Raw genomic sequence first — 112,774 nt, 5'->3', positions numbered from 1 at the left:
GGCCCAGCGCCGGCGCGGAGACCACCCCGACCACCGGTTGGTAGCCGCCCTCGGCCGCTTCCATCAGGGAGATCAGCGTGGCCCAGACGGGCACCCCGCGGACGTAGTTCTTGGTGCCGTCGATCGGGTCGATCACCCAGCGGCGCGGGCCGGTGCCCTCGATGCCGTACTCCTCGCCGAGGATCGCGTCGCGCGGCCGTGCCCGCTGGAGGTGGCCGCGGATCAGCTCCTCGGCGGCCTTGTCCGCCTCGCTCACCGGCGTCATGTCCGGCTTGGTCTCGACCTTGAGGTCGAGCGCCTTGAACCGGTCCATCGTCGCCGCGTCGGCGGCGTCCGCCAGGACATGGGCCAGGCGCAGGTCATCGCGATAGTCGGGCATGACTGCACCGTATATGGCCCACTCGGGCCACAGCCATACGGCCCGGGGGATCTTCGGGCACGGTCACGGGGCTCGGGGCGCCTCGGGGCGCGGGCCGCACGGCCTGGTTGATCATCGCGGCGTGCGGGGGTCGGCGTACGCCCCTCGACGCCGCCGCGAACCCTTGACAGTGCCCCTGTGCGCGTCAAATCTGAGCTGCAGTGCCGCCCGCTCGCCCCCAGGGAGGCGAAAGATGCCTGCAGCGCGGGAATCCCTTCTGGATGCCGCCTATACGGCGCTCGCACACCGCCCGTGGTCCACGGTGCGGATGGTCGACGTCGCCGCCGTGGCCGGTGTGTCCCGCCAGACGCTGTACAACGAGTTCGGAAGCAAGGAGGGGCTCGCACGCGCCCTCGTACGGCGGGAGGCCGACGGCTATCTCGCCGGGGTCGAGCGTGCGCTGGCCGCCCACGCGGACGCGCGCGAGCGGCTGGTCGCGACCGCCGAGTGGACCACGTCGGCGGCCCGGGCCAACGCGCTCGTACGGGCCATGCTGACCGGGTGCTGGAGTGAGCGGCTGCCGTCGCCGACGCTCTCGGCGGTGCCGTCGTCGTCCGCGGTGCCCGCGCAGCGGAGGGCGGACGGGCCGTTGCCCTCGCCGGCGGACTTCGTGGCGCTCGTACGGGACCGAGCCGTCGCGGCGTTGTCCGGGCCCGGGGCGATGAGGGGGGACGTGGGGGAGTTGACCGGGGCGTGTGAGTTGGTGGTGCGGTTGTCGTTGTCGTGTGTGGCGGCTCCGCCGGGGGAGGGTGGGGTGACGGAGCTGGTACGCGGTGCGTTGCCACGGCAGTTGAGGTGACGCCTTCCGGGGTGCCTCGGCAGCTGGGCGGGCGGGTGCGAGTCGTTGTGGCTGGTCGCGCGGTTCCCCGCACCCTCCCAGAAGACTTCGCCGCGCCCCCGAGAAGACATGCCGCGCCCCCGAGAAGACTTCCCCGCACCCCTGACGGGGCGCCTCAGTGAGCGGAGCCCGAGAGCTGTAGGCCGATGACGCCGATGATGACGAAGCTGATGGAGACGATCTTGAGCGTCGACACCAGGTCGCCGAGGAAGATCATGCCGTAGATGGCGGTGCCCGCCGCGCCGATGCCGGTCCATACCGCGTACGCCGGGCCGACGTCGAGCTTGCGCAGGGCGAGGGTCAGCAGACCGAAGCTGCCGAGCGCGAAGACGCAGAAGGCGACCGTCGGCCAGAGTCTCGTGAAGCCGTGCGAGAGTTTCAGACAGACGGCGAAGCCGGTTTCGAGCAGTCCCGCCACAACGACCAGCAGCCACGCCATGTTTCGTCCTCCCGTGTCCGCACGTCGACTGCTTGGTCCGGCCTGGGTCCGGCTTGGTGCGATTATGCATTTGCCGACCGGCTAAGCACTTACCGACGGGCCGCCCACGCAAACAACGCGGAGGTCACAAGGGGGCTCAGGGGACTCAGTCACCCTCCGTGCGCTCGCGCGTCGCCAGCAGCCGGCGCAGGGAGTAGAGCCGCTGCGGGTCCGCGTGGCCGTCCGCCACCCACTGGTCCAGCGCGCAGTCCGGTTCGTCGTGGCTGCACGCGCGCGGACAGCCTTCGGTACCGGGTTCGAGGTCGGGGAAGGCGTGGATGACCCGGGACGGGTCGACGTGGTGCAGGCCGAAGGAGCGGACGCCCGGAGTGTCGATGACCCAGCCCTCACTGCCCGGGAGCGGGATCGCGCGCGCCGAGGTCGTGGTGTGCCGGCCGCGGCCCGTGACGGCGTTCACGTGGCCGGTGCTGCGCCGCCGCTCCTGCGAGACCAGCGCGTTCACCAGGGTCGTCTTGCCGACGCCGGAATGCCCGACGAACGCCGTGATCTTGCCGTCCAGCTGCTTGCGCACCCGGTCCACCGCCGCGCCGCTCTCCAGCTCCTCACGGCTCGTCACGACGTAGGGGACGCCCAACGCCCCGTACAGCGCGAGGAGTTCGTCGGGCGGGGCAAGGTCCGACTTGGTCAGCACCAGCAGGGGTTCCAGGCCGGCGTCGTACGCCGCGACCAGGCAGCGGTCGATCAGGCGCGGGCGCGGCTCGGGGTCGGCGAGGGCGGTGACGATGGCGAGCTGGTCGGCGTTGGCGACGACCACGCGCTCGTAGGGGTCGTCGTCGTCGGCCGTGCGGCGCAGTACCGAGCTGCGCGGCTCGATGCGGACGATGCGGGCGAGGGTGTCCTTCTCGCCGGACAGATCGCCGACGATCGCGACCCGGTCACCGACGACGGCGGCCTTGCGGCCCAGCTCGCGGGCCTTCATCGCCGTCACGAGGCGGTCCTCGACGAGGCAGGTCAGGCGGCCCCGGTCGACGGTGACGACCATGCCCTCGACCGCCTCCTCGTGCTTGGGGCGGATGTTCGTACGCGGACGGTTGCCCTTGCGGTTGGGGCGCTGGCGGATGTCGTCCTCGTCGGTGTGCTTGCCGTAGCGGCGCATGATCCCGGTCCGCCCGTCAGTTCCCGAGCATTCCGGTCCACAGATCGGGGAAGTCCGGCAGGGTCTTCGCCGTCGTCGCCACGTTCTCGATCTGCACCCCCTCCACCACCAGCCCGATGATCGCGCCGGCGGTCGCCATGCGGTGGTCGTCGTAGGTGTGGAAGATGCCGCCGTGCAGTCGGCGCGGGCGGATGTGCAGGCCGTCGGCGGTCTCGGTGACGTCACCGCCGAGTTCGTTGATCTCCTTGGTGAGCGCGGCCAGCCGGTCCGTCTCGTGCAGGCGCAGATGGGCCACGCCCCGCAGGGTGGACGGGGAGTCGGCGAGGGCCGCGACCGCCGCGATGCCCGGGGTCAGCTCGCCGACCTCGCTCAGGTCCACGTCGATGCCGTGGATCGCACCCGAACCGGTGAACTCCAGACCGCTGTCGGTCAGTTCGCAGGAACCGCCCATCTCGGTGAAGATCTCCCGCAGCCGGTCACCGGGCTGGGTGGTGTGCGCGGGCCAGTCGGGGACGACGACCGTGCCGCCGGTCACCAGGGCCGCCGCCAGGAACGGCTGGGCGTTCGACAGGTCCGGCTCGATGATCAGGTCGCGGCCGAGCAGCGCGCCGGGCGTGACCCGCCAGACGTTGGGCTCGCCGCCCGACTCCGGGGTGTCCACCTGCGCGCCGACCGCGCGCAGCATGTCGACCGTCATCCGGATGTGCGGCATCGAGGGCAGCGTCGAGCCGGTGTGCCGGACCTCGACGCCCTGGTTGAAGCGATGGCCGGACAGGAGGAGGGCGCTCACGAACTGGGACGACGAGGACGCGTCGATCTCCACCGGGCCGCCGTCCAGGGCGCCGCCGCCGTGCACGGTCAGCGGCAGCGCGCCGCGGCCGTCGTCGTCGATGCGGGCGCCGAGCAGGCGCAGCGCGTCGATCACCCCGTTCAGCGGGCGCTCGTACGACCGGGGGTCGCCGTCGAAGCGGATGGGGCCGTCCGCGAGGGCGGCGACCGGGGGCAGGAAGCGCATCACGGTGCCGGCGTTGCCGACGTCGACCGTGGCCGGGCCCTGAAGACCCGAGGGGATGACCCGCCAGGCCTCGCCGGAGGCGTCCGGGCCCGCGGCGACCGTGGAGCTGGACGCCACCGTCTCCTCGATGCCGACGCCCATCGCGCGCAGCGCGCCCGCCATCAGCAGCGTGTCGCGGGAGCGCAGCGGGCGGCGCAGCCAGCCCGGCTCCGAGGCGAGCGCGGCGAGGACGAGGGCGCGGTTGGTGACCGACTTGGACCCCGGCACGTGGACCGTCGCGTCGACGGCTCCGCTCGCGTGCGGGGCGGGCCAGAGGGCGGTGTGGGCGGGGTTCGCGGTCATGCGCCCACTTTAGTGGGTGGGGGTGGGGGTAGATCTTGATCAAAAGTGACGGAATGTGAGCGAAAGATTCAGGGGTGCCTCAACGTCCCGGCAGCCGGCACTCAACGCCCCAGCAGCCAGCGGCCGCCGCCCAGCAGGGAGCACAGGGACACCGCGTGGAACAGGAACAGCCACAGCCCCGCCGGGACGTGGGTGAGGCGGGAGAGCTGGTCGGCGTCGGAGTCGCCGGCGCCGCCCCGGCTGCGCTTGGCCTGGAGCTCGAAGGCCGGACGGACGCCGCCGAGCAGCAGGAACCACACCACGGCGTACGCGAACGCCGCCTGCACCTGGGGTCCGGCGAGCCAGGACACCACCAGGAACGTGCCGCCGGTGAGGACCACCGTGAGTGCCCCGTAGGCGTTGCGGATCATCACCAGCATCGCGACGAGCAGGGCCGTGGCCAGCCACAGGAGCAGAGTGATGCGGCCCACGCCCAGCAGCGCGGCGCCGCCGAGGCCGAGCAGCGGGGGAGCGGTGTAGCCGGCCGCCGCTGTGAGGATCATGCCGAGGCCGGTGGGCTTGCCGCGGCTGACGGTGAGGCCACTGGTGTCGGAGTGCAGCCGGATACCACTGAGGCTCCGCCCGGTCAGCAGCGCCACCAGCCCGTGGCCGCCCTCGTGCGCGATGGTGATGGCGTTGCGGGAGACACGCCAGACGCCGTGCGGGACGATCACCGCGAGAGAGGCGACCATGGTGGCTATCACCACCCACAGATCGGGGTCCGGCTGGGTGCCGGAGACCTGGTCCCAGAGCGAGGCCAGCGAGGTGGATGCGGTGCTGTCCATTGTCTGTGGTGGCTCCCTCTGGTGTCGCGGAATCTGGCAGTGTGGCACGTATGTGCGGACGGTATGCAGCGAGTCGTAGGCCCGAGGATCTCGCAGGAATCTTTGAGGTCGAGAAGTGGGATCCCGAGGAGGCCTTGGACCCCGACTACAACGTGGCTCCGACCAAGGAGGTCTATGCCGTCCTCGACCGCCCACTTAAGGACGCGCAGAGCCCGAAGCCGGTTCGCCAGCTGCGCAGACTCAAGTGGGGGCTCGTCCCGTCCTGGGCCAAGACGCCCGAGGGCGGCGCCCGGATGATCAACGCCCGCGCGGAGACCGTGCACGAGAAGCCCTCGTACCGCCGTGCCTTCGCCGCCCGGCGCTGCGTCATCCCCGCCGACGGCTACTACGAGTGGGTCACCGGGTCCACCGAGCGCGATCTCGAGGTCGAGGGCAAGAAGAAGCGGCCGCGCAAGCAGCCGTACTTCGTGCTCCCCGCGGACGGCTCGGTCTTCGCGATGGCCGGGCTGTACGAGTTCTGGCGCGACAGGACGCTCCCCGACGACCACCCCCGGGCCTGGTGGGCGACCTGCTCGGTGATCACGACCGAGGCGGAGACCTCGCCGCTCGCGGTGGCGCCCGCCGAGGGGCCGTACACCCTCGCCGACATTCACCCGCGGATGCCCCTGATGCTCACCCCGGACCGCTGGGACGCCTGGCTCGACCCGGCCCGTACGGATGTCGACGGCCTGCGCGAGCTGCTCGCGCCGCCGCCCGCCGGGCTGATGCGCGCCTATCCCGTCTCCACGGCCGTCAGCAACGTCCGCAACAACGGGCCGGAGCTGCTGAAGGAGCTGGAGGGCCCCGAAGAGGGCACACTTTTCTGACGTGACGGAGCTCATGGGAGCCCGACGTGACGGAGCTCCTGCAAGCCTGACGTGACGGAGATCATGGACGCGATCGAGACGATCGACACGGACGCCGGTACCGCCCGCGTCACCTGGCACCGGGCCGGGAAGCCACGCCTCGTGCTTGCCGTGAGTCACGGCGCGGGCGGTGGTATCGAGGCGCGCGATCTCCAGGCGCTGGCCGCGGTACTGCCCGGGCACGGCGTGAGCGTCGCGCTCGTCGAGCAGCCCTGGCGGGTGGCCGGGAAGAAGCTGGCGCCCGCGCCGAGGACCCTGGACGGGGGATGGCGGGGCCTGTGGCCCACGGTCGCGAAGCCCGGGCTGCCGGTGGTCGCGGGCGGTCGCAGCGCCGGAGCCCGCGTCGCCTGCCGTACGGCGACGGAACTCGGCGCCACCGCCGTCCTCGCCCTCAGTTTCCCGCTGCACCCACCCGGCAAGCCCGAGAAGTCCCGCGCCGACGAACTCCTCGGCGCCGGGGTGCCCACCCTCGTGGTCCAGGGCGGCAACGATCCGTTCGGCAAGCCGGCGGAGTTCCCGAAGGGCTCGCACGATCTGATCGAGGTGCCGTACGGCGATCATGGCTTCGCCGTCCCGAAACGGGCACCGATCGACCAGGATGCGGCCCTGGAGATCATCACCGACGGCGTCGTGAGGTGGATCGCGTCACTCGGGTGACGCACGGGAATGTCGGGCGGCGGACCACTGTTGTGCCGAGCAGACAGCACGGAGCGTGCTGAACCGTTCGAACGAGAGGAAGTCCGCCGCATGGGTTCGACCATCTGCCCGAACCGCAGCAGTAGCCCTGAGCTGGACTGGACGGTGCTGCACGCGGCGAAGACCGCCCCCGTTCGAGCGGCGGCGGGTGTGGATGTTCGTCTATCCTCCGATTCGAGTGGGACCGGTTTCGGTCCTGCCACGTCGCTGGAGGAGGTGGGTCCGGTCACTGGGACCGACGCAGGGACCGATCACGGCCAGGCGGAGCAGCCCGAGGGCCAGGGCACGAGCACGGAGTCGTCCGCCGAGCGCACCGCGCGCTTCGAGCGGGACGCGCTCGAATTCCTCGACCAGATGTACTCGGCCGCCCTGCGCATGACGCGCAACCCGGCCGACGCCGAGGACCTGGTGCAGGAGACGTACGCGAAGGCGTACGCGTCCTTCCACCAGTTCCGCGAGGGCACCAACCTCAAGGCTTGGCTGTATCGCATTCTCACCAACACCTTCATCAACTCGTACCGCAAGAAGCAGCGCGAACCCCAGCGCAGTGCGGCCGAGGAGATCGAGGACTGGCAGCTCGCGCGTGCCGAGTCGCACATGTCGACCGGTCTGCGCTCCGCGGAGTCGCAGGCGCTCGACCACCTGCCCGATTCGGACGTCAAGGCTGCGCTGCAGGCGATCCCCGAGGAATTCCGCATCGCGGTCTATCTCGCTGATGTAGAAGGCTTTGCGTACAAGGAGATCGCGGACATCATGGGGACACCCATCGGTACGGTGATGTCCCGGCTGCACCGGGGCCGTCGCCAACTGCGCGGCATGCTCGAGGACTACGCCCGTGACCGCGGGCTGGTCCCGGCCGGCGCCGGAGAGTCGAACGAAGCGAAAGGCTCGGGCTCATGAGCTGCGGAGAGCCGCACGAGACGGATTGCAGTGAGGTACTCGATCACCTGTACGAGTTCCTCGATCATGAGATGCCGGACTCGGACTGCACCAAGTTCGAGGTGCACTTCGAGGAGTGCTCCCCGTGTCTCGAGAAGTACGGACTCGAGCAGGCCGTGAAGAAGCTGGTCAAGCGGTGCTGCGGCCAGGACGACGTGCCGACCGATCTGCGCGCCAAGGTCATGGGCCGTATCGACCTGATCCGGTCCGGTCAGACCGTGCCCGAGCACGACGTCACCGCGACACCCCAGGAGTCCTGAACTCCCCGGGGAGATCGTCCGGTTATCACCCGAACGTGCTAATCCGCGGGCTCCGAGCCCGCGGATTCGGCCATTGCCGCCCCCGTACCGTTCCCCTCGTCCTAGGCTCCGGAGCCTGACCGGGGCAGGGGACGTCCGGGGGAGGGAACGAGGCGATGGGGTCGATTCCGGCGTGGGCGCGTTTCTACGTCGTCTGTGTCGTCGCCGCCGCCCTGGCCTGCCTGGCTCCGCTGCCCGCCGTTCACGCACCCTGGTGGATCGTCGCCCTGCTGGCAGCGCTGTATGCCGGCTGCGAGCGCATCCCCTTCCCGCAGGGCCCCAAGGGTGCCGCCGCCCGCGTCGCCGAGCGGGGCGCGCCCAGAGGGCTGGGCACCTTCCTGCCCGTGCTGCTCGCCGGGGCCTTTCTGCTGCCGCCGTCGGCCGCCGCGCTCGTGGCGCTGCCGGGCGCGCTGCTCGCCCGTGTCGAACAGCGGCCGCGGTGGCTGCGCCGGGTCTGGCGCGCGGCCCAGCTCGCCGTCGCGGTCTGGGCGGCGTCCCGGGTGCACTGGGCGCTGGGCGGCCGGGACGCGGTCGCCCTGCCCCACTTCCCGTACGCGCTCGTACCCGCCGGGGCCGCGGTGCTCACCTTCTGCGTGGTGCTGACCGCCCTCGACGGCGGGATCCTGGCGCTCGCGGAGCGGGTGCCGGTGCGGGGCGCCTGGCGCGGGCTCTTCTCGCGCTCCCTCGCCTCCGTCGCCGTGCACGGGCTCGCCGGGCTGATGATGGCGGTGCTGTGGCGCAGTCCGTACGGTCCTGTCGCCGCGCTGCTCGTCCTGCTGCCGATGTACGTGTCCTGCTGGGCGTTCGCCCAGTACCACCGGGAGCGGGCCGCCCACCAGGCCACCATCCGGGCCCTCGTGCAGGCCGTCGACATCAAGGACGGGTACACGCGCGGGCACAGCGAGCGGGTCGGGCAGGCGTCCATGATGATCGCCCGTGAGCTGGGCATGGACGACGAGCGCGTCGAAGTGCTGCGGTTCGCCGGGATCCTGCACGACGTGGGGAAACTGGGCGTGCCCACCCGGCTCCTGCGCAAGGACGGGCCGCTGACGCCGGAGGAACGGCGGATCATCGAGCTGCATCCCGAGTACGGGCACGAGATGGTGCGCGGCATCGGCTTCCTCGGAGAGGCGCGGTCGGCGATCCTGCACCACCATGAGCGGATCGACGGGAGCGGGTACCCGTACGGGCTGGTGGGGCGCCAGATCCCGGAGTTCGCACGCGTGGTGGCCGTCGCCGACGCGTTCGACGCGATGACGTCGACCCGGTCCTACCGGCGGGCCCGGCCGGTGCCGGTGGCGCTGGAGGAACTGGAACGGTGTGCGGGGGCGCAGTTCGACCCCGGGATGGTACGGGCCCTGGTACGAGCGCTGGACCGCCACGGGTGGCATCCTGCGGTGACCGCGGGGGTCTACCCGCCCGCTCCGACCGTTTCCAGTCGGACAGAGAGGAACCCGACACGCAAAGACCCGTCCCCGACGAGGACGGGCGCGCGTCCGTCGGGCGCCGACGAGTGCGGCACGGACCGGGAGCCGACGGGTGGCGACCCGCCGTCGAGCGGCGTCGTCGGGCGGAGGCGTCCATGAGTGTCGTCGGGGTGGAGATTCCCGCGTACGGGATCGTCGGGCGAGCCCCCCTCACCCTCACCCTCGTTCACGCGGTCGCCCTGCTCCTCGCGGTCGTCTCGCTGGCCGTCGTCTTCTGGCACGGTCTCGAGGAACGAGGAGTCGCGCTCGCCTTCGGGATCCTCATCGCCGTGGGGGAGCTCACCCGCTGGAGCGGGGCCGAGGAGCGGGAGTCGGCGCCGCTCGCCGCCGCCGGAGCCCTCGCGTACGCGCTGCTCGGCGAGAACGCCGGACACCGCACCGACCACGGCGTCCTCGAGATCGTCGCGGTCGTCGTGGCCGCGGCCCTCATCGGCTGCGTACCGCACGTCGCCCGCGGTCGCGGGCCCACCGCCGACCACCTCACCCGGCGCGTCCTCACCGTCGCCTTCGCCGCCGTCTGCTTCCAACCCCTCTACATCCAGGGAAGGTTGACGGGCTGGAGCGGTCCCTCCTACGCCCTGCTGCTGGTCTCCCTGCTGGTGCTCACCGCGCTGTGCGACGCCGTGCTCGCGGCGGCGATGGCGCACGCCCGGACCCGCTGGCCCTTCGGACCGCTGCTGCGGGACGAGCTGCGGGCCACGCTCGGCATCGGGTCGGCGGTCTGCGCGACCGGGGCCGTGATGTCGCTCGCGGTGGCGGTCGTCGGGCTGTGGGCGCTGCCCGTGTTCTCGCTGCCCCTGCTGCTCACCCAGCTCTCCGTCCGGCGGTTCGCCGCCGTGCGCGTCACCTATCGGCAGACGATCGCCTCACTCGCGCGGGCGACCGAGATCGCCGGGTACACCCCCGCCGGGCACGCCCGGCGGGTCGCCGCGCTCAGCCGGGCCGTCGGCCGTGAGCTGGGGCTGTCCGAGCCCGATCTGACCATCCTGGAGTACGCGGCCCTCATGCACGACATCGGACAGCTCAGCCTCGTCGACCCGGTGCCCGCCGGAGCCACCTCCGCGCTCTCCGCCGACGAGCAGCGGCGCATCGCCCTCCTCGGCGGCGCCGTCGTACGCCAGACCGGCGTGGACGCCGAGGTCGCCGTGGTCGTGGAGCGGCAGGCCGATCCCTACCGGGAGCAGCCGGTCACGGCACGGATCGTGCGGGCCGTCAACGCGTACGAGGAGATGGCCAGGGAAGCAGGCCCGGGCGGGCCCCTCACCGCTTTGGAGAAGCTGCGCCTGGCCACCGCCCGCGACTATCAGCCCGAGGTCGTGGAGTCGCTGGCCAGGGTCCTGTTGCGGGGCAGCCTTACCCTGCCTCAGGCTGGGTAACCCATGGGTAATGAGCGCCCGTCCAACGGTCCGTGGTTGGATGCGAGGAAGAGGGTGTTCGGGGGCACGGGCCAGCCCGGGGCTGCGCTGTCTTCAAGAAACTCTTCAAGGGACCGGCAGGCGGGAAACGCAAGGAACTGGCAGGCGGGAATCGTGAGGATCTTCGGCAAGGGACGGCACCGGCCCTCCGCCTCATGGCGGCAGGCCACCGATCGCGCGTTCACGCTGATCGGCGACGGCCGGTACGAGGACGCGGGAGCGCTGCTGACGCGCGCCGCGGACCTGGAGCCCTGGCTGTCGGAGTCCTGGTTCAACCTGGCACTGCTGCACAAGTTCCGGCACGACTGGGAGCAGGCACGGGCCGCGGGCCTCAGGGCCGTCGCACTCCTCGACCAGGAGGCGGGCGCCCCCGACTGGTGGAACGTCGGGATCGCCGCCACCGCCCTGCAGGACTGGCCGCTGGCCCGCCGCGCCTGGCAGGCGTACGGGCTGCGGGTGCCCGGCGGGGCCGCCGTCTCCGGAGAACCGGTGGGCATGGACCTCGGCAGTGCGGCCGTACGGCTGTCGCCGGAGGGCGAGGCCGAGGTCGTGTGGGGACGCAGGCTCGATCCGGCCCGGGTGGAGGTCCTGTCCATTCCGCTGCCGTCCTCGGGGCGGCGCTGGGGCGAGGTCGTCCTGCACGACGGTGTCCCGCACGGGGAGCGGACGACCGCCGCCGGGCACGCCTATCCCGTCTTCGACGAGATCGAGCTGTGGGCGCCCTCCCCGGTACCCACCTGGGTGGTTCTCCTGGAGGCCGCCACCGAGGAGGACCGGGACGCCCTGGAGCAGCTCGCGGCGGACGCCGGCTTCGCCGCGGAGGACTGGTCCTCGTCCGTACGGCTGCTGTGCCGGATGTGTTCCGAGTCGCGGATGCCGTCCGACGAGGGCGACGGTGAGCACCTCGACCCGCACGACCACAGCGAGCCCGGGCATCCCGGACCGCTCGGTCACCGCACCGACGGGCAGCTGTGGGTGCCGGAGCGGGAGTGCGGTCTCGCTGCGCCGGCTTCGCTGGTCAGGGGGTTGCTGGACGGGTGGGTCGCGGACAGCCCCGACTCCCGGGACTGGCGGGATCTCGAAGAGGTGTGCTGAGCGCTCCGGGTTCGCCACGGGCCGGTGGGGGCTTGTCGCGCCCACGCGGCGGAGCCGCAGATCAACACGGTCCCGCGCCCTCGCGGGGTGCCACCCCCGTACCCTGTATGAGCACCACACCCCTGGTTTCGAGGAAGGCGTACGTCGGTCATGGCGCAGCAGGACACCGAGCAGCAGCACTCTGGAGTGCTCCCCGTGGACGACGAGGGCTTCGTCAACGACACCGAGGACGGTGAGGAGCGCGAGGCGGCCTACCGTGAGCGCGGTACCTCGCGGCCGATCACGGTCGTCGGCAACCCGGTGCTGCACAAGGAGTGCAAGGACGTCACCGAGTTCGGGCCCGAGCTCGACGAGCTGATCGCCGACATGTTCGCCAGCCAGCGCACCGCCGAGGGCGTGGGCCTGGCGGCCAACCAGATCGGCGTCGATCTCAAGGTCTTCGTCTACGACTGCCAGGACGACGAGGGCAAGCGGCACGTCGGTGTCGTCTGCAACCCCGTCCTCGTCGAGCTGCCCGCCGAGCAGCGCCGCCTCGACGACAGCAACGAGGGCTGCCTCTCCGTGCCGACCGCGTACGCGCCGCTGGCCCGCCCCGACTACGCGGAGGTCACCGGGCAGGACGAGAAGGGCAACCCGATCAAGGTGCGCGGCACCGGCTACTTCGCGCGCTGCCTCCAGCACGAGACCGACCACCTGTACGGCTACCTCTACATCGACCGGCTCTCCAAGCGCGAGCGCAAGGAGGCCCTGCGGCAGATGGCCGAGAACGAGCCCCGCTACCCGATCGTCGCGAACGACTAGGACACCGGGACAGGATCTGGTGGGCGACTTGAACGGCTGAGTCGCGGCGGGACAGTTGGGGCTCGCGCGCACTCGCGGACCTGCCCGAGCGGCGTCTGGTCAAGGGGAATCCCCTGACCAGGCGCCGTTCGCATGTGCGTCGCACGTTCGATCCCTTGCGCTCCTCTAGTGATCCATATTCAGTCACGCAAGGGGACATTCTCAGCACTGTGGGGTAGTGAGTGAAGCAAATCCGTTCCCAGAACGGTCAGTTGTGGTGCTGAATGGGAAGTGCGGGGATATGCAACGGCGCACGCCCGGCACAGCGGGAGGGGCGCAGCGCCAACTGGCGGCTGAGAGGGGTTTGTTCGTGCATGCATTCTCACACGGCACTTCATCGACACCGACTGTGGTCGCGGTTCCACCGGCGCTCTCTATCCCGGTGATCGAGTCCGCGTTTCCCCGTCAACTGCACCCGTATTGGCCGAGGCTCCAGGAGAACACACGTTCGTGGCTGAGGGAAAAACGCCTCATGCCGGCGGACAAGGTCGACGAATATGCCGACGGCCTTTGCTATACGGACCTGATGGCGGGCTACTACATTGGCGCCCCCGACGAGGTCATGCAGGCGATAGCCGACTACAGCGCGTGGTTCTTCGTCTGGGACGACCGCCACGACCGCGATGTCGTCCACGGCAGGCCCGGCGCCTGGCGGAGGCTCAGGTTCCAGCTGCACGCGGCTCTCGACTCCCCGAGGGAGTATCTGCACCACCAGGATCCCCTGGTCGCGGGGTTCGCGGACAGCATGGTGCGCCTGTACTCGTTCCTGACCAAGAAGTGGAACGCACGCTTCGCCCGGCATTTCCACGCGGTGATCGAGGCGTACGACCGGGAATTCCGCAACCGTGTCAACGTCACCGTGCCCACGGTCGAGGAATATCTGGAACTGAGGCGGCTCACCTTCGCGCACTGGATCTGGACCGACCTTCTGGAGCCGAGCGCGGGCAGTGAAATTCCCACCGCCGTGCGGAACCATTTCTCATATCGCCGGGCGGCCCTGCTGAGCCAGGAATTCGCCGCTTGGTACAACGACCTCTGTTCGCTCCCGAAAGAAATCGCGGGCGACGAGGTCCACAATCTCGGAATCAGCCTCATCCGCCACGAGGGGCTGACACTCGAAGAAGCGGTCCAGAACATCCGGCGGCGGATCGAGGAATGCATCGCCGAATTCCTCGACGCGGAAAAGGACCTCAACCGGTTCGCCGACACCCTCGCGGACGGCACCGTGCACGGCAAGGAATTGAGCCTCGCCGTGAAAGCGTGCCTCGGCAATATGCGGAACTGGTTCAGCTCCGTGTACTGGTTCCACCACGAGTCCGGCCGGTACACCGTCGACAGCTGGGACGACCGCTCCACACCCCCGTACGTCAACAACGAAGCGGCAGGTGAGTCATGACCGTCGAGTCAGTGAAGCCCGCGCAACCCGCGGCACCGCAGCTGCCCGTTCCACCCCTCGCCGGAGGCGGCCTGCCGGTCCTGGGTCACGGCTGGAAACTGGTCCGCGACCCGCTGGGCTTCCTCGCCCGGCTCCGCGACCACGGCGACGTCGTACGGCTCAAGCTGGGCCCCAAGACGGTGTACGCGCTCACCTCGCCGGCCCTCACCGGAGCGATGGCGCTCAGCACCGACTTCAAGATCGACGGACCCCTCTGGGAGTCCCTGGAAGGCCTGCTCGGCAAGGAGGGCGTCGCCACCGCGAACGGGCCCAGGCACCGTCGCCAGCGCCGCACCATCCAGCCGGCGTTCCGGCTCGACATCATCCCCGAGTACGGACCGATCATGGAGGAGGAGGCGCGGGCGCTCGCCGAGCGCATGGGGTCGGGCGAGCCCGTCGACTGCACCTCCGAGTCGTTCCGCGTCGCCGTGCGCATCGCGGCCCGCTGTCTGCTGCGCGGCGAGTTCATGGACGAGCGCGCCGAGCGCCTGAGCATCGCGCTCGCCACCGTGTTCCGCGGCATGTACCGGCGCATGGTCATCCCGGCGGGCCCGCTCTATCGGCTGCCGTTTCCGGCCAACCGCAAATTCGACCGCGCATTGGCCGATTTGCATCTCCTCGTCGACGAGATCGTCGCCGAGCGCCGCGCATCCGGTCAAAAGCCGGACGATTTGCTGACGGCATTGCTGGAAGCGAAGGACGAGAACGGCGAGCCGATCGGCGAACAGGAGATCCACGACCAAGTCGTAGCGATACTCACGCCCGGCAGCGAAACCGTGGCGTCCACGATCATGTGGCTGCTGCAAGTCCTCACCGAACACCCGGAACACGCCGCACGGGTGGCCGAGGAGGTCAAATCCGTCGTAGGGGACCGCCCCGTCGCATTCGACGACGTCCGGAAGCTGTCGTACACCAACAATGTCGTCGTCGAGTCGATGCGGCTGCGCCCCGCCGTATGGATTTTGACCCGGCGGGCGGTGACCGAAACCGAACTCGGCGGCTATCGGATTCCGGCCGGTGCCGACATCGTCTACAGTCCGTTCGCCATCCAGCGCGATCCGCGCTCGTACGACGGGCATCTGGATTTCGACCCCGACCGCTGGCTTCCGGAACGCGCCAAGGACGTCCCGAAGTACGCCATGAGCCCCTTCAGTGTGGGCAACCGGAAGTGCCCGAGCGACCACTTCTCGATGGCGCAGCTCAGCCTGATCACGGCGACGGTGGCGTCCCGGTGGCGGTTCGAGCAGGTCTCCGAGTCCAATGACGCGACCCGCGTCGGCATCACCCTGCGTCCGTACCGGCTGCTGCTGAGGGCCCTGCCGCGGTGACCGCGCGGTGTCGTCCGCGGTGACCCGGTGTCCGTACCGGTGCGCGTTCAGGCAGCCCGCGGGCCCCTGAACGTGCGCCGGTAGGCCTGCGGGGTCGTCCCCAGGCTCCGGACGAACTGGTGGCGCAGCGCGGCCGCGGTGCCGAACCCGGTGCGGCCCGCGATCGCGTCCATCGTCTCGTCCGACGCCTCCAGCAACTCCTGTGCCAGCAGCACCCTTTGGCGCAGGATCCAGCGGTAGGGGGTGGTGCCGGTCTCCTGCTGGAAGCGGCGTGCGAAGGTGCGCGGGGACATGTGGGCGCGGGCCGCGAGCTGCTCGACGGTCACCTCCCGGTCGAGGTGGCGCTCCATCCACACCAGTACCTCGCCGACCGTGTCGCAGGTGGAGCGGGGCAGCGGGCGCTCGATGTACTGGGCCTGCCCGCCGTCCCGGTGCGGGGGCACCACCATGCGGCGGGCGATGGCGTTGGCGACCTCGGGGCCCTGTTCCTTGCGGACGATGTGCAGACAGGCGTCGATTCCGGCGGCGGTGCCGGCCGAGGTGATCACCGGGTCCTCGTCCACGTACAGCACGTCCGGTTCGACGATCGCCTTCGGGTACTGCCGGGTGAGCTCCTCGGCGTGGTGCCAGTGCACGGCGCAGCGCCGCCCGTCGAGGAGCCCGGCCGCGCCGAGCACGAAGACGCCGGAGCAGACGCTGAGCACCCGGGCGCCGCGGTCCGTGGCGCGGTGCAGGGCGTCGAGCAGTTCGGGCGGATAGGACCGGGACACATAGGAGTTCCCGGCGGGGAGAGCGATGAGGTCGGCGCTCTCCAGGCGCTCCAGGCCGTGCTCGGTGGTCAGCGAGAACCCCGCGTGGGTGGTCAGGGTCGGGCCCTCCGCGGAGGCGACCGCGAAGTCGTAGACGGGCAGGCCGTCGTCGCTGCGGTCGATGCCGAACACCTCGCAGACGACCCCGAGTTCGAAGGGGTGCACACCGTCGAGCAGGACCGCGGCCACGTTTTTCAGCATGCCCGCCAGTGTGCCTCGTCAGTGGCAGGAAATCGAGGGTCTACGGCAGTCCTGCCACTGACGCCGAGGGGCGAGCGGTACGACAGTGGTGTTCATGAAGACACTCATGGACACCACCGCCGGAATCCTGACCGTCCTCGCGATCTTCGTGGTCCTGGCCCTGCCCGCGCTGATCGGCGCGGCCCACGAGCGGCGCATCGACCGTCAGCTAGGACTTCGTGACCAGCACCGTGACCGTCCACTCCTGAATGCCCTTGCACGACACCTTGCCCGGGGCGGTCGCGCAGAGCGGCCGGGACGAGGTGAGGTGGGCGGTTCCCGCCGAGACCGCCTTGAAGGCGGAGCTCGCGTCGCCCGCCTGGAGGACGACGCCGCTGTTGGTGGCCTCTAGCCCGGCGCCGCTGACCTTGACAGGGGTCCACGGCCGACTGGTGGTGCCGTCCAGGGTGAGGCGGAGTACGCCGCCGGCCGTGAGGCAGTACGTGTGGCCGGTGTCGGCGGCGCCGAGCTCCGCGGGAGCCGTGTCGCAGCTCTGGTGGCTCGTCGTGGGGGACGGCGACACGGTGCGGCTGCCGCCCGCGTCACCGCCGCCCTGTGTGCCGCAGCCCGCGAGGAGCAGCGTCAGGGCCGTGAGGGCGAGGATCCGATGGTGGGTCGTACGGCGCATGGGGTGGCACCTCCTTGTCGCTTGGACGTGCCACCCCCGCATCAGGATCCACACAGGGACACAGGGCCCTGGCCGCGACGCCGGCCAGGGCCCCACTGGTCAGCTGGTCGTGACGGCGGTGTCGTCCACGACGAAGCTGGTCTGGAGCGAGGAGTCCTCGACACCGCTGAACTTCAGGGTGACGGTGGACCCGGCGAACGAGGACAGGTCGAAGGTCTTCTGGCTGTAGCCGGAGGCGGCGTTGAGGTTCGAGTACGTCGCCAGGGTGGTCGACCCGGCGGTGACCGTCAGCTTGTCGTACTGGCTGCTGGTGGTGGTCTCCGCGGTGTCGATGTGCAGGTAGAAGGTGAAGCTGGCCTTGCAGCCGGACGGGATCGTCACCGACTGGGAGAGCGTGTCGGTGTGCGTCGAGCCGTAGCCGTCCAGCCAGGCCTTGTACGAACCGGCGTGTGCGGCCTCACTGCTGGAGTTGGTGATGACGCCACTGCTGGCGCTCCAGGTGGTGTTGCCCGACTCGAAGCCCGGGTTGCCGAGCAGCTGCGCCGAGGTGCAGGTGCCGCCGCCGGAGGAGCTGACGGTCCAGGTGAAGGAGGCGGAGCCGGAGGCGCCCGTGCTGTCGGAGGCGGAGACGGTGACGCTGTAGGTACCCGCCGTGCTCGCGGTGCCGGAGATCAGACCGGTGGAGCTGCTGATCGACAGGCCGGTCGGCAGACCGCTCGCGCTGTAGGTGAGCGTCGCGCCCGCGCTGTCGCTGGCCGAGATCTGCAGGCTGACCGAACCGCCGGTGGTGGTGGACTGGCTGCCCGGGTTGGTGACGGTCACCGTGTTGCCGGTGCTGGTGCCCGAGGCGAAGGCGGTGGTGCCGTTCGGGGTGCCCCAGCCGGTCGGGCCGTCGTAGCCGGTGGCCGCGGTGCAGAAGTACGAAGGCGAGCAGGAGCCGTTGTTGCCGCTGGTCACGTCGTACAGGTTGGAGGTGTGGGAGTACGGGTACTTCGCCGGGTAGTCGCTGGAACCCGGGGTGCCCGCGAGGGCGTACACACCCGCGATGATCGGCGAGGAGGCACTCGTACCGCCGTAGACCGCCCAGCCGGAGCCGCCGTAGGTGTCGTAGACGGCCACGCCGGTGGCGGGGTCGGCGACCGCGGAGACGTCGGCCTCCATGCGCTTGGAGCAGCCGGTGTCGGTCTGCCAGCTCGGCTTCGCGTCGTAGGCGGAGCAGCCGGAGCCGGTGCCCTCGGTGCTGCTGGTCTTCCACACGGACTCGGTCCAGCCGCGGCTGTTGGAGCTGGTGGACAGGGCCGTGCCGCCGACGGCGGTCACGTACTGGGACGTGGCCGGGTACTCGGCGCCGTAGGCGGAGTCACCGGAGGAGACGGTGATGGCGACGCCCGGGTGCTTGAAGTACGAGGTGTCCTCGCTGGTCTGCGAGGAGGACTCGGAGCCGCCCCAGCTGTTGGAGACGAACTTCGCGCCCAGCGCCACGGCCTCGTTCTCGGCGGTGCCGAGGTCGGAGTCGGTGGCCGAGTTGGCCTCGACGAGGACGATGTTGCAGTTCGGGCAGACCGCGCTCACCATGTCGATGTCGAGCGCTTCCTCACCCGCCCAGCCGGTGTCGTTGGTCGGCAGGGAGCTGGTCGAGCCGGTCTGGCTGACCTGCTTGAAGCAGCCGTTGGCCTTGGTGCAGGCCGACAGGCCGAACTGCGAACGGTAGGTCGCGAGGTCCGACTCCGCGTTGGGGTCGTTGTACGCGTCGACCACGGCGACGGTCAGGCCGGAGCCGCCGGTGGAGGGCAGGTTGTAGGCGCTGTGCAGGTTCGCCGGGCTCAGGCCGGACACCGCGGCGGCGGCGTTCGGTGAGATCGCGGCGGCCAGCTTCTGCTTGATGTCGGTGCGGCGCTGCGCGAAACAGGCCGCGTGACCGGCCGTCGGGGCGCCGCACAGGTGTGTGGTCGGCACCTTCTGGCCCGCCTTGCCCGTGGCGTGCACGGCCTGCGCGGCCGGGGCGGTCAGGGCCTTCGCGTTCTGGGCGGCCCGGGAGGGCTTGGCGGTGGTCGGCGCCGGCTGCGCGTTCGCGGCCGGGGCCGCCATGAGTCCGGCGACCGTGAGGGCGAGGGCGGGCGCGGCGGCGGTCAGAAGTCTTCGCAGTCGCCGGGCGGGCCTGCTGGGGGGTGTCTCACGCATGGGTGCTGCCTCCATCGGTTTGAGGCCGGTGCCGTGCGGGCCGGGGTAGGGCCGCGCACGGCTCCACAGCCGGAAGTGGGGGTTCTCGGCGTTGCGTGGCAGGCCCGTGACGCGCGTAGCGTGAGAAAGGTGCGGATGTGCCATGGGCATGCCAATCCAGCGCCCCGCCACGCCGCTGTACGTGACATGTCAGGACGGCCAGAACCTAGCCGGGGCCGATGACGCCCGGATAGCCACGCCCGAAGAACTTTGCCGCCCCATAGGGGGTCCATGGACGGTGCATGGACGGCCCATGGACGAGACGCGGTGATGCCGGGGCCGCAACGCGCGGTCCCGGCATCACCGGTGTCGTACCGTCAGAAGTCCTCGTCGAAGCCGACCGAGCCCTCGACCGCCACCTGGTACGCCGAGGGGCGGCGCTCGAAGAAGTTGGTCAGCTCCTGGACGCCCTGGAGTTCCATGAAGGAGAAGGGGTTCTCGGAGCCGTACACCGGGGCGAAGCCGAGGCGCTGGAGACGCTGGTCGGCCACGCACTCCAGGTACTGGCGCATCGAGTCGGTGTTCATGCCCGGCAGGCCCTCACCGCACAGGTCGCGCGCGAACTGCAGCTCGGCCTCGACGGCCTCCCTCAGCATGTCGGTGACCTGTTGCTGGAGCTGGTCGTCGAAGAGCTCCGGCTCCTCCTTGCGCACGGTGTCCACCACTTCGAAGGCGAAGGACATGTGCATCGTCTCGTCGCGGAACACCCAGTTGGTGCCGGTGGCGAGACCGTGCAGCAGACCCCGGCTGCGGAACCAGTAGACGTACGCGAAGGCGCCGTAGAAGAAGAGGCCCTCGATGCACGCGGCGAAGCAGATGAGGTTGAGCAGGAAGCGACGCCGGTCCGCCTTGGTCTCCAGACGGTCCAGCTTCTCCACCGAGTCCATCCACTTGAAGCAGAACTCTGCCTTCTCGCGGATCGAGGGGATGCTCTCGACGGCGTCGAAGGCGGCGGCGCGGTCCTCCGGGTCGGGGAGGTAGGTGTCCAGCAGGGTCAGATAGAACTGGACGTGGACCGCTTCCTCGAACAGCTGCCTGGAGAGATACAGGCGCGCCTCGGGGGAGTTGATGTGCTTGTAGAGGGTCAGCACGAGGTTGTTCGACACGATCGAGTCGCCCGTCGCGAAGAACGCGACCAGCCGGCCGATCATGTGCTGCTCGCCCTGCGAGAGCTTCGCGAGGTCGGCCACGTCCGAGTGGAGGTCGACCTCCTCCACGGTCCAGGTGTTCTTGATGGCGTCCCGGTAGCGCTCGTAGAAGTCCGGGTAACGCATGGGGCGGAGCGTGAGTTCGAAGCCCGGGTCGAGCAGGTTCTTTTCGGTGGAGCTCATTACTGGCAGGCCTCGCAGGACTCGGGGTTCTCAAGGGAGCAGGCGACGGCGTCCTCGTCGGGGATCGCCTGCACGGGGATGGTCTTCTCGGGCTGGGCCTGTGCCTGGGCGGCGCGGGCGATACGGGTCGCCGGGCGGGAGCGCAGGTAGTACGTCGTCTTCAGGCCGGACTTCCAGGCGTACGCGTACATCGAGGAGAGCTTGCCGATGGTCGGCGTCTCCAGGAAGAGGTTCAGGGACTGGGCCTGGTCCAGGAACGGGGTGCGGGCGGCGGCCATGTCGATCAGGCCGCGCTGCGGGATCTCCCAGGCCGTGCGGTACAGGTCGCGGACGTCCTGCGGGACCCAGGTGAAGCCCTGCACCGAACCGTTGGACTCGCGCAGCGCCTCCCGGGTCTGCGCGTCCCACACGCCGAGGTTCTTCAGCTCGTTCACCAGGTAGGAGTTGACCTGGAGGAACTCACCGGAGAGCGTCTCGCGCTTGAACAGGTTGGACACCTGCGGCTCGATGCACTCGTACACGCCCGCGATGGACGCGATGGTGGCGGTGGGCGCGATGGCGAGGAGGAGGGAGTTGCGCATGCCCACGGCGGCGATACGTTCCCGCAGCGCCGCCCAGCGCTCCGGCCAGGTCAGCTCCACGCCGTAGTGGTCGGGGTGCAGGACGCCACGGGCCGTACGGGTCTTCTCCCAGGCCGGGAGCGGGCCGCTGCGCTCCGCGAGGTCGGCCGAAGCCTCGTACGCGGCGAGCATGATCCGCTCGGCGATCCGGGTGGAGAGCGCGCGGGCCCGGGGCGAGTCGAAGGGCACGCGCAGCTTGAAGAAGACGTCCTGGAGCCCCATCGCGCCGAGGCCCACGGGCCGCCACTTCGCGTTCGACCGGCCGGCCTGCTCGGTCGGGTAGAAGTTGATGTCGACGACACGGTCGAGGAAGGTGACGGCGGTGCGGACCGTCTCGTCCAGCCGCTCCCAGTCGATGTCCCCGTCGACGACGAAGGCGCCGAGGTTGACCGAGCCGAGGTTGCAGACCGCCGTCTCCCCGTCGTCCGTGACCTCCAGGATCTCGGTGCACAGATTCGAGGAGTGGACGGTGTGGCCCGGCTCCGCCGTCTGGTTGGCGGTGCGGTTGGCGGCGTCCTTGAAGGTCATCCAGCCGTTGCCGGTCTGCGCGAGGGTACGCATCATGCGGCCGTAGAGGTCACGGGCCGGGATGGTCTTCTTGGCGAGACCGGCCGCCTCCGCCCTGCGGTACGCGGCGTCGAACTCGTCGCCCCACAGGTCGACCAGCTCGGGCACGTCGGAGGGCGAGAAGAGGGACCACTGCCCGTCGGCGTCGACCCGGCGCATGAACTCGTCCGGGATCCAGTGCGCGAGGTTCAGGTTGTGCGTACGGCGGGCGTCCTCACCGGTGTTGTCGCGCAGCTCCAGGAACTCCTCGATGTCGGAGTGCCAGGTCTCCAGGTAGACCGCGGCCGCGCCCTTGCGCCGGCCGCCCTGGTTCACGGCGGCGACCGAGGCGTCGAGGGTCTTCAGGAACGGGACGATCCCGTTGGAGTGCCCGTTCGTACCGCGGATCAGCGAACCGCGCGAACGGATCCGGGAGTACGAAAGACCGATGCCACCCGCGTGCTTCGAGAGGCGGGCCACCTGGTGGTAGCGGTCGTAGATGGAGTCCAGCTCGTCCAGTGGGGAGTCGAGGAGGTAGCAGGACGACATCTGCGGGTGCCGTGTACCGGAGTTGAACAGCGTGGGGGACGAGGGGAGGTAGTCGAGGCGGCTCATGAGCCCGTAGAGCGCCGCGACCTCGTCCAGGGCCCGGTTCGTGTCGTCCTCGGCCAGGCCCGACGCCACGCGCAGCATGAAGTGCTGGGGCGTCTCGATGACCTTGCGGGTGATCGGGTGCCGGAGCAGATAGCGGCTGTGCAGGGTGCGCAGGCCGAAGTAGCCGAAGCGGTCGTCGCCGTCGGTGTCGATCAGCGCGTCCAGCCGGGCCGTGTGCAGCTGGACGAACTCCGCCGTGCGGTCGGCGATCAGGCCTTCGCGGTGACCCGTGGCGATCGACTCGGAGAAGGACGTGACGCCCTGCGAGGCGGCCTCCGCCGCGATGCTGATCGTCAGCAGCCTGGCCGCCAGCCGGGAGTAGGCGGGGTCCTCGGAGATGAGGCCCGCGGCCGCCTCGGTGGCCAGCTCGCGCAGTTCCGTGTCGTCCGCGCGCGCGGACCGGCCGCGCAGCGTGGCGGCGGCGACCCGGCCGGGGTCGGCGTCGGGGAGGTCGGCGGTGAGGTCGGTCAGGGTACGCAGCAGCGTGGTACCGGGACCGTCCGTCTCCACCGGGGCCTGCTTCCGCTGCTGCTCCTGCTTCTGCTGTGCGAAAGCGGTAGCTGAAGCCGGGTCGGCTGGCGCGATGGTCACTTGGGGCTCTCCCTCGCTAGGCACGGGGCCTGGCGGAGGGCAGGGCAGCTCACGAGCGCACACGGCGTCGCGTCCACCGGCCCATTCCGCGAGGCCCGGACGTCATGCACCCGGGCCGGATGGCCGGGCGCGCTGTCGGCAGGTCCTCGGACTGACGCGAGTACATGGGCGCGGGCGTGCGAACACGTACAAGTACACCGTTGCGGGACAGTTCCGGATTTGCACCGGATTCCCCTGCGGCGACAGCGAGCATGAGCATACATCTTGTGCCGGGCTGCGGTGACACCACCAGATGTTGTGTCGTGCCGGTGTCAGAGTGTCAACTCGTAGGTGAGGAGAGTGATGTCGTCGAGGTCCGGGAGCGGGTTCCAGTCGCGGTCGGGGGTGCGGGTGAAGCCGAGGCGTTCGTAGATGCGGTGGGCGGCGTGCATGGTGCGCTGGGTGGAGAGCACGACGCGTACGCAGCCGGTGGTGGCGCGTGCGTGGTCGACGCAGGCGCGGACGAGGGTCTCGCCGGCACCTCGGCCGCGGGACTCGCGTGCGACGGCGAGCATACGGATCTCGGCTTCGCCGGGGCGGGCTATGTCGGCCATGGGGCCGCCGCGCGGTACGAAGGTCACGACGCCGAGGATGTGGTCGTGGTCGACGGCGACGAGGACGTCCGCGGCGGCGGCCCGTTTGGCCACGTCCCGCAGTTCGCCGAGGTACTCGTCACTCTCCCCGAAGTCGAGCAGGCCGTCGCCGAGGTAGGCCTGTGCGGTGATCTCGCCGATGCGGTCGTATTCGTGGGGGTGGGCGTGTCTGATGCTGAGGTCCATGCCGGTGAGTGTGCAACAGGGTGTGGGAACGGGCCGCCGGATTTTCGTCCGACGGCCCGTGGGGGTTGTTCGCGCGGTTCTTCGGCTGCGGGTGGGTGGAGGCTTGGCGCGCAGTTTCCCGCGCCCCAGGCTTTTAGGGGCGCGGGAAACTGCGCGACCAGCCTCCACCCACCCGCAGTCAACGCACGAACCCGGGGCCTGGGGGCGAGGCCCCCGGGCTCAGTGGGTGGAACCGGCCGTGGCCGGGGGAAGTTCCGCCTCGACGCCCGGGTCGCCCGCGTCCGCCGTGTAGTCCTCCGGAGACGTCTCGTCGACGCCGTCGGGCGCGTTGAAGGCGCGGAGGGCGAAGGTGAGGACGACGCTGACCACGGCGTTCAGGACGAAGGCCGTCAGACCGATGTAGCCGATCTCCCCGATGCCCGGGATCTCCTTGGAACTGCCGCCGAAGTGCTTCTGGGTGGGAGAGGCGACCCCGTACGCGGCGAGCGTGCCGTACAGCATGCCCACTGCCCAGCCCCCGAGCAGCGCCCAGCGGTGGAACCAGCGGGTGAACAGGCCACCGACCAGCGCCGGGAAGGTCTGGAGGATCCAGATGCCGCCCAGGAGCTGGAAGTTGATCGCGACGGTCTTGTCCATCGTCAGGACGAAGACCAGCGCGCCCACCTTCACCAGCAGTGACACCAGCTTGGAGACCCTGGTCTCCTGCTGCGGGGTCGCGTCCGGCTTGATGAAGTCCTTGTATATGTTGCGGGTGAAGAGGTTCGCGGCCGCGATGGACATGATGGCCGCCGGCACGAGCGCTCCGATGCCGATCGCCGCGAAGGCCACCCCCGCGAACCAGTCCGGGAACATGTTCTCGAAGAGCTGGGGGATGGCGAGCTGACCGTTGGTGACCTTGACCCCGGCCGCGATCGCCATGAACCCGAGCAGGGCGAGCAGCCCCAGCATCAGGGAGTAGAGAGGAAGGATCGTGGTGTTGCGGCGGATCACCTCACGGCTGCGGCTGGAGAGCGTCGCCGTGATCGAGTGCGGGTACATGAACAGCGCGAGCGCCGACCCGAGCGCGAGCGTGGCGTACGTCCACTGGCCCGCTTCGGCGGGCACGAGCCCGCCCGCCCCCGCCGCCGTGTACTTGTCGCTCGCCGCCTTGAAGATCTCGTCGAACCCGCCCAGCTTGATCGGGATGTAGATGATGGCCACCGCGATCACGATGTAGATCAAGGTGTCCTTCACGAACGCGATCAGGGCGGGCGCCCGCAGCCCCGAGGAGTAGGTGTACGCGGCCAGCACGCCGAACGCGATGAGGAGCGGAAGGTCCTTCACGAACCAGTTCGTGTTCTCGCCGCCGCCCACGCCCATCACGTCCAGGACGGCCTGGATGCCGACCAGCTGGAGCGCGATGTACGGCATGGTGGCGAGGATGCCGGTCACGGCCACGGCGAGGGACAGGCCCTTCGAACCGAAGCGCCCGCGCACGAAGTCGGAGGTCGTCACGTACCCGTGCTTGTGGGAGACCGACCACAGGCGGGGGAGGAACGTGAAGATCAGTGGGTAGACGAGGATCGTGTACGGAACGGCGAAGAAGCCGGCCGCGCCCGCCGCGTAGATCGCCGCCGGTACGGCGACGAAGGTGTACGCCGTGTAGAGGTCGCCGCCGAGCAGGAACCAGGTGACCCAGGTACCGAACGACCGTCCGCCCAGGCCCCATTCGTCGAGGCTGTGCTCGTCGTCCGCCCTGCGCCAGCGCGCGGCCAGGAAGCCCATGACCGTGACGGCCAGGAAGAAGAAGATGAAGACGCCGAGCGCGACGCCGTTCACACCGTCCTTCACTTCGCCGCACCCCCGCCCTGGGAGGCGCGGGCGCGCTGGTCACGCTGCCACAGCTGGTACGCGGTCACGGTGAGCGCCGTGGAGACGAGCACCCACAGCATCTGGTACCAGTAGAAGAACGGGATGCCGATGAACGCCGGGTCGGTCTTGGCGTAGGAGCCGACCCACAGCATCGCCACGAACGGGGCGATCAGGCACAGGGCGATGACCACCCGGATCGGTGTCACCACCGGCGGTTCGACCTTCGGCGCGTCTGAAACGTCTGACACGTCTGACATACGGCGGCTCCGTCCCCTCGCTGTTCACCTGTGCAATGCGCAGGCAATCTAGGCGACGGTGTCAGCCCAGCGGAACCCCTCGCCCGCATATCGGTCCGCACAGGGCTGATCGGCGCGACGAGGATCCGGATGACGGTGGTTCGAACCACCATGTGCGGGGGCGGGCCCATGTTCCCGACAGAGCCGGGCAATCGGTCCGTGGTCGCGCAAATCATTCATGATCACCGCATTCCGAATCCGGTGGCGCCGACGGAATTCCCGAATTGCGCACGCTATTTACGGAAGCCTGGATTCCTGATTTCTCTTGCCCCGCTGTGGTCCGATTTGTGTTGGCTCGAGTTGTACTCTGTGTCACCGTTTCGTCCGCCTCACCCGCCTGGGCGTCGACGGCTCGTGAGTACGCATGCACGAAGGCGGCCTCTTGGGGTCCCGAGCGGGGCGACGGCGAAGCCTACGTCGAGCCGGACGGCGGGATATTCGGCCTGAGGGGCAACCGCAAGGACGGCAGGGGCGTGGTGGCGGAGTGGTCCGTCAGCAGCGGGGACTCCAGCGGGGGTCAGGCGCTCTGGTCAATTTCCACGTCTGTCTCGAAGACGGTGGCACCCTCTACGTGGACACCTGCGGCGCCTACGCGTACGTCACCGCCCAGTCAGATCGCGAGAGGGCGGCTCGGCGGGTTGGTGAGCTGTCGATTCGCGCACGTGACAGATGCGCCAGTAAAGCCGGCTCCGGCTACTGGCGCATCTGCCTTGCTTTATGCCGACGAATCTCGCGGCGAATTTCCCGAGTCGGCCGGACGTCATGCGCGAGAAAAACGCGAACTAGCCTTGACCTCAGGGATTCGGGCGGCTCAGCCTCGCCACGAACTTGTAGCGGTCTCCGCGGTAGACGGACCGTACCCATTCCACCGGCTTCCCCTCCCGGTCCAGTGAATGCCGGGAAAGCATCAGCATCGGTAGGCCCACGTCCGTGCCGAGCAGACCCGCCTCGCGCGGTGTGGCCAGCGACGTCTCGATGGTCTCCTCGGCCTCCGCCAGGTGGACGTCGTACACCTCCGCGAGCGCCGTGTACAGCGAGGTGTACTTGACCAGCGACCGGCGCAGTGCGGGGAAGCGCTTTGCGGACAGGTGCGTCGTCTCGATCGCCATCGGCTCGCCGCTCGCCAGCCGCAGTCGCTCGATGCGCAGCACCCGGCCGCCGGCCGTGATCTCGAGCAGCCCGGCGAGGGTGTCGTCGGCGGTGATGTAGCCGATGTCCAGCAGCTGCGAGGTCGGTTCGAGGCCCTGGGCGCGCATGTCCTCGGTGTACGAGGTGAGTTGGAGTGCCTGGGAGACCTTGGGCTTGGCGACGAAGGTGCCCTTGCCCTGGATGCGTTCGAGGCGGCCCTCGACGACCAGTTCCTGGAGGGCCTGGCGCACGGTGGTGCGCGAGGTGTCGAACTCGGCGGCGAGGGTGCGCTCGGGCGGTACCGGCGTGCCGGGCGGCAGTGTCTCCGTCATGTCGAGCAGGTGCTTCTTGAGGCGGTAGTACTTGGGCACGCGCGCGGTACGGATGGGGGCCCCACCCTCGTTCTCCGCACTGCTGACGTCGGTGCTCATGCTCTGCCTTCCCGGCTCCGGGTGCCGAAGCGACCGACATCCCGCCGGTCACGGCTCACATCGTGGCACGGCTTCGTGTGTGAGTGTCCCTCCGCACGCTCCGTGATCCCCTCTATATACCGTCGGCGTACTCGTTGGTCTAGTCCATAGCGTCGACTCGGGGTGGCCGGGAGGCGCGCGAGGCCGGTGAACGGCCTCGCCGTTTATGCCACTTACCTACTTAAAGGTCCTTGCATATGTAGGTCCCATAACGGACGACCAGTCGGGCTTACACACCCTTGACACCCCTCTAGGTCTAGGCCAAGCTCCCCGTACTGGTCTACACCATTGGTCCAGTCCCAGTCCCACGGGCAGTACTCGGCAGCGCTTCGGCATGTGTCACCGCGGTGGGCAGGGGGGTTTATGGCATCCCTGAGGAGGGTGGCGTGAAGCGGAAGCTGGCAGCCGCGATCGGTATCGCGGGCATGATGGTCTCCATCGCGGCGTGCGGGAGCAGCGACAACAAGTCCGGGGGGTCGGACAAGGGCGCGGACGCGAAGGCACTGACCGTCTGGCTCACGGTGGACGCGCAGAACAACTGGCCCGAGCTGGTGAAGGCCGCCGACGCGGCGGTGCAGAAGGCGCACCCGGGCGTCAAGATCAACCACGAGTACTACGGCTGGCCGGACAAGAACACCAAGCTCGACGCGGTCCTCGCCACGGACAAGGCCCCCGACGTGGTCGAGATGGGCAACACCGAGATGCTCGGCTACATGGTCAAGGGCGCCTTCGCTCCCATCGACGCGTCGAAGCTCGACAACTCGGCCGCGTGGCTGGACGGCCTGAAGGCCTCCGTCACCTACGACGGCAAGACCTACGGCGTGCCGTACTACGCCGGTGGCCGCGTCGGCAACTGGCGCAAGGACGTGGCGGCTTCGGTCGGTGTCAAGTCGCCCCCGAAGACGTACACGGAGCTCATCTCCGACCTGGACAAGATCCAGAAGAAGGAGGGGAGCAAGTTCAGCGCCTGGTACCAGCCGACGCGTGACTGGTACGCCGCGATGTCCTTCGTCTACGACGCCGGCGGCTCCATCGCCAAGGAGGACGGCGGCCAGTGGAAGGCCAACCTGTCGTCCCCGGAGTCCATCAAGGGACTCAACGACTGGAAGACCATCGTCGACAAGTACATGCACGGCGACAAGACCAAGGACGAGTCCGACCGTTACATCGTCTACGGCCAGGGCAAGTCCGCCATGATCTTCGGCGCCGCGTGGGAGGGTGCGACCTCCGAGGACCCGAAGAACGACAAGACCGGCAAGCTCAAGGGCAACCTCGAGAACTTCGTGATGCCCGGCCCGTCCGGCAAGAACCTCCCCGTCTTCCTCGGCGGTTCCGACCTCGCCGTCCCGGTGAAGTCCAAGGCGCAGGCGCTCGCCGCCGAGTGGATCAACGCCTTCACGGGTTCCGCCGGTCAGAAGGGTCTGATGGCCAAGGGCAACCTGCCCAACAACAAGACCGACCTCGCCACCCTCAAGAACGACCCGGCGACCGTGGTTCCGGCCACCGCGGCCGAGTCCAACTGGTTCGTGCCGATGGCTCCCGGCTGGGGCCAGGTCGAGAAGGCCCAGGTCCTGCAGACCATGCTGCAGAACATCGGCACCGGCAGGAAGTCGGTCGAGGCCGCCGCGAAGGACGCGGACGCCGCGATCGACAAGGTCATCAACACCAAGTGACGTGAGCGCGGGGCGAGGTGGGACCCCGGGGCACGTCCTGGGCTTCGCCCGGGGTGTGCCTCCGGGGGCACGTCCGAGTACGTCCGGGGCGATCCCGGGATGTTCTCGGGCGTGCCTGCCGAGGCCCTTTGGGCCAGGTTCCTACCGCTTCCCGCACGACCACGCGGGCCCCGGCGACGTACGACTGCGCGGGGCCCCGGCCACGTACGACCGTGCGAGGCCGGGCCGCCGCGTACGAGCCGGGCGGCCCCGGTCGGAACCGACCGCACGGGTTCGGACCGTGCACGACCCGCGCCGGACTCCAGCCGAGCAGAACCGGGCGGTGCCGCTCGCGCAGGACCGACAGGGCCCGCCCCGGCGAGCGACCCGTGTACGACGCCGGGGCCCGCCACCGCGCATGACCTGCGTGGGGCCGGCCCGTGCGCGACCTTGCGCGAGGCTCGGACTGTGTACGACCGCGAGGGTCCGCCCTCGCGCAGACCGTGCGGAGGCGGGCCGCGTACGACCGTGCGAGGCGCCGGCCGCGTACGGCCCGGGCGTGTTGCGCCTGTGTTCGACCGTGTGGGGCCTGCCCCGCGTACGACCCCGTGCGGGGCTTCGACCACGTACGACCTGAGGGACCGCTGAGGAGCGCGCGATGAGTGCCGCAGACACGACCACCCCCGCCAAGGTGCCGCCGCCGCGGCAGGCACCGCCACCGGCTGTTCCCAAGGCGCCACGCAGAAGGCGGACCTCGGGCGGGGCGGCGGTCCCCTGGGCCCTGCTCGCACCCTGTCTGCTGATTCTCGCGCTGGTCATGGGCTATCCCCTGGTCCGCCTGGTCACCCTCTCCTTCCAGAAGTTCGGGCAGTCCCAGCTCTGGGGCTTCCAGCCGGCCGAGTCGGTCGGCTTCGACAACTTCAGCAAGGTGCTGGGCGACAGCGAGTTCTGGACGGTCGTCGTCCGCACGATCGTCTTCGCCGGCGGGTCCGTCGTCTTCACCATGGTCCTCGGCATGCTGATCGCGCTGCTCCTCCAGCGCGTCTCGGGCTGGGTGAAGACGCTGATCAACATCGCGCTCGTGGCCAGCTGGGGTATGCCCATCATCGTGGCCACCACCGTCTTCAAGTGGCTCTTCGACTCCGACTACGGCGTCTTCAACGCGCTGCTGAGCAAGCTGCCGGGCGTCGACATGATCGGCCACAACTGGTTCGCCAGCGGCCCCCAGGGACTGGCCGTGATCATGCTCCTGGTGGTGTGGGGCGCGGTGCCGTTCGTCGTCATCACGCTCAGCGCGGGGCTGACCCAGGTGCCGAGCGAACTGGAGGAGGCGGCCCGGCTGGACGGCGCCGGCGCGTGGGGCGTCTTCCGTTACGTCACGCTCCCGATCCTCAAGCCCATCATCGTGATGCTCACGACGCTCTCCGTCATCTGGGACATGGGCGTCTTCCCGCAGGTCTTCGTGATGCGGGGCGGCCACCCGGAGGCGGAGTTCCAACTCCTCACCACCTACTCGTACGACCGCGCCTTCGTCGTCAACGACTACGGGCAGGGGTCGGCGATCGCCCTGCTGACCGTGCTGTTGCTGCTGGGCGTGGTCGCCGTGTACATGCGTCAGATGCTGAAGATCGGAGAGGTCGAATGAGTACCCTCGCCACGACGGGCCGGCGCCGGGGGAAGTCCAAGCTCGGCTGGAACCTCCTCGGCCTCCTCGTCTTCGTCACCGCGGGCTTCCCCGTCTACTGGATGCTGAACACGGCGTTCAAGCCGGCGAAGGACGCCATCGACCCGGACCCGAGCCTGTTCCCCACGGCGCTCACGCTCGACAACTTCCGTCGCGCCCTCGACATCGCGGACTTCTGGGGTCCCGTCGGCCGCAGCCTGATCGTCTCCCTGTCGGTCGTCGTGATCGCCGTCGTGGTGGGGATGCTGGCCGCGCTCGCCATCTCGCGCTTCGCCTTCCGCGGCCGCAAGATCGTGATCGTCGGCATCCTCGCGGTCCAGATGGTCCCGCTGGTCTCCATGATCATCCCGGTCTTCCTGCTGCTCAACGACCTGGACCAGTACGACAAGCTCTCCGGCCTGGTCATCACGTACCTGACCTTCGTCCTCCCCTTCACGATGTGGACGCTGCGCGGCTTCATCGTCAACATCCCGAAGGAGCTGGAGGAGGCGGCCATGGTCGACGGCTGCTCGCGCACCGGAGCCTTCATACGGGTGGTCTTCCCGCTGCTCGCGCCCGGCATGGTCGCCACGTCCGTGTACGCGTTCATCCAGGCCTGGAACGAGTACATCTACGCCCTGATGCTCATGAGCCAGGAGCACCAGACCGCCACCGTCTGGCTCGGCAACTTCACCACCAAGCACGGCACCGAGTACGCCCCGATGATGGCCGGCGCCACGATGATGGCCGTGCCGATCGTCGTGCTCTTCCTCATCGTCCAGCGCAAGATGGCCGCGGGGCTGACCGCGGGCGCCGTGAAGGGATAACGCCACCCGATGACGACACTCGCCAGTGGTACGACCGCGTCCTCTTCCGACAAGAACGGCTTGGCACGCGACGCGCTCGCCGTCCTCCAGCCCGGCTTCACCGGAACCACCGCCCCCGACTGGCTGCTGCGCCGCCTCGGCGAAGGGCTCGCCGCCGTCGGCCTGTTCGGCCGGAACATCGTCTCGCCCGAACAACTCGCGGCCCTGACCGCCCAGTTGCGCGCGGAGCGCGACGACGTCCTGGTCGCCATCGACGAGGAGGGCGGCGACGTCACCCGGCTCGAGGTCCGCGCCGGCTCCTCCTACCCCGGCAACCACGCGCTGGGCGCGGTCGACGACGTGGAGCTGACCCGGGAGGTGGCCTCGGCACTCGGCCACCGCCTCGCGGCCTGCGGGGTGAACCTGAACTGGGCCCCCTCCGCGGACGTGAACTCCAACCCCGACAACCCGGTCATCGGCGTACGGTCCTTCGGCGCCGACACCGACCTGGTGGCCCGACACACCGCCGCCTACGTCACCGGCCTCCAGTCCGCGGGCGTCGCGGCCTGCACCAAGCACTTCCCCGGCCACGGCGACACGGCGGTCGACTCGCACCACGCGCTGCCGCGCATCGACGCCGACCTGTCGGTCATCGAGGCCCGCGAACTCGCCCCGTTCCGTGCCGCGATCGCCGCGGGCACGCGCGCCGTGATGAGCGCGCACATCCTGGTCCCGGCGCTGGACCCGGACCGCCCGGCCACCCTCTCCCGCCGCATCCTCACCGGCCTGCTCCGCGAGGAACTCGGCTACGACGGCCTCATCGTCACCGACGGCATGGAGATGCAGGCCATCGCCGGGACGTACGGCATCGAGCGGGGCAGCGTCCTCGCCATCGCGGCCGGCGCGGACGCGATCTGTGTGGGCGGCGGGCTCGCGGACGACGAGACGGTACGGCGTCTGCGCGACGCCCTCGTCACGGCGGTGCGCACCGGTGAACTCTCCGAGGAGCGCCTCGTGGACGCGGCGGAGCGGGTACGGGCGCTGGCCCGTTGGACGGCGGCGGCATCCGCGGCTCCGCAGGCCGCCGAGCGGGAGACGGCCGACGTGGGGCTCGTCGCCGCCCGACGCGCGCTGACGGTGACACGCGCGCCGTCGTACGAGCCGGTGGGCGCAGCGCCGTTCGTCGCGGCCTTCACCCCGGTGGCGAACATCGCCGTCGGTGACGAGACCCCCTGGGGCGTGGCCGCGGAACTGGCCCGGCTGCTGCCCGGCACGGAGACGGGCAGCTTCGCGGGGGAGGGGGCGGCAACGGCGGCCCTGGCCGCCGCGGGCAGCCGCCGCGTGGTCGCCGTCGTCCGCGACGAACACCGGCACCCCTGGATGGCGACCGCCCTGGACACACTGTTGCGGGAACGCCCCGACACGATCGTGGTCGAGATGGGCATCCCCCAGGCCCCGCCCCGGGGCGCCCTCCACATCGCCACGCACGGCGCGGCGAGGGTGTGCGGCCGGGCGGCGGCGGAGGTCATCGCGGGCGAGTGACGGCCTGCGAGACGGAAGACAAGGAAGGTGCCGGACCTCAGGGGCCCGGCACCTTCCTTGTTTCCTTCTTCCCCTTCGCGCTTCTCTTCGCGCCCTCGGGGGCAGTCAGATCCCCTGCCAGTCCGGCTTGTTCGCGAACGTGTGCCGGAAGTAGTCCGCCAGCTTCAGCTTGGACGCGGCGGCCTCGTCCACGACGACCGTGGCGTGCGGGTGCAGCTGGAGAGCCGAGGCGGGGCACACCGCGGCCACCGGCCCCTCCACGGTCGCCGCGACCGCGTCCGCCTTGCCCTCACCCGTGGCCAGCAGGACGAGATGCCGCGCCTCCAGGATCGTGCCGATGCCCTGGGTGATGACGTGATGCGGCACCTGCTCGATGTCGCCCCCGAAGAACCGCGCGTTGTCGACCCGGGTCTGCTCGGTCAGCGTCTTGATCCGGGTCCGCGAGGCGAGCGAGGAGCAGGGCTCGTTGAACCCGATGTGCCCGTCGGTGCCGATCCCGAGCAGCTGGAGGTCGACGCCACCGGCCGTGGCCAGCGCCTTGTCGTACGCCTCGCACGCGGCCTGGACGTCCTCGGCGGTGCCGTCCGGGCCCATGAACGCGTCCATGCCCAACCCCAGCGGTTCGAGCACCTCGCGCCGCAGCACCGAGCGGTACGACTCGGGGTGCTCGGCCGGCAGCCCCACGTACTCGTCGAGCTGGGCGACCCGCGCCCGCGAGGCGTCCACGGCACCGGAGCCCACCTTCGCCACCAGTGCCTGGTAGATGGGCAGCGGCGTCGAGCCGGTGGCTACGCCGAGCAGAGCGTCGGGCTTGCGCCGGAGCAGCTCCGCCATGGCCTCGGCGATCAGCTCGCCGCCCGCCTTGGCATCGGGAACGATGACAACTTCCACGCTGGGCCTGCCGATCTGGAGAGGGGCTCGCCGGGAACCGTGAGGGAACACGTGTGGTGTAGACCAATCTAGCAAAGGTGTCCCACCCACGGCCCGTCGCCGGCTCCTCGACGCATCGGCGATGGCGGTGTCCGCGATTCTCCGCCGGGGTACGGCAGCCAGGCCCACGGCGACGACAGGGCACCGCCCCCGCAGACGGCGCCTTCCTCCGTCCCTGTCGTCGCCCTCGGCCCTCCCCCGAGCAGACCCAGTCAAATCGCCCGAGCCGGAACGGGCATCCGTAGATTCACGGACCCCGACTACGCAATGCGTCGCGAGCATCCCGCCGCGGCCGGTTTGTCGGTGCCGTGCGACAGGAATCTTCAAGGGGTGTCACCACGGGCGGGGGAGGGACACACGGCGGGACGGGGGGAGGGATGGATACGGGCATGGCGACGGACCGGGCGGCAGACGGGGACCGGACGCCCCTCGTCGGCAGGGCGGCGGAGCTGGAGCGACTCGAGCGATTACTCGACGGGTCGGCTCGCGCGGACCACGGACCGGCGGTGGCCGACCTCACCGGTGACGCGGGCATCGGCAAGAGCCGACTGGTCCACGAACTGTGCCTACGGGCCGAGCGGCGCGGGTCGACCGTACTGCGCGGCCGAGCCACGGAGTACGAACGCCACATCCCCTTCCAGCCGTTCACCGACGCCCTCGCCGACCTCGACCCCACCGCGCTCGCCACCTTCCCGGCCGCCGCCCAGGTCGCCCCGGTCCTGGGCGCCACCCCGCGCCTGGCCGACCGCTTCAGCCTCCACCGCGCCACCGCCGACCTGCTGGCCCACGTCGGAGCCTCGCCGACGGTGCTCGTCCTCGACGACATGCACTGGGCGGACGCCGCCTCCCTGGAACTGCTCGACCACCTCGTACGCCATCCGGTGCGCGCCCCGGTCCTCCTGGTCGTCGCACGCCGCGCCCGCCAGACCCCGGCCCCGCTCGCCGCGGCCCTCGCCAGGGGCGCGGACACCGGCGCGGTGCGGCGCATCGAGCTGGGCCCGCTCCGCGAACGCGAGTCCGTCGAAGGGCTCGCCCCCGATCTGCCGCGCACCGAGGCCGCCGAACTCTTCGCGGCCAGCGAGGGCAACCCCCTCTACCTCCTCACCCTCCTGCACGCGCACCGCGAGGGAGCCCCGCTGAGCCGCCTCTCCATGACCGGCCTGGGAGCGCTCCTCCTCGACGAACTGACCCCTCTGACGCCCTCCCAGCTGCGCGTGACCGAGGTCGTCGCGGTACTCGGCGCCCACGCCACGACCTCGATGCTCGGCCCCGTGACCGGCCGCGACGACGCCGAGCTCGCCGACGACCTGGCGGCGCTGGTCCGGCGGGATCTGCTGCGCACGGGCCCGGACGGCCGGCTGGCCCTGCGGCACCCGGTCCTGCGCAGCCTCGTCCACGAGAGCATCGCCCCCTGGCTGCGCACCCGGATCCACGGCCTGGCCGCCGCTGAACTGACCCGCTTGGGCGCCCCGGTGGCCGAGCGGGCCCACCACGCCGAGCGCTCGCTGTCCGGCTGGGACCCGTCGACCGCCGCCGTTCTGATCGAGGCCGCCGAACAGGCCGCCCACACCGCCCCCGCCAGCTGCGCACACTGGCTGGACGTGGTGCTGCGCCATCTCCCGCACACACCCGAACACGCTCCCCGGCGCCAGACCCTGACTTTGACCCGGGCCCGCGCCCTGGGCGCCTGCGGCCAACTCCGCGAGAGCCGCGACCTGCTGCACACCCTGATCGCCCTGCCCGACCGGACCGGCGCCACCCACCACGACTCCGACACGGCCGACGGCTCCGACACGGCCGACGGCTCCGACACGGCCGACGGCTCCGGCGTGCGGACGGCCGCGGTCGTGCTGTGCGCCGTCATGGAGCGCCATCTCGGCCGGTACTCGGAGGCGGTCGCGCTCCTGCGCCGCGAACTGCACCGCAGTCCGGGCCCCTCACCGGCCGACGCCGTGGCGCTGGGCCTGGAACTCGGCTCCTCCGCACCGCACGACACCTCCTACCCGACCGTACGAGCCGATGTCGCCCGGACCCTGTCCACGGCCCGTGACCTCGGGGACGAGGCCGGCGAGGCGTGCGCGCTGGCGGTCGCCGCGCTCGGCGAGGCGTACGAGGGGGACATGGCCGCGGCCGGCGGCTACGCCCACCGGGCCGGGGCTCTCGTGGACTCGCTCCCCGACGACGACCTCACCGGCCTGTGCGAGCCGCTCGCCCGGCTCGGCTGGGCCGAGGCGTTCCTCGAACGCTTCGCCGACGCCGAACGGCACGCCGACCGGGGCCTGGCGATCGCCCGGCGCAGCGGACAGCTCTACCTCCTTCCGCACCTGCTGTTGTGCAAGGCACACATCCGGATCCAGGTCTGCCGACTGCCCTCGGCCGTCGAGCTGTCGGAGGAGGCCGAGGACATCGCCCGTGGCATCGGCAGCGACGAACTGCTGGCCTTCGTCCTCGGCACCAAGGCCCACGCGCTGATCGCCGCCTGCCCACCCGGCGATCCCCGGCCGCTCGCCATGGCCGAGGCGGCGGTGGCCGCGGCCGGCCTCGGCGGCAACTGGTGGGCCTCGATCGCCTGGTGCATGCTCGGCTACGCGGCCCTGGTCGGCGGCGACCCGGACCGGGCCCGGGACGCGCTGCTCCACGCGGGCGGCCCCGGCCTGCACGGTCTTCAACCCTCCATGCGCCCTCTGTTCCTGGAGATCCTCGTGACCGCGGCCGTCGCCACGGGCGACCACGACGCGGCCGACGCCTGGGCCGAACGGGCCCGCAAGGAGGCCGAACAACTCGACCTGCCCATCCAGCGCGCCTCCGCCCTGCGCAGCGCCGCCCACATCCCGCTGGGCCAGGGCGACCCGAACGCGGCGGCCGAACTCTTCGCCGGGGCCGCCGCCGAGAGCGCCCGCAGCGGGGCCGCGTTCTGGGAGGCGTACTCCCTGCTCCTCGGCGCCCCCGTGCTGGCGACCGCCCCGACCGACCCACGCCGGGGTGTGGCGGCCTGGCGCCGGGGACAGCGACTGGCCGCCGCCGGGGGCGCCCAGATGCTGACCGGCCTGGCCGAACTGATCCAGCCCGAGGTGACCCGGGCCGCCGAAGCGCCCGGACGCGGCCTCGCAACCCTCACGACCCGTGAACGGGAGGTCGCCGAACTGGTCGCCCAGGGCCTCACCAGTCCCGCGATCGCGGAACGGCTCTCCCTGAGCCACCGCACGGTCGAGACCCACCTGTCCCGCGTCTACCGCAAAACCGGCGTCTCCTCCCGAGCGGCCCTCGCCACCCTCCTCGCCCGCCGCCCGGACGCCCGCTTCCCACCCCCGTGAGTAGCTGCACACCCGATAAAGCCCTGCCCACGGGCGATGAGATGCTGATACCGATCCCCGCGATCCGCATCGCACGCACCACCCCGTACCACCGCGCACCACCCCGCACCGGCCCACGGTCGACGCGTACGACCGGAACGTCCCCAGGAGGCCCCATGTCCGCCCCTACCCCGGACCCCCGGACCGACGACGACCGCCCGGGTCGGATCATGGCCCGGGAGATGGCCGAGCAGCCCGACGTGCTGCGCCGGATCCTGGAGGCGGGCGCGCCGCGGATCCAGGAAGTGGCCCGGCAGATCGCGGCCCGCGAACCCCGCTTCGTGCTGCTCACCGCCCGCGGCACCTCCGACAACGCCGCCCTGTACGCGAAGTACCTGCTGGAGATCCAGCTGGGCCTGCCGTGCGGGCTCACCTCGATGTCGACGACCACGGCGTACGGCGCGCGCCCCGATCTCACCGACGTCCTGGTCATCACCGTCAGCCAGTCCGGCGGCTCCCCGGACCTGGTCGCCTCGACCCGGGCCGCCCGTGAGGCCGGCGCCATCACGCTCGCGGTCACCAACAACCCGGACTCACCGCTGGCGGCCGTCTCCGAGTACCACCTCGACATCATGGCCGGACCCGAGAAAGCGCTGCCCGCCACCAAGACCTACACGGCGTCCCTGCTCACCCTCTATCTCTTCGTCGAAGGCCTGCGCGGCGGCGACGGCGCCGCGGCCAAGGTGCTGCCCGATCTCGCCGCGCACCTCCTCACCCGCCAGGACGAGATCCGCACGCTCGCCTCCCGCTACCGCTTCGCGGAGCGCATGGTGATCACCTCGCGCGGCTACGGCTACCCCACGGCCAAGGAAGCCGCCCTGAAGCTGATGGAGACCAGCTACATTCCCGCCCTCTCGTATTCCGGCGCCGATCTGCTGCACGGCCCCCTCGCCATGGTCGACAACATCTCCCCGGTCATCGCGGTCGTCACCGACGGCAAGGGCGGCGAGGCGCTCCAGCCCGTGCTCGACCAGCTGCGCGGGCGCGGCGCCGACCTGGTCGTCATCGGCCCCCGGGCCCAGGTGGAACAGGCCTCGGCCGGGTTCGTCCTGCCCACCGAGGGCGTGGCCGAGGAACTCCAGCCGATCCTTGAGATCCTTCCGCTCCAGCTCCTGGCCTACGAGGTCACCATCGCCCGCGGCCAGGACCCGGACGCGCCGCGCGCCCTGGCGAAGGTGACGGAGACCCGCTGACCGGGGCCATCCGGCCCCATTCATGAGCCGATCCGGCCCCCACCGGGGGCCGAACCGGGCTAGTCTGCGTGGTGGATGCTGTTGGAAGTTCGATAAAGAGACAACAACAAACATCCGCCGACGCATGGACGCGACACGTGGTCTAGTCCACAATGTGAAGGTAAAGCCTTCGATCGACGAGGCGTCGCTTACGGCGAGGCGTTGATCCGCACAAGCATCCGTCTTCCCCGCACAGGAAGGCGGACCGAGGAACCGGCGCTCTCTGCCCTGACTGCTCCGGGTCCTCTCCTTCGGCCGACCGGGACCGCACACCCCGCGGCCGTTGCTGCTCCGGGCTGCGGTGCCGGGAGGGTTGAGGGTCCCTCCCAGGCGCCGCGGCCCGCGGGTGTTTTCGGAGCCGGGCCAAACCCCCAGGTACGCTCGCACATGTGCCCTCCATGAACGACCTCGTCCGCCAGCACACCGCTCTCGGTGACTCCGATCTCGAGTGGTTGCATCTGCTGGTCTCGGAGTGGCAGTTGCTCTCCGACCTCTCCTTCGCCGACCTTGTGCTGTGGGTTCCCACCCGCGACGGCACCCGCTATGTCTCCGTGGCGCAGATGCGGCCCAACACCGGCCCGACCTCGTACCAGGACGACATGGTCGGCCACCTCGTCCCACGCGGCCGCCGCCCCCTGCTGGACGCCGCGCTGGACGAGGGCCGGATCGTGCGCGAGGGCGACCCCGAGTGGCGGGAGGAAGTGCCGGTACGGGTCGAGTCCATTCCGGTACGGCGGGAGGGGCGCGTCCTCGGTGTCATCGCGCGCAACACCAATCTCCTCACCGTGCGCACCCCGAGCCGGCTGGAGCTGACCTACCTCCAGAGCGCGTCCGACCTCGCCCAGATGATCGCCGCCGGCTCCTTCCCGTTCTCCGGTCAGCAGGTCGACATGGACGCCTCCCCGCGGGTCGGCGACGGACTGATCCGTCTCGATGCCGACGGCATCGTCCAGTACGCCTCCCCGAACGCGCTGTCGGCGTACCACCGCCTCGGCCTCGCATCCGACCTGGTGGGCCACCACCTCGGTGTGACCACCGCCGAACTCGCCCCGTCCCGCGGTCCGGTGGACGAGGCGCTGTCCAAGGTCGCCAGCGGCTGGGCACCCCGCGAGTTCGAGATCGAGAGCGGCGACGGGGTGATCCAGCTGCGCGCGATCCCGCTCAAGCCGAAGGGCACCCGGGTCGGTTCGCTCGTCCTGCTGCGCGACGTCACCGAACTGCGGCGCCGCGAACGCGAGTTGATCACCAAGGACGCGACCATCCGGGAGATCCACCACCGGGTCAAGAACAACCTTCAGACGGTGGCGGCGCTGCTGCGGCTGCAGGCCCGGCGTATCGAGTCGGAGCGCGGCCGTGAGGCCCTGGAGGAGGCCGTACGCCGGGTCGGCTCGATCGCCATCGTGCATGAGACGCTGTCTCAGAACCTGGACGAGCGGGTGGAGTTCGACGAGATCGCCGACCGGGTGCTCGCCATGGTCGCCGAGATCTCGCCCGGCAAGGTCACCGGCCGCCGCACGGGCCGCTTCGGAATACTCGACGCCGAGGTCGCCACCCCGCTCTCCATGGTCCTCACCGAGATCCTTCAGAACGCGCTGGAGCACGGCTTCCGCGAAGGCGACCGGGGCACGGTCGAGGTCTCGGCGGTACGCGGCGGCACCAGCAAGGAGACCCGCCTGCTGGTCACCGTCCAGGACGACGGGGTCGGCCTCCCGGAGGGCTTCGACCCGCACCGCTCGGGCAACCTCGGTCTGCAAATCGTACGGACGCTGGTGGAGGGCGAGTTGGGGGGCAGCTTCGACATGGTGGCGGCCCCGGAGCGCGGCACGCAGGTCATCCTGGACATTCCGGTGCGGGCGCACAAGTAGGAGTACACGCAGGAGTGCGAGCAGAAGTACGAGTAGAGGTACAAGCAGAAGTGTCTGACGCACCCACAGGTCGTGCATGACAGTGGCCCCGGACCAGAAGGTCCGGGGCCACTGCTTACGTTGCTATGCGCATCGGGGGTACTGCGCGCTGCGGCTCGGGGGCGGGAGATGCGTACTCGCTGTACGCGCCGCCGGGCTCAGGCTCGTTACGGGGTGGGGTGTCAGGCGGTGGCCTGACGAGCCCGGTTGCGGGCGGCGCGGCGCTTCATCGCACGACGCTCGTCCTCGCTGAGGCCACCCCAGACGCCGGAGTCCTGGCCGGACTCGAGCGCCCACTGCAGGCACTGCTCCATGACGGGGCAGCGGCGGCAGACGGCCTTGGCTTCCTCGATCTGCAGCAGCGCAGGACCGGTGTTGCCGATGGGGAAGAAGAGCTCGGGGTCTTCCTCGCGGCAAACGGCGTTGTGACGCCAGTCCATGGCTGCTACCTCTCCTTGGTATTACATGCACGTTGCTTGTGAATGTGAACGCTTTCACGAATCCCTCAACAAGTGAAGGGCCGACTGCCAGGATTGCCTGACGTGGTCCTGTGATTTGAGGAGGGGTTCTGGCTCTCTGTGGGGCCGATGTTGCGGGCCGTCCCGATCGCCACGTAGAGACTCGCAAACCTCAGCGGCGGATACAACCCCTTCTGGAAAGTTTTTTTTGATTCCTCGGTGTCGACTAGGTCACAGCCGTACTTCCATGGGGTGGACCCTGGTCTAAACGTTCGAGTGAAAGGACTTTGGGCCCTTCCGCTCACACAATCACACGCAGTGCACGGCGTACGCCTGTGAACGTCACGCTGGTCCGCAGTCCCAGGTGGTCACCGTCCATCTGGAGGGGGAGCGGCGCCTTCGAATGCAAGGTGAAGTCGGTCAGGTCGTGCAGAGACAGGGCGTGCTTGCCGTGGGGGCCGCGCTCGGGGGACGAAGTGAGCAACTGGGTGGCATACCGGGCAACCGCGCCCGTCGACATGCGGTTGAGAGCGAGTACGTCGAGCCCGGTATCGAACGAAGCCTTAGGTGACGCGTACACCGGACGATTGCCGAGAAACGTCCAGGGCGTGGTGTTGCAGATTATGGACATCACAAGATCGGTGACCGGGTCCTGGTCGGGCCGCTCCAGTGTGATCGTTCCGTGCCTGCGGTGAGGTTCGTCCAAAAACTGACGTGCCACTTGGCGCAAATAGAGGGCGTGGGTGGAACGCTTGCCGCGCTCGCGCTGCTGTTCGACCCGGCCGATCACCCCCGCGTCGAAGCCGAGCCCCGCGCAGAAGGTGAACCAGCGGGAGGGGACGGCTTCGTCCTCGGTGCCGGGGGTGCCCGCGGCGAGACCGAGGCCGATCGCGCGCTCGCGGTCCTCTCTGAGCGCGTCCAGCAGGGCGCCGGTGGCCTCCACGGCGTCGTTGGGCAGACCCAGCGCGCGGGCGAAGACATTGGTGGAACCGCCGGGGACCACCGCGAGGCGGGGCAGGCGGTCCAGGTCGGGGCCGTTGTGCAGGAGACCGTTCACGACCTCGTTGACGGTGCCGTCGCCGCCGAGCGCGACCACCAGTTCTATGTCGTCGCTTTCCCCGGCCTGCCGGCCGAGGTCCCGTGCGTGCCCGCGGTACTCGGTGGTGACCACCTCGAGCTTCATCTCGCTCGCCAGCGCGTGGATCAAGACATCGCGCGTGCGCGCACTTGTGGTGGTAGCCGCCGGATTGACCACGAGAAGTGCACGCATGCGATGCAGCGTACCTACCGAGGGGTACTGGTCCCAGACCGAGTTAGGGATCCGGTAAGAGATAGGGGCGTGAGTCTCGACACGGTGAGGTGCGGGAGACGGGTGGGGGAGCGGCCGGGGTCCGGCCGCGCGCCGGGGCCCGAGGGATACCCTTCAGGGGTGAGCGCTGAGCAGATCCCCACCCCCGACACCCCCACCGCAGAGCCCCGTCCCGGACGGCTGACCGCCGCGGCCGCGCTGGCCGCGCTGGAGGGGCTGGTCCTCGCCGTGGGGGGCGTGTGGATGCTCGTCCTGGGGGTCACGGGTGGCTCGGGAGACCGGCAGCAGGGCGTGACCCTGGGTGTGACGCTGATCGTGCTCGCGCTGCTGCCCCTGCTGGCCGCCCGCGGTCTGCTGCTGCGCCGCAGCTGGAGCCGGGGCCCCGCGGTCATCACCCAGATCATGGCGCTGCCCGTCGCCTACAGCCTGCTCCAGGCGGACAGCGTGGCGATCCCCGCCGGAATCGCCCTCGCGGCGGTCGCGATCACGGCGCTGGTCCTGCTCGTCAATTCCGAGACGACCCGGGCGCTGGGCATCCGCGGCCCCGGTGCCGCCGAGGAAACCGAATAGCTCCGGCACTCCGGCAGGGTCCACGCCGGTCGTGAGCCCCGCTCGGCGGCTGCCAGGTCACTCCTCGACCAGGAGCTTTTCGCGGAGCTGGGCGAGGGTGCGGGCCAGCAGGCGGGAGACGTGCATCTGGGAGATGCCGACCTCCTGCGCGATCTGCGACTGGGTCATGTTGCCGAAGAAGCGGAGAAGCAGGATCCGCTTCTCTCTCGGGGGGAGGTCCTCGAGCAGGGGCTTCAACGACTCCCGGTACTCGACGCCCTCCAGGGCCTCGTCCTCCGCACCCAGCGTGTCCGCGACCGCCGGAGACTCGTCGTCCGTGTCGGGGACGTCCAGCGACAGCGTGGAGTACGCGTTGGCGGACTCCAGGCCCTCCAGGACCTCCTCCTCCGAGATGGCCAGCTTCTCGGCCAGCTCGTGGACCGTGGGAGAGCGCCCGTGCTGTTGCGACAGCTCGGCCGTCGCCGTCGTCAGGGCCAGACGCAGTTCCTGCAGGCGCCTCGGCACCCGCACCGCCCAGCCCTTGTCGCGGAAGTGCCGCTTGATCTCGCCGACGACCGTCGGAGTCGCGTACGTCGAGAACTCGACGCCGCGCTCCGGGTCGAAGCGGTCGACCGACTTGATCAGGCCGATGGTCGCGACCTGGGTGAGGTCGTCCAGCGGCTCACCGCGATTGCGGAAGCGGCGCGCGAGGTGCTCGACGAGCGGGAGGTGCATGCGGACCAGCTGATTGCGCAGCTCCGCGTACTCCGCGCTGCCGTCCTGCAGCTTGCGCAGTTCGATGAACATCGCCCGCGCGCCGCTGCGGTCCTGAGGGTCGTGCTGGATGTGCTGGGCGCTCGGCCCGTGCTGCGTGCCCTGCACGCTCTGCACCTCTGGCTTGTCGTGTCGCTCGTGCTCGCTCATAGTCCCGCCCGTCACCAGCCGCCGTCCTTCCGAGGACGTGCTCGGCGCGGCACCCTCCGGATCCCGTTGCCCGTCGTCCTGGCCGGAGAGGAGGCTCTCCTGTGCGTCCTCCGGGTGCGGCCGGGCCTGTTCGGGGATGCCGTCGACGCCTTCCACCGCGCGCCGGGGCCCGTCGAGGCCGTCGACACGTCCGGCGGGAAGCTCCCGTGTGCCGCGCTCTTCGTCCCGCACCGGCCCGTCCCCGTTCCTCACGCCGGCCCGGGTCCCGCGCCGCGCTGTTTGTAGAGGCTGATCGAAACGGTTTTGTCCTCGGCGACGGTGGAGTCGACCTTGCCCGCGAGCGCCGACAGAACGGTCCACGCGAACGTGTCCCGTGACGGAGCGTGACCATCAGTGGTCGGAGCGGAGACCGTCACCTCGAGCGAGTCGTCGATGAGCCGGAAGACACAGCTGAGCACCGATCCGGGGACGGCCTGCTGCAGCAAAATCGCGCAGGCCTCGTCCACCGCGATGCGGAGGTCCTCGATCTCGTCGAGGGTGAAGTCCAAACGGGCCGCGAGACCGGCCGTAGCCGTACGCAGCACCGACAGGTAGGCACCCGCGGCCGGCAGCCGGACTTCCACGAAGTCCTTCGTCGCGGGCTCGCCTGCGATCTGGGACACCCTCACCTCCAAGGTGGTACAAGCTCTTTCGAGCTCTTTTCGGGGGCCGAGGGTCGCCCCCCGGGGTAACGCGCTAGGTGGTTCAGCGGTGACGCTACCGCGCTCCCAAGTTTCCTGTCCTGGGGACCCCGTCCCTTGCTGTCACTCATAGTAAGCCTATGAGTACGGACAGTGGCTAGGGGTCTGCGGGCCCAAATAGGAAGAGCGCGCGCCGGGTTGACGTACCCAGGCGTCAGACGGTCGAACCGTCCGAGCCGCGGGTCACACCAGTACGTGGTCGACGAAGCACCAGCGCCAGCTCTCACCGGGTTCGAAGGTACGCATCACGGGATGTCCGGTCTCCTTGAAATGCTCCGTCGCGTGCCGCAGCGGCGAGGAGTCGCAGCAGCCGAGGTGCCCGCAGCTCAGACACAGCCGCAACTGCACCGGATGTGTACCGGCGGCCTGGCATTCCAGGCAGGTCTCGCTCAGCGGCCCGGGTTCGGGGTGCTGCAGCTCGTCGGCGTGCGTGCACTGTTTCATGATTGCCAGGTTACGTCGGGCGTGCGGGATGTCGCGCGAAAACGAGGGCGGGCGGAAGACGATGCACGTATTGCCACTGCTGTTGCTGGTCGCGGGGAGCGCCGCGGTCGCCGGGCTCGCCCGTCGCACCCCGGTGCCGGCGCCGCTGTTGCTCGTCGCGGCGGGCCTGGTCGTCTCGTACGTCCCTGGAGTGCCCGGATATGAACTCGACCCGGAGATCGTGCTCCCGCTGGTGCTGCCCCCGCTGCTGTACACGGCGGCCAGCGACAGCTCGTACCTCGATCTGCGGGCGCATGTGCGGCCCATCGCGCTGCTGTCGGTGGGGTACGTGCTCTTCGCGACGCTGGCAGTCGGCTGGGCCGCCTATCTGATCGTGCCGAGCCTGCCGCTGCCCGCGGCGCTGGTCTTCGGGGCGGTGGTGGCGCCGCCGGACGCGGTGGCGGCCACGGCGGTGGCGCGCCGGGTGGGGCTGCCCTCCCGGATCACCACGATCCTTCAGGGCGAGTCCCTGGTGAACGACGCGACCGCGATCACCGCCTACAAGGTGGCCCTCGCCGCCGCGGTCGGCGCGGGCGCGACCTGGGCGGGCGGTGTCCGCGAGTTCCTGCTCGCGGCGGTCGGGGGTGTGGTCGTCGGTCTCGTCCTGATGGTGCCGATCCACTGGCTGCGCACGCACCTGAAGGAGGCGCTTCTCCAGAACACCCTTTCCTTGTTGATCCCCTTCGTCGCGTACGGGATCGCCGAGCAGGTGCACGCCTCCGGAGTGCTCGCGGTGGTCGTCGTCGCGCTCTACCTCGGCCACCGTGCCTGGGAGGTGGACTTCGCGACCCGGCTCCAGGAGGAGGCGGTGTGGAAGATGGTCGCGTTCGTCCTGGAGTCGGCGGTGTTCGCCCTGATCGGACTGCAACTGCCGGTCGTCCTCAAGGGCCTCGGCCAGTACCAGGGAGCCCAGGCCGCCTGGTACGCGGTGGCCGTCTTCCTGGTCGTGGTCGCCGCCCGGTTCGTGTGGGTCTACCCCGCCACCTTCCTGCCCCGGATCCTGTCGGCGCGCGTCCGGGAGCGCGAGGGGTCCCCCACCTGGAAGGGGCCGTTCATCATCGGCTGGGCCGGAATGCGCGGGGTGGTCTCGCTCGCCATCGCCTTCTCCATCCCGCTGACCGTGCACGGCGGTGCCTCCTTCCCCGATCGCAACCTCCTCCTCTTCCTCACCTTCACCACCGTCATCGGGACCCTGGTCGTCCAGGGGCTGACCCTGCCCCCTCTCATCCGCCTGCTGAAGCTGCCGGGGCGCGACGTCCAGGCGGAGACGCTCGCGGAGGCGAACGCCCAGGCACAGGCGTCCCGGGTCGCCGAGGAGCGCCTCGACGCACTCCTCGACGACGAGCGCAACGCCCTGCCCCCGCCGCTCGCCGACCGGCTCCGCTCGGTCCTGGAACGCCGCCGCAACGCCGTCTGGGAGCGGCTCGGCGCCGTCAACCCGGTGACCGGGGAGACCGCCGACGACACCTACCGCCGTCTGTCCCGCGAGATGATCGGCGCCGAACGCGAGGTCTTCGTGAAACTCCGCGACCACCGCTACATCGACGACGAGATGCTCCGCACCCTCCTGCGCAGACTCGACCTGGAGGAGGCGGCGGCCTATCGGGAGGCGGCGTAAGGATGCTCAGGGCCGTGCGAGGGCTCAGAACGGTGCCCCCGTGATCACCGCCGCCACCGTCGTCCCCCGTGTGAAAGCCCCCTCCTCCATCAAGGTGACAAGTCCATAGAGCATCTTGGCGACATAGAGACGTTCCACGGGCAGGCCGTGGCGTTGTTCGAAGTCCGCGGCGAAGCTGTCGAGTTCGGGTGTGGTGCGGGCGTAGCCGCCGAAGTGGAAGCGGTCGTCGAGGGACCAGGTGCCGCGGTGGCCGCCGAAAGCGGCTTCCTGGAGGGCGCTTATGTCGCCCTCCAGGAAGCCGCCCTTGAGGACGGGGACGCCCAGGGCCCGCTGGTCGGGGGCGAGACCGGCGGCCAGGCCGGCGAGGGTGCCGCCGGTGCCGCAGGCCAGGGCGGCCACGTCGACACCGCCGTGGCCCCGCAGCTCCGCGCCGAGTTCCTGGCAGCCCCGTACGGCAAGGGAGTTGCTGCCGCCCTCGGGGACGACATACGCGTCCTCGGCGTCCATCGAGCGCAGCAGGGCGGCCAGCGTCTCCGGTTCGCTCTTGCGGCGGTACGTCGACCTGTCGACGAAGTGCAGTCGCATGCCGTCGGCCGCGCAGCGGTTCAGTGAGGGGTTGAGGGGGCGGTCGGCCAGCTCCTGGCCGCGGACCACCCCCACGGTCGTCAGCCCGAGGAGGCGGCCCGCGGCGGCGGTGGCGCGCAGATGGTTGGAGTACGCGCCGCCGAAGGTGACCACCGTGCGGCCCGCCGCCGCGCGGAGGTTCGGGGCGAGCTTGCGCCACTTGTTGCCGATCAGCTCCGGGTGGATCAGATCGTCCCGCTTCAGCAGCAGCCGTACGCCATGGCGCGCGAAGCGCTCGTCCGCGACCTGGCACAGCGGCGAGGGCAGCCGCGGTCGCAGAGCGGTCGGGTCGAGCGCTTCGGGGGCGTCAGGAGTGGCCGGGGTGTTCGGGTCGTCCGGGGTTGCGGGGCTGGGCACCCCACCATTGTCGGACACCTGTGCGGTATGCGGGCAGTCGCCCCGCGCCCGTCCGTCACTTGAGGCGGTCGCGGACGCGCTCTCTCATCGAGGCCATCGTGAAGCCGCACGGGTCGACCTTGCCCGGCTGCCACTCCAGGTGGCCGATGAGTGAACGCTCCGTCCAGCCGTGGTGGCGGCAGATCGCGGCCGCGACCTTCTCGATGGCCTCCAACTGCACCTCGGGCCACGGATCCTTTCCGTCGCCGAGGTTCTCGCACTCGAAGCCGTAGAAGTGGCGGTTGCCGTCGGTGTTCGCCTCGTTGTCCGGCGGGAGTGCCTTCTCCGCGATCACGGCGCGCAGCACGTCGTCGTCACCCAGACCCGCGTGGTTGGCCCGGCCGTAGCCCACGAGGTGCAGGACACCGTCCTTGGTGATGACGCCGTGGCACAGCGGACCGGGCAGGTCCGGGCGGCCGTCACGACAGATCCCGACGGTGTGCTCGCTGCCCGAGGTCACCGTGTGGTGGATCATCACGCCGTACACCGGACCCCAGGGCCCCTTGTGATTGCGGTTGTGACGCTCCCATTCGCCGACCTCGACGACAGTGAGGCCTTCCTCCCTGAGCCGGTTCAGGAAACCGCCCGCGGACATGGGTGGGGCCATGACCGCCTCCTTCGCACTGCGCGGCGGCCACCGGTCGCGGCCGTCTCGTACCGCAGCTGTACCCGGAACCAGGGGCTCCGGCCCAGCCGTTCGTACGGTGTGCGAGTCGATCCGGTCAGGGGCGCAGGCGCGTTTGACCAGCGCGTTCACGGCGCGTCCGCGAGGTCCGTCAGGAGCGCAGGAACGCGTCCCCGTGAGTGGCGATGTGGCTCTCCAGCGCCTGCAAGGCCTGCTGGGTGGCCTCGGGGGAGCCGCTGCCGCGCCGCTCCGCGTAGTACGCCGCGCCCAGTCTCTTCAGGAGGTCGCCGCCCGCACGCTGCGCCTGCACCTCGTCGAGCTTCTGCTTGCCCTGCGTGAGCCCTCGCTGCGCCTGTTCCTTGGCGCGGTCCAGGAAGCCTGCCATTGCCGTCTCCTGTCGTCGTCCGTCACCGCGTCAAACGGTTGGCCTGATCTCGGAGTTCCCGCTCGCAACGGCTCCGCGCTGCTCGACGGCAACGGCTCCGGCCTGTTCGATCGATCGACAAAACCGGACTCTCTGCCCAATCCGCCGTGATCCATTCCCGCTCATTCGTGTAATAGCACCGGCACGCTCCGTGATGGAAGGCTGGTCGGCGCAGATCAGTGCATGACCGGGAGGGCAATTTTCATGTCGGTAGGCGAAGAGGTCCGTGCGGGTCAGGGCAAGCCGCAGCAGAGTCTCGGCACATCGGCCGCGCGGAACCTGGCCACCACCACCAAGTCCGCACCCCAGATGCAGGAGATCAGCTCACGGTGGCTGCTGCGCATGCTGCCGTGGGTGAACGTGCAGGGTGGCACGTACCGCGTGAACCGGCGGCTCAGCTACTCCGTGGGCGACGGCCGTGTGACGTTCGTGAAGACCGGTGACCGTGTGCAGGTCATCCCCGCGGAGCTCGGCGAGCTGTCCGTGCTCCGCTCGTTCGAGGATCAGGAGGTGCTCGGCGAGCTCGCCCAGCGGTGCCAGCAGCGGGAGTTCGCACTGGGCGAAGTGCTCGCCTCGTTCGGCAGTCCGTCCGACGAGGTGTTCCTGCTCGCGCACGGCAAGGTGGAGAAGATCGGCACCGGCCCGTACGGCGACGACGCGGTCCTCGGCGTCCTCGCCGACGGCGCGTACTTCGGCGAGCAGGCGCTCATCGACCCGGACGCCATCTGGGAGTACACGGCCCGCGCCGTCACCGCGGTCACCGTGCTCGCGCTGCCTCGCCGGGACCTCGAGCAGGTCGCCGAGCGCTCCGACTCCCTGCGCGGACACCTCACGGAGCTGCGCGCGATTCCGGAGCAGCGCACCAACAAGTACGGCGAGAAGGAGATCGACCTCGCGGCCGGCCACACCGGGGAGCAGGACATCCCCGGCACCTTCGTGGACTACGAGGCCGCGCCGCGCGAGTACGAACTGAGCATCGCCCAGACCGTGCTGCGCCTGCACACGCGCGTGGCCGATCTCTACAACCAGCCGATGAACCAGACGGAGCAGCAGCTCCGCCTCACCGTCGAGGCGTTGAAGGAGCGCCAGGAGCACGAGCTCATCAACAACCGGGAGTTCGGACTGCTCAACAACTGCGAGTACGACCAGCGGCTCCAGCCGCACGACGGCGTGCCCAGCCCCGACGACCTGGACGAGCTGCTCAGCCGTCGGCGTGGCACCAAACTGTTCCTCGCCCACCCGCGCGCGATCTCCGCGTTCGGCCGCGAGTGCAACAAGCGCGGACTGGTCCCCGAGAGCATCGAGATCGCGGGCAACCGCATCCCGACCTGGCGCGGCGTGCCGCTGTTCCCGTGCAACAAGATCCCCGTCAGCGACACCCGGACGACCTCGATCATCGCCATGCGTACCGGCGAGGCCGAGCAGGGTGTCATCGGCCTCCAGCAGGCGGGCATCCCGGACGAGATCGAGCCGAGCCTGTCGGTGCGCTTCATGGGCATCAACGAACAGGCGATCATCTCCTACCTGGTGACGGCGTACTACTCGGCGGCGGTTCTCGTGCCGGACGCCCTCGGCATCCTGGAGAACGTCGAGATCGGCCGCTGGCGGTGACCTTCCCGACGCCGGCCGTCGTGTTCCCGCCCGATCAGGCGGGAACACCGGGGACGAGGCGGAGTCCGGCCGAGACCTTGGACAGGCGGGGCCTCATCGGCAAGCCCATGGACGGCGGTTCCTTGGACGGCGGTCCATCGGACGGGAGGCCCATGGAACGTCAGGTCGCGCTCGGCCCGCTGGACGGACAGGAGGCGGCGGGCATCCTGGAGCACGCCAGGGCGTCCGTCGACCCCGAGCTGCGCAGGGCCATCGACTCGCTGCCGGGATCCATGCGCCGGATCGCGCTCTATCACTTCGGCTGGGAGCACGCGGACGGCACCCCGGCGGCGGGCAACGCGGGCAAGGCGATCCGTCCGGCGCTGGTGCTCACCGCCACGGGAGCGCTCGGCGGTCAGCACGCGGCCGCCGTACAGGCGGCGGCCGCCGTGGAGTTGATCCACAACTTCACGCTGTTGCACGACGACGTCATGGACCGGGACACCACCCGAAGACACCGCCCCACCGCGTGGACCGTGTTCGGCGACGCCGACGCGATCCTCACCGGGGACGCCATGCAGGCGCTCGCGCAGCGGCTGCTCGCCGAGGACTCGCACCCGGCGTCCCGGGCCGCCGCCGCCCGGCTCGCGTCCTGCGTCGTCGAGCTGTGCGAGGGACAGCACGCGGACACGGCCATGGAAAAGCGCGGCCCCGACGAGGTCACCCTCGACGAAGTGCTCGCCATGGCCGAGGCCAAGACCGGCGCGCTGCTCGGCTGCGCATGCGCGCTCGGCGGGCTGTACGCGGGGGCGGACGAGGAGGACGTCGACGCGTTGGACGCGTTCGGCCGGGAGGCCGGGCTCGCCTTCCAGCTGATCGACGACGTGATCGGGATCTGGGGGGACCCGAGCCGCACCGGCAAGCCGGCCGGGGCGGATCTCATCGCCCGCAAGAAGTCCCTGCCCGTGGTCGCCGCGCTCGCCTCCGGCACCCCGGCGGCGACGGAACTCGCCGAGCTGTACGGAGTTCCCTACCAGGAAGGGGAGCTGGAGCGCACGGTGCTGGCCGTCGAGCGGGCGGGCGGCCGTGACTGGGCGCAGCTCCAGGCGGCCGACCGGATGTCCCGGGCGATGCACGAGCTGTCCCGGGCGATCCCCGACCCGGAGGCGGCGGGTGGCCTTCTCGCGCTCGCGGAGTTCGTGACGCGGCGCAGCAACTGACCCGCTCGACCCTTCAGATGACCCGTTCGACTCTTCAGAAGGGCGGTTGAAGACCCCGGGGCCTCCGGGACCGTACGACACCTGACCTCCGTACGGCACCGGGCTCCGGCCGGAACGGGTCCCGCGCATCCCCACGGTGCGCGGGGCCCGCCCCTCTCGGGCCCGGACAGGCCCGACAGGCCCTAGGCTGCAACAGCCGTACGATCAGCGGCGGTTGAGGCGAGAGGGTGGGACATGGGCGTGGTGATCCGGACGGCGGACGAGGGTGATCGGGAGCTGGTCACCCGGCTGCTCGACGAGGCGTTCCAGGACGACCCGGTGAGTGTCTGGGTCTTTCCGGACGCGGCGCACCGCCGCGCCAAGCACCCCGGACTGATGGGGATGTTCACCGAGATCGTGCTCGCCGAGGGCCGCGTCGACGTCACGGAGGACGGTTCGGCGTGCGCGCTGTGGCTGTCCGTGCCCGCCGACGCCGGCCACGCCGACGACGAGGACGACGGTCCCGTACGGCTGCGTGAGGCCGTCGACCCGGACAACGAGCGGGTCGAGCTGATCGGCCGCCTGACGGCCGGGATCCACCCCGCGGGCCGCGCCCACGAGTACCTGTGGATGATCGGCGTGGCGCCGCAGCGCCAGGGCGAGGGACTCGGCACCGCGCTCGTCCGGTCGGTCCTCGACCGCTGCGACCGCGAAGGCCTGTCGGCCTATCTGGAGGCGAGCAACGCCGACAGCCGACGGCTCTACGAGCGTCTCGGCTTCGACGTCACCGGGCGGCCCCTCGACCTGCCGGACGGTCCGCGGATGTGGCCGATGTGGCGCGAGCCGCAGCCCGGGCGGGGAGTCTGATCGGGCAAGTCGGAGGACGGCGGGTTCGGCATCTGTCTGGCGGCGGTGCGCGGCTCGCGGGGGCGCTGCTCGACCGAGGCGCGCGCGTTACAAGAGCGGCGTCTTCGTGCGGACGTACAGCAGGAAGCGCTGAAGCGTCTCCCGCCCTACCCTGAATGCATGGGCACCGATGAGCATGTCTGCCCCGCCTGCCGGCAGCCGGTCACCACCGTCGTGCGGCGCCACAAGACGCTGGGCGCGTTCGTTCCCGTGTGGGGTCCCGGCCCCTGTCACAACCCCGAGTGCGAGGCGTACGTCGGCGAGCCCGGGGTCGGAGCCGGAGCCAGGTCCGGCGGCGGCGCCAAAGCCGGAGCCGGTGCGGGGTCCCGGTCCGTACCCGGGCTCGGAGCCGAACCCGGCAGGGACACCAGGGACACCGGGGAGCCCCCGGAGCATCCCGGGGAGTCCGTCGCGGAAAAATGAGGAAGCCGAGGGAGCCGACTCATGAAGTACCTGGTGATGGTGCAGGGCACGCAGGCGGACTACGAGGGCATGCGGGGCAAGGGCTCCGCGCACGCCCCGGCCTGGAGCGAGCAGGAGCTGCAGGCGATGTACGCGTACATGGGCGCGATCAACGACGACCTCTCGAAGTCCGGTGAGCTCGTCGACGGGCAGGGGCTGGCCGAACCGGCACAGACCCGCCTGGTCACGGCAGGACAGGACGGGAAGGCCGTCATCTCCGACGGGCCGTACGGCGAGACCAAGGAGCTGATCGCCGGCTACTGGGTCCTGGAGTGCGCGAGCCTGGAGCGGGTCACCGAGATCGCCGAGCGCGTCACCCGCTGCCCAGGACCAGAGGGCGCAACGAACTACCCGGTGGTCATCCGCCCCATTCTGGACGGCGCCGGGGACATCTGAGCGGGATGCGCCCGCGGGACTCTCGGGCTCCCCTAGCGGCGCTACTTGTCGACGCGGGCGGCCCGGCCGAGGCCGTAGCGTGTGGGCATGTCCGAACCCTTGTTGCACCTCACCGAGCGCTCCCTGTGGGACGCGGCCCGCGCGGCAGGCGCGTACGAGATGTCCACACGTGGCCGCACCCTCCAGGAGGAGGGCTTCATCCACTGCTCGCTGCGGCACCAGGTCCCCGCGGTCGCCTCCTTCCTGTACGGCGGGTACGACGGCCCCGACGAGCTGGTGCTCCTGGTCATCGATCCCGAACGGCTGGACGTGCCGTTGCGCTACGAGGCGGTCAAGCCCGGGGGCGAGGAGTTCCCGCACATCTACGGGCCGATTCCGGTGGCGGCCGTGGTGGACGTGGAGGTGTGGGAGTCCGCGTAGCGCCGTCCTTCGGATCAGGCCGGGGCCGGGAGGCTGCCCGTCGCCGGGTCCCGGCCGGTCAGGCAGTACGTGCCGCCGACCGGGTCCCGCATGACGGCCCAGCGGGCACCGTGGCCGACGAGCACGGCACCGAGCCGCTCGTGGTCGGCGCGTACCGCCTCGACGTCCGAGCAGGCGATGTCGAGGTGGGCGGAGGCGGGGCGGGCGGTGTCCAGGCGTTGCAGGAGGATGCGGAAGGGGAGCCCGGTGGGTGGCCTGAGCAGGTGGAACTCCGGGAGCGCGCCGGGGTGCGACTCCCATCCGGTCAAGGCGCTCCAGAAGGCGACTTCGACCTCGAAGCGGGTGGGCGCCACGTCGAGGCACACCTGGTCGAGGCGGCTGGTCGCGCCGGCGGGTCCGGGGACGACGGGAGGCCGCGCCGACTCGCCGTGCCAACGGACCGCGCAGAACGGCTGGCCGCCGGGGGAGCGCAGGACGACCAGGTCCTCTTCGGTGGTGACGATCTCGGCGCCGAGCCGCCGGGCCGACTCCGCCAGCGCCGGTACGTCCTCGACGGCGAGGTCGAGATGGGCGCCGCCCTCGCCCGCGTCGACGCCCTGCGCCTTGACGCAGGCGTCGGTGCCGTCGGGCAGCAGGGTCACGAACTCGCCCTGCTCACCGCGCGGTTCGGACAGCTTCGTCGCCGTGACCGCGGTCCAGAAGCCGCAGGCGCGATCGAAGTCCTTCATGGGCCGGTCGACGAAGGCATAGGTCCATCGAATGGGGTCGGCCATGGGTCGTTTCCCGCTCCCTCTCAGACGTCGTGTGCGGCTCGTACCGTCTCCTGCCCGATCAGCCCGCGCAACGATGTTTTCACCCGTGAGACGAAGGCGTCCCGTGTGTCGGGGGAGAGGACGTCCAGGGACAGATACGGGTTCAGGTCCTCCAGCTCCACGAGGAGCAGCCCGCCGTCGGGGGCCCGGCAGGCGTCGACGCGCTGGATGCCGTACGCGATGTCGTTCCAGTCGACGAACCGCTGCGCGAACTCCCGGTCCCGCTCGGTCGGCTCGTACGGTTCCAGGGCCCAGCGTTCGTCCGGGCGGGGGGCGTACAGGGCGTACTGGAAGGTGTGGTCGACGAAGTAGAAGGACACCTCGTAGCGGAAGTCGATGCGTGGCTGGACGAGGATGTTGTCGTACGACAGTTCGGGCAGCCGGTCGCGCGGTACGAACTCCAGGCCGATGGAGTCCGCGCCCGTCCTGGGCTTCACGACGTAGGTGTCGACGTCCGGAAGCCGGTCGAGGTCGTCCGCGCGATCGATGGTCGGGATGACCGGGAACCCCGCCGCGGTGAGGTCCAGCAGGTATCCCTTCCCTGCCATGTCCCCCTTGCCGGACAGCTGGTTGTACACGCGGACACCTTCCGTGACCGCCTGCTTCCGGAACGCGTCGTACTCCGCCTGGTAGTGCAGCACGGGCCCGCTGTTCCGCACGACCACGGCGTCGAAGCCGGTCATCAGCGCGGCCGCGTCCAGGGGGTGGCACACGGCGAGGTCGAACTCCTCGCGCAGCCGGGAGGTGAGGAAGATGTCCTCGTCGCAGTACCGCCGCCCCTTGGCCGGGTAGGCCAGGTCACTGACGTAGAGGACGCGGGGGCGCGCGGACGGCATCGATGACTCCTCGGACTACGGGACTTCAGACGTTCCATTCCATGGGCGACCCGCTCCCACGGAACGCACAGACGTAGTCTCCCTCCCGCCGGCCGATGCGGGGGTGGCCGGGGTCAGGCGTCGGGGCGTTCGGTGAAGCGGAGGAGGTTGCCCGCAGGGTCGCGGAAGGCGCAGTCGCGGACGCCGTACGGCTGGTCCATCGGCTCCTGGAGGACGTCGGCGCCGGAGGCGCGGACGCGTTCGTAGAGGGCGTCGCAGTCGGCGGTGGAGAAGATGACGCCGCGCAGGATGCCCTTGGCGAGGAGCTCGGCCATGGCCTGTTTGTCGGCGGGGGAGATGTCCGGGCTCGCGGCGGGGGGCTCCAGGACGATCTGGACGTCCGGCTGGAGCGGGGAGCCGACCGTCACCCAGCGCATCCCCTCGAAGGCGACGTCACCCCGGACCTCCAGGCCGAGGACGTCCCGGTAGAAGGCGAGCGCTTTGTCATGGTCGTCCACGGCTATGAAGCACTGTGAGAGTTTCAGGTCCATGGCCCCACGCTAGAGGCGTGTGCCCGGTTCCGCTTCCGGGTTGCGGTGGCGGGTCGGGCGGGTCAGGCGCTGGGCCACGCACGGCGGGATCGGGGCGCCGTGATCATGCGGCCGGGCCCGGTACGCGCTCGGGGTCTCGCCGACCAGCTCCGTGAAGCGGGAGCTGAACGAACCGAGCGACGTACAGCCCACGGCGAGGCAGACCTCCGTGACCGTCAGGTCGCCCCGCCGCAGCAGGGCCTTGGCCCGTTCTATTCGGCGGGTCATCAGATAGCTGTACGGCGTCTCCCCGTACGCCGCCCGGAAGCTCCGCTGGAAGTGCCCGGGTGACATCAGCGCGGTGCGCGCGAGCGCGGCGACGTCCAGCGGCTCCGCGTACTCGCGGTCCATCCGGTCGCGTGCCCGGCGCAGCCGGACCAGATCCTCCAGAGTCATTTCTTCAGGATGACACGGCCCACTGACAGGGGCCGGTGGGTCAAGGCCGCGGGCGGGGCGCAGCCGCCGGACCGGGGGCGACGAGCAGGCCGGCGAGCAGCTGGAGGCGCTCGGCGTCGGGCCCGCCCTCCTCGGCGGTGAAGGCGATGAGTACGGGGCCGGTGGCGCCCGGCATCGGGTACGCGTCCCAGTCCAGGTTCAGCTCCCCGACCAGCGGGTGATGGACGCGCATCCGGCCGCGGGTGGTCTCCGCCACGTCGTGACGCGCCCACAGGCCCGCGAACTCGTCGCTGCGGACGGCGAGTTCACCGACCAGCTCGACGGCGCGCGGATGCCCCGGCTCGGCCGCGACCTGCGTCCGCAGCATCGCGACCAGCTCGGCGACGGTGGCGGCCCGCTCCGGGCACGTCCGGTCGGCCTCCGGGTGCAGCAGCAGCGACAGCAGATTGCGCTCGTTCCGCGGGCGCTGGGTGAACTCGCCGAGCAGGGCACCGGCGAGCGGGTTCCACGCCAGTACGTCCAGGAAGCGGCCGACGACCACGGAGGGCGAGGTCATCGTGCGCAGCAGCCGCAGGGTGGTGGGCGGCACCTCCTCGGGCGCGTGGTCGCGCGGGCGCCTGGTGGGCGTGCGCGCGGCGGCGGCGAGGCTGTGCAGATGCCGGGTCTCCTCGGCGGAGAAGCTGAGGGCGCGTGCGAGGGCGTCGAGGACCTGCTCGGACGGGCGTACGTCGCGGCCCTGCTCCATGCGCTGGTAGTAGTCCGAGCTGACCCCGGCCAGCAGAGCCAGTTCTTCGCGCCGCAGCCCGGCGACGCGCCGCCGCGGGCCGGGTTCCAGACCGACGTCCTGCGGCCGCAGCCGGGTGCGGCGAGTCCTGAGGAACTCGCCGAGTTCGTGCCGGGGGTCGTCGCTCACCGCGACGGGCGCGTCAGTCACGGCGCCAGTATGCCCGCGGCGCGGCCCGCGAGGGTGGGTCCGCCGGACCCAGGAAAAGGCGAACGACCGTGATGCCGCGGCCCGGTACCAGGATCGGAACCGCAACAGCCGACCCTGGAAGGGAACAGCGCCATGAAGGCCGCTCAGATCATGAGTTACGGCGACGCAGCGGATGTGCTGCGGGTCAACGACGTCGACCGCCCCGCCCCGGGCGCGGGTGAAGTGCAGGTCCGCGTCGAGGCGTCCAGCGTGAACGGCCACGATGTGATGCTGCGCGCCGGGGAGTTGAAGATCGTGTCGGGCCGCAGGTTCCCGCTCGGGGTGGGCCTGGACTTCGCGGGCACCGTCGCCGCGACCGGCGCCGGCGTGGCGGTCCACCGGGTCGGGGACCGGGTGTGGGGCATGGTTCACCCCCGGCAGCGGCACACCGTCGGCGGGGCGGCCGAGTACGTCGTCGTCCCCGCGGACCGGCTCGCGCCCGCCCCGGCGACGCTCTCCGCGGCCGGCGCGGCCTCCCTGGTCGTCGCCGGTGCGACGGCGCTGATCGCGGTGCGGGACACCGTGCGCCTCGCGCCCGGAGAGAAGGTCCTGGTCCGCGGCGCGGCGGGCGGCGTCGGCACGGCCGCCGTCCAACTCGCGCACGCCCTGGGCTGCCACGTGACCGCACTGGCCCGCGCCCGTCACACCCCAGCCCTCGCCGACCTCGGCGCCGACGAGGTCCTCGACCACGGTTCCACCACCTCGGACCTGATCGGTCCCTTCGACGTCATCGTCGACACGGTCGGCACGGAACTGAACTGCTACCGGAGCCGGTTGGCCAAAGGCGGCCGGATGGTCACTGTCGGACTGTCGGCCCCCGCCCTGGCCGCGATCGCGGCATCGAGCGTGTACGGCGCCCGCCGCATCCGCACCTTCAGCGCCAACCCCGACGCCACCGTGCTGCGCGCCCTGGCCGACCACGTCACCTCGGGAGCTCTGCGCCCGGTGGTGAACAGCGTGTACCCACTCGCGGACATCACCGCGGCGCACCAGGCCTTCGAACGCGGCGGTGTCGTCGGCAAGCACGTGGTCGCCGTATCCGAATGAAGTCGGACGAACGAAGCCCTGACGAAGGGCGAACGAAGCCCCGACGAAAGAAGTCCGGCGAAAGAAGACCGCACCCGGACCGTCATGGACGCCGTGTTCGGCGCCCCGCGGGCCGGGTGCGGGCAGCGGGACCGCGTGACCGGAGAAACCGAACAGGTCGCGGGCCGAGCCGTATGACCAAAGGTCAGGCCTTCTTGGTCTCCCAGAAGATCTTGTCGATCTGGGCGATGTAGTCCAGCGCCTTCTGGCCCGTGGCCGGGTCCGTGGACGCCTTGGCGGCCGAGAGGGCCTTCAGGGTGTCGTTGACCAGCTGGTGCAGCTCCGGGTACTTCTCGAAGTGCGGGGGCTTGAAGTAGTCGCTCCAGAGCACCGACACGTGGTGCTTCGCGAGCTCGGCGCGCTGCTCCTTGATGACGGTGGCGCGAGCCTGGAAGTGCGGGTCGTCGTTGCCGGCCATCTTTTCCTGGACGGCCTTCACCGACTCCGCCTCGATGCGGGCCTGGGCCGGGTCGTACACGCCGCAGGGCAGGTCGCAGTGCGCGCTGACCTTGACCTTGGGGGCAAACAGGCGGGAGAGCATTGAGCTGTCCTTCCTCGTGATCGTCTTCTCAGGTGGGACATTACTCCGTAGGAGACGTCTTTTCTCGAGTGCCCCCATGGGCTTAGGACAAAAGTCCAGGGTGAGACTGGGACTGGTGGAGGATGGACCGGGGAGGTGCCGGTGATGCCGGAGCTGTCGCAGGAGACCGAGCGTGGGAGGGCCGTGCTGCCGTTCGGGGCGGCCGAGGTGACGGGGCCCTCCATGGTGCCCACGCTCCAGCACGGAGATCGGCTCGTCGTGCAGTACGGGGCCCGGGTCAGGGCCGGTGACGTGGTCGTTCTGCGCCATCCGTTCCAGCAGGACCTGCTGGTCGTGAAGCGGATCGCGGAGCGGCGCGAGGGGGGTTGGTGGGTGCTCGGGGACAACGCCTACGCGGGTGGGGACAGCACCGATTACGGGACCGTGCCCGAGGACCTCGTCCTGGGAAAGGTGCGTTTCCGCTACCGGCCCCACCTGCCGGGTCAGCGCTCGCCGTTCGCACTCGTCCGCTGGGCGCTCGGCGCCGCCAGGCCCGTGCTCTCCGACCGGTCGGCCTCCAGGCGTTTGCGGGCCCGGTAGGCGGCCACGTTGGCGCGGGTCGCGCAGCGGTCCGAGCAGTAGCGCCGGGAGCGGTTCGTCGACGTGTCCAGGTACGCGTTGCGGCAGGGGGCCGCCTCGCAGAGGCCGAGGCGGTCCACGCCGTACGCGGTGAGATGGAAGGCGAGTCCCATGGCGGCGATCGCCGCGTAGCCCGCGGTCGCGTTCGACGGGTGGTCCGCCAGGTGCATGTGCCACAGCGGGCGCCCGTCGTCGTCCCGGTGGTCGTGCCCGGAGATCTGCGGGCTGACGGGGAACTCCAGGAGGAGTGAGTTCAGCAGGTCCACGGACAGGGTCTCGTCGCCGCCGTCGGCCGCCTCGAAGACGGCGCGCAGCCGGGCGCGGACCGACCGGAAGCGGGTGACGTCCGCGTCCGTGGCGCGGCGGGCCGCGGAGGAGTTCCCTCCGAAGAGGCCCCGGACCGCCTCGACCGAGGTGAGCGAGTCCTTGCCCCGGGTCGGCTCCTCGGTGTTGACGAGGCGTACCGCGTAATCCGAGTAATAGGCCAGTTCCACTTGTAGTCCTTACGGAGGCGCTCTATCGTCGTGCGTGCGGTCAGGTAACGGCTGATTGCGCTTCCAGGGTATTACGCGGGCGAGTGAAGGCGAACGGAGAAGGGACTTCCATGACCGTCGGCACCGGAATCGACAGCGACGAGATCCACGGCAACGGAACCGACTGGCACGCCTGGCAGGAGAGCTGGGACCGGCAACAGGAGTGGTACATGCCGGACCGCGAGGAGCGCTTCCGGGTGATGCTCGACATGGTCGAGGCCCTGGTCGGCCCGGAGCCGCGCGTCCTCGACCTGGCCTGCGGCACCGGCACCATCACGGCCCGGCTCCTCGACCGCTTCCCGAAGGCCACCAGCACCGGGGTCGACCTCGACCCGGCGCTGCTCACCATCGCCGAGGGAACCTTCGCGGGCGACGAGAGAGTCTCCTTCGTCACGGCCGACCTCAAGGACCCGCACTGGGCGACCCGGCTGCCTTACGACTCGTACGACGCCGTCCTGACCGCCACCGCCCTCCACTGGCTGCACAGCGAACCCCTCGCGGTCCTCTACGGTCAGGTCGCGCAGCTCGTCCGCGACGGCGGAGTCTTCATGAACGCCGACCACATGATCGACGGGTCCACGCCCCGGATCAACGCGGCCGAGCGCGCCCAGCGACACGCCCGGATGGACCAGGCCAAGGCGCGCGGGGTGCTCGACTGGGCCGCCTGGTGGGAGCTGGCGGCCCAGGACCCCGCCCTCGCCGCGCCGACCGCCCGCCGCTTCGAGATCTACGGGGAGCACGCCGACGGCGACATGCCGTCCGTCGACTGGCACACGCGCGTGCTGCGCGAAAAGGGCTTCGGGGAGGCGCGGGCGGTGTGGCGGTCGCCGTCCGACGCGCTGGTGCTGGCGGTGAAATAGGCAGGCCGCGGGGGTCCGGAAGAAGAGTCCGGGCGCGAACCGCACGAAGAAGGGGCGGTACGGGATTCCCGTACCGCCCCTTTCCTCTTGTCCGTGGCTCAGAGCACCTTGGACAGGAACGACTGCGTCCGCTCGTGCTGCGGGTTCGTCAGTACGTCACGCGGGTGGCCGGACTCGACCACCACACCGCCGTCCATGAAGACCAGCGAGTCGCCCACCTCGCGGGCGAAGCCCATCTCGTGGGTGACGACGATCATCGTCATGCCGGACTCGGCGAGGTCGCGCATGACGTCGAGGACGTCACCGACCAGCTCCGGGTCGAGCGCCGAGGTCGGCTCGTCGAAGAGCATCAGCTTCGGGTCCATCGCCAGCGCGCGGGCGATGGCGACACGCTGCTGCTGACCGCCGGAGAGCTGCGAGGGGTAGTTGGCCGCCTTGTCGGCCAGGCCGACGCGCTCCAGGAGCTGCTCCGCACGCGCCCGGGCCTGGGTCCTGCTGATGCCCTTGACCTGGACCGGGGCCTCCATGACGTTCTCGAGCGCCGTCATGTGCGGGAACAGGTTGAAGCGCTGGAAGACCATGCCGATGTCCCGGCGCTTCAGCGCGACCTCGCTGTCCTTGAGCTCGTACAGCTTGTCGCCCTTCTGGCGGTAGCCGACCAGCTCCCCGTCGACGTACAGCCGGCCGGCGTTGATCTTCTCCAGGTGGTTGATGCACCTCAGGAAGGTCGACTTGCCGGAGCCGGAGGGGCCGATGAGGCAGAAGACCTCGCCGGGCCTGACCTCCAGGTCGATGCCCTTGAGGACCTCGACCGCGCCGAAGGACTTGTGCACGCCTTCGGACTTCACCATCGGCGCACCGGAAATGTCTTTGCCGGTTTCCTTCTCGGTCATGCCGTCGCCCCCTTCCGGCTCGACAGGGACGTCAGATTGGCCTTGATCTTCTGCCATGGGGTGGGCGGCAGCTGACGGCTCGAACCGCGGGCGTAGTACCGCTCGACGTAGTACTGGCCCACGCTCAGGACCGAGGTCATGATCAGGTACCAGGCGGCGGCCAGGAAGAGCATCTCCACCGGGGCGCCGGAGGTCTGTCCGATGTCCTGGGCGTACCGCAGGAGTTCGTAGTACTGCACCGCCGACACGAGGGAGGTCGTCTTGAGCATGTTGATGACCTCGTTGCCCGTGGGCGGCACGATCACGCGCATCGCCTGCGGGATGATGATCCGCCGCAGCGTCTTGCCGTGGCTCATGCCCAGCGCGTGCGAGGCCTCGGTCTGGCCCTCGTCGACCGAGAGCAGACCGGCACGGCAGATCTCGGCCATGTACGCGGCCTCGTTCAGGCCCAGGCCCAGCAGCGCCGTCAGGAACGGCGTCATGAAGCTGGACCAGTAGTCCTTGTAGATCGGCCCGAGGTTGATGTACTCGAAGACCAGACCCAGGTTGAACCAGACGAACAGCTGGACGAGGACCGGGGTGCCGCGGAAGAACCAGATGTAGAACCACGCGATGGACGAGGTCACGGGGTTCTTCGACAGGCGCATCACCGCGAGCAGGATGCCGCCGAGGATGCCGATCGCCATCGAGAGCACCGTCAGCAGCAGCGTCTGACCGACGCCCTTGATGATGCGGTGGTCGAAGAAGTAGTCCGGTACGGCATGCCAGTTGATCTTGCCTTGGCCGAACGCGTAGATGATCGCGACGAGCACGGCGATCGCGATGACGGCCGAGAGGTACCGTCCGTAGTGCCGGACGGGGATGGCCTTGATGGCCTCCGGCCCGGCCGGAGGAGTCTCCTCCGGCCCAGCCGTCTTGTCGATGTCAACAGTCACGGGTGTTGTTGCCTTTCAGTGCCCGCTCGCGCCCGCGGTCACTTTCCTCCGTTGACCGCGGCCGTCTTGACGGCGCCGGCCTCGACGCCCCACTTCGCTATCACCTTGTCGTACTCGCCGTTCTTGATGATCGCGTCGAGCGCGGCCTGCAGTGCGTCGCGGAGCTGCGTGTTGGACTTGGCGACCGCGATGCCGTACGGCGCCGCCTCGACCTGCTCGCCGACGAGCTCGAAGTCCTTGCCGCCGCCCGAGGTCTTCACCGCGTACGCGGCGACCGGGAAGTCCGAGGAACCGGCGTCGGCGCCACCGGCGCGCACCCGGGTCTGGGCCTGCTGGTCGTTGTCGTACGACTCGATGGCGATCTTCTTGCCGCCCGTGCACTTCTTCGACTCGGACTTGGCGAGGTCCTCCGAGACCGTGCCGCGCTGCACCGCGATCTTCTTGCCACAGAGGTCGGCCCAGGTCTTGATGTTCTGGGTCTTGCCCTTGGGGGTGTAGATCGAGACACCCGCGGTGAAGTAGTCGACGAAGTCGACGCCCTCGCCGACCTTCTTGCCGGTGTCGGCGTCGACACCGTTCTGGCGGTCCGCGGTGTCCGTCATCGCGGACATCGCCATGTCGTACCGCTTGGAGCGCAGACCCGTGATCAGGGTGTCGAAGGTGCCGTTCTGGAACTCGAACTTCACACCGAGCTGCTTGCCCATCGCGTCCGCCAGGTCGGGGTCGATACCCACGGTCTTGCCGGAGCTGTCCTTGAACTCGACCGGCGCGTACGCGATGTCCGAGCCGACCTTGATGACACCCGCGTCACGGATCGACGCGGGCAGCTTGGAGGCCAGCGGAGCTGAGGCGGCGCTCGAGGAGGAGCTGTTGGAGTCCTTCTTGGTCTGGTCACCGCAGCCGGTGAGGACCAGGGCCCCGGCGACCGCGATCGCGCCGACCGCTGCTATCCGGGACTGCGCGGCGGTCGTACGACGGGTGGTGCTTGCGGTCATGGTGGGTGCCTCCGGCGGATGAGGGAGTTGCCGATGGGTCGACGAGAACACACACCTTTGGGTGTCGCGACCTCGTGTGATGACGGCATCTTGCCATTCGGACTGCGCGCTTCAGGGGACTCGCTATGTCAAAATCGGATAACGGGTGACCCCCGAACCGCCGCGGACGGCTCCATCAGGGCCGGACCTTGTGCGGGAATCCCTCCTTCCGGCCGGAAGAACTTCGGCGCATCCCACGATGCGGGCCGGCGCTACGCCGCACTTGTGGTGTCCTGAGGTCATGTCTTGGACTTGTCCACATATCCATGTATGAGTCATGTCACCGGCGTGTGAGCTTCGCGGTATGGACTCGTCGCCGACCTGGTCCGTCCGGTAAGAAGGTTCTTTACACCCCTCATCCGGGGCTCAGGGCGCGTGTGCGGCGCGCCCGTCGCGTATCAGCCCGTACGCAACCACGGCGGCAGGATTACGCGGTGCCCGCCCACCCCTCAACCAGGAGTGGTCACCCTCAAACAATGAAGACTTAAGGGGTAAAACAAAGTGGCAGCGGAGATCGTCAATCCTCGCAGCGACAGCAGTACTGGTCTTGAAGGCGACGTGGAGCCGGTCAATTCCGCCGGCTCCGTCGACACCGTCGGTTCCGACGGCTCCGTCGACTCCCTCGACTTCGACCCTGCCTTTGCGCTGCACCGTGGCGGCAAGATGGCCGTGCAGGCCACCGTGCCCGTCCGTGACAAGGACGACCTGTCCCTGGCGTACACGCCCGGCGTGGCGAAGGTGTGCAGCGCCATCGCCGAGCAGCCCGAGCTCGTCCATGACTACACGTGGAAGTCGTCCGTCGTCGCTGTGGTGACGGACGGCACGGCGGTGCTGGGACTCGGTGACATCGGCCCGGAGGCCTCCCTTCCCGTGATGGAGGGCAAGGCCATTCTGTTCAAGCAGTTCGGCGGGGTGGATGCCGTGCCGATCGCGCTGGACTGCACGGGCGTCGACGAGATCGTGGAGACCGTGGTCCGGCTCGCTCCCTCGTTCGGGGGCGTCAACCTGGAGGACATCTCGGCACCGCGGTGCTTCGAGATCGAGCGCAAGCTCCAGGAGCGGCTGGACATTCCCGTCTTCCACGACGACCAGCACGGGACCGCGATCGTGACCCTGGCGGCGCTGCGGAATGCCGCGAAGCTGACCGGGCGGACGCTGGGTGATCTGCGTGCGGTGATCTCGGGGGCGGGGGCGGCCGGGGTCGCCATCGCCAAGTTCCTGCTGGAGGCGGGGATCGGTGACGTCGCGGTCGCGGACCGCAAGGGCATCGTCTCCGCGGACCGGGAGGACCTGACCGACGTCAAGCGGGAGCTCGCCGGGATCACCAACAAGGCGGGGCTCACGGGGTCGCTGGAGTCGGCGCTCGCGGGTGCGGACGTCTTCATCGGCGTGTCCGGGGGCACGGTGCCGGAGCCGGCGGTGGCGTCGATGGCCGAGGGGGCCTTCGTCTTCGCCATGGCCAACCCGAACCCCGAGGTGCACCCCGAGATCGCCCACAAGTACGCGGCCGTGGTCGCCACCGGGCGGTCGGACTTCCCGAACCAGATCAACAACGTGCTGGCGTTTCCCGGGATCTTCGCGGGGGCGTTGCAGGTGCGGGCGTCTCGGATCACCGAGGGGATGAAGATCGCGGCGGCGGAGGCGTTGGCTGCGGTCGTCGGGGACGACCTTGCCGCGGACTATGTGATTCCTTCGCCGTTCGATGAGCGGGTGGCTCCTGCGGTTACCGCGGCGGTGGCTGCGGCTGCTCGGGCCGAGGGTGTTGCCCGCCGCTGACGCGGCCGCGTGATTCCAGGGCCTCGCCGGGTTGCTCCCGGCGGGGCCCTGTCTTCTGTCCCGGATTGGTCCGTACGGGTCCCCTTCCTTCGCCCCCGCCGCCCCTACCCGTCCCATCCCCAGGGGCTGCGCCCCTTCGACCCCGCAGGGGCTCCGCCCCTGGCCCCCGGGCGGGGGCCTGCGGGGGAGGGAGGGCTGCACCCCCTGCCTCGGACCCCCGCCAGGGGCTCCGCGCCTGGGGCCCCGGCGGGGCTTCGCCCCGGACCTCCGTAGGGCTGCGCCCCTGGGCCTGGTTGGGCTTCGCCCCCGGATCTCTCCGGTAGGGCTTCGCCCCGGACCTCCGTAGGGCTGCGCTCCTGGGGCTCCGCCCTCGCCCTCCGGTGGGGCTTCGCCCCCGGACCTCCGCAGGGCTGCGCCCTCGCCCTCCGGTAAGGCTTCGCTCCTTGGCCTCTGCGGGACTTCGCCCTCAGGCCCAGCCAGGGGCTGGGCCCCCGCTCACCCTCGCGGGCCTCCGCCCCCATCACTCCAGAGGGGCTCCGCCGCTGGGCCCCCGGCGGGGCTCTGTTTTTGGCCCCCCTGGCGGGGCTGCGCCCTGGGCCCCCGGCGGGGCTCCGCCTTCGGCCCCTCGGCAGGGCTTCGCCCCGGTCCGGAAGTCGGCGGTTGCTTCCGGGTGTGGGTGGGGTGGGCCGGTGTGACGTGGGGCGTGAGGGTGGCGGGACGTGTGTCACAGGGGGACGTGGTTCCGCCGGGCGGGGGCGGAGCCTATCGTCAAGGTCATGTTCGCTGCCTACGCCGCCCGCATTGACCGTGATCAGCCGCTCACCGGCCTGGAGTTGGGGGAGCGCCCGGCCCCCGAGCAGAGGCCGGGCTGGACCACCGTGAATGTCAGGGCCGCGTCCCTGAACCACCATGACCTCTGGTCCCTGCGCGGCGTCGGTCTCTCCGAGGACAAGCTGCCGATGATCCTCGGATGCGACGCGGCCGGCGTCGACGAGGACGGCAACGAAGTCGTGCTGCACTCGGTCATCGGACAGACGGGGCACGGGGTCGGCCCGAAGGAGCCCCGTTCCATCCTCACCGAGCACTACCAGGGCACGTTCGCCGAACAGGTCTCCGTCCCGACGTGGAACGTCATTCCCAAGCCCAAGGACCTCTCCTTCGAGGAGGCCGCCTGTCTGCCTACCGCGTGGCTGACGGCCTACCGCATGCTGTTCACCAACGCCGGAGTACGGCCCGGCGACTCCGTCCTCGTCCAGGGCGCCGGCGGCGGCGTGGCGACCGCCGCGATCGTGCTCGGCAAGGCCGCCGGTCTTCGGGTCTTTGCCACCAGTCGCGACGAGGCCAAGCGCAAGCGGGCCGTCGAGCTGGGGGCCGTGGAGGCCCTGGAGTCAGGCGCACGGCTGCCGCAGCGCGTTGACGCGGTCATCGAGACGGTCGGCGCGGCCACCTGGTCGCACAGCATCAAGTCGCTGCGGCCCGGCGGCACGCTGGTCATCTCGGGCGCGACGAGCGGCGACCGACCCTCGCACGCCGAGCTCACCCGCGTCTTCTTCCTGGAACTCAAGATCGTCGGTTCCACGATGGGCACCAAGGACGAGCTGGAGGATCTGCTGTCCTTCTGCGCCGCCACGGGTGTGCGACCCGTCATCGACGAGGTGCTTCCGCTGGACCGGGCCCGGGAAGGGTTCGAGCGGCTGGCGGCGGGCGATCAGTTCGGGAAGATCGTTCTCACGGTGGGATGAGCGTGAGGGTGAGGGTGAGTACGAGGGTGGGGGGTTGAGGGATCCTCGGCTGTTCGGGCCGGGGTGTAGTGCGGGGCGGTCGCGGCGGGCTCGGGAGGTTTCGGGCCCGCCGTTTCGCGTACCGGATGTCAACCGGGGTTGACACTCACCTTGCTGTCAACTTAGATTGACAGCATGACCGAAGCAACGGATCTCGCCGAGCGTGCGGGTGATCGCGATCCGCGGATCGGACTGCGGGCGGTCTCCGCGCTGCGGAGACTGCTGGAGCAGTTGGAAGCGGTGCAGGTGCGCAGCGCGCGCAATCAGGGCTGGTCGTGGCAGGAGATCGCCGCGGAACTCGGAGTGAGCAGGCAGGCCGTGCACAAGAAGTACGGGAGGCAGTGATGTTCGAGCGGTTCACGAAGGACGCCCGGGCCGTGGTCGAGGGAGCGGTCGGACACGCCGAACGCGCGGGTGCCGAGGCGGTGGACGAGGAGCACATGCTTCTCGCCCTCCTCGACCGGGAGGGCAGCCGTGGCTCGTTCGCGCTGGCCTCGCTCGGTGCGGCCGGTCGTCGCGACTCGATGGAACGGGCGCTTGACGAGGCGCGCAGGCGGGGTGGGCTCTCCCGCGCTGACACGGAGGCGCTCTCCGGGCTCGGGATCGACCTCTCGGAGATCGTCTCCCGGGTGGAAGAGGCCCACGGGGTCGGGGCACTGGGATCGGGGAACGGCAGTGGTGGCGGGCGTCGGTCCAGGCGTCGGCCGTTCGCCCCGGGGGCCAAGGACGTGCTGACGCGGTCCCTTCGTGCGGCGCTCGCCCGTCATGACCGGCACATCGGCGACGAGCATCTGCTGATGGCCCTGACCGCTCGGCCCGGTGTGCCGGCGGAGGTGCTCGCCGACCACGGGATCACCTATGAGGCGGTCACGCGCGTGCTGTACGGCGGCGGGGAGGCCAAGGCGGGGTGAGCGGAAGGAGCCGGAGGCTTCTCCGGGATCCCCGGCCGAAGCCCAGGGGATCCGCCCCGGACCTCGAAGGGCCCCGGGCGACGCTGGGCGTCAGCTCTTCGGCGTGCGCAACGCGGCTCCGATGTGCGCCGCCGCCGTCGACAAGTGACGGCGGGCCGCGCGGAGTTGGTCCTCCGTCACCCCGTGGTCGCGGGCCGCGTCGCGGATGTCGTCGCGGAAGCGGTCCAGGAGTCGTTCGAGGTCACGGGCGGGGTCGCCGGTGGAGTCCTCGTGGGCCCAGGAGGGTGCGTAGTCGGCGGGGAAGTCCTCCGGAGTGTCCGTGTACTCGGCGTACTCGGGCTTCGCCGACCCGGTGGCCGCCGCACCCGCGCGGCCGAAGCCGAAGTCCTTGCCGAAGTCCTTGCCGAAGGTCTTCCCGAAGTCGCCGAATTCCTTGGCCAGTTCGCTCAGGCCCTCACGGACCCCGTTCGGCCAGTCGCCGCGCGCGAAGCGGTCCTGGACCTGCTCCTGGACCCGCTTGGCCATGCGCTGCATCTCGTCCTGCGCCTCCTTGGCCTGGCGCCGCGCGCGCTGCGCCTCGTCGCGGGCCCGGCGGCTCTCGTCCTTCGCGCGCCGGTTCTGTTCCTTCCACTCCTGCTTGACCCGCCGCATCTCCTCCTTCGCGACCCGCCACGACTCCTTGTCGTGGGAGTCCCCGAAGTCGCCCGCGGGACCTTCGTGCTCTCCGGCGCCGGAGCCGCCCTTGCCGCTGCGCCTCGCCTCGGTGGCCGCCGCCCGCATCTCTCGGCGCAGATCGCCCGCCGCGCCCCGCACATCGGCGCGGATCTCCGCGGCGAGCTCCGCGACCGACTCGCGGATCTCCAGCTCCAGGTCGGCGAGTTCGCCGCTGCGGTCGGCCAGTTCGGCGCGGCCCGCGTCCGTGATCGCGTACACCTTGCGGCCGCCCTCGGTGGTGTGGGTGACCAGCCCTTCCGCCTCCAGCTTCGCCAGCCGGGGGTAGACGGTGCCTGCCGAGGGTGCGTACAGCCCCTGGAAGCGCTCCTCCAGGAGCCGGATCACCTCGTACCCGTGGCGGGGGGCCTCGTCCAGCAGCTTCAGCAGGTAGAGGCGCAGGCGGCCGTGGGCGAAGACGGGAGGCATGTCAGAGCACCTTCTTGTCGGTCGGGGTCTCCGGGGAGGTGGACGACCCGTCGTCGTGGGGCTCGTCCTCCGTCGTCGGCCTGCGGAGCATGGCGATGGAACCGGAGACGGTCACCGCCTTCAACTTGCCGTTGCCCGCGCCCAGTCGGCCGGTGATCTTCTTGGCGCCCCACTGGCCGCTGACCCGGAGGTCCTCGAAGGCGCTGGAGACCGTGCCGCTGGCGGTGTTGGCCTCCACCTCGGCGTCCGCGGGGTGCGGGAGGCGGATGGCGATCTCCCCAGAGACGTTCGACAGTTGGACGTCGGTGGGGGAGCCCGTGGGGTCGAGATCCACGATCATCGAGCCGCTCACCGATTCGGCGCGCACGGAGCAGCCCGAGGCCTCGACCACGGTCAGATCGCCGGAGACGGAGTGGAAACGGAGGTCGCCGGCGACGGCCTGGGCCTCCAGGCTCCCGGAGACGGTGTCCACGCGGACGGGGCCGGCGATCCGTACGAGGGTCGTGTCGCCCGTGACGCCCTTGACCTCCACCCGGTTCTCCATCCCGGAGACCACGGCGGCGGCGCCGACGACGCCCACCTCGACGGGGGTGGCGGCCGGGACGGCCAGTGTGACGACGGCGCTGCGGCGCCAGCCCTTGCGGTCGAGCCACTTGAGGAAGCCCTTCCAGGGCAGATCCTCATACGCCACGGTGAGCGTGCCGTCCTGCTGGGTCACGAGCAGTGGGGGGCCCTCCAGCTCGGAAACCTCGAGGCGGGCGGAACCCTCGTCGGTCCCCACGACGTTCACCGTTCCGTTGACGACGCGCACATGAAGTGCCGTCACGGGGTCGTCGAAGGTGAGCTTCCTCGGCTCTGCGACGGACCACTCGGACATGGTGCAGACCTCCCAACGACCCGACCAGACCGGACGCGTCTGGCGACGTAATCTGGACTCGACGCGCCATATCGCGTCTTCCGTCATTCACGATATATCGCGGATGTGGAAAGTCAAGGCACTCGTTTGGGGGAAGTGGGGTCCTCGCGATCAGGGCTTGCGGGTGAGTGGTGGGAACTTGACGGGCAAAACAGGCAATTCGAGTCGCGGTCGATCTACGGTGTGCCCATGTCCACGACGCCCGACTCGTCCCAGGCCAAGGCCGCCGGCGCCCTGCTGCTCTGCCGGGCAGGGCACGAGTCCGTCGGCCTGGCCGCCCAGCTGTTGCGGGAGCGGATGCTGCTCACCGGGGCGGGCCCCGAGTGGAGCGTGCTCGTTCCCGAGGGCGAGCCCTGGCTGCACGGCGCCGAGCCCGTCGACCGCGTGGTCACGGGGTGGGCCACCGCCCTGGCCGTCAGCGCCCCCTGGCCCGTACTGGCCCTGTGGTGGGACGCGGACCGCAGCGGGCTCACCCTCGCGGCGGGCTTCCGGCGCAGTGTGGGCTACGAATGGCTGGCGAACGGCACCCCGGTCGGTGAGGACGAGGCGATGCGCACCTTCGCCACGCGGCTCGGCCTCGACCCGGTCCTCGACATGCAGGCGCTCGACCCGCTGACCAGGCCGGTGTCCGGGGCGGACGCCCGCGCGCGCCTGCGGGGACTGCTTGCCGTCCTCACGCGCGCGGGGGTGCTGCTGCCGGCCGGGCTCGGCCCCGGGGAGCCGGCCGACCGGCTCCTCGAGGTGGCCCGGATCCAGCCCGGTGCCGAGCAGATCGAGTGGAACGGGTGGCGTGCGGCGGCCCGGGCGGAGCTGGAGGCGGTGGAAGGCGCCGGGGCGGGTTCCTGGCTGCGCGGGCGCCGGGCCCGTGTCCTCGCGACCGGGCAGCTGGCCGCCGGGCTGCCGCTCACCGTGTGGGGCGTACGGCGCCACAGTGCCGGCTGGATCGTCGCGGGGACGCTCCTGATGCTCCACGGGGCGCTCGGCCTCGCGTACGACCGGCTGCGCGCCTTCGACTGACGCCCACCCGCTCTCGACGCCGGGGGCCTACTCCTCGTCGTCCTCGTCGTCCAGCCGCGCCAGCCACGTCGCCAGCCGCTCCACCGGCACCTCGAAGTCCGGATTGAGGTCGACGAACGTACGCAGCTGCTCGGCGAGCCACTCGAAGGTGACCTCCTCCTCGCCGCGCCGCTTCTCCAGTTCCTCGATGCCACGGTCGGTGAAGTACATGGATGGTGCTCCGTCGCTGAAAGTGAAGGGGAACGCTGAGAAAAGGATAAGTGGGCCCACGGGGCGCCCGGAGGGCCTCGACCCCCGTATCACCGCCGGAACGGTGGCACAGGGAAGGGCCCGGCCTCCGGTGTTCTCGGAGGCCGGGCCCTTCACCGGACTTGAGTGGATCGAGGGCTACGCCTCGAACACCTCACGCACCAGCTGCTCCTGCTCGGCCTGGTGCCGCTTCGCGGAGCCCACGGCCGGGGACGAGCCGGCCGGGCGGGAGATGCGGCGCAGCCGCTCGGCACCCGGGATGTCGGCGCCGACGGCCAGGTCCAGGTGGTCGATCAGGTTGAGCGCGATGAAGGGCCACGCGCCCTGGTTCGCCGGCTCCTCCTGGGCCCACAGGTACTTCTCGGCGTTCGGGTACTTGGCGATCTCCGCCTGGAGCTCGGCACCCGCGAGCGGGTACAGGCGCTCGATGCGGATGATCGCCGTGTCCGTGACACCGCGCTTCTGACGCTCGGCCTCGAGGTCGTAGTACAGCTTGCCGGCGCAGAAGACGACCTTGCGGACCGCCGAGGCTTCGACCGAGTCGTCGCCGATGACGGGGCGGAAGGCGCCCGTGGTGAACTCCTCCGTCTTCGACGCGGCGGCCTTGAGGCGCAGCATCGACTTCGGGGTGAAGACCACCAGCGGCTTGTGGTGCGGGTTGTGCACCTGCCACCGCAGGAGGTGGAAGTAGTTCGACGGGAGCGTCGGCTGGGCGACCGTCATGTTGTTCTGCGCGCACAGCTGGAGGAAGCGCTCGATGCGGGCCGAGGAGTGGTCCGGGCCCTGGCCCTCGTAGCCGTGGGGGAGGAGGAGCGTGACGCCGGACGTCTGGCCCCACTTCTGCTCCGCGGCCGAGATGTATTCGTCGACGACCGTCTGCGCGCCGTTGACGAAGTCGCCGAACTGCGCCTCCCACATCACGAGGGCGTCCGGGCGGGCCAGCGAGTAGCCGTACTCGAAGCCCATGACCGCGTACTCGGAGAGCAGGGAGTCGTAGACGTTGTAGCGGGCCTGGTCGTCGGAGAGGTACTGGAGCGGGGTGAAGTCCTCGCCCGTGACCCGGTCGATCAGGACCGCGTGGCGCTGGCCGAAGGTGCCGCGGCGGGAGTCCTGACCCGACAGCCGGACCGGGGTGCCCTCCAGGAGGAGGGAGCCGATGGCGAGGGTCTCGCCCATGCCCCAGTCGATCGTGCCGTCCTCGATCATCGCCGCCCGGCGCTGCAGCTGCGGCAGCAGACGCGGGTGGACGGTGACGTTGTCGGGGATGTTGACCTGGGACTCGGCGATCCGCTTCACGACCTCCTGGGAGACCGCGGTCTGCACGGCCACCGGGAACTGCGCCTGCGGGTCCGAGATCTGCACCTCGGCCCCCTGCGAGACGGCCTCGCGGACCTCGGTGAAGACCTTCTCCAGCTGGCCCTGGAAGTCCTGCAGCGCCTGCTCGGCCTCTTCGAGGGTGATGTCGCCGCGGCCGATCAGGGACTCGGTGTAGAGCTTGCGCACCGAGCGCTTCTTGTCGATCAGGTCGTACATCAGCGGCTGCGTGAACGCCGGGTTGTCCGACTCGTTGTGCCCGCGACGGCGGTAGCAGATGAGGTCGATCACGACGTCCTTGTTGAACGCCTGGCGGAACTCGAAGGCCAGACGAGCGACGCGGACGACGGCCTCGGGGTCGTCGCCGTTCACGTGGAAGATCGGCGCCTCGATCATGCGGGCCACGTCGGTGGCGTACATGGAGGAGCGCGAGGACTCCGGGGCGGCGGTGAAGCCGACCTGGTTGTTGATGACGATGTGGACCGTGCCGCCGGTGCGGTAGCCGCGCAGCTGCGACATGTTCAGCGTCTCGGCGACCACACCCTGGCCCGCGAAGGCCGCGTCACCGTGCAGGGCGACCGGCAGGACGGTGAAGTCCGTGCCGCCCTTGTTGATGATGTCCTGCTTGGCGCGGGCGATGCCCTCGATGACCGGGTCGACCGTCTCCAGGTGGGAGGGGTTGGCGGCCAGCGAGACCTTGATCTGCTCGCCGTCCAGGCCGGTGAAGGTGCCCTGGGCGCCCAGGTGGTACTTCACGTCGCCGGAGCCGTGCATCGACTTCGGGTCGAGGTTGCCCTCGAACTCGCGGAAGATCTGCGCGTACGACTTGCCGACGATGTTGGCGAGGACGTTCAGGCGGCCGCGGTGGGCCATGCCGATGACGACCTCGTCCAGGCGGGACTCCGCGGCGCTGTCGATGACGGCGTCGAGGAGCGGGATGACGGACTCGCCGCCCTCCAGGGAGAAGCGCTTCTGGCCGACGTACTTCGTCTGCAGGAAGGTCTCGAAGGCCTCCGCCGCGTTCAGGCGGCGCAGGATGCGCAGCTGCTCCTCGCGCTCCGGCTTGGAGTGCGGGCGCTCGACGCGGTCCTGGATCCACTTGCGCTGCTTCGGGTCCTGGATGTGCATGAACTCGATGCCGGTGGTGCGGCAGTACGAGTCGCGCAGCACGCCGAGGATGTCGCGCAGCTTCATCATCGACTTGCCGGAGAAGCCGCCGACCGCGAACTCGCGCTCCAGGTCCCACAGGGTGAGGCCGTGCTCGGTGATGTCGAGGTCGGGGTGCTTGCGCTGGCGGTACTCCAGCGGGTCGGTGTCGGCCATGACGTGGCCGCGGACCCGGTAGGAGTGGATCAGCTCGAAGACGCGGGCGGCCTTCGTGACGTCGTCGTCGTGGCTGGCGTCGATGTCCTTGAGCCAGCGGACCGGCTCGTAGGGGATGCGCAGGGCCTCGAAGATCTCGTCGAAGAAGCCGTTCTCGCCGAGGAGGAGGTTCGCGACGATGCGGAGGAACTCGCCGGAGGCGGCGCCCTGGATCACCCGGTGGTCGTAGGTCGACGTGAGCGTCATGACCTTCGAGATGCCGAGCTTGTTCAGGGTGTCCTGGGAGGTGCCCTGGAACTCCGCCGGGTAGTCCATGGAGCCGACGCCCATGATGACCGACTGGCCGGGCATCAGGCGGGGGACGGAGTGGACGGTGCCGAGGCCGCCGGGGTTCGTCAGGGAGACCGTGACACCCGTGAAGTCGTCCATCGTCAGCTTGCCGTCGCGGGCGCGGCGGACGATGTCCTCGTAGGCCTGCCAGAACTCGAAGAAGTTCAGCGTCTCGGCCTTCTTGATGCCGGCGACGACGAGCTGGCGGTCGCCGTTCGGCTTCACCAGGTCGATGGCGAGGCCGAAGTTGACGTGCGGAGGCTTGACGAGGGTCGGCTTCCCGTCCTTCTCCGCGTAGTGCCAGTTCATCGACGGCATGGCCTTGATGGCCTGCACCATCGCGTAGCCGATGAGGTGGGTGAAGGAGATCTTCCCGCCCCGGGCGCGCTTCAGGTGGTTGTTGATGACGATGCGGTTGTCGAAGAGCAGCTTCACCGGGACCGCGCGCACGGACGTGGCCGTGGGCAGCTCCAGGGAGGCGTTCATGTTCTTCGCGACGGCACCGGCGGGGCCACGCAGCGTCACGTACTCGGGACCCGCGGGGGCCTCGGTCGCGGGCTCGGCCTTCGGCTTCGCGGCGGCCGGAGCGGCCTTCACGGGAGCCGGGGCGGCGGCAGCGGGCTTCGGAGCCACCGGAGCGGCCGCGGGAGCGGCGGCCTGGGCGGGCGCAGGAGCCGCAGGAGCGGCCTGGGCCGGGGCCGCGGGCGCCGAGGGCGCGGCAGGGGCTGCCGGAGCGGCAGGCGCGGCCTGAGGCGCTGCTGACGGGGTGGTGGTCCCTGCGGCCCCCGCGGCCGCAGTACCCGCCGAAGCCGAGGCGGCAGGGGCCCCCGGCTTGTAGTCGGCGAAGAAGTCCCACCAGGCTCGGTCTACCGAATTCGGGTCCTGGAGGTACTGCTGATAGATCTCGTCGACGAGCCACTCGTTCGCACCGAACGCGGCCGCGGGGTTCTTCCCGGCGGCTTGGTCATCGGTCGAGATGCTCGAGTTACTGGGGGACTGTGGCGACACGGCGGCAACCGCCCTCTTCCGCTTCACAAGGTGATGGACAGCGGGAATTAAGGCTACGCCCCCATGGCCGAGAAGGTCAGGCCGGGCCGGTCCAACGTCGTGTAAGTCACATCGGAAAGCGTGTTTCGGGGAGGGAAATGGCGGGAAACAAGCGGGGTTTCGGTCCGGAATGGGTGCGTCGATTCAGGGTCGCGGTACGACTCACACGGCCCTGTGCCTGATCACACGTGTCCACGAGCACGGGACGACGATGGATCTTGTGGCTCCGGTTCGAACTTTACGTCAACTTGGCAGAGAAGGAAGCCCTGGAAGGGTGACCTGGATCCGGCAGCCCCGCTGGGATTCGGCCACGCCGATCCGGCCGCCGTGCAGATCGACCGCCCAGCGGGCGATGGCGAGCCCGAGGCCCGTACCGCCGTCGCTGCCCGGGCCGTGGGGCGAGGGCACCCCGCCGCGGTTGAAGCGCTCGAAGACCCGATGCCACTCCGACTGCGGAATCCCGGGGCCCTCGTCCAGGACCTCCAGGGCCAGTGACTCGGGGTAGTCGCCCCGCCGTGCCTTGACCGTCACCCGGCCGTGCGGCGGGCTGTGCTTGACCGCGTTGTCGATGAGATTCGCCACGACCTGGTGGATCCGCTCCGGGTCGGCGTGCGCGGTCAGCTCCGGCGGGGACACGTCGAGGTGCAGATGGACGTCGGTGCGGGTGTGGCTGCCGGAGCCCGAGGCGATGCCCGCGCGCGCGGAGGCGACCATGTTGGCCTCCTTGAGCACGCCGGACAGGTACGGCCACACCTCGAAACGGCGCCTGCGCAGGGGCACGACGCCGTTGTCCAGCCTGGAGAGGTCCAGCAGCGTCTCGACCAGCCGGCCCAGCCGTTCCGTCTGCTTCAGGGCCGTACGCATCGTTTCGGGGTCGGCGGCGGAGACGCCGTCCACGACGTTCTCCAGGACCGCGCGCAGGCCCGCGATGGGGGTGCGCAGCTCGTGCGAGACATTCGCCACGAGTTCCTTGCGCTGGCGGTCCTGGGCCTCCAGCTCGTCGGCCATGAGGTTGATCGTCTGGGCCAGGTCGCCCAGTTCGTCCCGCCGGTCGTCACGCACCCGGCGGGTGTAGTCGCCGTGCGAGATGGAGCGGGCGACCGTGTTCATCTCGTCCAGCGGCGCGGTGAGCGAATGGGCCACGAACTGCGTTATCAACAGTGTGGCGATCATCGAGAAGACCGTGATGAAGCGGAGCTCCGTCTTGGTGTGCACCGCGATCATCGACAGACCCGTGGTGATGAGCACGGAGATGACGACCAGCGCGCCCAGCTTGGTCTTGATCGAGAAGGGGCGTACGGAGCCCCAGGACCCCTCGCCGCGGCCCGGCTCGCCGGGACCGCTCACGACGCCCGTGGTTCTGCCCGATTCACCGAGCCCGCTCATGACATCAGCCCCCTACATGAGGTTCCTGGTCCCTGCGGAGACCCGGCTCAGGGAGTCGGGGTCTCCAGCGCGTAGCCCACGCCGTGGACGGTACGGATCCGCTCGGCACCGATCTTCCGGCGCAGTGCCTTGATGTGGCTGTCCACGGTCCGTGTGCCCGAGGCGTCCGCCCAGTCCCAGACCTCGGCCAGCAACTGCTCGCGGGAGAGTACCGCGCGCGGAGTGTTGGCGAGGCACACCAGGAGGTCGAATTCGGTGGGCGTGAGGTGCACGTCCTCCGAGCGCACCCGCACCCGGCGCTGTGCGTGGTCGATCTCCAGCTCGCCGAGGCGCAGGATCCCGCTGCGCGGTGTCGAGGCGGCCACCACGGCCCGCTCGACCCGGCGCAGCAGGACGTGCACGCGCGCGGCCAGCTCGCGCATCGAGAACGGCTTGGTCATGTAGTCGTCGGCGCCGACGCCGAGCCCGACCAACATGTCGGTCTCGTCGTCGCGCGCGGTGAGCATCAGCACCGGCACCGGGCGCTGGGCCTGCACGCGCCGGCAGACCTCCAGGCCGTCGAAGCCGGGCAGCATGATGTCGAGGATCAGCAGGTCGGGCTGCCAGGCCTCGGCTGTGTCGACGGCGGCCGGTCCGTCGCCCGCGGTTTGCACGAGGAATCCCTCGGCTCGCAGGCGGGCCGCGATGGCGTCGACGATCGTCGGGTCGTCCTCGACCACCAGCACCCGGCGCTGAGCGCCTGGCGTGGCCGCCGTGCCGTTGTGCGAGGTGTGTGTCTGCTCCATCGCCCGCCCCTGAGGTGTGCTTTCCGGAATCCGTGGGGTGATCCCATGACTGCGCTTGACGCTTGAATGATCTGCGCCAGGGAAGCAGGGTACGGGCAGTCACCTTCGCTCGGCTATCCAGGCCCGACCCCGAGATGGACGACGTCCGGAACGCCCCGGGCAACGGGGATCTCTTCGGTACGCACCTGGTGGAATCCGGCATTCCGCAGCGTTCCTTCAAATTCCGGAGAGGGCTGCGCCGACCACACGGCGAGTACCCCGCCCGGCTTCAACGCCCTTGCGCAGCTTGCCAGTCCGGCCGGTCCGTACAGCCCGGTGTTGTCCTCGGTGACGGTCCAGTCGGGCCCGTTGTCGATGTCGAGGCACAGTGCGTCGTACGTGTCGGAAGTCTCATTGACGTGAGCGAGCAGGTCGGATCTCACGATCTCGGTCCGGGGGTCGGCGAGCGCCGCCGCGGTGAGTTCGGCCAGCGGTCCGTCGCGGTGCCAGTCGATGACGGCCCCTTCGCGCTCGACGACGGTGATGTGACCCCAGCGCGGGTCGGCGGCTGCGTGTGCCAGAGAAAACCCGACACCGAGCCCCCCGATCAGCACCTTCGGCTCCGCCCGCCCGTCCAGGGCGTCCAGCGCGGCGTCGACGAGCAGCCGCTCCGAGCGGCCGTCGGAGGTGTCCATCAGGAAGCACCCGTTGGCGATGATCTGGAGCAGTGCGCCGTGGCGCCGCAACACGACCTCGCCGTAGGGGCCTTCCCGGCGATCGATGACTACAGGGATGTCGTACGAGGCAGTCATGGCACCCATCCTGGCACTTTCACCAGGATGGGCAGCGGAATTAACCCTCGGGGGGCGGAGGTTCAGTCCGTGCCCGTAGGAGACCACGGGGTCTTCGGTGTCGTCGGGGAGGACGTCCGGCCGTGGCGCCTCCACCGCCGCCGTGGAGCGCGGCAGTTCGAACGGCAGTCGCCCCTGGGCCCGCGCCCGTCCGAAGACGACGTCCAGGAGTGCAGTGTCGCTCGCGCCGTAGTCGGCGACCAGCGAGGCCGCCCTCGCGGCGATCTCGGGCAGGACGACGGGCCGTTCGAGGCTGACGCACACCAGCGTGGGCACCGCGTCCAGCAGCCGCAGGATCTCCTTGAGCTCGTCCTCCCCAGTCCTTAGGGACAGTTCTCGAAGAGGCCGAGTTTTTCGCGCGGGAGTCGATGTACGGATTCATGGACGCGTTCCTCCGTGACGCGGCCGAGCGGACCGGTTCAACGATCATCTCGGGGCACTGCGCGGCGCTCCAGGCCCGCGCGGGGAACAGTTCGCCGAGCACGGGCGCGTCGGTGAGCAGGCCCCAGTCGGCGCAGACGATGCCGTCGAAGGCGAGGCAGTTCACGCAGGAGCCCCAGTGAGGACATCGCGATTGAAGCCGAAACTGACCTCATTCCCAGTCGGTGCCCCTCGGCTGCCCGCGCAGCGAGGGCGACCGGGATGCCCAGACAGGTGCTCGCGGCCGGCTCGGGAGCGGCGACGTGCATGAGGGTCCGTCGGTGGCGAAGGTGCCGTCCGCGTTCATGCAGAGCACGGAGTGGAACAGCTTGACCCGCCTTCTTCTCCAGCGACACACGGGAGAGCAGGTCCTCGACGCGCTTGTCGAGGGGGTGGTGTGGATCGCGGTGACGGGCTTCTTGAAAAAGGGGCTACTTGACGGAGTGGAGGTACTGGACGGCTAGTGCGTCCAGTACGGCGGCGATCGAAGAGGAACAGCGCACCGTAGTTGCCCCGTCTGTGTACTGCGGCGCAGCGAGGAGCGCGACGTCGAGCGGTTCTTCGCCGTCGAGGCGCACTCGGCCACCCCACCCACGCGTTCTTCGTGAAGCGCTACGCCGATCTCGTCGAGGTCAGCGCGGGCACGCTGCGCGAGGCGGTCGCGGGCGGCGAACTGAAGCCCGACACCGACTGCGAGGCGCTCGCCGAGGAGTTCGCCGCCGTCATGGACGGCATCCAGTTTCAGTGGGCCCTCGACCCCGCGGGTGTCGGCATGGCCGCCCGGATGCGGGCCTACCTCGACCGATTGCTGCGCTCGATCACCGTCTCGGGCACGGGGCTGCCGTCGGACGCGCATACGGACGGACTCGGACGCGTGTGCGGACACGGCGACCGCGGACGCCGTACCCGCTTATCAGGTTGCTATGAATCGCCTCCCACGTGGCGTCGGTCATAGACAGCGGCGCCGCGAGCCCCCAAGGGTGGGGCGGGACGGAAGGAGCCCCTCACCTTGGACCGGAGCACGACCGCGACGGCGACGGCAGTGGCGACGACCACAGCCCCGACGGCCTCCTCGGCCGATGCCGCGCTCAAGGACCCACAGACGGGCTCGCTTCTCCTGGACGGGGTGCCGCGACAACGCGGCGCCACGGCCGTGCCGCCCGCCCCCCGCCCGGCGACGACACCCCCTGTACTCGCCCCTCCCGCCCCATCGGTTCCACCCGTCTCCCGCGCCCTCGCCCGGCTGCGGTCGCTCCGTCCCTGGCGGTTGCTGCCCACCCCGACTGGAACGCCCTTCACCTTCGGGTACGCGGCCGTTCTCACCGTCACCGCGATGGTCACCGACTACGCGGACCCCTCCCTCGTGCACGCCTTGCAGCAGGGGTCCAGCACCGACGTCGCGCACCTCGTACGCGAACCGGTGCTGGTGCTGCTGGCCAGCGCGCTGTGGATGGCGGGCGGGATCACCTCGCCGTACGCCATCGGGTTCGTGCTGGTGCTGACCGCGCTGGAGCGGCGGATAGGCGGCCTCCGGACCGCCGGAGTCTTCCTGCTCGGGCACGTCGTGGCCACCCTGGCCACCGAGGTGCCCGTCGGCCTTTCCGTGCTGGCGGGAGGCCTTCCCGACAGCTCCCTGCACCGCCTCGACTACGGCATCAGTTTCGGCGTCGCCACGAGCGTCGGCGCGCTCGCCGGGCTGCTGAGGCCCTGGCTGCGCTGGCCGCTGCTGGTCGTCTTCGGCTCGATGGTCGTCGGGGACCTGCTCGAATTCGCCGACCCGATGACGGACTGGGGGCATCTGATGTCCCTGGCGATCGGGGTGTCGACCTGGCCGCTGGTGCGGGGCTGGCGCCGCGCCCGTACGGTGGCGGCCTCCAGCCCCGCCGCCCCCGCCGCCGTACACACCGCTCAGATGCCCGGCACCGTCGCCGCCTAGCGGTCGGGGCGGTCGCGGCGGGTCCGGGCCGGTCCGGTCGGGTGAGGTCGCCCGGGCCGCCGTCAGCCGTCGGGCCAGCTCCGGGACACCGAAGCGGTGCTCCTGTTACGCACTCGCGATCGGCTGCTTGTCCTGGCGGTTCCACCACCACTCGGTGAGGACATGGTCGCGGTCCCGGGTGCCGAGCAGCCAGTGGCTGTCGTGCGGGGTGTCCGGGGTGATGCCCGCCGCGTCGAGAAGGGTGGGCGCGATGTCGACGTGGGCCGTGAGCCGGTCGTCGGTCCTGGCCGTGCCGAGTCCGCCGCCCGGCCACGACAGGTAGAACGGCACCTCCAGGCTCGGCCGGTACGGCACCGACTTGCGCAGCCAGCCGTGGTCGGCCCAGAGCAGGCCGTGGTCGCCCGTGTACAGCACCAGGGTGTTGTCGAGCTGCCCGAGCGAGCGCAGTTTGTCGCGGAAGTCCCGCATCGCGTCGACCGCGTCGACCGGGCGCGGTCGCACGGGAAGGGACGGCGGGCCGACGGCGTTGACCGCACCACAGGCGTTCGCCGTGGGTTTGCGGCGGAGTGAGGCCGACCAAGAGGTAAGCGCGGCGGGTGCCCCGCTGACCTGCACGGATGTCTCCGTGGAGAGCGATCGCTCACAGCGAACAGACCCCGGGGAACAATCCGGGGCTCACGTGCATTGAGTCGGCATAGCTCAACTTGACTGCCTAGGGAGAGATAATGGCTTCGACGTCCACACCGCTCACCCTGCCCGTGTTGCCGCTCGACGACGAGGTCGTGCTGCCCGGGATGGTGGTTCCGCTGGACCTTAACGACGCCGATGTACGCGCCGCGGTGGAGGCCGCCCAGGCCGCCGCGCGGTCGGAGCCCGGCAAGCCGAAGGTGCTGCTGGTGCCACGCATCGACGGGGCGTACCCGAGCACGGGCGTGCTCGGCACTGTCGAGCAGGTCGGCCGACTGGCCGACGGCGACCCGGGCGCGCTGATCCGCGGCCGTGGGCGCGTGAAGATCGGCGCCGGGACGACCGGCCCTGGTGCCGCCCTGTGGGTCGAGGGCACCCGGGTCGACGAGACCGTGCCCGACCCGCTGCCCGGCCACGTCGCCGAACTGGTCAAGGAGTACAAGGCCCTCGCCACCAGCTGGCTGCGCAAGCGCGGCGCCTGGCAGGTCGTGGACCGCGTACAGGCCATCGACGACGTGTCCGCCCTTGCCGACAATTCCGGTTACTCCCCGTTCCTGAGCACCGAGCAGAAGGTCACGCTGCTGGAGACCGCCGACCCGGTCGCCCGGCTGAAGCTCGCCACCGAGCAGCTGCGTGAGCACCTGGCCGAGCAGGATGTCGCCGAGTCCATCGCGAAGGACGTCCAGGAGGGCGTCGACAAGCAGCAGCGCGAGTTCCTGCTGCGGCGCCAGCTCGAAGCCGTCCGCAAGGAACTGCGCGAGCTGAACGGTGACGCCAAGGAGGGGGAGGAGTCCGACGACTACCGGACCCGCGTCGAGGCCGCCGACCTCCCCGAGAACGTCCGCGAGGCCGCGCTCAAGGAAGTCGACAAGCTGGAGCGGTCCAGCGACCAGTCGCCGGAGGGCGGCTGGATCCGGACCTGGCTCGACACCGTCCTGGAGCTGCCGTGGAACGAGCGCACCGAGGACGAGTACGACATCCAGGGCGCCAAGGGCATCCTGGACGCCGAGCACGCCGGTCTGGAAGACGTGAAGGAGCGCATCACCGAGTACCTGGCCGTGCGCAAGCGGCGCTCCGAGCGCGGTCTCGGCGTCGTCGGCGGGCGGCGCGGCGGCGCAGTGCTCGCGCTCGTCGGTCCGCCCGGTGTCGGCAAGACCTCGCTCGGCGAGTCCGTCGCGCACGCGATGGGCCGCAAGTTCGTCAGGGTCGCGCTCGGCGGCGTACGGGACGAGGCCGAGATCCGTGGCCACCGGCGTACGTACGTCGGCGCGCTGCCCGGCCGTATCGTCCGCGCCATCAAGGAGGCCGGGTCCATGAACCCGGTGGTCCTGCTGGACGAGATCGACAAGGTCGGCTCCGACTTCCGCGGCGACCCCGCCGCGGCGCTGCTCGAAGTCCTCGACCCCGCCCAGAACCACACCTTCCGGGACCACTACCTGGAGGTCGAGCTCGACCTCAGCGACGTGGTGTTCCTGGCGACGGCCAACGTGCTCGAAGCCATCCCGGAAGCGCTGCTCGACCGTATGGAACTGGTCCGGCTCGACGGGTACACCGAGGACGAGAAGGTCGTCATCGCCCGTGACCACCTGCTGCCGCGTCAGCTGGAGAGGGCCGGTCTGGAGAAGGAGGAGGTCGCGCTCGACGAGAGCGCGCTGCGCAAGCTCGCCGGGGAGTACACCCGGGAAGCGGGCGTACGCAACCTGGAGCGGGCCGTCGCACGCCTGCTCCGCAAGGTCGCGGCGCAGCACGAACTCGGAGAGCGGGAGCTGCCCTTCACGGTGACCGACGCCGATCTGCGCGGGCTCATCGGACGGCCGCACCACGTGCCCGAGTCCGCTCAGGACCCGGCCGAGCGCCGTACCGCGGTGCCCGGTGTCGCCACCGGTCTGGCCGTGACGGGCGCCGGCGGTGACGTCCTCTTCGTGGAGGCGTCGCTGGCCGACCCGGAGACGGGCGCGGCCGGTCTGACCCTGACCGGTCAGCTGGGTGACGTGATGAAGGAGTCGGCGCAGATCGCGCTCTCCTTCCTCCGCTCGCACGGCGCCGAGCTGGAACTGCCGGTCGGCGACCTGAAGGACCGGGGCGTGCACATCCACTTCCCGGCGGGCGCGGTCCCCAAGGACGGTCCGAGCGCGGGCGTCACCATGACGACGGCGCTGGCCTCGCTCCTGTCCGGCCGACTGGTCCGCACGGACGTGGCGATGACGGGTGAGGTCTCACTGACCGGCCGCGTCCTGCCCATCGGCGGGGTGAAGCAGAAGCTGCTCGCCGCGCACCGGGCGGGTGTCACCACGGTCATCATCCCGAAGCGCAACGAGGCCGACCTGGACGACGTCCCGGCCGAGGTGCTGGAGAAGCTGGACGTCCACGCCGTCACGGACGTCCGCCAGGTCCTGGAACTGGCGCTGTCGCCGGCCACGAACGGCGCGACGCCGGAGGTTCCGGTAGCGGCGTGACGGACGCTGCCGGAAGGGAAGGCCCGGGTCCCGTGAGGGAGGCCCGGGCCTTCGCCGTGCTGTCAGCCGTTTCTGTCGGCTGTCAGCCGACATCGGTCGTCTGAAATCTGAAATCTGAAATCTGAAATCTGAAATCTGTCAGCTGTCAGTCGTCAGCCGCCATCTGCCATCTGCCATCGGTCAGCCGTTGGCGAGCGCCTGCACCCGGTCCAGGCCGCCGTTGAACTTGTCGTGATCACCGACCGTAGGTCCGGACGAGGTGTACTGCCACAGCGTGTAGTACGCCCAGCCGGTCGGCAGCGTGCCGGGGTCGGCGGCGTAACGGGCGATCCACAAGGGGTTGGCGGAGGCGAAGCCGCCGTAGTTGCCGGTGCAGTCGCTCCACCAGCTGGTCGCCGTGTAGATCACGGCGTCCCGGCCGGTGCGTGCCTTGTACTGGGTGAGGAAACTGCTGATCCAGCTGACCATCGCGCTCTGCGTCTTGCCGTAGCAGGCGGCCCCGTACGGGTTCCACTCGATGTCGAGCGTGCCCGGCAGCGTCCTGCCGTCGCCGGACCAGCCGCCGCCGTGGTCCACGAAGTAGTTGGCCTGGGTGGCGCCGCTCGTCGTGTCGGGGGTCGCGAAGTGGTACGCGCCGCGGATCATGCCGACGTTGTACGAGCCGTTGTACTGCTGGGCGAAGTAGGGGTTCGTGTAGTACGTCCCCTCGGTGGCCTTGGTGTAGGCCCATTTGACCCCGCTGCTCCACAGGGTCGACCAGGCGACGTTGCCCTGGTAGCCGCTGACGTCCACGCCTTCCGTCTGGGTGGCGTCACCGGTGTTGGGCGTGCCGGCCTGGCCGTCGTGCGCGAGGACACCCATGCCCATTCGGGCGGAGCCCCGGGCGGGTGTGTCGGCGGCGGAGGAGGAAGGCGGGGCGCACAGCAGGGAGAAGGCGGCGAGCAGGGTTCCCAGCGCGAGCAGGCGCAGGCGGTGGGGCGTTCCGGATCTGTGCACGGGCATGACGTGCCTCCGAAGGGCTCGATGGAGCCAGGTGGGGGGAATGGTGCGGACTTGCGTGTCGTGAGTGGTGCGGGCATGCGTGCCGTGAGCGGGGGGTCAGGTCCTCGTCGACCTGGCGGCGTGGGCATGCCATTGGGTGTCTGTCCACGAAGCTACGCACGGGGAGAACGTGCTGGGAAGAGGGGCCGTGGGCTGCCGTTGGTCTACGCCTGAGAAATACTTACGGAGCTGTGGCTATGGCCACCTTTGGCGGAAACTTTCAGAGTCGGGAAACCGGGTGAGGGGCAGACGTGCGCGAGGACAGGAACGGAGGCCGGTATCCGGCCGGCCTCGACGGGTCGGGCAGGGGTGTGGACCAGCCCGCCGCGCACGGCGGCGCGGACCCCGAGTTCCTCTCCCTGGAGCGCGAGTTGACCGTGTTCCTGCGCCGTGCCCGCGCCAACCAGGGCGAGATGGCCCGCGAGGTCCATCCGGACCTGGAGTCCGCCGCGTACGGACTCCTCGTACGCCTCGACGAGTGCGGCCGCCAGCGCGCCACCAAGCTGGCCGGCTACATCGGCGTGGGCAAGGCCACGATGTCCCGTCAGCTGCGCGCCCTGGAGGAGCTCGGCCTCATCGCCCGTGAGCCCGACCCCGCCGACGGCCGTGCCTGGCTCGTCCACCTCACCGAGGAGGGCCGCAGCCGGGTCGGCCAGGTGCGCGAGGCGCGGCGCGCCCGGTACGTGAGCGAGCTCGCCCACTGGGATCCTCGCGAGGTCGCGGAGCTGGCGCGGCTGTTGCACCAGCTGAACCTCGGCATGGAGAAGTAGGAGGAGGCGGGCGTGGACCAGGAATTCCCCGCGCTGGAGCGGGAGCTGACCGTGCTGCTGCGGCGCGCCCGGGCCAGTTCCGGTGAGATGGCCCGTGAGGTCCACCCCGACCTGGAGTCCTCCGCGTACGGGCTCCTCTTCCGTCTCGACGAGTGCGGCCGCCAGCGCGCCACCGAACTCGCCGCGTACATCGGCGTCGGCAAGGCCACGATGTCCCGTCAGCTCCATGCCCTGGAGGAGCTCGGACTGGTCGCCCGTGAGCCCGACCCCGCCGACGGCCGTGCCTGGCTCGTGCGTCTCACGGACGAGGGCCGGCACCGGTTCCGCGCGGTGCGGGAGGCGCGCCGGGCACGGTATGTCCGCGAACTCGCGGGCTGGGACCCGCGCGAGGTCGCCGAACTGGCCCGGCTGCTCAACCAGCTGAACCGGGGCATGGAGAAGTAACGCTCCGATCCGCCCGACTCACCAGTCCACGAACACCACCGTCGCGTCGTCGTGCGTCTTGCTCCGCCCCAGCCGCGTCCGCGCCTCGGCGTCGGCCCGCTCCAGCGTCCGTACGCGGTCCACGAGGGCCTGGGCGCCCTCCTTGCGGACGACGGTGAACAGGCCGCCCCAGTCGCCCTCCCCGAACTTCTCCAGCCAGCGGGTCGCGCCGTCCGTCAGGGCGGCCAGGGCACGGACCTCGGCCCGGGGCACGGTCCCCGTCACCGCCCGGGCCGCGACCGACGGATCGGCGGCGGCCGTGAAGAAGCCCCCCTCCTTGTTGCGGACGGTCGCGTCGGCGATCGCGTCCGAGGCGAGGGAGGCACGGGGGACACGGGTGAGCCGGTCGTCCAGGAGCGGTGTCACCGCGCCCGCGGGGGACTCCAGCAAAAGGGCCGAGTCGGAGAGGACCAGGTACTCGACGAGGTCGGCCGACCAGCGGGCGAGGACCACGGTTGCCTGGGGCGTACGCGGGTGAGAAAGGTCACAGGTGTCGGAGTGGGCCTCGGAAGTGCGCCGGATGGACCGGGAAAGGATCTCCGCCAAGGTCAGATCCCGGTGGGAAACGGACAGTTCGGTCAGGGCTCCGCCGAGGCGTGCGGAGAACCAGTGGACGGAATGCAGACAGCCGTCGTCGCCCGGCGGGGGAGTCACGCCGTCGAGGACGACCAGTGATCCCCCTTGTCCTGACGCCGGAAGGCCGACCGATGCGAAGTCCTCATTGGGGCGGGCCGGATCGCCTGGCTCGGAGACGAGTTCGATGCGCATCCAGCCAGTCTGCACGAGCCCTTCACAAGGTCCACGAAAGGCTGGCAACGGTCGCGGGACCGGTGCGGACCAGCAGCTCAGCCGCCGGGTTTGGCATGGAATGATCGACTCCGGCAAGGCGTGGCGGCGAATACTGCCAAAGCGCGCCGCAGACGTCCAACCGGCCCGCCGCGCAGGGGGGTCGCACGCGCCAGAGGAACTTGCCCGCCAACTCCCGTCCGGGGTTCACTCCTTCGGGTGGCGGGCCGGACGATGCGGGACCACTGCCCACCGGCACTGGGAGGGTCGGGAGCCGATGGGACACCCCCTGCTCGAGCGAAGTCGAGAGCTTGGGGAGGGCGGACGCCCAGTTGACGGAACGTCACCCGGGCCCTTGGGTACACGAGTCAGGAATGCGAGCACCGGTGCAGAAGATGCGGTCTCGGCGCACAGGCAAGCAGTCGGCCTCCGGAGCCGGGCAGTCGGCCTCCGACGGGGGTGCGGAACGCACGCCGGGTGCCGCGGGGCACACCCCCGCGGGCAAGGGCCGCTCCGCTCACGTGCGCAATCGGCTGATCGTCGCCGTGGCGGTCGTCGCGGCCGCCATCGCCGGTGCCGGAGCCCCCACGGTCCTCGCGGCCTCCGAGCAGCTGAACGACTCCCAGAACCTGGTGACGCTCGCAGGGCGGACCCAGCAGGCGCTGACGCTCGCCCACTCGTTGGCCGACGAGCGCGACGAGGTCACCTCGTACATCGCCGCGGGCCGGCCGAAGTCCAAGGCGCCCTCCGAGCAGCGCAGCGCCCGGGTCGACCGGCAGGTCGACGAGGTGCGGGCGGACGAGGACGCGCCCGCCGTCCTCCTGAAGGACCTGGACGGCATCGGCACCGCCCGCAGAGCGGCGCTCACCGGCAAGAGCACCGCTCTCGAAGCGCACGAGGCGTACTCCGACGTCATCACCGAACTTCACGCCCTCGCCGAGGACCTGGCCGAGCAGCTGCCGCCCCGCGCGGGCTCCGGCGCGCACGCCCTCGCCGAGCTGGACTCCGCGGTCCAGCAGTCCGCCGCCGCCCGCGGACTGCTCCTCGCGGCCCTGAACATCCCGCGCACCACCCAGACGGTCATCAACCCCGTCACCGGCCTGGCGTCCACCACCAGCAGTTCGTCCTCGGCAGACACCAAGCAGCGCGACGCGCTCAGCGCCGCCGCTCAGCAGGCCCGGCTCCGCTCGGACGCGGCCCTCGCGGACTTCCGCGAGACGGCCCCCAAGGACGCCACGGCCTCGTACGACTCCACGGTCACCGGACCCGACGTCACGACCGCGGACAAGTACCTCACCGAGCTCACCGACCAGCCGACGCTCTCCGACTCCGAGCTCGACTCCAGCACGAACAAGGTGGACGCGGCGCTCTCCGCCCGCGTCGAGCTGATGCGCGGCAGCGAGGCCTCGCTCAACGACCACCGCACCAAGGACCTGGAGCGGCTGCGGGACGACGACGTCACCGCGCTGGAGGTCCGGATCGCCCTCATCGGCACCCTGCTGCTGGTCGCGGTCGGCGTCTCGATGGCCATGGCCCGTACGCTCACCCGCCCGCTGGCCGTGCTGCGCCTGGGCTCGGCCCGCCTCGCCGCGGACCCGGGAGCGCAGGAGCCGGTGAAGTTCACCGGCCGCAACGACGAGTTCGCCCAGGTGGTCCACTCCGTCAACGCGCTGCACGCGCACGCCGCCGCGCTCCATGAGCGGCTGACCACCCTCGAAGCGGACCGCAAGCACCTCATCGGGCAGCGCCGGCTGATGGCCGACGAGCGCGACAGGCTGCGCGCGGAACTCGCCGACGCGGCGGCCCACCTGGAGCAGGTGCGCGGCACCATCCACGGCACCTTCGTCAACCTCGCGCTGCGCACCCTCGGCCTGGTCGAGCGGCAGCTCGGGGTCATCGAGGGCCTGGAGGAGCGCGAGCAGGACCCGGACCGCCTCGGCACGCTCTTCAAGCTGGACCACTTCGCGACCGTCATGCGGCGCCACAGCGAGAACCTGCTCGTCCTCGCCGGCCACGAGCACGTCCAGCACCACGCGGGCCCCGTCCCGCTGGTCGACGTCGTACGGGCCGCGGTCAGCGAGATCGAGCGGTACGAGCGCGTCCGTATCGCCGTGTTGCCGCCGCACGCGCACCTCGCCGGGTTCGCCGCGGACGACCTCTCGCACCTGGTGGCCGAACTCCTGGAGAACGCCTCCTCGTTCTCGCCGCCGGACCTGCCCGTCGAGGTCTCCGGCTGGCTGCTGGAGAACGGCGAGGTGATGCTCTCCGTGCAGGACGAGGGCATCGGCATGGCCGCCGACCGGATGGCCCAGCTCAACGCCCGCCTCTCCGAGTTCGACCCGGAGGACGCCTACGACCAGGAGAGCGGCGAGGGACTCGGGCTCGGCCTGTACGTGGTGGCCCGCCTCGCCCACCGGCACGGCGTCCGCGTACAGCTGCGGGAGCAGAAGCAGGGCGGCACCGCGGCCGTGGTCGTCCTCCCCAAGACCCTGTTCGCGACCGCCCCCGCCGTCACGCTCCCCTCGGCCTCCCCGGTGGCCGGTGCCGCCCCCTCGGTCGTCCTCCCGGGCGCCGACGCGGAGGCCAACTCGAACGTGCTGCGCGGCCGTTCGGCCCTCACGGCACGGGACCAGGCGAGCCCCGTCGTTCCCACCGCTCCCGCCGGTGACGAGGACCCGCTGATCGCCGCCGCGCAGGAGGCCGTACGGGCGGACGCCGCCGCGCAGGAGGCGGCATACGCCCCCGAGCCGACGCTCTCCGAGACCACCATGGAGCTGCTGGCACCGCTGGTTCCGCCGGACGAGCCGGTGGGTGCCCTGGCGGACGAGCCCGCAGCGTCCGGGCCGGCCCCCGCCCCGGACGTCGCCCTCCCCACGCAGGCCACCACCGACCCCTACGTCGGCACTCCCGACCCCTACGCCATCGGTCCCGACTCCCATGAACGGGTGTCGGACGAGGAGCCGGAGCGGGTCACCGACAAGGGACTGCCCAAGCGGACGCCGAAGATCTCGGCGCCCGCACCGGTTCCCCGGCCACGCGTCGGCGGTGTGGACGCCGAGGCGCTGCGGCGCAGGCTCGGCGGCTTCCACCGGGGCGCGACGGAGGGCCGTCGCGACGTGGAGGCCGAGATCGCCGAACAGACGGCCCAGACGCCCACCCCGCACCACCCCGCACAAAACACCGCGCCGGACCAAGCGCAGGACGCGGTGCGACAGCAGGACGCAGTAGACGCATCGGGGGGCACAGTCGAGGAGGCAAGCAGTTGACCGCGCCCAGTACCTTCGGCCTGAGCAGTGAAGCCCGCAATCTGCACTGGCTGCTGACGAACCTCGTCGAGGAGGTGCCGGGCCTCCAATCGGTCGCGGTCGTCTCCTCCGACGGTCTGCTGCTGCTGTCCTCCGACCCCGGGAGGAACGCGGAGGCCCGCACCGGGGCGGAGGCGCGTCCCACCGGCCCCAAGGGATCCTCCGCCGACCTCGCCACCATCGTCTCCGGCATCGGCAGCCTCACCATCGGTGCCGCCAAGCTGATGGACGCGGGCGGAGTGAAACAGACGATGGTCGCGATGGACGAGGGCAGCCTCTTCGTCATGTCGATCAGCGACGGCTCGCTGCTCGGGGTGCACGGCGCCCCGGACTGCGACATGAGCGTGGTGGCGTACCACATGGCGCTCTTCGTCGGCCGTGCCGGACACGTCCTGACGCCCGAACTCCGCAGCGAGCTACGCCAGTCACTCGAAGCCAAGCCGACGGGGAGTCCCCAGTGAGTTCTTCCTCCGCGCCCAAGCTCCCCATACGTGGCGGGGACCGCAAACCGGCCCGCGTACGCCCGTACTCGCTCACCGGCGGCCGTACCCGCTTCGGGCACGTGCTGCTGGTCGAGACGTTCGTGGCGGCGCTCGAGGCCCCCGAGGAGCGCAAGGAGCTGACCAACGGCTCCCTCGCGACCCGGGTGATGCCCGAGATGCAGGCCATCGTCGAACTCTGCCGCCGGATGCGTACGGTGGCCGAGATCGCCGCCCTGCTCAGGATGCCGCTGGGCGTGGTCCGCGTCCTCCTGAGCGACCTGGCGGACCAGGGAAAGATCCGTGTGTACGGAACAGGTCACGGCCCGGGACAGCCGGACCGCGCTCTGCTGGAAAGGGTGCTGAATGGACTCCGTCGTCTCTGAGGGCGCGCCGAGAACGGCCTCTCCCGCCTCGGCCCCGATGCCTCTGGCCCCGGTGCCGCTGTCCGAGTGCGACGAGAACCTCCAGGCCTGGCAGACCGACCGCACCCGCGCCCCGATCGCGACGAAGATCGTGGTGGCGGGCGGCTTCGGCGTGGGCAAGACCACGCTGGTGACCGCGGTCTCCGAGATCACGCCCCTCCAGACGGAGGCGCTGATGACCCAGGCCAGCGAGGAGACGGACGACCTCACCGGCACCCCGGACAAAGTGACCACGACCGTGGCCATGGACTTCGGCCGCATCACACTCGACGACGACCTGGTCCTGTACCTCTTCGGCACACCGGGCCAGCAGCGGTTCTGGTTCATGTGGGACGACCTGGTGCGCGGCGCGATCGGCGCCGTGGTCCTCGCCGACACCCGCCGCCTCAAGGACTGCTTCCCGGCGCTCGACTACTTCGAGAGCTGCGGACTGCCGTACATCGTCGCGGTCAACCACTTCGACGGCAGCGAGCGGTTCGACGCCGACGACGTGCGCGAGGCCCTCACGGTGCCTTCACACATACCTGTCATGATCATGGATGCCAGGCGCCGGATCTCGGTCGTCGAGACCCTGCTCGCGCTGGTGGGGCACGCGCTCGACGTGAGCCCCGAATAAGACGTACACGGAGTTAGGACGCGCATGCGGAAGATACTCGTCGTCGGAGCCGGTCAGTCCGGACTCCAGCTTGCCCTCGGCCTCCAGTCGCACGGGTACGAGGTCACCCTGATGTCGAACCGGACGGCGGACGAGATCCGCACCGGGCGCGTCATGTCGACGCAGTGCATGTTCCACACGGCACTCCAGCACGAGCGCGATCTCCAGCTGAACTTCTGGGAGTCCCAGGCCCCGAAGATCGAAGGACTCGGCGTCTCGGTCGCCGCCCCCGGCTCGCACGACCCCGGTCCGACCCAGCGGGCGATCGACTGGGTGGGCCGCCTCGACGGCTACGCGCAGTCGGTCGACCAGCGGGTGAAGATGGCCGGCTGGATGGAGACCTTCGCCCAGCGCGGCGGCCAGCTGGTCATCCACGGTGCCGCGGTCTCCGACCTGGACTACTTCGCCCGTACGTACGACCTGGTCCTGGTGTCGGCCGGCAAGGGCGAGCTGGTCTCCATGTTCGGCCGGGACGCGGCCCGTTCTCCGTACGCGGAGCCGCAGCGCGCCCTCGCGGTCGCCTACGTCCACGGTCTGGGCCCGCGCCCCGAGCACCCCGACTACGACGCGGTGCGCTGCAACCTGGTCCCCGGCGTCGGTGAACTCTTCGTCATGCCGACCCTCACCACCTCCGGTCGCGCGGACATCCTCTTCTGGGAGGGCATACCCGGTGGCCCGGTCGACGCCTTCAACGGCATCAAGGACCCCGCCGAACATCTCTCCCTGACCCTGGAACTCATGGAGAAGTTCGTGCCGTGGGAGTACGCCCGGGCCACCAAGGTCGAACTCACCGACGCGAACGGAACGCTGTCCGGACGCTACGCGCCCACCGTCCGCAACCCGATCGGCCGCCTCCCGGGCGGCGGCCTGGTCCTGGGCGTCGCCGACGTGGTCGTCGCCAACGACCCGATCACCGGCCAGGGCTCCAACTCCGCCTCCAAGTGCGCGGCGGCGTACCTCGGCGCGATCCTCGAACACGAGGACAAGGAGTTCGACGAGGCGTGGATGCGGTCCGCGTTCGACCGGTACTGGGACACGGCCCAGCACGTGACGAAGTGGACGAACGCCATGCTGGGCGTGCCGCCGGAGCACGTCCTCAACCTGATCGGGGCCGGGGGGCAGATTCCGGCGGTGGCGCATCGTTTCGCCAACGGGTTCAACGACCCGGCGGACTTCGAGAACTTCTTCTATGAGCCGGAGAAGACAGAGGCGTATCTGGCTTCCGTGACGGGGGCCTGAGCCTGTCCTTCCGGGTGCGGGGAGTCCGTGGCTGGTCGCGCAGTTCCCCGCGCCCCTCGGGGGCGCGCCCCTAACGGGATGCGAGCCTCGGCGGTGTGTAGTGCCGCAGGAGCTGTCCGTCCGGGTCCGGGCGGACGGCTCCGAGCAGCGGGTTGGCGGCGATGGGGGAGACCTTGACGTCGGTTCCCGGTCTCGGGGCCTGCACGACCAGGCCGTCCCCCAGGTACAGGGCGACATGGGTGGCCTCGGGGAAGTAGATCACCAGATCCCCGGGGCGGAGCTCGCTCAGCGGAATGTGGGGCAACCGGGCCCATTGTTCCTGGCTGGTCCGGGGGATGGGCCGCCCGGCGTGCCCCCAGGCCTGCGAAGTGAGCCCCGAGCAGTCGTACGCCCCGGGACCCTCGGCCCCCCACACGTACGGCTTCCCGATCTGCTCCACGGCGTACCGCACCGCCTTCTCGCCCTCCCGCGTGGGCGGCCGCGCACTGCTGAGCGCCCCTGACGCCACGAACTTCCGCTGCGCCTCGGTGACTCCCGACTTCTCCAGCCGGGCGAGCTCGGCGAGCTGACCGGAGCTGAGCGAGGCGAGCAGCACCTCGACGTCCTTGAGCCGCCCCCGCACCTCGTCGCGCTCCTTCTTCTGCCTTTCGGCGAGAGCGAGTTGACCGTCGAGCGCCTTGCGCGCCTTCCGCGCAAGACCGTCGGTCCTGCGCTCCGTTCCCTGCAGCCGGTCGACGGTCTCGATCCGCTCGTGCGCCAGCTGCCCGATCACATGCCCCTCGTCCAGGGCGTGCTGCGGATCACGGGCGAGCAGCAGCCGTACGTACGACGAGATCTCGCCGCTGTTCTGGTACTGCTGCCGGGCGAGCCGCCCCGCCGCCATGCGGCTGTCGTGCAGCGAGAGGCGGGCCTTGGCGAGGTTCCCGTCTAGGCGGGCGACCTCGGCCTTCTGTTTCTTCAGCTTCTCAGCGGTGGCGTTGTACGTCTCGGTGGCGCGCTCTGCGTCCTGGTAGAGCTGCTGAAGATCCGTCAGCAGCCTAGTCACGGATCGCTTTTCAGCCCCGGGGTCCGGCGCGGACACCACCGCCGGCGCGGAGGCCAGCAGCACCCCCGACGCCATCGCGGCCGTACAAGCCAGACGTACAAGCCTTCCTGACACTTCATCACCTCCGGTGCCGAGGTGGTACCTCCACCTCGCACCGGCAGGATCGGGGAGGCGCATCCCGAGCGCGCGCCGACTGACCGGTTCGGCCCAAGAATCTCACTCGTCGGCGTGGGACTCCGGCGTGGCTCCCGCACTCTTGCCGCCGGGCTTGGACCAGGGCCACTTGGGCCCGCTTCTCGCGTCGCCGGAGGGGTCGTACTCGTACTTCCACGACTGGTGCAGTCCCAGTCGCCTGCTCACCCGCGCCTGGACCCGCCGGTAGACGAGCACGGTCGGCGGCCCGCCGTCGGCATCCGGAACCGGAACCCGGTACACCTTCGGCGGGTGTCCGGTCAGACCGAGCAGGACGGGCAGCACACGCCCGTCCAGCGGGCCGCCCTCGAAGGGGGTGTCTTCGCTCTTCACGGCACCAGTGTCACAAACGCACGCGTCACAGCAGCCGAGCGGCATCACCGATCACCGGAAGAACCGCACGGGCCAGCCCGCCCAGGGCCCCATCCCGCTCCTCCAGGACGAGCGCGGCCCGCACCACTGCGGCGGTCTGCGGATCACGTCCGGCACTGACCACGAGCATCGCCACGAACTGCTCCACGAGCCAGTCCCGCAGCTCGTCCAACGGCGGCTCCTTGCCCCCGTCCAGCCAGCTCAGCGAGGCACCCTCCACCGCCGTGATCCACATCCGCACGGTCATCCGCAGCCGTCGCCCCGGATCCTTCACGCCCAGATGATCCAGAATGTGCTCTGCCGCCGCCCGCCGCACGCCGTCCACTATGGCCGTCGTCCTGGAGGTCTCGACGACGCTGCCACCCTGAAGCAACGCGGTGAACCCGGCGTCGTGCTGGTCCACGAACGCCAGGTACCGATCCAGAGCCCGGGCCAGCCGCTCGCTCAGCGGTCCCTCGGGGGGCTCCGCGAAACAGTGCTCCAGATCCTCCGCGGCGGACCGCAGGGCAGCCTCGTACAGCTGTTGCTTGCCGCCCGGGAAGTACCGGTACACGAGAGGCCGCGACACGCCCGCCGCCTCCGCCACGTCATCGAGCGAGACCTCCTCGGGCGCCCGGTGCGCGAAGAGGGACAGCGCCGCTTCGAGGAGCTGCGAGCGCCGCTCCTCGACACTCAGCCGACGGTATGCGGGGGTGGGAGCCTGCGAGGTCATATCGGCAGCGTAACGGCCAGGACACGAGCCCCCTTCCCAGTAGCAGCCGCGACCCACCCCCCCGGTCCCGCAGACGCCCCGCCCTCAGGCCAGCAACCCCGACGCCTTCCACAGCCGCCGCCCGACCCCCCGCAGCACCCCGATGTCGTCCAGGAAGTCGGTCAGCCGCTTGGCCCCGGTCTGCATGACCTCCCACCGGTGCCCGCTCGCCCGCACCTGCGCCACGGCCTCCCGCCGGTCGAGGCCGACGTTCGTGTAGACCTCGGGATTGACGAAGGCGACGGAGAAGACCCGGGCGAACTCCCCCGAGGTCACCCGCGTGAACTCCTGCGACCACCGCGGCGCCGTCACCATCTGCCGCCGCAGCTCCTCCCGCGCGTACCGCACGTGCCGTGCCTCCTCCACCACGTGGATGCGCGTGACCCCCCGTATCAGGCTCTGCACCCGCTCGTCCGGAAAGGTCAGCCGCTGCATCCAGTCGAGGATCTCCTCGCCGAGGAGAGTCGCCGTGAAGGACCCGGGCGTGGTCGAGATGGTCTTGAAGACCCGTCCCAGGTTCAGATGCGTCCGGCTCACCGGGTAGTACGGCGTTCCACCGTGCGAGATCAGCCGGGCGAACATCTTCGAGTGCCGGCACTCGTCCTCTATCTCGGTCAGCGCATAACGCACATGGGCGCTCGTCGCCGCCTTGTCGTAGATGTGCCGCACCAACAACTGCATCAGAATGATCTCGAACCAGATCCCCAGCGAAGCCAGAGCGGCGGCCTCGTGCTGCGAGAGCAGAACCCGCTGCTCCTCGCCCATCCGCTTCCACAACGGGGTGTCGTACAACGACACCAGCTCCGGCGGCCAGAACCACTTGCCCTGCTCGAAGGGTGCGTCCCAGTCCAGTTCCTTGTCCGGGTCGAAGGAGTGCTTGGCGGAGGAGTCGAGCAGCCGCTCGGCGACCTGCTCCCGGTCCTTGAGCAGACCGAGCGCGTCGCGCAGCGCATCCACTTCTGTCACGGTCGTCATGGCTGTTCCCACTTCGTCGTACGGGATTACTCCAGGAGTTACCGACGGTCACGACTTATGAGACTGCTTGTCAGCAAGCTCGTCAATCCCTTGCGCGCGACTTGTTGACGACGCGTCTACCTCGTGTGAGCCTGCGAGGTATGCCGACGCACGAGCTGTACGCCAAGGATCCGGGAGACCCCCTCTGGCAGATACCGGCCTCAGGGGCGGCACGCTTCAGCTGGGAGTACGACGACGGCCGCGACCGACTCCTCGCCCTGTACCAGAAGGGCAAGGACAAACAGTGGGACGGCCAGAAGAGAATCGACTGGAACCTGGAGGTCGACCCCCACGACCCCCTCGGCACCCCCGACGAGTCGATGACCCTCTACGGGACCCCGCACTGGGCGAAGATGACCGACCGGGACAAGGGCGAGCTGCGCAAGCACTACGCGTCCTGGCAGTTCAGCCAGTTCCTGCACGGTGAGCAGGGGGCCATGGTCTGCGCGGCGCGCATCGTCGAGTCGGTCCCCGACCTCGACGCCAAGTTCTACTCGGCCACGCAGACGATGGACGAGGCCCGTCACGCCGAGATCTACGCCCGCTTCCTGCAGGAGAAGATCGGGATGCTCTACCCGATCAACGACAACCTGCAGTCCCTCCTCGGCGACACCCTCCGGGACTCCCGCTGGGACATGCCGTACCTCGGGATGCAGGTCCTCATAGAGGGCCTGGCCCTGGCGGCCTTCGGCATGATCAGGGACACCACCGACAAGCCCCTCCCCAAGCAGATCCTCGCGTACGTGATGCAGGACGAGGCCCGCCATGTCGCCTTCGGCCGGATGGCGCTGCGTGACTACTACACGCAACTCTCCGACGCCGAACTTCGCGAACGCGAGGAATTCGTCATCGAGGGCTGCTACTTGATGCGGGACCGGCTGCGCGGCGTCGAGGTCCTGGAGAACTTCGGCATCCCGAAGGCCGAGGCCGAGGAATACAGCGAACAGTCCGAATTCCTGCGCCTCTTCCGCCAGTTGCTCTTCAGCCGCATCGTCCCGTGCGTCAAGGACATCGGCCTGTGGGGCGAACGCCTCCAGCAGGCGTACGTGGACATGGGCGTCTTCGAGATGGGCGACTCCAATCTCGATCTGCTGATGGCCCAGGACGAGGAGGTGGCCGAGCGGCTGGACGCGGAGCGGTTCGCGACGGAGGAGAGGGAACGGGTGGCGGAGGTGGAGGAGATGATCGAGAAGGGCGGGGACTCGTAGGACGAACCGCCAGAAACGGCCTGCCCGAACACGCGTGCGCCGGCCCACTCGGACCGGCATGCTCACATCATGACATCCGCCCCGAACCCCCATTTCACACCACGCGCCCTGGCCCGCCGCAGCCTGGAGGGTCTGGCCCTGGGTGACGCCTTCGGCGAACGCTGGTTCCCCCTCTTCCGGGACCGCCCCCAGGCGTACGAGGAGATCCGCGCCCGGCGCACCCCCGAGGAACCGGAGTGGCACTGGACGGATGACACGGCGATGGCGCTCGGAATCGTCCGTGTCCTCGACGAACACGGCGAGATCCGGCAACCGGAACTGGCCCAGGCCTTCGCCCTCGGCTACGACGCCGACCCGGCCCGGGGCTATGGCTATGGCATGCACCAACTGCTCCCGCGCCTTCTCCAGGAGCCGGACCGCTGGGCGGAACTGGCACGCGGACTCTTCGACGGCGAGGGCAGCCTCGGCAACGGCGCGGCCATGCGGGTGGCTCCGCTGGGCGCCTGGTTCCGGCGCGACCTGCGCCGGGTGATCGCACAGGCGACGCTGTCGGCGGAGGTGACCCACGCCCACCCGGAGGGCATCGCGGGCGCGGTGGCGGTGGCCGTCGCGGCGGCGTTGTCGACTCGTCGGGACCTGATTATCGCCACGGTCGTCGAGGCCACGCCCGACAGCGCCGTCCGCGAGGGGCTGCGGCGTGCCGCGAGCCTCCCCTTCACCACCGAGCCCTGGAAGGCCGCGGACATCCTCGGCAACGGCCAACGCGTCCGCGCCGACGACACGGTCCCCTTCGCCGTCTGGTGTGCCGCCCGCCACCCCGACGACCTGACCTCGGCCCTGTGGACCACGGCGGAGGGCTTCGGCGACGTCGACACGACCTGCGCCATCACGGGCGGCATCGTGGGCGCCCGTACGGGAGTGAGGCACGTGCCCGAGGACTGGCTGAGCCGCCGCGAGGCGGTACCCGGCTCCTCCTAGGCCACTCTCGTCCTCAGTTGTTCCAGCTCTCGTCGTACGGGTCGTGCGGGGTCGGGACCGGCTTGGCCGCGGTGACGTCGAGGAACGGGATGCGGCCGTCGTTGACGGGGTCCTTGGTCTGCTTGGCGGTGTAGGTGCCGGTGACCTGGAGCCAGGTGTCGGGCTGAAGGACGGGCGGGATGTGGCCGGTCAGGCCGATCTTGACCGGCTGGGCGTCGGCGGCACAGCAGTTGAGGGCCATCCGGACCAGGTACGGGGTGCCGTCCTTGGCGAGGGCGACGAAGCCGGTGACTTCGACCCGCCGGTGGGCCAGGGTGCGGCCGTGGTCGTAGGCGGCGCGGCCCGCGTAGTCGACGACGCCGAGCGGGAGCGGGTCGGTGGCCGGCAGGGACGGGTAGGCGAGGGGCGCCTGCAGGGCCGTACCGGCGTGCATGGCGCTGTAGGAGCCCAGCGCGGGCGGGGAGACCAGGATCAGGGCGAGGAGGGGGAGGACGAGGAGCCAGGCGACACGGGGTTCGCGGTGGACGTGCCCGTGCCCGTCGCCGCCTTCACTCTCACTCCCACCCCGCCGCTCGTACCAGACCGTCGCCACCGCCGCCACGATCAGCACGACCCCGGCCGCCAGCAGCAACGGCCGCAACCCCGCCTTGACGTACCGCAGGTAGAGGTCGGTGAGCCCGGCGTGCAGGACCGCCGCGCCGACGAGGAACAGGACCGCCGCCTGTGCCTGCCGGTTCACAGCAGCACCGTCCCGACGAGGACCGAGCCGACGATGGCCAGGGCGAAGGTGGCGGGCGCGAACCGCAGGGCGAACCCGCGGCCGAACGTGCCCGCCTGCATGGCGAAGAGTTTCAGGTCGATCATCGGTCCCACCACGAGGAAGGCCAGCCGCGCGGTCAGCGAGAACTGGGTCAGCGAGGAGACGACGAACGCGTCGGCCTCGGAGCAGATGGAGAGCAGCACGGCGAGGACCGCGAGGGCGAGGATCGCCACCACCGGGTTGGCGGCCGCGGCGTGCAGCCAGGTCGCCGGTACGACGGCCTTCAGCGTGGCCGCCGCCATCGCCCCGATGACGAGGAACCCGCCGGCGTGCATCACGTCGTGCCGTACGGAACCCCAGAACGCGGCACCCTTGCCGAGCCCCTCGTGCGAGGGCCGGGCCGGCGGACGCATCCAGTCCGCCCGCCCCAGCCGCTGCCACAGCCACCCCATCACGCAGGCCACGAGCAGACTCGCCACGAACCGGGCGACGACCATCTCGGGGTTGCGGGGGAACGCGACGGCGGTGGCCGTCAGCACGATCGGGTTGATCGCGGGCGCCGACAGCAGGAACGCCAGCGCCGCCGCGGGCGTGACCCCCCGCCGTACCAGCGCCCCCGCCACCGGCACCGACGCGCACTCGCAGCCGGGCAGCACCGCGCCGGCCATCCCGGCGACCGGCACGGCCAGCGCGGGCCGCTTCGGCAGCGCCCGGGCGAAGAACGCCGGCGGCACGAACACCGCGATGGCCGCCGACAGCAGCACACCGAGGACGAGGAAGGGCAGCGCCTGGCAGACCACCGCGACGAACACGGTCATCCAGCTCTGCATCACCGGCGTCGACAGCGCCCGGCGGATCGGTCCCTGCGCCACCACCAGGACGAGCAGCAGCATGACCAGGACGAGCGGCGAGTTGAACTGCCAGCCCTGGGACGCGCCCGCCTGTTCCCTTGGGCCGCCCGGTGCGGCCGCCTGCTTTCGTGGACCGTCCGGTGCGTCCGCGTCGCGGTGGTCGGCCCCGGGCGGGGCCGCTTTGGTGATGCTCACGGGCGAGGTACCTCCGGCAGGGCACGGGCTGGAATCTCGTGGGTGGGTTCCCCTCCCCATAAATACGCCCGTATCGGTACGTCCGTTCAGGCGGGGCCGCTTATTCCCGACGGGCGGCCCCGGCTCCCGTCTCAGAACCCGAGTACCGCCTTCATCACCGCCTTCGCGATCGGCGCCGCGTCCCCGCCCCCGCTGATGTCCCCGCGGTCGGCCGCCGCGTCCTCGACGACGACCGCGACCGCCACCGCGGGCTCCATCGTGCCGTCCGCCTGGGCCCAGGAGATGAACCAGGCGTACGGCGTCCCCAGGTTGTCGATGCCGTGCTGGGCGGTCCCGGTCTTGCCGCCGACCGTCGCACCGGGAATCGCGGCGTTGGCGCCGGTGCCCTCCGTCACCACGTCTGTCATCAGCTCGCGCATCCGCATGGCCGTCGCCGGGTTCATCGCCTGGTGGAGCGTGCGGGGACCGGTCGTCGACACCATGCTGTCGCTGCGGGTGGTCGTCTTCTCCACCAGATAGGGCGTTCTGACGGACCCGCCGCCCGCGACGGCCGCCGAGATCATCGCCATCTGGAGGGGAGTGGCACGGGTGTTGAACTGACCGATGGAGGAGAGCGCGAGCTGCGCCTTGTCGAGTGTCGTGTCGAAGTTGCTGGGGGCGACGGAGAAGGGGATCCGCAGACGGTCGTTGAAACCGAAGTCCTCCGCCGTGCGGGTCATGTCGCTCAGCCCCACGTCCACGCCCAGCTTGGCGAAGACCGTGTTGCAGGACCACTCGAAGGCGTACCGCAGCGAGGCGTCCTCGCAGCCCTCGAGCTCGTTCGTCAGCCGGGTCGTGGTGCCGGGCAGCCGGTACGGGTCCGGGGAGGTGGTCGACGTGTCGAGGCCCGTCACCACCCCCGCGTCGAGGGCCGCCGCGGCCGTCACCACCTTGAACGTCGACCCGGGCGGATAGGTCTGCCGGATCGCCCGGTTGAGCATCGGCTTGTCCGCCGCCCCGTTCAGCCGCTCCCAGGCGTGCTTGACCGCCCTGCCCGTCCCGGACAGCTCACCGGGGTCGTACGACGGGGTGGAGACCAGTGCGAGGATCCTGCCGGTGGACGGCTCGACGGCGGCCACCGCCCCGCGCCGGGAACCGAGACCCTGGTACGCCGCGCGCTGTGCGGCGGGGTTGATCGTCGTGACCACCTTGCCGGCGGGGTTCTGGGCGCGGGTGGCGTCGTTCCACAGGGGGAACGGAGAGAGCAGCGGGTCGCTGCCGGAGAGGATGCCGTCCTCGGAGTTCTCCAGGAACGTCGTCCCGTACACCTGCGAGGCGAAGCCGGTCACGGGCGCGTACAACGGGCCGTCTGTGTAGGTCCGTTCGTAGCGGAGCTGCTGGCCGCTGTCCCTGGAGCCGGTGACCGGCCGGCCGCCGACGAGGATGTCACCGCGCGGCTGGCCGTAACGGGCGATCGTCTGACGGCGGTTGGCCGGGTTGTCGTCGTACGCCCCGGCCTGGAAGACCTGGATGCGGGTGGCGTTGACGAAGAGGGCCACCAGCAGCACGGCACAGAGAGCGGCGGCCCGGCGGATGTACTTGGTCATGGCGCCGCCGTCCCGTCGTACTGGCTGCGCGCCGAGTCACTGACGTGGATCAGCAGCGCGACGATGATCCAGTTGGTGACGACGGAGGAGCCGCCCTGGGCGAGGAACGGCATCGCCATCCCCGTCAGCGGGATCAGACCGGTCACACCGCCCGCGATCACGAAGACCTGGAGCGCCACGATCGAGGCGAGGCCGATGGCGAGGAGCCGTCCGAAGGGGTCGCGCAGGGCGAGGCCGGCGCGGTAGCCGCGTTCCACGAGGAGGCCGTAGAGAAGGAAGATCGCGCAGAGTCCGAAGAGGCCCAGTTCCTCGCCCGCGGTGGCCAGGATGAAGTCCGACTTGACGGCGAATCCGATGAGGATGGAGTGACCGAGCCCGAGGCCGGTGCCCAGCATCCCGCCCGCGGCGAACGCGAACAGGGACTGGGCGAGCTGGTTCGGCCCCTGGCCCGCCTCGATCGTCGCGAAGGGGTGCAGCCAGTCCTGCACCCGGCTGTGGACGTGCGGTTCCAGCCAGCCGACGGCCACCGCGCCCACAGAGGCGAGCAGCAGGCCCACGGCGATCCAGCCGGTGCGGCCGGTGGCGACGTACAGCATGATCACGAAGAGCCCGAAGAACAGCAGCGAGGTGCCGAGGTCCCGCTCCAGGACCAGGACCAGCACGCTCAGCAGCCAGATCGCGACGATCGGGCCGAGGACCCGGCCGGTGGGCAGCTGGAGCCGCTTGAACCGCCAGACGGGGCGGCCCGCGTAGGCGAGCGCGTTGCGGTTGGCCGCGAGGTAGCCGGCGAAGAAGACCGCGAGCAGCATCTTCGCGAACTCGCCCGGCTGGATGGAGAACCCGGCGATCCGGATCCAGATCCGGGCGCCGTTCACGGCGGGGAAGAGGATGGGCAGGACCAGCAGGCCGAGCGCCGTGACGACCGAGACGTAGGTGTAGCGCTGCAGGACGCGATGGTCGCGCAGGAAGAGGACGACCGCGATGAAGAGCGCGACGCCGAGCGTCGACCAGATGAGCTGGACGGGGGCGGCCCGGTCGCCCGGGGTCTCCAGGTCCAGGCGGTAGATCAGCACCAGGCCCAGGCCGTTGAGCAGGACGGCGATGGGCAGCAGCAGCGGATCGGCGTACGGCGCCCGCAGCCGCACCGCGAGATGCGCGAGGAGTGCGAGCACGCCGAGCCCGGCGCCGTAGACCGCGGCGCCGGGCGGGAGGGTGCCGTGCCGTGCGTATCCGACCGCGCAGTAGCCGAACACGGACAGCAGTACGGCCATGACGATCAGGGTGAACTCGATGCCACGGCGCCGGGGCAGGCGGACAGCTGGGGTGGGCGGGTCCGCTGCCACGGTCGTTCCCCGCGTACCGGGAATTCCGGGCATTCCGGGCTGAATCATGTCCGGAACGTAGCAAGCAGTGAACCTGATGTCCCGTTAGGTGGTGACAAACAGGCCGATCCGGTGGACGCGACCCGGCGTCAGCACCAGCGCGGGGACGGGCCGATGTTGTCGATGTGCTGCGCCGAGCCCCAGGACCAGGTGCCGTCGGTGATCAGGTACCAGATCGGGTTGCCGCCGACGCGCTCGCCCCTGGTCTTGCAGTAGATGTGGACCCGCTCGCGGAACGGCGCGATACGGATGATCCGGCTGCGACGGTCGGGCCGGTTGTGCAGCGCGAGGCCGTCGCGGGAGATGATCCGGCCCTCGAAGCGGCGGTGGTCGTCGAACCATCCGTCGTCGTACGGGTCGCCGAAGCGGTCGTCGCCCAGACCGTCGTCGTCGAAGTAGGGGTCGTCGCCGTTGTCCCAGTCGAGGTTGTCCCACTCGCGGATGGAGCTCCCGGAGTCGTCGGCGATGCCGGGTCCGGTGCCCGCGATCGCGGTGGGCTTGCCGGCGGCGAGGGCGGGTCCGGCGCCCGCGGCCGCGATGAGCGTGCCGGCGGCGAGCACCATCCCGGTGCGGGCAAGGGTGTGGCGCAGGGACATGGGGGCTCCTCCGGAAATGTGACTTATCTGACTGATCGCCACATTAGGAGTGGGCTGGGACATGCGCAGGCCGCACTGCGCCATCGGGGACGCGAGGACGCTCAGCGTGCCCCGGTCGGCCCTTCCCCGCCGCTCGGTCCGGGCGCGCCCCGCTCGTCCTGAGGAAGCGTCAGCGTCGCGATCGCACCGCCCTCGGGAGCGTTGGCGAAGACCAGCCGCGCGCCCAGCACCTCCGCCTGGCCGAGCGCGATCGTCAGCCCCAGCCCATGTCCCTTCGAACCGCCCTCCGTACGGAACCGCTGCGGCCCGTGCTCCAGCAGGTACTCCGGATAGCCGTCGCCGTGGTCCCGCACCGTCACCACCGGGCCGTCGACGGCCAGCACCACCGGGCCCGCCCCGTGCTTGTGCGCGTTGGCCACCAGATTGCCGAGCACCCGCTCCAGACGGCGCCGGTCGGTCTCCACCCGGGCGTCACGCACGACCCGCACCTCGGTCTCGGTGCCCGACGCCCGCACCACCCGCTCGGCCAGCGGGGCCAGCGGCTCCGAGTCCAGCTCCAGCAGCTCCCGCCCGGCGTCCAGCCGGGAGATCTCCAGCAGGTCCTCGGTGAGCGTCCGCAGCGTGGCCACCCGGTCGCGGACCAGCTCCGTCGGCCGGCCCGGCGGCAGCAGCTCCGCCGCCGCGTGCAGCCCGGTCAGCGGGGTGCGCAGCTCGTGCGCCACGTCCGCGGTGAAGCGCTGCTCGCTCATCAGCTTGCTCTGCAGCGAGGACGCCATCGTGTCGAGGGCCCCGGCGACCGCGGCCACCTCGTCCTGGGGGCCCGCCGGGTACCGCGTACGGGGGTCCACGGCCGTACGGGGATCGTTGACGCGCGCGTCCAGGTCGCCCGCGCTGATCCGCCGGGCCACCTGTGCCGTCGCGTGCAGCCGACGGGTCACCCGCGTCACCGCGAACACCCCCACCAGCAGCGTCGCGCCGATCGCCAGGGCCGAGGACCACACGATCGACCGGTCCAGGGCGTCGATGGCGTGCGCGCCCTGCGAGTAGTCGAACTGCACGGCGAGCGCCCGGCCGCCGCTCGCGGGTCCGGCCGCCCACATGGTGGGGTGCGGGTCGTTGTCCCCGACCATCGTGCCGCGGTGCCCGTCCGTCGCCAGCTCGCGCAGCGGCGCCGGCAGCCCCGGGAGATCCACCCCCGCGCCCGGCGGCAGCCGGTCGCCCGCCTCGTAGTCCGCCGTCACCTCCGCCAGCCGGTCGAGCGCCCGGCCGCGGGCCTCTCCGACGGTCTGGTTGGTCACCGAGACATGCACGAGCACGCCGAGCAGAGCGGCGAGACCGCAGCACATCACCGTGATGAAGGCGGCGGCCTTCCAGGTGAGGGTGGCGGCCCAGTGGGGGAGACGGCGGGGCGGCCGGAGGCGGCTCGGGGGCAGCCTCATGGGGCGCTCGCGGCGGTCGACGGTGTGGGGGTGGCGGAGGGGGAGGCCGACGGCGAGGCCGCGGGAGAGGCTGAGGGCGAGACCGGCGGGGCGGGGGGTGCCGAGGGGACGGGTGCGACGGTGCCGCGCCTGGTGGGCCTGGGCGTGCCCACGCGGAGGATCTCGTCCCGGGTCGCCAGCATCGCGTGCTGGTGCGGGTCCCAGGTCCACACCGTGCGGTACTCGTAGCCCGGCAGGGTCGAGGGCGAGCGGATGATCACGTCGCGGCCCGCGACCTCGACGCTGATCGTGCTGTCCGCGGTGCCCATGATCTGGACCAGCTTGTGGTGCTCGAAGGTGTACACACGCACCGCCAGCTGATTCTGCGGAAAGCGGATGCCGAGCAGCAGATCGTCCTTCCGGTCACCCGTGAGATCGCGGTAGTACGCCTGGAGGATCGGGCACTTCCCGCCGAGCGTGTCCTTGCCGGTGCAGTACTTGAGCTGCTGGGCCGTCTCACGGTACGGGGCGTGGACGGCGCTGTACTCGTCCGGGTGGCGGCCGACCTCGGCACGGAACACGGCGATCGGGTCCACCTTGTGGATGTCGTCGCCCGGCGCCGTGATGCCCGTGACCGTCTCGGTGTCCGCCTCGCCGTAGTCGAGGGCGGCCGTCGACGCGGGTGGCAGCTCGGGCCAGAGCCGGGCCGGGCCGACGGCGGTGGGCGTCGCCCCCGCGCCCCGCAGGGCACCGGAGTCGCCACAGCCCGCCACGGCCGCCGCCAGCAGGGCGACGAGGGCTGCGAGCACGAGGCGGCTGGGCCGGGTGGGGGTCACTGCTCTCCTGCGTCCGGGCCGGCCTCGATCCGGGGCCAGGGGGACGGCTCGGTGCGCGAGGTCGGCGTGAAATCGACGAAACCGACGGCCTACACCATATTCGTAGGGAAGTCCTTTTTGTTCGCGGGTGGGGCTGGTGAGAGGTGTGAGGCCGTGGGGTACCGGACGTGCGGGCGACGCAGGAGGGGGGCTACTCCGCCAGCTCCTCCAGGAGGCGGGCCGTGGGCAGACCGGCGCGCAGGTACTCCACGAACAGTTCGTTGTGCAGGGCCCAGGGCGAGCGGCGGCTCCGGATCAGCCGGATCGCCTCGTCGGAGCTGTGTCCCGCGAGGACCAGCGCGTGCGCGATCACGAGCCCCGAGCGGTTGTAGCCGTGATAGCAGCGGACCAGGACCCGGCGTCCCTCCTCCAGCGCGTCGTCCGCGGCCCGCGCGAGCCGGATCACCCCCGCGAGCTGTGTCCCGTCCAGGGGACCGTCCGGAATCGGCCACACGTGGTGCTCGACGCCCGGGTCGGGGCCGTGCCCCGGCAGCCGCAGCAGCGTCAGGACCAGGTCGAACTCATCCCTCACGACCGCGAATTCCGGCTCGCCGGTACGCCCCGCGAACGCGTGCCCGCCCATCCACAGGCCAGGCACGATCTCGCTCCACGGGCTGTCCGGAGCGGGCACATCGGGTTGCTTTCTGCGAGTCCGCAACAGCGCCTCCCACAACTCCCCCAACTGCTCACAAAGGTAACCGGGTTCTTGCCCCTGGAGCACCCCGCCTGTTCCCATGGTCATGGGGTGATGGTGCATGAACGGACTGCGCGTCATACCGACCTGGCGCCACGGGCAGGAGCGCCTGTACGTGTGCCTGACCGACGGGAGGAACGTCGCCTGGTACGACCGTGAGGCAGCCCGCGTCAATCTGCTCAGCGAGGAGCGGCGGGAGGACGTGCTCGACGCGCTCGGCCCGTTCCTGACCGGCCCTGTGACGGTGGGGCCCCCACCGGTCCCGACCCCCGCGGAACTGGCCCGGCTGACCCTCCACCCGGACGACGACCTCGCGCCGAACCGGCCCGGCGAGGCGCTGATGATCGACCTCGACCGCGACCCGGGACCGGCGCGCCGCCTGCGGCCCGACCCGCGACGCCGTGCGCTCGCCGCCGAGCAGGCGGTCGGGGAGGCACTGGACCATCTGGAGGACGCGGGCTGGCACACCCTCCACTCCATCCCGCTCCCCGGCGGCGACCGTGTCCACCACTTGCTGATCGGTCCCGGTGGCATCTTCGCCCTGCGCTCCCTGTACGCCCGCAAGCAGCGGGTTCTCGTCGCCGACCCCATGGTCACCGTCGGCCGCCGGGAGCCGTATCCGCTTCTGCGCCGGGTTCGTGCCGACGCCGACCGGGCCTCGTATGCGCTGACCGCCGAGGTCCACGCCGTCCTGGCCGTGGCCGGCCCCGCCGACCTCGATGTTCTCGCCCCCCTCCGTGAGGTCCGCGTCCTCCAGGACACCGACCTGTCCTCGTTGGCCGGCCTCGGGGGTGTCCTGAAGCCGGCGGACGTGGAGGCACTCCACGCGATGGCCCGCGACCGCCACACATGGCTACGAACATGACCCCGTAGACCCCGGATCCCTGTCCGCCGGTATGCGTTCGGCTGCGGGCGGGTGAGGGGCAGGTCGCGCAGTTCCCCGCGCTCCTGAAGACGCCCTGCGGGGGTCCAGGGGGCGCAGCGCCCCTTGGCGGGGTGGAAGGGGCGGAGCCCCTGGGATGGGACGGGTAGGGGCGGCGGGGGCGAGGGGCTGGTCGGTCAGGGGGACGGGGTGAGGAGGGGGGAGAGCAGGTCGCCGTGTCGGCGCAGGCGCGGAGCGATGTCGTCGGCGTGGAACACGAGCCGGGACGGGTCGCCGCAGGACGCGACCTCGTCCCAGGTGACGGGGGCGGACACGGTGGGCGCGGACCGCGCACGCAACGTGTACGGCGTGGCCGTGGTCTTCCGCGCGGCGTTCTGACTGTGGTCGACGAACACCTTCCCGGGCCGCAGACTCTTGGTCATCCGGTGTGTGACGAGCGCCGGCAACGCCCGCTCCGCCTCCACGGCCAGCTCCTTCGCATACGCGCTGACATCCGAGGACGGCATCCGCACCACCGTCGCCAGCAGATGCAGCCCCTTCGACCCGGACGTCTTCGCGTACGCCTCGATCCCGTCCGCAGCCAGCCGCTCCCGCAGCCACAACGCGACCTCGCAGCACTCGACGACCGTCGCCGGCGCCCCCGGGTCGAGGTCGAACACGAGCCGGTCGGCCAGACCGGGCGCGTCCACCTGCCACTGCGGCGTGTGGAACTCGGTGACGAGGTTCGCCGCCCACATCAGCGAGGGGAGGTCCTGGACCAGGACCATCCGGGCGGGGCCCTCCGTCCGGGGGACCTCGGCGGTCCGGACCCAGTCGGGTGTGCCGGGCGGCACGTTCTTGGTGAAGAAGACCTGTCCGTCCGGCCCGTCGGGGTAGCGGAGGAAGGAGACCGGCCGGCCGTGGAGGTGCGCCAGCAGGGGTTCCGCGACCGTCGCGTAGTAGTGCAGGACCTCACCCTTGGTGAAACCCGTCGCGGGGTACAGCACCTTGTCCAGATTGGTGAGCGCGAGCCGCCGCCCCTCCACTTCCGTGATCGGCGTCATACGACGAGAGTCGCATGAAACAGCCATCAAAGCGCCCAGATCGCCCCGCCGCTCCCGTGCGGATGTGAGGTCGCGCACACCCGTCTAGCCTGGCTTTCAACCGCATCCCGCGAGCCCGCGTCAGCAGGAACCACCAGGAAGGGTGCCGCACGTGCGATCCATCTGGAACGGCGCCATCTCCTTCGGCCTGGTCAGCATCCCGATCAAGGTCGTGAACGCGACGGAGAGCCACTCGATCTCCTTCCGCCAGGTCCACCTGGACGACGGCGGCCGCATCCGGTACCGCAAGTTCTGCGAACTGGAGGACCGCGAGGTCACCACCGGTGAGATCGGCAAGGCGTACGAGGACGCGGACGGCACGCTGATCACGATCACGGACGAGGAGCTGGCCGCGCTGCCGATCCCCACCGCGAGGACGATCGAGATCGTGGCCTTCGTACCGGCCGAGCGGATCGACCCGCTCCAGATGGACACGGCGTACTACCTGGCCGCGAACGGCGTCCCCGCCACCAAGCCGTACGTCCTGCTGCGCGAGGCGCTCAAGCGCAGCCAGAAGGTCGCCGTCGCGAAGTTCGCGCTGCGCGGGCGGGAGCGGCTCGGCATGCTGCGTGTGGTGGACGACGTGATCGCCATGCACGGGCTGCTGTGGCCGGACGAGATCCGGTCCACCCAGGAGGTCGCCCCGGACGCGACCGTGACCGTACGGGACAAGGAACTCGACCTGGCCGACGCCCTCATGGACACCCTCGGTGAGGTCGAGCTCACCGAACTGCACGACGACTACCGCGAGGCCGTCGAGGAACTCGTCGCCGCCAAGGCCTCCGGTGAACTCCCGGCCGCGCCCCCCGCCGGGGAGCGGGCCGGCGGCAAGGTGCTCGACCTGATGGCCGCCCTGGAGAAGAGCGTGCGCGCGGCCAAGGTGTCCCGGGGTGAGGAGACGGGCGAGGAGACCGGGGCGCGGACCGGCGGATCCGCAGAGGTCACCGCGCTGCCCTCCCGCAGGTCGGCCCGTACGGCGCCCAAGGAGGTCGGCGGGAAGAAGTCCACGTCGACCGCGAAGAAGACGGCGCCGAAGAAGACGGCCGCGAAGTCCACGGCGAAGTCGACGGGCCAGGCGGCCGGCAAGACGGCGGCCACCAAGTCCACCGCGAAGAAGACGGCGGCCAAGAAGGCGACCGCCAAGAAGGCGACGGGGAAGAAGACGGCCGCGAAGAAGGCCACCGCGCGGGGGCGCGCCTCGGCCTGACCGCCCCGGGGCACCCACGGGACCCGGGGCCCCGTCACCTCGTACGGCTCACCCCGTACGCCGCAGGGCGAGCACCGCATTGTGCCCGCCGAACCCGAACGAGTTGCTCAGGGCGAGGTCGCCGAGCGCGGGCAGCCGGCGGGGGTTCTTGGTCACCACGTCCAGGTCGATCGCGTCGTCCTGGTCGTCGCAGCCGATGGTGGGCGGAATGAGGCCGTGGTGGAGGGTGAGCACCGTGGCGACGGCCTCCACACCGCCGGCGGCTCCCTGGAGATGGCCGAGGTGGCCCTTCAACGCGGTCACGGGCACGCTCCCGCCGAGCACGGCGCGCAGCGCGCTCGCCTCGGCGAGGTCGCCGTCGACGGTGGCGGTGGCATGGGCGTTGACGTGGACGACGTCCACGACATGGGCACCGGCGTCGTGGACGGCCCGGCGCAGGGCCAGCGCCACGCCGCTGCCGGACGGGTCGGGCGCGGCCATGTGGTGGGCGTCGGCGGACAGCCCCCAGCCCGCGGCCTCGCAGTAGATGCGCGCGCCGCGTGCCCGGGCGTGCTCCTCGGCCTCCAGGAGCAGGAAGCCCGCGCCCTCGCCGTTCACGAAGCCGTCGCGGTCGCTGGCGAACGGCCGGGAGGGGCTGGTGGATCCGAGCTCGTGGGTGGAGAGCGCGCGCATGGCGGCGAACGAGGCCATGATCGCGGGGGTGACGACGGCTTCGGCACCTCCGGCGAGGGCGACGTCCACGCGGCCGTACCGGATCCGGTCGATGGCCTGTCCGATGGCCTCGGTGCCGGAGGCGCACGCGCTGGTCACGGTGCGGGCCTCGCCGGTGATGTGCAGCACCAGCGACACCTGGGAGGCGGCCTGCGAGGGCACGGTCATCGGTGTGGTGAGCGGGGAGACCGCGCGCGGGCCCTTGTCCCGCAGCTTGCGGTCGCCGCCGACGAGCACCGAGGCGTCACCGAGGATGGCCCCGACCGAGACGCCGACCCGCTCGGGCGCCAGCCCGCTCTCCGTGGTGCCGGCCGGGTCCAACCCGGCGTCCTGCCAGGCCTCCCGGGCGGCGAGCACCGCGAACTGGGCGGACCGGTTCATCCGCCGCGCCTGCGGCCGGGGCAGCAGCCCGACGGGGTCCACGGGCACGCTGCCCGCGATCCGCACGGGCAGTTCGGCGAACTCCTCGCCCTCCAACTCGCTTATCCCGCACCGGCCCTCGACCAGGCCCCGCCACAGCTCCTCGACCCCGACACCGAGCGGCGTCACGGCACCGAGCCCGGTGACGACGACCCGGCGGGGTGCGTACGCCTCGGCGGCCCGACGTGGGCGCGGGTGATGTCGTACGACATGTCCGCTTTGTGAGGCCTGTTCGGCCAAGTCCCGCAGTTCCTCGTCGGGGACGGGAGCCTCGGCCCGGCGGTCCAGGTCCCGGTGCCAGTGACCCCACCTACGGGTGTACGACTCCTCGACGGCCCGGGGGTCCACGGCGCGCAGTGAGGTGATGCGGTCGCCGTCCCGGAATTCCACAGGATCGAGGTCGGTGGAGGTGATCTCGGGAATTGCCCCGATATCCATTCGGCGGCTGGCCGTGGTCACTTGGTGGCCGCGTTCGAATACCTCGTCGTGATCAATTCCGCCGAGCGGCGGTCGCAATGTCAGGCGAATGGTGTGGGGGGTTTCGGGCAGGGTGTGCATCACCACGTACCAGGTGTTCTTCGCCACATCCTGTTCGGAGAGGGCGATTAGATCACCGGGGATCACTTCGGCGACGGTGACGGCGTGGGGCTGTACGGGAACGTCGGACGAACGGTGCATGGGGAGCGATTGCTTTCTGTGGGGATTTCCGTCCCCAACTTTCGGTGACAAAGTAGGAATTGCCTAGATGTCCCCACCGCATAGTGGGCAACGTCACCGAAAACAGTGATCAGTATTTCGCTCCCGTAACTCCAATACCGCCCCTGGTCGGACAACCGGATCCCGTGGCCGCCTAGTTCGTCGAAGTGCCGCCCCGGTGTGGGCGGCCCGGGCCGCGAAGCCCGGTGCCGCCCACCGGTACCGATGGGACGCCGCATCGCGAGGCGACCCGACCCGGAAGACGGGCCTAGGTCTTACGGTCCTGGAGCTGAGGGCGTTGCTTTTTGCCGCGCTCGCCGTTCTCGAGGTCGACCGCCCGGCCCCACCGTGTCGGTGGCGTGGGGGAGGGCGCCCAGGAATCGGCGGCGATCTCGCGGGAGTTGAGC

108 protein-coding genes and 1 riboswitch (2 of these 109 cut by a window edge) are annotated in these 112,774 nt (G+C 70.5%); of the genes, 50 read left to right on the top strand and 58 right to left on the bottom strand.

Annotated elements, in window-relative coordinates; genetic code table 11:
- Window positions 1–379: the 5' end (the start) of a histidinol-phosphatase gene (hisN, locus tag SMIR_RS11700; protein WP_054228280.1), read on the bottom strand. 422 nt of this gene lie to the left of the window's left edge; only the first 379 of its 801 coding nucleotides appear in the window; its start codon is at window positions 377–379; its stop codon lies beyond the left edge, outside the window.
- Window positions 380–611: 232 nt separating this feature from the next.
- Between hisN and SMIR_RS11695 the strand changes: the two genes are divergently transcribed.
- A complete protein-coding gene (locus SMIR_RS11695) occupies window positions 612–1,217 on the top strand; it encodes a TetR/AcrR family transcriptional regulator (protein WP_168495369.1) in 606 nt (201 codons plus the stop codon).
- Window positions 1,218–1,371: 154 nt separating this feature from the next.
- Here SMIR_RS11695 and SMIR_RS11690 read toward each other — a convergent pair whose 3' ends face one another.
- The 4 genes from SMIR_RS11690 to SMIR_RS11675 form a co-directional block, all read right to left on the bottom strand.
- Window positions 1,372–1,695: a DMT family transporter gene (locus SMIR_RS11690; protein ID WP_067368647.1), complete on the bottom strand. Its 324-nt coding sequence runs from the start codon at window positions 1,693–1,695 to the stop codon at window positions 1,372–1,374.
- A 145-nt stretch (window positions 1,696–1,840) separates the two neighbouring features.
- On the bottom strand, window positions 1,841–2,851 hold the full coding sequence (gene rsgA / locus SMIR_RS11685; protein ID WP_168495371.1) for a ribosome small subunit-dependent GTPase A: 1,011 nt from the start codon (window positions 2,849–2,851) through the stop codon (window positions 1,841–1,843).
- A gap of 16 nt (window positions 2,852–2,867) precedes the next feature.
- The gene (gene aroA / locus SMIR_RS11680) at window positions 2,868–4,208 is read right to left on the bottom strand and encodes a 3-phosphoshikimate 1-carboxyvinyltransferase (protein ID WP_168495373.1); all 1,341 of its coding nucleotides are present in this window, start codon (window positions 4,206–4,208) and stop codon (window positions 2,868–2,870) included.
- 101 nt (window positions 4,209–4,309) lie between these two features.
- Window positions 4,310–5,032 (bottom strand): M50 family metallopeptidase, encoded by a 723-nt coding sequence (locus SMIR_RS11675; protein ID WP_168495375.1) that lies wholly within the window; start codon window positions 5,030–5,032, stop codon window positions 4,310–4,312.
- A gap of 50 nt (window positions 5,033–5,082) precedes the next feature.
- Here SMIR_RS11675 and SMIR_RS11670 point away from each other — a divergent pair, with 50 nt between their 5' ends.
- From SMIR_RS11670 to SMIR_RS11625, 10 genes are all read left to right on the top strand, one after another.
- Window positions 5,083–5,898: an SOS response-associated peptidase gene (locus SMIR_RS11670; protein WP_168495377.1), complete on the top strand. Its 816-nt coding sequence runs from the start codon at window positions 5,083–5,085 to the stop codon at window positions 5,896–5,898.
- Between the two features lie 63 nt (window positions 5,899–5,961).
- Entirely contained in the window at window positions 5,962–6,594 is a 633-nt protein-coding gene (locus tag SMIR_RS11665) for an alpha/beta hydrolase family protein (protein ID WP_211119068.1), read from the top strand.
- A gap of 255 nt (window positions 6,595–6,849) precedes the next feature.
- Window positions 6,850–7,533, top strand: a complete 684-nt coding sequence (gene sigR, locus SMIR_RS11660) for an RNA polymerase sigma factor SigR (protein ID WP_054228152.1) — start codon at window positions 6,850–6,852, stop codon at window positions 7,531–7,533.
- Complete coding sequence (gene rsrA, locus SMIR_RS11655; RefSeq protein WP_054228151.1) at window positions 7,530–7,832, top strand: mycothiol system anti-sigma-R factor; 303 nt, start codon at window positions 7,530–7,532, stop codon at window positions 7,830–7,832. The genes sigR and rsrA overlap by 4 nt, the downstream gene beginning before the upstream one ends.
- Window positions 7,833–7,987: 155 nt before the next feature.
- Window positions 7,988–9,457: an HD-GYP domain-containing protein gene (locus SMIR_RS11650; RefSeq protein WP_212726963.1), complete on the top strand. Its 1,470-nt coding sequence runs from the start codon at window positions 7,988–7,990 to the stop codon at window positions 9,455–9,457.
- On the top strand, window positions 9,454–10,734 hold the full coding sequence (locus SMIR_RS11645) for an HD-GYP domain-containing protein (protein WP_168495381.1): 1,281 nt from the start codon (window positions 9,454–9,456) through the stop codon (window positions 10,732–10,734). The genes SMIR_RS11650 and SMIR_RS11645 overlap by 4 nt, the downstream gene beginning before the upstream one ends.
- Before the next feature lie 153 nt (window positions 10,735–10,887).
- Complete coding sequence (locus SMIR_RS11640; protein ID WP_212726962.1) at window positions 10,888–11,868, top strand: tetratricopeptide repeat protein; 981 nt, start codon at window positions 10,888–10,890, stop codon at window positions 11,866–11,868.
- 150 nt (window positions 11,869–12,018) lie between these two features.
- Entirely contained in the window at window positions 12,019–12,669 is a 651-nt protein-coding gene (gene def / locus SMIR_RS11635; protein ID WP_168495385.1) for a peptide deformylase, read from the top strand.
- A 349-nt stretch (window positions 12,670–13,018) separates the two neighbouring features.
- Window positions 13,019–14,104, top strand: coding sequence for an epi-isozizaene synthase (gene cyc1, locus SMIR_RS11630; protein WP_211119069.1), 1,086 nt, complete (start codon window positions 13,019–13,021; stop codon window positions 14,102–14,104).
- The gene (locus tag SMIR_RS11625) at window positions 14,101–15,471 is read left to right on the top strand and encodes a bifunctional albaflavenone monooxygenase/terpene synthase (RefSeq protein WP_168495387.1); all 1,371 of its coding nucleotides are present in this window, start codon (window positions 14,101–14,103) and stop codon (window positions 15,469–15,471) included. Before cyc1 ends, SMIR_RS11625 begins: the two co-directional genes overlap by 4 nt.
- A 47-nt stretch (window positions 15,472–15,518) precedes the next feature.
- On the opposite strand, the gene SMIR_RS11620 is transcribed toward SMIR_RS11625, so the two are convergent.
- The 9 genes from SMIR_RS11620 to SMIR_RS11580 all read right to left on the bottom strand — a co-directional run bounded on the left by SMIR_RS11620 (window position 15,519) and on the right by SMIR_RS11580 (window position 27,634).
- The gene (locus tag SMIR_RS11620) at window positions 15,519–16,481 is read right to left on the bottom strand and encodes a GlxA family transcriptional regulator (protein WP_168495389.1); all 963 of its coding nucleotides are present in this window, start codon (window positions 16,479–16,481) and stop codon (window positions 15,519–15,521) included.
- A gap of 208 nt (window positions 16,482–16,689) precedes the next feature.
- Window positions 16,690–17,148 carry a hypothetical protein gene (locus SMIR_RS11615; protein WP_168495391.1) on the bottom strand — a complete coding sequence of 153 codons (459 nt, stop codon included), beginning with the start codon at window positions 17,146–17,148 and terminating at the stop codon, window positions 16,690–16,692.
- Window positions 17,149–17,247: 99 nt separating this feature from the next.
- Complete coding sequence (locus SMIR_RS11610) at window positions 17,248–19,329, bottom strand: putative Ig domain-containing protein (protein ID WP_168495392.1); 2,082 nt, start codon at window positions 19,327–19,329, stop codon at window positions 17,248–17,250.
- Between the two features lie 356 nt (window positions 19,330–19,685).
- Entirely contained in the window at window positions 19,686–20,699 is a 1,014-nt protein-coding gene (locus SMIR_RS11605) for a ribonucleotide-diphosphate reductase subunit beta (protein WP_054228144.1), read from the bottom strand.
- On the bottom strand, window positions 20,699–23,110 hold the full coding sequence (locus SMIR_RS11600; protein WP_422664424.1) for a ribonucleoside-diphosphate reductase subunit alpha: 2,412 nt from the start codon (window positions 23,108–23,110) through the stop codon (window positions 20,699–20,701). The genes SMIR_RS11605 and SMIR_RS11600 overlap by 1 nt, the downstream gene beginning before the upstream one ends.
- 120 nt (window positions 23,111–23,230) lie before the next feature.
- Window positions 23,231–23,369, bottom strand: a riboswitch (cobalamin riboswitch).
- A gap of 52 nt (window positions 23,370–23,421) precedes the next feature.
- Complete coding sequence (locus tag SMIR_RS11595; RefSeq protein WP_168495393.1) at window positions 23,422–23,928, bottom strand: GNAT family N-acetyltransferase; 507 nt, start codon at window positions 23,926–23,928, stop codon at window positions 23,422–23,424.
- A gap of 219 nt (window positions 23,929–24,147) precedes the next feature.
- Entirely contained in the window at window positions 24,148–25,758 is a 1,611-nt protein-coding gene (mctP, locus tag SMIR_RS11590) for a monocarboxylate uptake permease MctP (RefSeq protein WP_168495394.1), read from the bottom strand.
- A complete protein-coding gene (locus SMIR_RS11585) occupies window positions 25,755–26,036 on the bottom strand; it encodes a DUF3311 domain-containing protein (protein ID WP_095852672.1) in 282 nt (93 codons plus the stop codon). Before SMIR_RS11585 ends, mctP begins: the two co-directional genes overlap by 4 nt.
- A gap of 833 nt (window positions 26,037–26,869) precedes the next feature.
- Window positions 26,870–27,634: a GntR family transcriptional regulator gene (locus SMIR_RS11580; protein WP_168495395.1), complete on the bottom strand. Its 765-nt coding sequence runs from the start codon at window positions 27,632–27,634 to the stop codon at window positions 26,870–26,872.
- A gap of 425 nt (window positions 27,635–28,059) precedes the next feature.
- Between SMIR_RS11580 and SMIR_RS11575 the strand changes: the two genes are divergently transcribed.
- The 4 genes from SMIR_RS11575 (at window position 28,060) to SMIR_RS11560 (ending at window position 33,336) form a co-directional block, all read left to right on the top strand.
- A complete protein-coding gene (locus SMIR_RS11575) occupies window positions 28,060–29,346 on the top strand; it encodes an extracellular solute-binding protein (RefSeq protein ID WP_212726961.1) in 1,287 nt (428 codons plus the stop codon).
- Window positions 29,347–29,983: 637 nt separating this feature from the next.
- Window positions 29,984–30,970 (top strand): carbohydrate ABC transporter permease, encoded by a 987-nt coding sequence (locus SMIR_RS11570; RefSeq protein WP_212726960.1) that lies wholly within the window; start codon window positions 29,984–29,986, stop codon window positions 30,968–30,970.
- Entirely contained in the window at window positions 30,967–31,815 is an 849-nt protein-coding gene (locus SMIR_RS11565) for a carbohydrate ABC transporter permease (protein ID WP_168495399.1), read from the top strand. The genes SMIR_RS11570 and SMIR_RS11565 overlap by 4 nt, the downstream gene beginning before the upstream one ends.
- 9 nt (window positions 31,816–31,824) lie before the next feature.
- Entirely contained in the window at window positions 31,825–33,336 is a 1,512-nt protein-coding gene (locus tag SMIR_RS11560) for a glycoside hydrolase family 3 protein (RefSeq protein ID WP_168495401.1), read from the top strand.
- A 105-nt stretch (window positions 33,337–33,441) separates the two neighbouring features.
- Here SMIR_RS11560 and nagB read toward each other — a convergent pair whose 3' ends face one another.
- A complete protein-coding gene (gene nagB / locus SMIR_RS11555; protein WP_168495403.1) occupies window positions 33,442–34,227 on the bottom strand; it encodes a glucosamine-6-phosphate deaminase in 786 nt (261 codons plus the stop codon).
- 428 nt (window positions 34,228–34,655) lie between these two features.
- Between nagB and SMIR_RS11550 the strand changes: the two genes are divergently transcribed.
- The 3 genes from SMIR_RS11550 (at window position 34,656) to SMIR_RS11540 (ending at window position 40,716) form a co-directional block, all read left to right on the top strand.
- Window positions 34,656–37,580, top strand: a complete 2,925-nt coding sequence (locus SMIR_RS11550) for a helix-turn-helix transcriptional regulator (protein WP_168495406.1) — start codon at window positions 34,656–34,658, stop codon at window positions 37,578–37,580.
- A 155-nt stretch (window positions 37,581–37,735) separates the two neighbouring features.
- Window positions 37,736–38,812 carry an SIS domain-containing protein gene (locus tag SMIR_RS11545; RefSeq protein ID WP_212726959.1) on the top strand — a complete coding sequence of 359 codons (1,077 nt, stop codon included), beginning with the start codon at window positions 37,736–37,738 and terminating at the stop codon, window positions 38,810–38,812.
- Window positions 38,813–39,249: 437 nt separating this feature from the next.
- Complete coding sequence (locus SMIR_RS11540; protein WP_101400579.1) at window positions 39,250–40,716, top strand: sensor histidine kinase; 1,467 nt, start codon at window positions 39,250–39,252, stop codon at window positions 40,714–40,716.
- A 221-nt stretch (window positions 40,717–40,937) separates the two neighbouring features.
- On the opposite strand, the gene SMIR_RS11535 is transcribed toward SMIR_RS11540, so the two are convergent.
- Window positions 40,938–41,195, bottom strand: a complete 258-nt coding sequence (locus tag SMIR_RS11535) for a WhiB family transcriptional regulator (protein WP_006380970.1) — start codon at window positions 41,193–41,195, stop codon at window positions 40,938–40,940.
- Window positions 41,196–41,514: 319 nt separating this feature from the next.
- The gene (locus tag SMIR_RS11530; RefSeq protein ID WP_168495410.1) at window positions 41,515–42,483 is read right to left on the bottom strand and encodes a diacylglycerol/lipid kinase family protein; all 969 of its coding nucleotides are present in this window, start codon (window positions 42,481–42,483) and stop codon (window positions 41,515–41,517) included.
- A 159-nt stretch (window positions 42,484–42,642) separates the two neighbouring features.
- Between SMIR_RS11530 and SMIR_RS11525 the strand changes: the two genes are divergently transcribed.
- A complete protein-coding gene (locus tag SMIR_RS11525; RefSeq protein ID WP_212726958.1) occupies window positions 42,643–43,092 on the top strand; it encodes a hypothetical protein in 450 nt (149 codons plus the stop codon).
- Window positions 43,093–43,149: 57 nt separating this feature from the next.
- Here the strand turns inward: SMIR_RS11525 and SMIR_RS11520 are convergent, their stop codons facing one another.
- The 3 genes from SMIR_RS11520 to SMIR_RS11510 form a co-directional block, all read right to left on the bottom strand.
- Window positions 43,150–44,226, bottom strand: coding sequence for an RNA polymerase sigma factor SigF (locus tag SMIR_RS11520; RefSeq protein WP_422664423.1), 1,077 nt, complete (start codon window positions 44,224–44,226; stop codon window positions 43,150–43,152).
- A gap of 17 nt (window positions 44,227–44,243) precedes the next feature.
- A complete protein-coding gene (locus tag SMIR_RS11515; RefSeq protein WP_054228129.1) occupies window positions 44,244–44,657 on the bottom strand; it encodes an ATP-binding protein in 414 nt (137 codons plus the stop codon).
- Between the two features lie 261 nt (window positions 44,658–44,918).
- The gene (locus SMIR_RS11510) at window positions 44,919–45,179 is read right to left on the bottom strand and encodes a UBP-type zinc finger domain-containing protein (protein WP_101400583.1); all 261 of its coding nucleotides are present in this window, start codon (window positions 45,177–45,179) and stop codon (window positions 44,919–44,921) included.
- 61 nt (window positions 45,180–45,240) lie between these two features.
- On the opposite strand from SMIR_RS11510, the gene SMIR_RS11505 reads away from it, so the two are divergent.
- A complete protein-coding gene (locus SMIR_RS11505) occupies window positions 45,241–46,836 on the top strand; it encodes a Na+/H+ antiporter (RefSeq protein WP_212726957.1) in 1,596 nt (531 codons plus the stop codon).
- Window positions 46,837–46,860: 24 nt separating this feature from the next.
- Here SMIR_RS11505 and SMIR_RS11500 read toward each other — a convergent pair whose 3' ends face one another.
- The 3 genes from SMIR_RS11500 to SMIR_RS11490 form a co-directional block, all read right to left on the bottom strand.
- Window positions 46,861–47,817 (bottom strand): 1-aminocyclopropane-1-carboxylate deaminase/D-cysteine desulfhydrase, encoded by a 957-nt coding sequence (locus SMIR_RS11500; protein ID WP_212726956.1) that lies wholly within the window; start codon window positions 47,815–47,817, stop codon window positions 46,861–46,863.
- Window positions 47,818–47,872: 55 nt separating this feature from the next.
- Window positions 47,873–48,463, bottom strand: a complete 591-nt coding sequence (locus SMIR_RS11495) for an N-acetylmuramoyl-L-alanine amidase (protein ID WP_168495418.1) — start codon at window positions 48,461–48,463, stop codon at window positions 47,873–47,875.
- Window positions 48,464–48,632: 169 nt separating this feature from the next.
- Window positions 48,633–48,866 carry a hypothetical protein gene (locus SMIR_RS11490; RefSeq protein ID WP_168495420.1) on the bottom strand — a complete coding sequence of 78 codons (234 nt, stop codon included), beginning with the start codon at window positions 48,864–48,866 and terminating at the stop codon, window positions 48,633–48,635.
- 243 nt (window positions 48,867–49,109) lie between these two features.
- On the opposite strand from SMIR_RS11490, the gene SMIR_RS11485 reads away from it, so the two are divergent.
- The 6 genes from SMIR_RS11485 to SMIR_RS11460 all read left to right on the top strand — a co-directional run bounded on the left by SMIR_RS11485 (window position 49,110) and on the right by SMIR_RS11460 (window position 53,878).
- Complete coding sequence (locus tag SMIR_RS11485; RefSeq protein WP_212726955.1) at window positions 49,110–50,516, top strand: family 2B encapsulin nanocompartment shell protein; 1,407 nt, start codon at window positions 49,110–49,112, stop codon at window positions 50,514–50,516.
- Between the two features lie 152 nt (window positions 50,517–50,668).
- Window positions 50,669–51,715 carry a family 2 encapsulin nanocompartment cargo protein polyprenyl transferase gene (locus SMIR_RS11480; RefSeq protein WP_248003114.1) on the top strand — a complete coding sequence of 349 codons (1,047 nt, stop codon included), beginning with the start codon at window positions 50,669–50,671 and terminating at the stop codon, window positions 51,713–51,715.
- 234 nt (window positions 51,716–51,949) lie between these two features.
- Window positions 51,950–52,561: a GNAT family N-acetyltransferase gene (locus tag SMIR_RS11475; protein WP_212726954.1), complete on the top strand. Its 612-nt coding sequence runs from the start codon at window positions 51,950–51,952 to the stop codon at window positions 52,559–52,561.
- A gap of 159 nt (window positions 52,562–52,720) precedes the next feature.
- Entirely contained in the window at window positions 52,721–53,023 is a 303-nt protein-coding gene (locus tag SMIR_RS11470; protein ID WP_212728512.1) for a hypothetical protein, read from the top strand.
- Between the two features lie 21 nt (window positions 53,024–53,044).
- Window positions 53,045–53,458 (top strand): YciI family protein, encoded by a 414-nt coding sequence (locus tag SMIR_RS11465; RefSeq protein WP_168495424.1) that lies wholly within the window; start codon window positions 53,045–53,047, stop codon window positions 53,456–53,458.
- A gap of 87 nt (window positions 53,459–53,545) precedes the next feature.
- Complete coding sequence (locus SMIR_RS11460) at window positions 53,546–53,878, top strand: DUF952 domain-containing protein (RefSeq protein ID WP_101400591.1); 333 nt, start codon at window positions 53,546–53,548, stop codon at window positions 53,876–53,878.
- A gap of 14 nt (window positions 53,879–53,892) precedes the next feature.
- Here the strand turns inward: SMIR_RS11460 and SMIR_RS11455 are convergent, their stop codons facing one another.
- The 5 genes from SMIR_RS11455 to SMIR_RS11435 all read right to left on the bottom strand — a co-directional run bounded on the left by SMIR_RS11455 (window position 53,893) and on the right by SMIR_RS11435 (window position 57,425).
- The gene (locus tag SMIR_RS11455) at window positions 53,893–54,651 is read right to left on the bottom strand and encodes a VOC family protein (RefSeq protein ID WP_212726953.1); all 759 of its coding nucleotides are present in this window, start codon (window positions 54,649–54,651) and stop codon (window positions 53,893–53,895) included.
- A gap of 20 nt (window positions 54,652–54,671) precedes the next feature.
- Window positions 54,672–55,526, bottom strand: coding sequence for an ATP-grasp domain-containing protein (locus tag SMIR_RS11450; RefSeq protein WP_212726952.1), 855 nt, complete (start codon window positions 55,524–55,526; stop codon window positions 54,672–54,674).
- Window positions 55,527–55,639: 113 nt separating this feature from the next.
- Window positions 55,640–56,056 (bottom strand): VOC family protein, encoded by a 417-nt coding sequence (locus SMIR_RS11445; protein WP_054228118.1) that lies wholly within the window; start codon window positions 56,054–56,056, stop codon window positions 55,640–55,642.
- A 9-nt stretch (window positions 56,057–56,065) separates the two neighbouring features.
- Window positions 56,066–56,491, bottom strand: a complete 426-nt coding sequence (locus SMIR_RS11440) for a helix-turn-helix transcriptional regulator (RefSeq protein WP_054228117.1) — start codon at window positions 56,489–56,491, stop codon at window positions 56,066–56,068.
- A gap of 40 nt (window positions 56,492–56,531) precedes the next feature.
- Window positions 56,532–57,425, bottom strand: coding sequence for a helix-turn-helix transcriptional regulator (locus SMIR_RS11435; protein WP_211118807.1), 894 nt, complete (start codon window positions 57,423–57,425; stop codon window positions 56,532–56,534).
- 132 nt (window positions 57,426–57,557) lie between these two features.
- Here SMIR_RS11435 and SMIR_RS11430 point away from each other — a divergent pair, with 132 nt between their 5' ends.
- Window positions 57,558–58,511: an NAD(P)-dependent alcohol dehydrogenase gene (locus SMIR_RS11430; RefSeq protein ID WP_212726951.1), complete on the top strand. Its 954-nt coding sequence runs from the start codon at window positions 57,558–57,560 to the stop codon at window positions 58,509–58,511.
- Between the two features lie 184 nt (window positions 58,512–58,695).
- Here SMIR_RS11430 and sodN read toward each other — a convergent pair whose 3' ends face one another.
- A complete protein-coding gene (gene sodN / locus SMIR_RS11425) occupies window positions 58,696–59,091 on the bottom strand; it encodes a superoxide dismutase, Ni (protein WP_004983535.1) in 396 nt (131 codons plus the stop codon).
- 144 nt (window positions 59,092–59,235) lie between these two features.
- On the opposite strand from sodN, the gene sodX reads away from it, so the two are divergent.
- The gene (gene sodX / locus SMIR_RS11420) at window positions 59,236–59,670 is read left to right on the top strand and encodes a nickel-type superoxide dismutase maturation protease (protein WP_101403740.1); all 435 of its coding nucleotides are present in this window, start codon (window positions 59,236–59,238) and stop codon (window positions 59,668–59,670) included.
- Here the strand turns inward: sodX and SMIR_RS11415 are convergent.
- Window positions 59,574–60,203 carry a CGNR zinc finger domain-containing protein gene (locus tag SMIR_RS11415; protein WP_168495432.1) on the bottom strand — a complete coding sequence of 210 codons (630 nt, stop codon included), beginning with the start codon at window positions 60,201–60,203 and terminating at the stop codon, window positions 59,574–59,576. The genes sodX and SMIR_RS11415 overlap by 97 nt on opposite strands.
- 110 nt (window positions 60,204–60,313) lie before the next feature.
- Here SMIR_RS11415 and SMIR_RS11410 point away from each other — a divergent pair, with 110 nt between their 5' ends.
- Entirely contained in the window at window positions 60,314–61,102 is a 789-nt protein-coding gene (locus tag SMIR_RS11410; protein WP_168495434.1) for a class I SAM-dependent methyltransferase, read from the top strand.
- 98 nt (window positions 61,103–61,200) lie between these two features.
- Here SMIR_RS11410 and SMIR_RS11405 read toward each other — a convergent pair whose 3' ends face one another.
- The 3 genes from SMIR_RS11405 to SMIR_RS11395 are packed head-to-tail and all read right to left on the bottom strand — an operon-like array spanning window position 61,201 to window position 63,925.
- Window positions 61,201–61,995, bottom strand: a complete 795-nt coding sequence (locus SMIR_RS11405) for an amino acid ABC transporter ATP-binding protein (RefSeq protein WP_099920705.1) — start codon at window positions 61,993–61,995, stop codon at window positions 61,201–61,203.
- A complete protein-coding gene (locus tag SMIR_RS11400) occupies window positions 61,992–62,930 on the bottom strand; it encodes an amino acid ABC transporter permease (RefSeq protein WP_168495435.1) in 939 nt (312 codons plus the stop codon). The genes SMIR_RS11405 and SMIR_RS11400 overlap by 4 nt, the downstream gene beginning before the upstream one ends.
- A gap of 38 nt (window positions 62,931–62,968) precedes the next feature.
- The gene (locus SMIR_RS11395; RefSeq protein ID WP_101400611.1) at window positions 62,969–63,925 is read right to left on the bottom strand and encodes an ABC transporter substrate-binding protein; all 957 of its coding nucleotides are present in this window, start codon (window positions 63,923–63,925) and stop codon (window positions 62,969–62,971) included.
- Between the two features lie 540 nt (window positions 63,926–64,465).
- Here SMIR_RS11395 and SMIR_RS11390 point away from each other — a divergent pair.
- From SMIR_RS11390 to SMIR_RS11375, 4 genes are all read left to right on the top strand, one after another.
- Window positions 64,466–65,740, top strand: coding sequence for an NAD(P)-dependent malic enzyme (locus tag SMIR_RS11390; protein WP_101400613.1), 1,275 nt, complete (start codon window positions 64,466–64,468; stop codon window positions 65,738–65,740).
- 776 nt (window positions 65,741–66,516) lie between these two features.
- A complete protein-coding gene (locus tag SMIR_RS11385) occupies window positions 66,517–67,482 on the top strand; it encodes a zinc-binding dehydrogenase (RefSeq protein ID WP_168495436.1) in 966 nt (321 codons plus the stop codon).
- Between the two features lie 174 nt (window positions 67,483–67,656).
- Window positions 67,657–67,866, top strand: coding sequence for a helix-turn-helix domain-containing protein (locus tag SMIR_RS11380; RefSeq protein ID WP_010984411.1), 210 nt, complete (start codon window positions 67,657–67,659; stop codon window positions 67,864–67,866).
- Window positions 67,866–68,432, top strand: coding sequence for a Clp protease N-terminal domain-containing protein (locus SMIR_RS11375; protein WP_212726950.1), 567 nt, complete (start codon window positions 67,866–67,868; stop codon window positions 68,430–68,432). Before SMIR_RS11380 ends, SMIR_RS11375 begins: the two co-directional genes overlap by 1 nt.
- Window positions 68,433–68,522: 90 nt before the next feature.
- Here SMIR_RS11375 and SMIR_RS11370 read toward each other — a convergent pair whose 3' ends face one another.
- Complete coding sequence (locus tag SMIR_RS11370; protein WP_168495438.1) at window positions 68,523–69,572, bottom strand: PadR family transcriptional regulator; 1,050 nt, start codon at window positions 69,570–69,572, stop codon at window positions 68,523–68,525.
- A 1-nt stretch (window position 69,573) separates the two neighbouring features.
- Window positions 69,574–70,449 (bottom strand): DUF4097 family beta strand repeat-containing protein, encoded by an 876-nt coding sequence (locus SMIR_RS11365; protein ID WP_168495439.1) that lies wholly within the window; start codon window positions 70,447–70,449, stop codon window positions 69,574–69,576.
- Between the two features lie 228 nt (window positions 70,450–70,677).
- Here SMIR_RS11365 and SMIR_RS11360 point away from each other — a divergent pair, with 228 nt between their 5' ends.
- Window positions 70,678–71,505, top strand: a complete 828-nt coding sequence (locus SMIR_RS11360) for a hypothetical protein (protein WP_168495440.1) — start codon at window positions 70,678–70,680, stop codon at window positions 71,503–71,505.
- A 27-nt stretch (window positions 71,506–71,532) separates the two neighbouring features.
- On the opposite strand, the gene SMIR_RS11355 is transcribed toward SMIR_RS11360, so the two are convergent.
- The 5 genes from SMIR_RS11355 to SMIR_RS11335 form a co-directional block, all read right to left on the bottom strand.
- Window positions 71,533–71,715 carry a DUF6104 family protein gene (locus SMIR_RS11355; protein ID WP_005312030.1) on the bottom strand — a complete coding sequence of 61 codons (183 nt, stop codon included), beginning with the start codon at window positions 71,713–71,715 and terminating at the stop codon, window positions 71,533–71,535.
- Between the two features lie 177 nt (window positions 71,716–71,892).
- Window positions 71,893–75,729 carry a multifunctional oxoglutarate decarboxylase/oxoglutarate dehydrogenase thiamine pyrophosphate-binding subunit/dihydrolipoyllysine-residue succinyltransferase subunit gene (locus SMIR_RS11350; RefSeq protein ID WP_168495441.1) on the bottom strand — a complete coding sequence of 1,279 codons (3,837 nt, stop codon included), beginning with the start codon at window positions 75,727–75,729 and terminating at the stop codon, window positions 71,893–71,895.
- A 282-nt stretch (window positions 75,730–76,011) separates the two neighbouring features.
- Window positions 76,012–77,154, bottom strand: a complete 1,143-nt coding sequence (locus tag SMIR_RS11345; RefSeq protein WP_248003115.1) for a HAMP domain-containing sensor histidine kinase — start codon at window positions 77,152–77,154, stop codon at window positions 76,012–76,014.
- 47 nt (window positions 77,155–77,201) lie between these two features.
- Window positions 77,202–77,939 (bottom strand): response regulator transcription factor, encoded by a 738-nt coding sequence (locus SMIR_RS11340; protein ID WP_054236710.1) that lies wholly within the window; start codon window positions 77,937–77,939, stop codon window positions 77,202–77,204.
- Window positions 77,940–78,052: 113 nt separating this feature from the next.
- Window positions 78,053–78,730 (bottom strand): spermine/spermidine synthase domain-containing protein, encoded by a 678-nt coding sequence (locus SMIR_RS11335; RefSeq protein WP_168501294.1) that lies wholly within the window; start codon window positions 78,728–78,730, stop codon window positions 78,053–78,055.
- A gap of 407 nt (window positions 78,731–79,137) precedes the next feature.
- On the opposite strand from SMIR_RS11335, the gene SMIR_RS43430 reads away from it, so the two are divergent.
- From SMIR_RS43430 to SMIR_RS11315, 4 genes are all read left to right on the top strand, one after another.
- The gene (locus tag SMIR_RS43430) at window positions 79,138–79,332 is read left to right on the top strand and encodes a hypothetical protein (RefSeq protein WP_249938413.1); all 195 of its coding nucleotides are present in this window, start codon (window positions 79,138–79,140) and stop codon (window positions 79,330–79,332) included.
- Window positions 79,333–79,452: 120 nt separating this feature from the next.
- Entirely contained in the window at window positions 79,453–79,653 is a 201-nt protein-coding gene (locus SMIR_RS11325) for a hypothetical protein (protein ID WP_212726949.1), read from the top strand.
- Window positions 79,654–79,793: 140 nt separating this feature from the next.
- Window positions 79,794–80,144, top strand: a complete 351-nt coding sequence (locus SMIR_RS11320; protein ID WP_248003117.1) for a TetR family transcriptional regulator C-terminal domain-containing protein — start codon at window positions 79,794–79,796, stop codon at window positions 80,142–80,144.
- A gap of 54 nt (window positions 80,145–80,198) precedes the next feature.
- The gene (locus SMIR_RS11315; protein ID WP_248003118.1) at window positions 80,199–81,125 is read left to right on the top strand and encodes a rhomboid-like protein; all 927 of its coding nucleotides are present in this window, start codon (window positions 80,199–80,201) and stop codon (window positions 81,123–81,125) included.
- A gap of 105 nt (window positions 81,126–81,230) precedes the next feature.
- On the opposite strand, the gene SMIR_RS11310 is transcribed toward SMIR_RS11315, so the two are convergent.
- On the bottom strand, window positions 81,231–81,740 hold the full coding sequence (locus SMIR_RS11310) for a sulfatase-like hydrolase/transferase (RefSeq protein ID WP_249938412.1): 510 nt from the start codon (window positions 81,738–81,740) through the stop codon (window positions 81,231–81,233).
- Window positions 81,741–81,850: 110 nt separating this feature from the next.
- Between SMIR_RS11310 and lon the strand changes: the two genes are divergently transcribed.
- Window positions 81,851–84,268: an endopeptidase La gene (gene lon / locus SMIR_RS11305; protein WP_168495447.1), complete on the top strand. Its 2,418-nt coding sequence runs from the start codon at window positions 81,851–81,853 to the stop codon at window positions 84,266–84,268.
- A gap of 180 nt (window positions 84,269–84,448) precedes the next feature.
- Here lon and SMIR_RS11300 read toward each other — a convergent pair whose 3' ends face one another.
- A complete protein-coding gene (locus SMIR_RS11300; protein WP_212726948.1) occupies window positions 84,449–85,270 on the bottom strand; it encodes a lysozyme in 822 nt (273 codons plus the stop codon).
- A 290-nt stretch (window positions 85,271–85,560) separates the two neighbouring features.
- Here SMIR_RS11300 and SMIR_RS11295 point away from each other — a divergent pair, with 290 nt between their 5' ends.
- Window positions 85,561–86,079, top strand: a complete 519-nt coding sequence (locus SMIR_RS11295; protein WP_168495465.1) for a MarR family winged helix-turn-helix transcriptional regulator — start codon at window positions 85,561–85,563, stop codon at window positions 86,077–86,079.
- Between the two features lie 12 nt (window positions 86,080–86,091).
- Complete coding sequence (locus SMIR_RS11290) at window positions 86,092–86,523, top strand: MarR family winged helix-turn-helix transcriptional regulator (RefSeq protein ID WP_101400623.1); 432 nt, start codon at window positions 86,092–86,094, stop codon at window positions 86,521–86,523.
- Between the two features lie 18 nt (window positions 86,524–86,541).
- Here the strand turns inward: SMIR_RS11290 and SMIR_RS11285 are convergent, their stop codons facing one another.
- On the bottom strand, window positions 86,542–87,330 hold the full coding sequence (locus SMIR_RS11285) for a protein phosphatase 2C domain-containing protein (RefSeq protein ID WP_168495468.1): 789 nt from the start codon (window positions 87,328–87,330) through the stop codon (window positions 86,542–86,544).
- A gap of 404 nt (window positions 87,331–87,734) precedes the next feature.
- Between SMIR_RS11285 and SMIR_RS11280 the strand changes: the two genes are divergently transcribed.
- The 5 genes from SMIR_RS11280 to SMIR_RS11260 are packed head-to-tail and all read left to right on the top strand — an operon-like array spanning window position 87,735 to window position 93,451.
- On the top strand, window positions 87,735–90,614 hold the full coding sequence (locus tag SMIR_RS11280) for a sensor histidine kinase (RefSeq protein WP_168501296.1): 2,880 nt from the start codon (window positions 87,735–87,737) through the stop codon (window positions 90,612–90,614).
- A complete protein-coding gene (locus SMIR_RS11275) occupies window positions 90,611–91,114 on the top strand; it encodes a roadblock/LC7 domain-containing protein (RefSeq protein WP_168495470.1) in 504 nt (167 codons plus the stop codon). The genes SMIR_RS11280 and SMIR_RS11275 overlap by 4 nt, the downstream gene beginning before the upstream one ends.
- Complete coding sequence (locus SMIR_RS11270) at window positions 91,111–91,518, top strand: DUF742 domain-containing protein (RefSeq protein WP_075028888.1); 408 nt, start codon at window positions 91,111–91,113, stop codon at window positions 91,516–91,518. The genes SMIR_RS11275 and SMIR_RS11270 overlap by 4 nt, the downstream gene beginning before the upstream one ends.
- Window positions 91,499–92,173 carry a GTP-binding protein gene (locus SMIR_RS11265; protein ID WP_168495472.1) on the top strand — a complete coding sequence of 225 codons (675 nt, stop codon included), beginning with the start codon at window positions 91,499–91,501 and terminating at the stop codon, window positions 92,171–92,173. Before SMIR_RS11270 ends, SMIR_RS11265 begins: the two co-directional genes overlap by 20 nt.
- 24 nt (window positions 92,174–92,197) lie before the next feature.
- Window positions 92,198–93,451 (top strand): styrene monooxygenase/indole monooxygenase family protein, encoded by a 1,254-nt coding sequence (locus SMIR_RS11260; protein ID WP_168495474.1) that lies wholly within the window; start codon window positions 92,198–92,200, stop codon window positions 93,449–93,451.
- Between the two features lie 70 nt (window positions 93,452–93,521).
- Here the strand turns inward: SMIR_RS11260 and SMIR_RS11255 are convergent, their stop codons facing one another.
- The 4 genes from SMIR_RS11255 to SMIR_RS11240 form a co-directional block, all read right to left on the bottom strand.
- On the bottom strand, window positions 93,522–94,610 hold the full coding sequence (locus tag SMIR_RS11255) for a C40 family peptidase (RefSeq protein WP_168495476.1): 1,089 nt from the start codon (window positions 94,608–94,610) through the stop codon (window positions 93,522–93,524).
- A 102-nt stretch (window positions 94,611–94,712) separates the two neighbouring features.
- Window positions 94,713–95,021 (bottom strand): DUF8847 domain-containing protein, encoded by a 309-nt coding sequence (locus SMIR_RS11250; RefSeq protein WP_168495478.1) that lies wholly within the window; start codon window positions 95,019–95,021, stop codon window positions 94,713–94,715.
- Window positions 95,022–95,046: 25 nt separating this feature from the next.
- A complete protein-coding gene (locus SMIR_RS11245) occupies window positions 95,047–95,772 on the bottom strand; it encodes a TetR/AcrR family transcriptional regulator (protein ID WP_168495480.1) in 726 nt (241 codons plus the stop codon).
- Window positions 95,773–95,856: 84 nt separating this feature from the next.
- Entirely contained in the window at window positions 95,857–96,786 is a 930-nt protein-coding gene (locus SMIR_RS11240; protein WP_212726947.1) for an AurF N-oxygenase family protein, read from the bottom strand.
- 140 nt (window positions 96,787–96,926) lie between these two features.
- Between SMIR_RS11240 and SMIR_RS11235 the strand changes: the two genes are divergently transcribed.
- Window positions 96,927–98,033 (top strand): ferritin-like domain-containing protein, encoded by a 1,107-nt coding sequence (locus tag SMIR_RS11235; RefSeq protein WP_168495484.1) that lies wholly within the window; start codon window positions 96,927–96,929, stop codon window positions 98,031–98,033.
- 69 nt (window positions 98,034–98,102) lie between these two features.
- Window positions 98,103–99,011 carry an ADP-ribosylglycohydrolase family protein gene (locus tag SMIR_RS11230; RefSeq protein WP_168495486.1) on the top strand — a complete coding sequence of 303 codons (909 nt, stop codon included), beginning with the start codon at window positions 98,103–98,105 and terminating at the stop codon, window positions 99,009–99,011.
- 13 nt (window positions 99,012–99,024) lie between these two features.
- On the opposite strand, the gene SMIR_RS11225 is transcribed toward SMIR_RS11230, so the two are convergent.
- The 8 genes from SMIR_RS11225 to SMIR_RS11190 all read right to left on the bottom strand — a co-directional run bounded on the left by SMIR_RS11225 (window position 99,025) and on the right by SMIR_RS11190 (window position 107,332).
- Window positions 99,025–99,750: a TIGR03943 family putative permease subunit gene (locus tag SMIR_RS11225; RefSeq protein ID WP_168495488.1), complete on the bottom strand. Its 726-nt coding sequence runs from the start codon at window positions 99,748–99,750 to the stop codon at window positions 99,025–99,027.
- The gene (locus SMIR_RS11220; RefSeq protein WP_248003121.1) at window positions 99,747–100,817 is read right to left on the bottom strand and encodes a permease; all 1,071 of its coding nucleotides are present in this window, start codon (window positions 100,815–100,817) and stop codon (window positions 99,747–99,749) included. The genes SMIR_RS11225 and SMIR_RS11220 overlap by 4 nt, the downstream gene beginning before the upstream one ends.
- Window positions 100,818–100,948: 131 nt before the next feature.
- Window positions 100,949–102,403, bottom strand: a complete 1,455-nt coding sequence (locus SMIR_RS11215; RefSeq protein WP_212726946.1) for a penicillin-binding transpeptidase domain-containing protein — start codon at window positions 102,401–102,403, stop codon at window positions 100,949–100,951.
- The gene (locus SMIR_RS11210; protein WP_168495494.1) at window positions 102,400–103,794 is read right to left on the bottom strand and encodes an FtsW/RodA/SpoVE family cell cycle protein; all 1,395 of its coding nucleotides are present in this window, start codon (window positions 103,792–103,794) and stop codon (window positions 102,400–102,402) included. The genes SMIR_RS11215 and SMIR_RS11210 overlap by 4 nt, the downstream gene beginning before the upstream one ends.
- Window positions 103,795–103,874: 80 nt before the next feature.
- Window positions 103,875–104,381 (bottom strand): SH3 domain-containing protein, encoded by a 507-nt coding sequence (locus SMIR_RS11205; protein ID WP_168495496.1) that lies wholly within the window; start codon window positions 104,379–104,381, stop codon window positions 103,875–103,877.
- A 101-nt stretch (window positions 104,382–104,482) separates the two neighbouring features.
- A complete protein-coding gene (locus SMIR_RS11200) occupies window positions 104,483–105,820 on the bottom strand; it encodes an ATP-binding protein (RefSeq protein WP_212726945.1) in 1,338 nt (445 codons plus the stop codon).
- The gene (locus SMIR_RS11195; RefSeq protein ID WP_168495497.1) at window positions 105,817–106,635 is read right to left on the bottom strand and encodes a hypothetical protein; all 819 of its coding nucleotides are present in this window, start codon (window positions 106,633–106,635) and stop codon (window positions 105,817–105,819) included. Before SMIR_RS11195 ends, SMIR_RS11200 begins: the two co-directional genes overlap by 4 nt.
- A 190-nt stretch (window positions 106,636–106,825) precedes the next feature.
- Window positions 106,826–107,332, bottom strand: a complete 507-nt coding sequence (locus SMIR_RS11190) for a protein-tyrosine phosphatase family protein (protein WP_212728349.1) — start codon at window positions 107,330–107,332, stop codon at window positions 106,826–106,828.
- Window positions 107,333–107,429: 97 nt separating this feature from the next.
- On the opposite strand from SMIR_RS11190, the gene SMIR_RS11185 reads away from it, so the two are divergent.
- Window positions 107,430–108,233, top strand: a complete 804-nt coding sequence (locus SMIR_RS11185) for a nuclease-related domain-containing protein (protein ID WP_168495500.1) — start codon at window positions 107,430–107,432, stop codon at window positions 108,231–108,233.
- A 194-nt stretch (window positions 108,234–108,427) separates the two neighbouring features.
- Here SMIR_RS11185 and ligD read toward each other — a convergent pair whose 3' ends face one another.
- Complete coding sequence (gene ligD, locus SMIR_RS11180; RefSeq protein WP_168495502.1) at window positions 108,428–109,294, bottom strand: non-homologous end-joining DNA ligase; 867 nt, start codon at window positions 109,292–109,294, stop codon at window positions 108,428–108,430.
- A gap of 151 nt (window positions 109,295–109,445) precedes the next feature.
- On the opposite strand from ligD, the gene ku reads away from it, so the two are divergent.
- Window positions 109,446–110,540, top strand: coding sequence for a non-homologous end joining protein Ku (gene ku / locus SMIR_RS11175; protein WP_527252121.1), 1,095 nt, complete (start codon window positions 109,446–109,448; stop codon window positions 110,538–110,540).
- Between the two features lie 48 nt (window positions 110,541–110,588).
- Here ku and SMIR_RS11170 read toward each other — a convergent pair whose 3' ends face one another.
- Both SMIR_RS11170 and sbnA read right to left on the bottom strand, forming a co-directional pair.
- The gene (locus SMIR_RS11170; RefSeq protein WP_212726943.1) at window positions 110,589–112,349 is read right to left on the bottom strand and encodes a beta-ketoacyl-[acyl-carrier-protein] synthase family protein; all 1,761 of its coding nucleotides are present in this window, start codon (window positions 112,347–112,349) and stop codon (window positions 110,589–110,591) included.
- Window positions 112,350–112,635: 286 nt separating this feature from the next.
- Window positions 112,636–112,774: the final stretch of a 2,3-diaminopropionate biosynthesis protein SbnA gene (gene sbnA / locus SMIR_RS11165; protein WP_168495508.1), read on the bottom strand. 947 nt of this gene lie beyond the right edge of the window; only the last 139 of its 1,086 coding nucleotides appear in the window; its start codon lies beyond the right edge, outside the window; the stop codon is at window positions 112,636–112,638.

The sequence above is a fragment of the Streptomyces mirabilis genome (genome assembly GCF_018310535.1).
Lineage (GTDB): Bacteria > Actinomycetota > Actinomycetes > Streptomycetales > Streptomycetaceae > Streptomyces.
The sequence above is the reverse complement of the archived record's forward strand: the minus strand, read 5'-3'. Positions and strand labels throughout refer to the sequence as shown.

Coding starts and splice junctions, on each gene's coding strand:
- SMIR_RS11510 (WP_101400583.1), bottom strand. CDS start 45,179: ATGAAACAGTGCACGCACGCCGACGAGCTGCAGCACCCCGAACCCGGG.
- SMIR_RS11410 (WP_168495434.1), top strand. CDS start 60,314: ATGACCGTCGGCACCGGAATCGACAGCGACGAGATCCACGGCAACGGA.
- SMIR_RS11430 (WP_212726951.1), top strand. CDS start 57,558: ATGAAGGCCGCTCAGATCATGAGTTACGGCGACGCAGCGGATGTGCTG.
- SMIR_RS11550 (WP_168495406.1), top strand. CDS start 34,656: ATGGCGACGGACCGGGCGGCAGACGGGGACCGGACGCCCCTCGTCGGC.
- ligD (WP_168495502.1), bottom strand. CDS start 109,294: ATGACGCCGATCACGGAAGTGGAGGGGCGGCGGCTCGCGCTCACCAAT.
- SMIR_RS11620 (WP_168495389.1), bottom strand. CDS start 16,481: ATGCTGAAAAACGTGGCCGCGGTCCTGCTCGACGGTGTGCACCCCTTC.
- SMIR_RS11615 (WP_168495391.1), bottom strand. CDS start 17,148: ATGCGCCGTACGACCCACCATCGGATCCTCGCCCTCACGGCCCTGACG.
- SMIR_RS11580 (WP_168495395.1), bottom strand. CDS start 27,634: ATGAGCACCGACGTCAGCAGTGCGGAGAACGAGGGTGGGGCCCCCATC.
- SMIR_RS11645 (WP_168495381.1), top strand. CDS start 9,454: ATGAGTGTCGTCGGGGTGGAGATTCCCGCGTACGGGATCGTCGGGCGA.
- def (WP_168495385.1), top strand. CDS start 12,019: ATGGCGCAGCAGGACACCGAGCAGCAGCACTCTGGAGTGCTCCCCGTG.
- SMIR_RS11230 (WP_168495486.1), top strand. CDS start 98,103: ATGACATCCGCCCCGAACCCCCATTTCACACCACGCGCCCTGGCCCGC.
- rsrA (WP_054228151.1), top strand. CDS start 7,530: ATGAGCTGCGGAGAGCCGCACGAGACGGATTGCAGTGAGGTACTCGAT.
- SMIR_RS11610 (WP_168495392.1), bottom strand. CDS start 19,329: ATGCGTGAGACACCCCCCAGCAGGCCCGCCCGGCGACTGCGAAGACTT.
- SMIR_RS11455 (WP_212726953.1), bottom strand. CDS start 54,651: ATGGCCGACCCCATTCGATGGACCTATGCCTTCGTCGACCGGCCCATG.
- SMIR_RS11445 (WP_054228118.1), bottom strand. CDS start 56,056: ATGGACCTGAAACTCTCACAGTGCTTCATAGCCGTGGACGACCATGAC.
- SMIR_RS11675 (WP_168495375.1), bottom strand. CDS start 5,032: ATGGACAGCACCGCATCCACCTCGCTGGCCTCGCTCTGGGACCAGGTC.
- sodX (WP_101403740.1), top strand. CDS start 59,236: ATGCCGGAGCTGTCGCAGGAGACCGAGCGTGGGAGGGCCGTGCTGCCG.
- SMIR_RS11595 (WP_168495393.1), bottom strand. CDS start 23,928: ATGGACCTCAGCATCAGACACGCCCACCCCCACGAATACGACCGCATC.
- SMIR_RS11335 (WP_168501294.1), bottom strand. CDS start 78,730: ATGACTGCCTCGTACGACATCCCTGTAGTCATCGATCGCCGGGAAGGC.
- SMIR_RS11240 (WP_212726947.1), bottom strand. CDS start 96,786: ATGACGACCGTGACAGAAGTGGATGCGCTGCGCGACGCGCTCGGTCTG.
- SMIR_RS11650 (WP_212726963.1), top strand. CDS start 7,988: ATGGGGTCGATTCCGGCGTGGGCGCGTTTCTACGTCGTCTGTGTCGTC.
- SMIR_RS11340 (WP_054236710.1), bottom strand. CDS start 77,939: ATGGAGCAGACACACACCTCGCACAACGGCACGGCGGCCACGCCAGGC.
- SMIR_RS11245 (WP_168495480.1), bottom strand. CDS start 95,772: ATGACCTCGCAGGCTCCCACCCCCGCATACCGTCGGCTGAGTGTCGAG.
- SMIR_RS11300 (WP_212726948.1), bottom strand. CDS start 85,270: ATGCCCGTGCACAGATCCGGAACGCCCCACCGCCTGCGCCTGCTCGCG.
- SMIR_RS11475 (WP_212726954.1), top strand. CDS start 51,950: ATGGGCGTGGTGATCCGGACGGCGGACGAGGGTGATCGGGAGCTGGTC.
- rsgA (WP_168495371.1), bottom strand. CDS start 2,851: ATGCGCCGCTACGGCAAGCACACCGACGAGGACGACATCCGCCAGCGC.
- SMIR_RS11405 (WP_099920705.1), bottom strand. CDS start 61,995: ATGACCGAGAAGGAAACCGGCAAAGACATTTCCGGTGCGCCGATGGTG.
- SMIR_RS11535 (WP_006380970.1), bottom strand. CDS start 41,195: ATGGACTGGCGTCACAACGCCGTTTGCCGCGAGGAAGACCCCGAGCTC.
- SMIR_RS11495 (WP_168495418.1), bottom strand. CDS start 48,463: ATGGCCCCACCCATGTCCGCGGGCGGTTTCCTGAACCGGCTCAGGGAG.
- SMIR_RS11480 (WP_248003114.1), top strand. CDS start 50,669: ATGGAACGTCAGGTCGCGCTCGGCCCGCTGGACGGACAGGAGGCGGCG.
- SMIR_RS11490 (WP_168495420.1), bottom strand. CDS start 48,866: ATGGCAGGCTTCCTGGACCGCGCCAAGGAACAGGCGCAGCGAGGGCTC.
- SMIR_RS11540 (WP_101400579.1), top strand. CDS start 39,250: ATGAACGACCTCGTCCGCCAGCACACCGCTCTCGGTGACTCCGATCTC.
- SMIR_RS11670 (WP_168495377.1), top strand. CDS start 5,083: ATGTGCGGACGGTATGCAGCGAGTCGTAGGCCCGAGGATCTCGCAGGA.
- SMIR_RS11585 (WP_095852672.1), bottom strand. CDS start 26,036: ATGTCAGACGTGTCAGACGTTTCAGACGCGCCGAAGGTCGAACCGCCG.
- SMIR_RS11560 (WP_168495401.1), top strand. CDS start 31,825: ATGACGACACTCGCCAGTGGTACGACCGCGTCCTCTTCCGACAAGAAC.
- SMIR_RS11235 (WP_168495484.1), top strand. CDS start 96,927: ATGCCGACGCACGAGCTGTACGCCAAGGATCCGGGAGACCCCCTCTGG.
- SMIR_RS11385 (WP_168495436.1), top strand. CDS start 66,517: ATGTTCGCTGCCTACGCCGCCCGCATTGACCGTGATCAGCCGCTCACC.
- SMIR_RS11210 (WP_168495494.1), bottom strand. CDS start 103,794: ATGATTCAGCCCGGAATGCCCGGAATTCCCGGTACGCGGGGAACGACC.
- SMIR_RS11265 (WP_168495472.1), top strand. CDS start 91,499: ATGGACTCCGTCGTCTCTGAGGGCGCGCCGAGAACGGCCTCTCCCGCC.
- SMIR_RS11470 (WP_212728512.1), top strand. CDS start 52,721: ATGGGCACCGATGAGCATGTCTGCCCCGCCTGCCGGCAGCCGGTCACC.
- SMIR_RS11665 (WP_211119068.1), top strand. CDS start 5,962: ATGGACGCGATCGAGACGATCGACACGGACGCCGGTACCGCCCGCGTC.
- SMIR_RS11695 (WP_168495369.1), top strand. CDS start 612: ATGCCTGCAGCGCGGGAATCCCTTCTGGATGCCGCCTATACGGCGCTC.
- SMIR_RS11170 (WP_212726943.1), bottom strand. CDS start 112,349: ATGCACCGTTCGTCCGACGTTCCCGTACAGCCCCACGCCGTCACCGTC.
- SMIR_RS11565 (WP_168495399.1), top strand. CDS start 30,967: ATGAGTACCCTCGCCACGACGGGCCGGCGCCGGGGGAAGTCCAAGCTC.
- SMIR_RS11625 (WP_168495387.1), top strand. CDS start 14,101: ATGACCGTCGAGTCAGTGAAGCCCGCGCAACCCGCGGCACCGCAGCTG.
- SMIR_RS11485 (WP_212726955.1), top strand. CDS start 49,110: ATGTCGGTAGGCGAAGAGGTCCGTGCGGGTCAGGGCAAGCCGCAGCAG.
- SMIR_RS11345 (WP_248003115.1), bottom strand. CDS start 77,154: ATGAGCGGGCTCGGTGAATCGGGCAGAACCACGGGCGTCGTGAGCGGT.
- SMIR_RS11360 (WP_168495440.1), top strand. CDS start 70,678: ATGTCCACGACGCCCGACTCGTCCCAGGCCAAGGCCGCCGGCGCCCTG.
- SMIR_RS11570 (WP_212726960.1), top strand. CDS start 29,984: ATGAGTGCCGCAGACACGACCACCCCCGCCAAGGTGCCGCCGCCGCGG.
- sodN (WP_004983535.1), bottom strand. CDS start 59,091: ATGCTCTCCCGCCTGTTTGCCCCCAAGGTCAAGGTCAGCGCGCACTGC.
- SMIR_RS11380 (WP_010984411.1), top strand. CDS start 67,657: ATGACCGAAGCAACGGATCTCGCCGAGCGTGCGGGTGATCGCGATCCG.
- SMIR_RS11370 (WP_168495438.1), bottom strand. CDS start 69,572: ATGCCTCCCGTCTTCGCCCACGGCCGCCTGCGCCTCTACCTGCTGAAG.
- SMIR_RS11215 (WP_212726946.1), bottom strand. CDS start 102,403: ATGACCAAGTACATCCGCCGGGCCGCCGCTCTCTGTGCCGTGCTGCTG.
- lon (WP_168495447.1), top strand. CDS start 81,851: ATGGCTTCGACGTCCACACCGCTCACCCTGCCCGTGTTGCCGCTCGAC.
- SMIR_RS11285 (WP_168495468.1), bottom strand. CDS start 87,330: ATGCGCATCGAACTCGTCTCCGAGCCAGGCGATCCGGCCCGCCCCAAT.
- SMIR_RS11205 (WP_168495496.1), bottom strand. CDS start 104,381: ATGTCCCTGCGCCACACCCTTGCCCGCACCGGGATGGTGCTCGCCGCC.
- SMIR_RS11465 (WP_168495424.1), top strand. CDS start 53,045: ATGAAGTACCTGGTGATGGTGCAGGGCACGCAGGCGGACTACGAGGGC.
- SMIR_RS11440 (WP_054228117.1), bottom strand. CDS start 56,491: ATGACTCTGGAGGATCTGGTCCGGCTGCGCCGGGCACGCGACCGGATG.
- SMIR_RS43430 (WP_249938413.1), top strand. CDS start 79,138: ATGTACGGATTCATGGACGCGTTCCTCCGTGACGCGGCCGAGCGGACC.
- SMIR_RS11200 (WP_212726945.1), bottom strand. CDS start 105,820: ATGAGGCTGCCCCCGAGCCGCCTCCGGCCGCCCCGCCGTCTCCCCCAC.
- SMIR_RS11375 (WP_212726950.1), top strand. CDS start 67,866: ATGTTCGAGCGGTTCACGAAGGACGCCCGGGCCGTGGTCGAGGGAGCG.
- SMIR_RS11530 (WP_168495410.1), bottom strand. CDS start 42,483: ATGCGTGCACTTCTCGTGGTCAATCCGGCGGCTACCACCACAAGTGCG.
- SMIR_RS11355 (WP_005312030.1), bottom strand. CDS start 71,715: ATGTACTTCACCGACCGTGGCATCGAGGAACTGGAGAAGCGGCGCGGC.
- SMIR_RS11505 (WP_212726957.1), top strand. CDS start 45,241: ATGCACGTATTGCCACTGCTGTTGCTGGTCGCGGGGAGCGCCGCGGTC.
- SMIR_RS11545 (WP_212726959.1), top strand. CDS start 37,736: ATGTCCGCCCCTACCCCGGACCCCCGGACCGACGACGACCGCCCGGGT.
- SMIR_RS11395 (WP_101400611.1), bottom strand. CDS start 63,925: ATGACCGCAAGCACCACCCGTCGTACGACCGCCGCGCAGTCCCGGATA.
- SMIR_RS11605 (WP_054228144.1), bottom strand. CDS start 20,699: ATGAGCTCCACCGAAAAGAACCTGCTCGACCCGGGCTTCGAACTCACG.
- SMIR_RS11450 (WP_212726952.1), bottom strand. CDS start 55,526: ATGCCGTCCGCGCGCCCCCGCGTCCTCTACGTCAGTGACCTGGCCTAC.
- SMIR_RS11690 (WP_067368647.1), bottom strand. CDS start 1,695: ATGGCGTGGCTGCTGGTCGTTGTGGCGGGACTGCTCGAAACCGGCTTC.
- SMIR_RS11260 (WP_168495474.1), top strand. CDS start 92,198: ATGCGGAAGATACTCGTCGTCGGAGCCGGTCAGTCCGGACTCCAGCTT.
- aroA (WP_168495373.1), bottom strand. CDS start 4,208: ATGACCGCGAACCCCGCCCACACCGCCCTCTGGCCCGCCCCGCACGCG.
- SMIR_RS11365 (WP_168495439.1), bottom strand. CDS start 70,449: ATGTCCGAGTGGTCCGTCGCAGAGCCGAGGAAGCTCACCTTCGACGAC.
- SMIR_RS11185 (WP_168495500.1), top strand. CDS start 107,430: ATGAACGGACTGCGCGTCATACCGACCTGGCGCCACGGGCAGGAGCGC.
- SMIR_RS11460 (WP_101400591.1), top strand. CDS start 53,546: ATGTCCGAACCCTTGTTGCACCTCACCGAGCGCTCCCTGTGGGACGCG.